Annotated in this window: 118 protein-coding genes and 8 tRNA genes (2 of these 126 cut by a window edge); 85 read left to right on the top strand and 41 right to left on the bottom strand. The window is 66.6% G+C overall.

The window, feature by feature from the left end; all coding sequences use genetic code 11:
* Both fni and ABIE19_RS11670 read left to right on the top strand, forming a co-directional pair.
* On the top strand, nt 1–11 hold the 3' portion of the coding sequence (gene fni / locus ABIE19_RS11665) for a type 2 isopentenyl-diphosphate Delta-isomerase (protein ID WP_354089370.1). Its footprint begins 1021 nt before the window's first position; the window shows 11 of its 1032 coding nt (coding positions 1022–1032); its start codon lies beyond the left edge, outside the window; it ends in the stop codon at nt 9–11.
* Between the two features lie 56 nt (nt 12–67).
* Nucleotides 68–829: a peptidase gene (locus ABIE19_RS11670; RefSeq protein ID WP_354089371.1), complete on the top strand. Its 762-nt coding sequence runs from the start codon at nt 68–70 to the stop codon at nt 827–829.
* A 4-nt stretch (nt 830–833) separates the two neighbouring features.
* On the opposite strand, the gene ABIE19_RS11675 is transcribed toward ABIE19_RS11670, so the two are convergent.
* The 4 genes from ABIE19_RS11675 to hutU form a co-directional block, all read right to left on the bottom strand.
* Nucleotides 834–1301 carry a hypothetical protein gene (locus ABIE19_RS11675; RefSeq protein WP_354089372.1) on the bottom strand — a complete coding sequence of 156 codons (468 nt, stop codon included), beginning with the start codon at nt 1299–1301 and terminating at the stop codon, nt 834–836.
* Between the two features lie 70 nt (nt 1302–1371).
* Nucleotides 1372–2013 carry a CatB-related O-acetyltransferase gene (locus tag ABIE19_RS11680; RefSeq protein WP_354089373.1) on the bottom strand — a complete coding sequence of 214 codons (642 nt, stop codon included), beginning with the start codon at nt 2011–2013 and terminating at the stop codon, nt 1372–1374.
* 21 nt (nt 2014–2034) lie between these two features.
* Complete coding sequence (hutH, locus tag ABIE19_RS11685) at nt 2035–3567, bottom strand: histidine ammonia-lyase (RefSeq protein ID WP_354089374.1); 1533 nt, start codon at nt 3565–3567, stop codon at nt 2035–2037.
* 4 nt (nt 3568–3571) lie between these two features.
* On the bottom strand, nt 3572–5236 hold the full coding sequence (gene hutU, locus ABIE19_RS11690) for a urocanate hydratase (protein ID WP_354089375.1): 1665 nt from the start codon (nt 5234–5236) through the stop codon (nt 3572–3574).
* 89 nt (nt 5237–5325) lie between these two features.
* On the opposite strand from hutU, the gene hutC reads away from it, so the two are divergent.
* Genes hutC through ABIE19_RS11720 form a run of 6 tightly spaced genes read left to right on the top strand, consistent with a single transcriptional unit; the run spans nt 5326 to nt 10420 of the window.
* Nucleotides 5326–6027 carry a histidine utilization transcriptional repressor HutC gene (hutC, locus tag ABIE19_RS11695; RefSeq protein WP_354089376.1) on the top strand — a complete coding sequence of 234 codons (702 nt, stop codon included), beginning with the start codon at nt 5326–5328 and terminating at the stop codon, nt 6025–6027.
* Between the two features lie 5 nt (nt 6028–6032).
* Nucleotides 6033–6923, top strand: coding sequence for an agmatinase family protein (locus tag ABIE19_RS11700; RefSeq protein WP_354089377.1), 891 nt, complete (start codon nt 6033–6035; stop codon nt 6921–6923).
* Nucleotides 6920–7372: a hypothetical protein gene (locus ABIE19_RS11705; RefSeq protein WP_354089378.1), complete on the top strand. Its 453-nt coding sequence runs from the start codon at nt 6920–6922 to the stop codon at nt 7370–7372. The genes ABIE19_RS11700 and ABIE19_RS11705 overlap by 4 nt, the downstream gene beginning before the upstream one ends.
* Nucleotides 7369–8583 (top strand): imidazolonepropionase, encoded by a 1215-nt coding sequence (gene hutI, locus ABIE19_RS11710; protein ID WP_354089379.1) that lies wholly within the window; start codon nt 7369–7371, stop codon nt 8581–8583. The genes ABIE19_RS11705 and hutI overlap by 4 nt, the downstream gene beginning before the upstream one ends.
* A gap of 43 nt (nt 8584–8626) precedes the next feature.
* A complete protein-coding gene (locus ABIE19_RS11715) occupies nt 8627–8788 on the top strand; it encodes a hypothetical protein (RefSeq protein WP_354089380.1) in 162 nt (53 codons plus the stop codon).
* Between the two features lie 45 nt (nt 8789–8833).
* Entirely contained in the window at nt 8834–10420 is a 1587-nt protein-coding gene (locus ABIE19_RS11720) for a phytoene desaturase family protein (protein WP_354089381.1), read from the top strand.
* On the opposite strand, the gene ABIE19_RS11725 is transcribed toward ABIE19_RS11720, so the two are convergent.
* Both ABIE19_RS11725 and ABIE19_RS11730 read right to left on the bottom strand, forming a co-directional pair.
* Nucleotides 10421–10798 (bottom strand): response regulator, encoded by a 378-nt coding sequence (locus tag ABIE19_RS11725; protein WP_354089382.1) that lies wholly within the window; start codon nt 10796–10798, stop codon nt 10421–10423.
* Nucleotides 10795–12306 (bottom strand): HWE histidine kinase domain-containing protein, encoded by a 1512-nt coding sequence (locus tag ABIE19_RS11730; protein ID WP_354089383.1) that lies wholly within the window; start codon nt 12304–12306, stop codon nt 10795–10797. The genes ABIE19_RS11725 and ABIE19_RS11730 overlap by 4 nt, the downstream gene beginning before the upstream one ends.
* A gap of 496 nt (nt 12307–12802) precedes the next feature.
* Between ABIE19_RS11730 and ABIE19_RS11735 the strand changes: the two genes are divergently transcribed.
* Nucleotides 12803–15757, top strand: coding sequence for a TonB-dependent receptor domain-containing protein (locus ABIE19_RS11735; protein WP_354089384.1), 2955 nt, complete (start codon nt 12803–12805; stop codon nt 15755–15757).
* Between the two features lie 177 nt (nt 15758–15934).
* Nucleotides 15935–17248: a metal-dependent hydrolase family protein gene (locus tag ABIE19_RS11740; protein WP_354089385.1), complete on the top strand. Its 1314-nt coding sequence runs from the start codon at nt 15935–15937 to the stop codon at nt 17246–17248.
* Nucleotides 17249–17325: 77 nt separating this feature from the next.
* On the opposite strand, the gene ABIE19_RS11745 is transcribed toward ABIE19_RS11740, so the two are convergent.
* From ABIE19_RS11745 to ABIE19_RS11770, 6 genes are all read right to left on the bottom strand, one after another.
* Entirely contained in the window at nt 17326–17508 is a 183-nt protein-coding gene (locus ABIE19_RS11745) for a hypothetical protein (protein ID WP_354089386.1), read from the bottom strand.
* A 139-nt stretch (nt 17509–17647) separates the two neighbouring features.
* Nucleotides 17648–17779, bottom strand: coding sequence for a hypothetical protein (locus tag ABIE19_RS11750; protein ID WP_354089387.1), 132 nt, complete (start codon nt 17777–17779; stop codon nt 17648–17650).
* 122 nt (nt 17780–17901) lie between these two features.
* Nucleotides 17902–17976, bottom strand: a tRNA-Val gene (locus ABIE19_RS11755).
* A 103-nt stretch (nt 17977–18079) separates the two neighbouring features.
* Nucleotides 18080–19369: a dicarboxylate/amino acid:cation symporter gene (locus ABIE19_RS11760; protein ID WP_354089388.1), complete on the bottom strand. Its 1290-nt coding sequence runs from the start codon at nt 19367–19369 to the stop codon at nt 18080–18082.
* A gap of 100 nt (nt 19370–19469) precedes the next feature.
* Nucleotides 19470–19793, bottom strand: coding sequence for a DUF2834 domain-containing protein (locus ABIE19_RS11765; protein ID WP_354089389.1), 324 nt, complete (start codon nt 19791–19793; stop codon nt 19470–19472).
* Nucleotides 19794–19827: 34 nt separating this feature from the next.
* Complete coding sequence (locus ABIE19_RS11770) at nt 19828–20517, bottom strand: HAD-IA family hydrolase (RefSeq protein WP_354089390.1); 690 nt, start codon at nt 20515–20517, stop codon at nt 19828–19830.
* Between the two features lie 75 nt (nt 20518–20592).
* Here ABIE19_RS11770 and glmU point away from each other — a divergent pair, with 75 nt between their 5' ends.
* The 6 genes from glmU to mmsB all read left to right on the top strand — a co-directional run bounded on the left by glmU (nt 20593) and on the right by mmsB (nt 26752).
* Nucleotides 20593–21948, top strand: a complete 1356-nt coding sequence (glmU, locus tag ABIE19_RS11775; RefSeq protein ID WP_354089391.1) for a bifunctional UDP-N-acetylglucosamine diphosphorylase/glucosamine-1-phosphate N-acetyltransferase GlmU — start codon at nt 20593–20595, stop codon at nt 21946–21948.
* Nucleotides 21945–22628, top strand: a complete 684-nt coding sequence (gene rpiA, locus ABIE19_RS11780) for a ribose-5-phosphate isomerase RpiA (protein ID WP_354089392.1) — start codon at nt 21945–21947, stop codon at nt 22626–22628. The genes glmU and rpiA overlap by 4 nt, the downstream gene beginning before the upstream one ends.
* Nucleotides 22629–22786: 158 nt before the next feature.
* On the top strand, nt 22787–24169 hold the full coding sequence (gene gor, locus ABIE19_RS11785) for a glutathione-disulfide reductase (protein WP_354089393.1): 1383 nt from the start codon (nt 22787–22789) through the stop codon (nt 24167–24169).
* 75 nt (nt 24170–24244) lie between these two features.
* Entirely contained in the window at nt 24245–24991 is a 747-nt protein-coding gene (locus tag ABIE19_RS11790; protein ID WP_354089394.1) for a class I SAM-dependent methyltransferase, read from the top strand.
* Between the two features lie 29 nt (nt 24992–25020).
* A complete protein-coding gene (locus tag ABIE19_RS11795; RefSeq protein WP_354089395.1) occupies nt 25021–25770 on the top strand; it encodes a class I SAM-dependent methyltransferase in 750 nt (249 codons plus the stop codon).
* A gap of 82 nt (nt 25771–25852) precedes the next feature.
* A complete protein-coding gene (gene mmsB, locus ABIE19_RS11800) occupies nt 25853–26752 on the top strand; it encodes a 3-hydroxyisobutyrate dehydrogenase (protein WP_354089396.1) in 900 nt (299 codons plus the stop codon).
* Nucleotides 26753–26785: 33 nt separating this feature from the next.
* On the opposite strand, the gene ABIE19_RS11805 is transcribed toward mmsB, so the two are convergent.
* Nucleotides 26786–27871 (bottom strand): agmatine deiminase family protein, encoded by a 1086-nt coding sequence (locus tag ABIE19_RS11805; RefSeq protein ID WP_354089397.1) that lies wholly within the window; start codon nt 27869–27871, stop codon nt 26786–26788.
* Nucleotides 27872–28030: 159 nt separating this feature from the next.
* On the opposite strand from ABIE19_RS11805, the gene hemA reads away from it, so the two are divergent.
* The 13 genes from hemA (at nt 28031) to ABIE19_RS11870 (ending at nt 39021) form a co-directional block, all read left to right on the top strand.
* A complete protein-coding gene (gene hemA, locus ABIE19_RS11810) occupies nt 28031–29257 on the top strand; it encodes a 5-aminolevulinate synthase (protein WP_354089398.1) in 1227 nt (408 codons plus the stop codon).
* Complete coding sequence (locus tag ABIE19_RS11815; protein ID WP_354089399.1) at nt 29257–29439, top strand: DUF6898 family protein; 183 nt, start codon at nt 29257–29259, stop codon at nt 29437–29439. The genes hemA and ABIE19_RS11815 overlap by 1 nt, the downstream gene beginning before the upstream one ends.
* Before the next feature lie 64 nt (nt 29440–29503).
* Nucleotides 29504–29905: a GFA family protein gene (locus ABIE19_RS11820; protein ID WP_088412131.1), complete on the top strand. Its 402-nt coding sequence runs from the start codon at nt 29504–29506 to the stop codon at nt 29903–29905.
* Nucleotides 29906–30021: 116 nt separating this feature from the next.
* Nucleotides 30022–31314 (top strand): serine hydroxymethyltransferase, encoded by a 1293-nt coding sequence (gene glyA / locus ABIE19_RS11825; protein ID WP_354089400.1) that lies wholly within the window; start codon nt 30022–30024, stop codon nt 31312–31314.
* 13 nt (nt 31315–31327) lie between these two features.
* Nucleotides 31328–31801 carry a transcriptional regulator NrdR gene (gene nrdR / locus ABIE19_RS11830; protein WP_354089401.1) on the top strand — a complete coding sequence of 158 codons (474 nt, stop codon included), beginning with the start codon at nt 31328–31330 and terminating at the stop codon, nt 31799–31801.
* Nucleotides 31801–32430, top strand: coding sequence for a bifunctional diaminohydroxyphosphoribosylaminopyrimidine deaminase/5-amino-6-(5-phosphoribosylamino)uracil reductase RibD (gene ribD, locus ABIE19_RS11835; protein ID WP_354089402.1), 630 nt, complete (start codon nt 31801–31803; stop codon nt 32428–32430). The genes nrdR and ribD overlap by 1 nt, the downstream gene beginning before the upstream one ends.
* A gap of 88 nt (nt 32431–32518) precedes the next feature.
* Nucleotides 32519–33109, top strand: a complete 591-nt coding sequence (locus ABIE19_RS11840) for a riboflavin synthase (RefSeq protein ID WP_354089403.1) — start codon at nt 32519–32521, stop codon at nt 33107–33109.
* Entirely contained in the window at nt 33106–34242 is a 1137-nt protein-coding gene (ribB, locus tag ABIE19_RS11845; RefSeq protein ID WP_354089404.1) for a 3,4-dihydroxy-2-butanone-4-phosphate synthase, read from the top strand. Before ABIE19_RS11840 ends, ribB begins: the two co-directional genes overlap by 4 nt.
* Nucleotides 34239–34700, top strand: a complete 462-nt coding sequence (gene ribH / locus ABIE19_RS11850) for a 6,7-dimethyl-8-ribityllumazine synthase (RefSeq protein WP_354089691.1) — start codon at nt 34239–34241, stop codon at nt 34698–34700. Before ribB ends, ribH begins: the two co-directional genes overlap by 4 nt.
* Nucleotides 34701–34738: 38 nt before the next feature.
* Nucleotides 34739–35233: a transcription antitermination factor NusB gene (nusB, locus tag ABIE19_RS11855; RefSeq protein ID WP_354089692.1), complete on the top strand. Its 495-nt coding sequence runs from the start codon at nt 34739–34741 to the stop codon at nt 35231–35233.
* Nucleotides 35220–36209 carry a thiamine-phosphate kinase gene (thiL, locus tag ABIE19_RS11860; RefSeq protein WP_354089405.1) on the top strand — a complete coding sequence of 330 codons (990 nt, stop codon included), beginning with the start codon at nt 35220–35222 and terminating at the stop codon, nt 36207–36209. The genes nusB and thiL overlap by 14 nt, the downstream gene beginning before the upstream one ends.
* 51 nt (nt 36210–36260) lie before the next feature.
* Nucleotides 36261–36689, top strand: a complete 429-nt coding sequence (locus ABIE19_RS11865; protein ID WP_354089406.1) for a hypothetical protein — start codon at nt 36261–36263, stop codon at nt 36687–36689.
* 181 nt (nt 36690–36870) lie between these two features.
* Entirely contained in the window at nt 36871–39021 is a 2151-nt protein-coding gene (locus tag ABIE19_RS11870; protein ID WP_354089407.1) for a sodium-translocating pyrophosphatase, read from the top strand.
* A 94-nt stretch (nt 39022–39115) separates the two neighbouring features.
* Here the strand turns inward: ABIE19_RS11870 and bamE are convergent, their stop codons facing one another.
* On the bottom strand, nt 39116–39595 hold the full coding sequence (bamE, locus tag ABIE19_RS11875; RefSeq protein WP_354089408.1) for an outer membrane protein assembly factor BamE domain-containing protein: 480 nt from the start codon (nt 39593–39595) through the stop codon (nt 39116–39118).
* Between the two features lie 128 nt (nt 39596–39723).
* On the opposite strand from bamE, the gene ABIE19_RS11880 reads away from it, so the two are divergent.
* The 7 genes from ABIE19_RS11880 (at nt 39724) to ABIE19_RS11910 (ending at nt 43848) form a co-directional block, all read left to right on the top strand.
* Nucleotides 39724–40215 (top strand): ubiquinol-cytochrome C chaperone family protein, encoded by a 492-nt coding sequence (locus ABIE19_RS11880; protein ID WP_354089409.1) that lies wholly within the window; start codon nt 39724–39726, stop codon nt 40213–40215.
* Entirely contained in the window at nt 40212–40748 is a 537-nt protein-coding gene (locus ABIE19_RS11885; RefSeq protein ID WP_354089410.1) for a YceD family protein, read from the top strand. Before ABIE19_RS11880 ends, ABIE19_RS11885 begins: the two co-directional genes overlap by 4 nt.
* Before the next feature lie 95 nt (nt 40749–40843).
* Nucleotides 40844–41920: a phosphate acyltransferase PlsX gene (gene plsX, locus ABIE19_RS11890; protein WP_354089411.1), complete on the top strand. Its 1077-nt coding sequence runs from the start codon at nt 40844–40846 to the stop codon at nt 41918–41920.
* A complete protein-coding gene (locus tag ABIE19_RS11895; protein WP_354089412.1) occupies nt 41917–42894 on the top strand; it encodes a beta-ketoacyl-ACP synthase III in 978 nt (325 codons plus the stop codon). Before plsX ends, ABIE19_RS11895 begins: the two co-directional genes overlap by 4 nt.
* Before the next feature lie 74 nt (nt 42895–42968).
* A complete protein-coding gene (locus ABIE19_RS11900) occupies nt 42969–43277 on the top strand; it encodes an integration host factor subunit alpha (RefSeq protein WP_354089413.1) in 309 nt (102 codons plus the stop codon).
* A 6-nt stretch (nt 43278–43283) separates the two neighbouring features.
* The gene (locus ABIE19_RS11905) at nt 43284–43700 is read left to right on the top strand and encodes a MerR family transcriptional regulator (RefSeq protein WP_354089414.1); all 417 of its coding nucleotides are present in this window, start codon (nt 43284–43286) and stop codon (nt 43698–43700) included.
* A 71-nt stretch (nt 43701–43771) separates the two neighbouring features.
* Nucleotides 43772–43848: transfer RNA gene (locus tag ABIE19_RS11910), tRNA-Pro, on the top strand.
* A gap of 58 nt (nt 43849–43906) precedes the next feature.
* On the opposite strand, the gene ABIE19_RS11915 is transcribed toward ABIE19_RS11910, so the two are convergent.
* Together ABIE19_RS11915 and ABIE19_RS11920 are read right to left on the bottom strand one after the other, a co-directional pair.
* Complete coding sequence (locus ABIE19_RS11915; RefSeq protein ID WP_354089415.1) at nt 43907–44119, bottom strand: DUF2842 domain-containing protein; 213 nt, start codon at nt 44117–44119, stop codon at nt 43907–43909.
* On the bottom strand, nt 44119–44373 hold the full coding sequence (locus tag ABIE19_RS11920; RefSeq protein WP_354089416.1) for a transglycosylase: 255 nt from the start codon (nt 44371–44373) through the stop codon (nt 44119–44121). Before ABIE19_RS11920 ends, ABIE19_RS11915 begins: the two co-directional genes overlap by 1 nt.
* 131 nt (nt 44374–44504) lie before the next feature.
* Between ABIE19_RS11920 and ABIE19_RS11925 the strand changes: the two genes are divergently transcribed.
* Entirely contained in the window at nt 44505–45572 is a 1068-nt protein-coding gene (locus ABIE19_RS11925; protein ID WP_354089417.1) for a COX15/CtaA family protein, read from the top strand.
* On the opposite strand, the gene ABIE19_RS11930 is transcribed toward ABIE19_RS11925, so the two are convergent.
* A complete protein-coding gene (locus ABIE19_RS11930; protein WP_354089418.1) occupies nt 45541–46950 on the bottom strand; it encodes an alkaline phosphatase PhoX in 1410 nt (469 codons plus the stop codon). The two genes, ABIE19_RS11925 and ABIE19_RS11930, sit on opposite strands and share 32 nt — an antisense overlap.
* Before the next feature lie 322 nt (nt 46951–47272).
* Here ABIE19_RS11930 and rplM point away from each other — a divergent pair, with 322 nt between their 5' ends.
* Nucleotides 47273–47749, top strand: a complete 477-nt coding sequence (gene rplM / locus ABIE19_RS11935; RefSeq protein WP_354089419.1) for a 50S ribosomal protein L13 — start codon at nt 47273–47275, stop codon at nt 47747–47749.
* A gap of 2 nt (nt 47750–47751) precedes the next feature.
* On the top strand, nt 47752–48240 hold the full coding sequence (gene rpsI, locus ABIE19_RS11940) for a 30S ribosomal protein S9 (protein WP_354089420.1): 489 nt from the start codon (nt 47752–47754) through the stop codon (nt 48238–48240).
* A gap of 66 nt (nt 48241–48306) precedes the next feature.
* On the opposite strand, the gene ABIE19_RS11945 is transcribed toward rpsI, so the two are convergent.
* Nucleotides 48307–48606 (bottom strand): MafI2 family immunity protein, encoded by a 300-nt coding sequence (locus ABIE19_RS11945; protein WP_494337639.1) that lies wholly within the window; start codon nt 48604–48606, stop codon nt 48307–48309.
* A gap of 27 nt (nt 48607–48633) precedes the next feature.
* Between ABIE19_RS11945 and argC the strand changes: the two genes are divergently transcribed.
* Complete coding sequence (argC, locus tag ABIE19_RS11950) at nt 48634–49569, top strand: N-acetyl-gamma-glutamyl-phosphate reductase (RefSeq protein WP_354089422.1); 936 nt, start codon at nt 48634–48636, stop codon at nt 49567–49569.
* A 32-nt stretch (nt 49570–49601) separates the two neighbouring features.
* Nucleotides 49602–50099, top strand: a complete 498-nt coding sequence (gene msrB, locus ABIE19_RS11955) for a peptide-methionine (R)-S-oxide reductase MsrB (protein WP_354089423.1) — start codon at nt 49602–49604, stop codon at nt 50097–50099.
* On the opposite strand, the gene ABIE19_RS11960 is transcribed toward msrB, so the two are convergent.
* Nucleotides 50087–50464: a hypothetical protein gene (locus ABIE19_RS11960; RefSeq protein ID WP_354089424.1), complete on the bottom strand. Its 378-nt coding sequence runs from the start codon at nt 50462–50464 to the stop codon at nt 50087–50089. The genes msrB and ABIE19_RS11960 overlap by 13 nt on opposite strands.
* On the bottom strand, nt 50461–52428 hold the full coding sequence (gene phaC, locus ABIE19_RS11965) for a class I poly(R)-hydroxyalkanoic acid synthase (protein WP_354089425.1): 1968 nt from the start codon (nt 52426–52428) through the stop codon (nt 50461–50463). Before phaC ends, ABIE19_RS11960 begins: the two co-directional genes overlap by 4 nt.
* A 79-nt stretch (nt 52429–52507) precedes the next feature.
* Here phaC and ABIE19_RS11970 point away from each other — a divergent pair, with 79 nt between their 5' ends.
* The 7 genes from ABIE19_RS11970 (at nt 52508) to ABIE19_RS12000 (ending at nt 56594) form a co-directional block, all read left to right on the top strand.
* On the top strand, nt 52508–52954 hold the full coding sequence (locus ABIE19_RS11970) for a hypothetical protein (RefSeq protein WP_354089426.1): 447 nt from the start codon (nt 52508–52510) through the stop codon (nt 52952–52954).
* 63 nt (nt 52955–53017) lie between these two features.
* Entirely contained in the window at nt 53018–54835 is a 1818-nt protein-coding gene (recJ, locus tag ABIE19_RS11975; RefSeq protein ID WP_354089427.1) for a single-stranded-DNA-specific exonuclease RecJ, read from the top strand.
* A 112-nt stretch (nt 54836–54947) separates the two neighbouring features.
* Nucleotides 54948–55022: transfer RNA gene (locus tag ABIE19_RS11980), tRNA-Glu, on the top strand.
* Between the two features lie 161 nt (nt 55023–55183).
* Nucleotides 55184–55258, top strand: a tRNA-Glu gene (locus ABIE19_RS11985).
* 155 nt (nt 55259–55413) lie between these two features.
* Nucleotides 55414–55950, top strand: a complete 537-nt coding sequence (locus tag ABIE19_RS11990; RefSeq protein ID WP_354089428.1) for a cold-shock protein — start codon at nt 55414–55416, stop codon at nt 55948–55950.
* Nucleotides 55951–55972: 22 nt separating this feature from the next.
* On the top strand, nt 55973–56449 hold the full coding sequence (locus ABIE19_RS11995) for a DUF192 domain-containing protein (protein ID WP_354089429.1): 477 nt from the start codon (nt 55973–55975) through the stop codon (nt 56447–56449).
* A gap of 68 nt (nt 56450–56517) precedes the next feature.
* Nucleotides 56518–56594 (top strand) — tRNA-Pro (locus ABIE19_RS12000).
* A gap of 40 nt (nt 56595–56634) precedes the next feature.
* Here the strand turns inward: ABIE19_RS12000 and ABIE19_RS12005 are convergent.
* Nucleotides 56635–56799, bottom strand: coding sequence for a hypothetical protein (locus ABIE19_RS12005; RefSeq protein ID WP_354089430.1), 165 nt, complete (start codon nt 56797–56799; stop codon nt 56635–56637).
* A 67-nt stretch (nt 56800–56866) separates the two neighbouring features.
* Nucleotides 56867–57577 carry a polysaccharide biosynthesis/export family protein gene (locus ABIE19_RS12010; protein WP_354089431.1) on the bottom strand — a complete coding sequence of 237 codons (711 nt, stop codon included), beginning with the start codon at nt 57575–57577 and terminating at the stop codon, nt 56867–56869.
* Between the two features lie 123 nt (nt 57578–57700).
* Here ABIE19_RS12010 and ABIE19_RS12015 point away from each other — a divergent pair, with 123 nt between their 5' ends.
* Together ABIE19_RS12015 and ABIE19_RS12020 are read left to right on the top strand one after the other, a co-directional pair.
* Entirely contained in the window at nt 57701–59149 is a 1449-nt protein-coding gene (locus ABIE19_RS12015) for a GumC family protein (protein ID WP_354089432.1), read from the top strand.
* A 67-nt stretch (nt 59150–59216) separates the two neighbouring features.
* The gene (locus ABIE19_RS12020; RefSeq protein WP_354089433.1) at nt 59217–59918 is read left to right on the top strand and encodes a P-loop NTPase family protein; all 702 of its coding nucleotides are present in this window, start codon (nt 59217–59219) and stop codon (nt 59916–59918) included.
* 13 nt (nt 59919–59931) lie between these two features.
* Here ABIE19_RS12020 and ABIE19_RS12025 read toward each other — a convergent pair whose 3' ends face one another.
* The 5 genes from ABIE19_RS12025 to ABIE19_RS12045 are packed head-to-tail and all read right to left on the bottom strand — an operon-like array spanning nt 59932 to nt 65572.
* Nucleotides 59932–60882 (bottom strand): glycosyltransferase family 2 protein, encoded by a 951-nt coding sequence (locus tag ABIE19_RS12025; RefSeq protein WP_354089434.1) that lies wholly within the window; start codon nt 60880–60882, stop codon nt 59932–59934.
* Nucleotides 60879–61622 carry a polysaccharide deacetylase family protein gene (locus ABIE19_RS12030; RefSeq protein ID WP_354089435.1) on the bottom strand — a complete coding sequence of 248 codons (744 nt, stop codon included), beginning with the start codon at nt 61620–61622 and terminating at the stop codon, nt 60879–60881. Before ABIE19_RS12030 ends, ABIE19_RS12025 begins: the two co-directional genes overlap by 4 nt.
* Nucleotides 61619–62551, bottom strand: a complete 933-nt coding sequence (locus ABIE19_RS12035; RefSeq protein WP_354089436.1) for a glycosyltransferase family 2 protein — start codon at nt 62549–62551, stop codon at nt 61619–61621. Before ABIE19_RS12035 ends, ABIE19_RS12030 begins: the two co-directional genes overlap by 4 nt.
* A 13-nt stretch (nt 62552–62564) precedes the next feature.
* Nucleotides 62565–64016 carry a lipopolysaccharide biosynthesis protein gene (locus ABIE19_RS12040; protein WP_354089437.1) on the bottom strand — a complete coding sequence of 484 codons (1452 nt, stop codon included), beginning with the start codon at nt 64014–64016 and terminating at the stop codon, nt 62565–62567.
* Nucleotides 64016–65572 (bottom strand): exopolysaccharide biosynthesis polyprenyl glycosylphosphotransferase, encoded by a 1557-nt coding sequence (locus ABIE19_RS12045; protein ID WP_354089438.1) that lies wholly within the window; start codon nt 65570–65572, stop codon nt 64016–64018. Before ABIE19_RS12045 ends, ABIE19_RS12040 begins: the two co-directional genes overlap by 1 nt.
* A 139-nt stretch (nt 65573–65711) precedes the next feature.
* Here ABIE19_RS12045 and ABIE19_RS12050 point away from each other — a divergent pair.
* The 6 genes from ABIE19_RS12050 (at nt 65712) to egtB (ending at nt 72447) form a co-directional block, all read left to right on the top strand.
* Nucleotides 65712–65803, top strand: a tRNA-Ser gene (locus tag ABIE19_RS12050).
* A 407-nt stretch (nt 65804–66210) separates the two neighbouring features.
* On the top strand, nt 66211–67608 hold the full coding sequence (locus ABIE19_RS12055) for an ammonium transporter (protein WP_354089439.1): 1398 nt from the start codon (nt 66211–66213) through the stop codon (nt 67606–67608).
* A 130-nt stretch (nt 67609–67738) separates the two neighbouring features.
* The gene (locus ABIE19_RS12060; RefSeq protein WP_354089440.1) at nt 67739–68419 is read left to right on the top strand and encodes a TorF family putative porin; all 681 of its coding nucleotides are present in this window, start codon (nt 67739–67741) and stop codon (nt 68417–68419) included.
* 121 nt (nt 68420–68540) lie between these two features.
* Nucleotides 68541–68843, top strand: coding sequence for an SCP2 sterol-binding domain-containing protein (locus tag ABIE19_RS12065; protein WP_354089441.1), 303 nt, complete (start codon nt 68541–68543; stop codon nt 68841–68843).
* Nucleotides 68844–68948: 105 nt separating this feature from the next.
* Entirely contained in the window at nt 68949–70154 is a 1206-nt protein-coding gene (locus tag ABIE19_RS12070) for an acyl-CoA dehydrogenase family protein (RefSeq protein WP_354089442.1), read from the top strand.
* A gap of 136 nt (nt 70155–70290) precedes the next feature.
* The gene (egtB, locus tag ABIE19_RS12075) at nt 70291–72447 is read left to right on the top strand and encodes an ergothioneine biosynthesis protein EgtB (RefSeq protein ID WP_354089443.1); all 2157 of its coding nucleotides are present in this window, start codon (nt 70291–70293) and stop codon (nt 72445–72447) included.
* 61 nt (nt 72448–72508) lie between these two features.
* Here egtB and ABIE19_RS12080 read toward each other — a convergent pair whose 3' ends face one another.
* A complete protein-coding gene (locus ABIE19_RS12080) occupies nt 72509–72739 on the bottom strand; it encodes a con-10 family general stress protein (protein WP_354089444.1) in 231 nt (76 codons plus the stop codon).
* A 174-nt stretch (nt 72740–72913) separates the two neighbouring features.
* Here ABIE19_RS12080 and ABIE19_RS12085 point away from each other — a divergent pair, with 174 nt between their 5' ends.
* Entirely contained in the window at nt 72914–73129 is a 216-nt protein-coding gene (locus tag ABIE19_RS12085; RefSeq protein ID WP_354089445.1) for a hypothetical protein, read from the top strand.
* A gap of 10 nt (nt 73130–73139) precedes the next feature.
* On the opposite strand, the gene ABIE19_RS12090 is transcribed toward ABIE19_RS12085, so the two are convergent.
* On the bottom strand, nt 73140–73841 hold the full coding sequence (locus ABIE19_RS12090; protein WP_354089446.1) for an MBL fold metallo-hydrolase: 702 nt from the start codon (nt 73839–73841) through the stop codon (nt 73140–73142).
* A gap of 170 nt (nt 73842–74011) precedes the next feature.
* Here ABIE19_RS12090 and tig point away from each other — a divergent pair, with 170 nt between their 5' ends.
* The 5 genes from tig to ABIE19_RS12115 all read left to right on the top strand — a co-directional run bounded on the left by tig (nt 74012) and on the right by ABIE19_RS12115 (nt 78371).
* The gene (gene tig / locus ABIE19_RS12095) at nt 74012–75355 is read left to right on the top strand and encodes a trigger factor (protein WP_354089447.1); all 1344 of its coding nucleotides are present in this window, start codon (nt 74012–74014) and stop codon (nt 75353–75355) included.
* A 100-nt stretch (nt 75356–75455) separates the two neighbouring features.
* Entirely contained in the window at nt 75456–76361 is a 906-nt protein-coding gene (locus ABIE19_RS12100) for a hypothetical protein (RefSeq protein ID WP_354089448.1), read from the top strand.
* Between the two features lie 355 nt (nt 76362–76716).
* A complete protein-coding gene (locus ABIE19_RS12105; RefSeq protein ID WP_354089449.1) occupies nt 76717–77358 on the top strand; it encodes an ATP-dependent Clp protease proteolytic subunit in 642 nt (213 codons plus the stop codon).
* Nucleotides 77359–77468: 110 nt separating this feature from the next.
* Nucleotides 77469–78005: a cytochrome b gene (locus ABIE19_RS12110; protein WP_354089450.1), complete on the top strand. Its 537-nt coding sequence runs from the start codon at nt 77469–77471 to the stop codon at nt 78003–78005.
* A gap of 45 nt (nt 78006–78050) precedes the next feature.
* Complete coding sequence (locus ABIE19_RS12115; protein WP_354089451.1) at nt 78051–78371, top strand: hypothetical protein; 321 nt, start codon at nt 78051–78053, stop codon at nt 78369–78371.
* Nucleotides 78372–78387: 16 nt separating this feature from the next.
* Here ABIE19_RS12115 and ABIE19_RS12120 read toward each other — a convergent pair whose 3' ends face one another.
* Nucleotides 78388–79035, bottom strand: coding sequence for an HAD-IB family hydrolase (locus tag ABIE19_RS12120; protein ID WP_354089452.1), 648 nt, complete (start codon nt 79033–79035; stop codon nt 78388–78390).
* Between the two features lie 194 nt (nt 79036–79229).
* On the opposite strand from ABIE19_RS12120, the gene clpX reads away from it, so the two are divergent.
* The 4 genes from clpX (at nt 79230) to ABIE19_RS12140 (ending at nt 83759) form a co-directional block, all read left to right on the top strand.
* Nucleotides 79230–80498 (top strand): ATP-dependent Clp protease ATP-binding subunit ClpX, encoded by a 1269-nt coding sequence (clpX, locus tag ABIE19_RS12125; protein ID WP_354089453.1) that lies wholly within the window; start codon nt 79230–79232, stop codon nt 80496–80498.
* Between the two features lie 356 nt (nt 80499–80854).
* Nucleotides 80855–83254: an endopeptidase La gene (lon, locus tag ABIE19_RS12130; RefSeq protein WP_354089454.1), complete on the top strand. Its 2400-nt coding sequence runs from the start codon at nt 80855–80857 to the stop codon at nt 83252–83254.
* A gap of 114 nt (nt 83255–83368) precedes the next feature.
* The gene (locus tag ABIE19_RS12135) at nt 83369–83644 is read left to right on the top strand and encodes an HU family DNA-binding protein (protein WP_354089455.1); all 276 of its coding nucleotides are present in this window, start codon (nt 83369–83371) and stop codon (nt 83642–83644) included.
* A 38-nt stretch (nt 83645–83682) separates the two neighbouring features.
* Nucleotides 83683–83759, top strand: a tRNA-Val gene (locus ABIE19_RS12140).
* A 55-nt stretch (nt 83760–83814) separates the two neighbouring features.
* Here ABIE19_RS12140 and ABIE19_RS12145 read toward each other — a convergent pair.
* From ABIE19_RS12145 to ABIE19_RS12155, 3 genes are read right to left on the bottom strand one after another with little or no spacing between them, the layout of a single operon-like run.
* Nucleotides 83815–84978 (bottom strand): glutathionylspermidine synthase family protein, encoded by a 1164-nt coding sequence (locus ABIE19_RS12145; protein ID WP_354089456.1) that lies wholly within the window; start codon nt 84976–84978, stop codon nt 83815–83817.
* Nucleotides 84979–84981: 3 nt separating this feature from the next.
* A complete protein-coding gene (locus ABIE19_RS12150) occupies nt 84982–85728 on the bottom strand; it encodes a PspA/IM30 family protein (protein ID WP_354089457.1) in 747 nt (248 codons plus the stop codon).
* Between the two features lie 16 nt (nt 85729–85744).
* Complete coding sequence (locus tag ABIE19_RS12155; RefSeq protein ID WP_354089458.1) at nt 85745–86425, bottom strand: YjfI family protein; 681 nt, start codon at nt 86423–86425, stop codon at nt 85745–85747.
* A gap of 93 nt (nt 86426–86518) precedes the next feature.
* Here ABIE19_RS12155 and ABIE19_RS12160 point away from each other — a divergent pair, with 93 nt between their 5' ends.
* From ABIE19_RS12160 to ABIE19_RS12175, 4 genes are read left to right on the top strand one after another with little or no spacing between them, the layout of a single operon-like run.
* A complete protein-coding gene (locus ABIE19_RS12160; protein ID WP_354089459.1) occupies nt 86519–87562 on the top strand; it encodes a potassium channel family protein in 1044 nt (347 codons plus the stop codon).
* Between the two features lie 7 nt (nt 87563–87569).
* The gene (locus ABIE19_RS12165) at nt 87570–88217 is read left to right on the top strand and encodes a DUF2491 family protein (RefSeq protein WP_354089460.1); all 648 of its coding nucleotides are present in this window, start codon (nt 87570–87572) and stop codon (nt 88215–88217) included.
* Nucleotides 88218–88237: 20 nt separating this feature from the next.
* On the top strand, nt 88238–88651 hold the full coding sequence (locus tag ABIE19_RS12170) for a DUF350 domain-containing protein (RefSeq protein ID WP_354089461.1): 414 nt from the start codon (nt 88238–88240) through the stop codon (nt 88649–88651).
* Nucleotides 88652–88656: 5 nt separating this feature from the next.
* Nucleotides 88657–89265 (top strand): DUF1190 domain-containing protein, encoded by a 609-nt coding sequence (locus ABIE19_RS12175; RefSeq protein WP_354089462.1) that lies wholly within the window; start codon nt 88657–88659, stop codon nt 89263–89265.
* 16 nt (nt 89266–89281) lie between these two features.
* On the opposite strand, the gene ABIE19_RS12180 is transcribed toward ABIE19_RS12175, so the two are convergent.
* Nucleotides 89282–89926: a Vgb family protein gene (locus ABIE19_RS12180; protein ID WP_354089463.1), complete on the bottom strand. Its 645-nt coding sequence runs from the start codon at nt 89924–89926 to the stop codon at nt 89282–89284.
* A 32-nt stretch (nt 89927–89958) separates the two neighbouring features.
* A complete protein-coding gene (locus tag ABIE19_RS12185) occupies nt 89959–91179 on the bottom strand; it encodes an HTH domain-containing protein (RefSeq protein WP_354089464.1) in 1221 nt (406 codons plus the stop codon).
* A gap of 100 nt (nt 91180–91279) precedes the next feature.
* Here ABIE19_RS12185 and ABIE19_RS12190 point away from each other — a divergent pair, with 100 nt between their 5' ends.
* Both ABIE19_RS12190 and ABIE19_RS12195 read left to right on the top strand, forming a co-directional pair.
* Nucleotides 91280–91483, top strand: coding sequence for a hypothetical protein (locus ABIE19_RS12190; RefSeq protein ID WP_354089465.1), 204 nt, complete (start codon nt 91280–91282; stop codon nt 91481–91483).
* Nucleotides 91484–91506: 23 nt separating this feature from the next.
* Nucleotides 91507–92208 carry a DUF899 domain-containing protein gene (locus ABIE19_RS12195; RefSeq protein ID WP_354089466.1) on the top strand — a complete coding sequence of 234 codons (702 nt, stop codon included), beginning with the start codon at nt 91507–91509 and terminating at the stop codon, nt 92206–92208.
* 13 nt (nt 92209–92221) lie between these two features.
* Here the strand turns inward: ABIE19_RS12195 and ABIE19_RS12200 are convergent, their stop codons facing one another.
* From ABIE19_RS12200 to ABIE19_RS12215, 4 genes are all read right to left on the bottom strand, one after another.
* Complete coding sequence (locus ABIE19_RS12200) at nt 92222–92659, bottom strand: hypothetical protein (protein WP_354089467.1); 438 nt, start codon at nt 92657–92659, stop codon at nt 92222–92224.
* A 43-nt stretch (nt 92660–92702) separates the two neighbouring features.
* Nucleotides 92703–93044, bottom strand: a complete 342-nt coding sequence (locus ABIE19_RS12205; RefSeq protein WP_354089468.1) for a hypothetical protein — start codon at nt 93042–93044, stop codon at nt 92703–92705.
* A gap of 72 nt (nt 93045–93116) precedes the next feature.
* Nucleotides 93117–93788, bottom strand: a complete 672-nt coding sequence (locus tag ABIE19_RS12210) for a helix-turn-helix domain-containing protein (protein WP_354089469.1) — start codon at nt 93786–93788, stop codon at nt 93117–93119.
* A gap of 215 nt (nt 93789–94003) precedes the next feature.
* On the bottom strand, nt 94004–97297 hold the full coding sequence (locus tag ABIE19_RS12215) for an autotransporter outer membrane beta-barrel domain-containing protein (RefSeq protein WP_354089470.1): 3294 nt from the start codon (nt 97295–97297) through the stop codon (nt 94004–94006).
* A 296-nt stretch (nt 97298–97593) separates the two neighbouring features.
* Between ABIE19_RS12215 and ABIE19_RS12220 the strand changes: the two genes are divergently transcribed.
* Nucleotides 97594–98844, top strand: a complete 1251-nt coding sequence (locus ABIE19_RS12220) for a glycosyltransferase (RefSeq protein WP_354089471.1) — start codon at nt 97594–97596, stop codon at nt 98842–98844.
* A 321-nt stretch (nt 98845–99165) separates the two neighbouring features.
* Here the strand turns inward: ABIE19_RS12220 and ABIE19_RS12225 are convergent.
* A tRNA-Asp gene (locus tag ABIE19_RS12225) sits at nt 99166–99242 on the bottom strand.
* Nucleotides 99243–99354: 112 nt separating this feature from the next.
* Complete coding sequence (locus tag ABIE19_RS12230; protein ID WP_354089472.1) at nt 99355–100965, bottom strand: AbgT family transporter; 1611 nt, start codon at nt 100963–100965, stop codon at nt 99355–99357.
* 210 nt (nt 100966–101175) lie between these two features.
* Here ABIE19_RS12230 and ABIE19_RS12235 point away from each other — a divergent pair, with 210 nt between their 5' ends.
* The 12 genes from ABIE19_RS12235 to nuoI all read left to right on the top strand — a co-directional run.
* Nucleotides 101176–101553, top strand: a complete 378-nt coding sequence (locus ABIE19_RS12235) for an NADH-quinone oxidoreductase subunit A (protein WP_354089473.1) — start codon at nt 101176–101178, stop codon at nt 101551–101553.
* Nucleotides 101523–102134, top strand: a complete 612-nt coding sequence (locus ABIE19_RS12240; RefSeq protein WP_354089474.1) for a NuoB/complex I 20 kDa subunit family protein — start codon at nt 101523–101525, stop codon at nt 102132–102134. The genes ABIE19_RS12235 and ABIE19_RS12240 overlap by 31 nt, the downstream gene beginning before the upstream one ends.
* Nucleotides 102131–102754: an NADH-quinone oxidoreductase subunit C gene (locus ABIE19_RS12245; protein WP_312063429.1), complete on the top strand. Its 624-nt coding sequence runs from the start codon at nt 102131–102133 to the stop codon at nt 102752–102754. The genes ABIE19_RS12240 and ABIE19_RS12245 overlap by 4 nt, the downstream gene beginning before the upstream one ends.
* Before the next feature lie 95 nt (nt 102755–102849).
* A complete protein-coding gene (locus tag ABIE19_RS12250; RefSeq protein WP_354089693.1) occupies nt 102850–104028 on the top strand; it encodes an NADH-quinone oxidoreductase subunit D in 1179 nt (392 codons plus the stop codon).
* Complete coding sequence (gene nuoE, locus ABIE19_RS12255; protein WP_354089475.1) at nt 104025–104699, top strand: NADH-quinone oxidoreductase subunit NuoE; 675 nt, start codon at nt 104025–104027, stop codon at nt 104697–104699. The genes ABIE19_RS12250 and nuoE overlap by 4 nt, the downstream gene beginning before the upstream one ends.
* Complete coding sequence (locus tag ABIE19_RS12260) at nt 104699–104968, top strand: hypothetical protein (RefSeq protein ID WP_354089476.1); 270 nt, start codon at nt 104699–104701, stop codon at nt 104966–104968. The genes nuoE and ABIE19_RS12260 overlap by 1 nt, the downstream gene beginning before the upstream one ends.
* 6 nt (nt 104969–104974) lie before the next feature.
* Nucleotides 104975–106288 carry an NADH-quinone oxidoreductase subunit NuoF gene (nuoF, locus tag ABIE19_RS12265; RefSeq protein WP_354089477.1) on the top strand — a complete coding sequence of 438 codons (1314 nt, stop codon included), beginning with the start codon at nt 104975–104977 and terminating at the stop codon, nt 106286–106288.
* 5 nt (nt 106289–106293) lie between these two features.
* Entirely contained in the window at nt 106294–108339 is a 2046-nt protein-coding gene (gene nuoG / locus ABIE19_RS12270; protein ID WP_354089478.1) for an NADH-quinone oxidoreductase subunit NuoG, read from the top strand.
* Nucleotides 108340–108342: 3 nt separating this feature from the next.
* Nucleotides 108343–109419, top strand: a complete 1077-nt coding sequence (nuoH, locus tag ABIE19_RS12275; RefSeq protein WP_354089479.1) for an NADH-quinone oxidoreductase subunit NuoH — start codon at nt 108343–108345, stop codon at nt 109417–109419.
* Nucleotides 109419–109643 carry a hypothetical protein gene (locus ABIE19_RS12280; protein WP_354089480.1) on the top strand — a complete coding sequence of 75 codons (225 nt, stop codon included), beginning with the start codon at nt 109419–109421 and terminating at the stop codon, nt 109641–109643. The genes nuoH and ABIE19_RS12280 overlap by 1 nt, the downstream gene beginning before the upstream one ends.
* Nucleotides 109643–109846: a hypothetical protein gene (locus tag ABIE19_RS12285; RefSeq protein WP_354089481.1), complete on the top strand. Its 204-nt coding sequence runs from the start codon at nt 109643–109645 to the stop codon at nt 109844–109846. Before ABIE19_RS12280 ends, ABIE19_RS12285 begins: the two co-directional genes overlap by 1 nt.
* Nucleotides 109846–109854, top strand: partial view of an NADH-quinone oxidoreductase subunit NuoI gene (gene nuoI, locus ABIE19_RS12290; protein WP_040345161.1) — the beginning only. The gene runs 483 nt beyond the window's last position; only the first 9 of its 492 coding nucleotides appear in the window; the start codon lies at nt 109846–109848; its stop codon lies off the right edge, out of view. The genes ABIE19_RS12285 and nuoI overlap by 1 nt, the downstream gene beginning before the upstream one ends.

Below are 109854 nucleotides of genomic sequence, written 5' to 3' on the forward strand. Positions count from 1 at the left end.
CATCCCGATAAATCAATCGTTTAGAGCCCCACAGATCGACACGGGGCAAACCCAAGGAGACCCGAACATGCGCGCCCTCATGACGACGAGCGTCCTCGCCGCCTCACTGCTTCTGGCCGGCGCCGCCTCGGCCCAGAGCAGCATTCGCCCTGGCCAGACGGTGCAGGGCAATTTCACGTCCAAGGACGCCCGGATGGACGACGGTTCGCACTACCGTTGCTACACCATGCAGACCAATGCGGACGAAGCCTATACGGTGACGCTCAGCTCGTCCGACTTCGACACCTATCTGTCGGCCGGCCCGGGCGCGGACTGTGACGACACCACGGTGTCGAACGACGACGGCCCGGACATGGGCACGGATTCGCAGGTCCGCTTCATGTCGAACGGCGGCCTGTGGGTCATCAAGGCCAACACCCTGAGCGAGGGCGAGACTGGCCGTTATCAACTGCGCGTCTCCTCTGGCGAGCGGGTGCGTCCGACGACCCAGGTCCTGCCGATCTCCATCGGTGAAAGCCGCCAGGGCCGCCTGGAGTTCAGCGACCGCCGTGCGGACGACGGCTCCTACTACGACTGCTATTCGCTGCAGATCGCGCGGTCGGGCAGCACTGCGATCCGTCTCGATTCCGGCGACTTCGACGCCTACCTGGCCCTGTACCAGGGGCCGCAGTGCGACGGAGACTCCATCTCGTCGGATGACGATAGCGGCGGCGGCACCAGCGCCCAGATCGTCGAGACCCTGCGTCCCGGAACCTATTCGATCCGGGCCAACACCCTGGGGTCGGACGAAACCGGCGACTACACCCTGACCGTCACGTCGCGGCGTTGATGAATCAGGCGGCCCCGGTCGGATCGATCGGGGCCGTTTTCATGTTTGATTCCGCCTCGTCCAGGGACGACGGCAAGGGCTGATCGAAGCCGAAGCCATAGTCGTCGGGCTCCAGTCGGATCGGCGAAGGGGGCGGGGGCGTCCGCACCGGCTCCACGACGATGACGGTTCGCGGCAGGGGCGGCTCCGGCTCCACCCAGGCGCTGTCCAACGCCCCCTCCTGTGTCGGATCGACGGGCAGGGGCGCGAGCTTTTCCGGGTCATGCTCATAGCCGTTCGTCAGATCGCCCACGGTCATGACGGCGCCGGGGATCAGATCGGGCTCGACCGGCGGCACGACATCGACGCTGATCGTGCGGCCGTCGCCGCTTCCCGAGCCATGGGCCACGGAGGTGGAGCGCCATAGCATCCACCCTCCGCCCAGCAGGGCCGCCAGGCCGACCGCCGCGACTGTCGCTGTCGTCGCCTTCATTCTCATGCTCGAATACTAGCCGTGCGAGCCCGGCGCTGCGACCTGGAAAGCGCGCAAACCCGGCCCGGGTTCACGCCTCCCGATCATAGGCGGCGACGGCGTCGAGCAGAGCTTGCGGGTCAGAGGCGCAGAGCAGAGGGCGCAGGGCCTCGAACTTCTCGACCGGCCAGTCATAGATGCGCAGGCCCAGCAGCACGGCCGTGACTTCCGGAGCGAAGCGGGCGCGCAGAGGCTTGGCCGGATTTCCCGCCACGATCATGTAGGGCTCAACGTCCCGCGTGACGACGGCGCCGGAGGCGACGACGGCGCCCTCGCCGATGGTCACGCCCGGCATGATCATGGCCCGCATGCCGATCCAGGCGCCGTCGCAGATCCGAGTGTCGCCCTTGCCGACATAGGCGTCGCCGATGACCTCGAGGAAGGGATAGAGGCTGAACCAGTCGGTGCGGTGGGTGTGATTGCCGCCCATCAGGATGACGGCCTCGGCGCCGATGCAGACATAGTCGCCGATATGCAGTTGATCGACCGGCCACTGGGATTCCCAGGCGGCTAGGCTGTAGGCGTCGCCATAGAGGTAACGCACGACGCTGGTCTGAAAGTCGCCGGTCCAGGCGTCGCTGTAGTAGGAGTGCCGGCCCCGCACATGGATGTTCGGATTGGTCACGCTCTGGTGGAGATGCTCCACCTTCGACCAGTGCTTGATGGTGTCCATGTGCGGGGCCTTAGCCCAGATTCAGGCCGAGGGCAGCAGATCGCCGGCGAAGGCGCGATAACGACCGGCCCGCACCCCGTCCGTGGCCCGGGCGATGTCCGGCGCGAAATAGCGGTCGGCGGAGTAGGGCTCGGCCGCCTCGCGCACGATGGCGTAGGTCTGCTCCAGTTCCGGCGACGAGGTCAGGGGGCGACGGAAGTCGATGCCCTGCGCCGCGGCCAGCAGTTCGATGCCGACCACGGTCGCCGTGTTGGCGGCCATGTCCAGCAGGCGACGCGCGCCATGGGTGGCCATGGACACGTGGTCTTCCTGATTGGCGCTGGTCGGCACGGTGTCGATGACGCAGGGATGGGCGACCATGCGGTTCTCGGCCACCAGAGCCGCCGCCGTCACCTGGGCAATCATGAAGCCCGAGTTGACGCCGCTGTCCTTGACGAGGAAGGCGGGCAGGTCGGTCATCTTGGGGTCGACCAGGATGGAGGTGCGGCGCTCGCTGATATTGCCGATCTCGCACAGGACCATGGCGATCTGATCTGCGGCATAAGCAACAGGTTCCGCGTGGAAGTTGCCGCCCGAGATGACGTCGCCGTCTTCGATGAAGACCAACGGATTGTCCGTCACGGCGTTGGCTTCACGCTCCAGCATGGCGGCGGCGTTACGCAGCACGTCCAGGGTCGCGCCCATGACCTGCGGCTGGCAGCGCAGGGAGTAGGGGTCCTGCACCTTGGCGCAGTCGTGGCGGTGGCTGTCGCGGATGGCGCTGCCGCCCAGCAGTTCGCGCAGACGACGAGCCACGTCGATCTGACCCGGCTGGCCGCGCAGGGCGTGGATGCGGTGGTCGAACGGCGCATCCGAGCCCAGCAGGGCGTCGACCGACAGACCGCCGGCGGCGATGGCGGCGGCGAAGACGTCCTCGGCCGCGAACAGGCCGGTCAGGGCCAGGGCCGTCGAGCACTGGGTGCCGTTCAGCAGGGCCAGGCCCTCCTTCGGGCCCAGGACGACCGGCTTCAGTCCGGCCTTGGCCAGCGCCGAAACCGCATCCAGCGTCTGACCCTGATAGCGGGCCTCGCCGACGCCGATCAGGACGCACGACATGTGGGCCAACGGGGCCAGGTCGCCCGAGGCGCCGACCGAACCCTTGGACGGGATCAGCGGCAGGATCCCGGCGTTGACCATGCCGATCAGAGTCTCCAGCGTGTGACGACGCACCCCGGATGCGCCCTTCGACAGGCTGGCGATCTTCAGCACCATCAGCAGGCGGGTGACGTTCTCGTTCAGCGGTTCGCCGACGCCGCAGGCGTGGCTGAGCACCAGGTTCTTCTGAAGGGTTTCAAGGTCTTCCGCCGCAATGCTGGTGTTGGCCAGCAGGCCGAAGCCGGTGTTGATGCCGTATACCGTGCGACCCTCGGCCAGGATGGCGGCGACGACCGCCGCCCCCTTCTCGACATTGGCCCAGGCGGCGTCGGTCAGGCTGACCGCGACCGGACCGTTCAAGGCGGTGCGAAGCTGGGCGAGGGTGAGCGGCGCGGCGCCGATTTCAATGGTGGTGGTCATAGGCTTACAGGTCCAGCGAGGGCAGGTTCAGGCCGTGTTCGCGCGCGGCGTCCTTGGCGATGTCGTATCCGGCGTCGGCGTGACGCATGACGCCCGTGGCCGGGTCGTTCCACAGAACGCGCTCCAGGCGCTTGGCGGCTTCCGGCGTGCCGTCGGCGACGATGACGACGCCCGAGTGCTGGCTATAACCCATGCCGACCCCGCCGCCGTGGTGCAGGGACACCCAGGATGCCCCCGACGCCGTGTTTAGCAGGGCGTTCAGCAGGGGCCAGTCGGACACGGCGTCCGAGCCGTCCATCATGGCCTCGGTCTCGCGGTTCGGGCTGGCGACGGAGCCGCTGTCCAGATGGTCGCGGCCGATGACGATGGGGGCGCTCAGTTCGCCCGAGGCCACCATCTCGTTGAACATCAGGCCGGCGCGGTGACGGTCGCCCAGGCCGATCCAGCAGATGCGCGCCGGCAGGCCCTGGAAGGCGATGCGCTCGCCCGCCATGTCCAGCCAGCGGTGCAGGCCGGCGTTGTCGGGGAAGAGCTTCTTCATCGCCTCATCCGTCTTGCGGATGTCCTCGGGATCACCCGACAGGGCGGCCCAGCGGAAGGGGCCGATGCCGCGGCAGAACAGCGGGCGGATGTAGGCGGGCACGAAGCCGGGGAAGTCGAAGGCGTTCTCGACGCCTTCGTCAAAGGCGACCTGACGGATGTTGTTGCCGTAGTCGGTGGTGGGGACGCCCATCTTCTGGAAGTCCAGCATGGCCTTGACGTGGACGGCCATCGACTTGCGCGCGGCGGTCTCGACGGCGGCGGGGTCGCTGACGCGCTTCTCTTCCCACTCGGCGACGGTCCAGCCCGAGGGCAGGTAGCCGTTGACCGGGTCGTGGGCGCTGGTCTGATCCGTCACCAGATCGGGGCGAACGCCGCGCTTGACCATTTCAGGCAGAAGATCAGCCGCATTGCCCAAGAGGCCGATCGACAAGGGTTTCTTGTCCTTGAATGACTGCTCCAGCAGGGCCAGAGCCTCGTCCAGGGTCTCGGCCATGACGTCGACGTAGCGGGTGCGCAGGCGGAACTCGATGCGGCTGCGCTGGCACTCGATGGTGATGCAGGAGGCGCCGGCCATGGTCGCCGCCAGAGGCTGGGCGCCGCCCATGCCGCCCAGGCCCGCCGTCAGGATCCACTTGCCCGACCAGTCGCCGCCGTAGTGCTGGCGACCCGCCTCCATGAAGGTCTCATAGGTGCCCTGAACGATGCCCTGGGTGCCGATGTAGATCCACGACCCGGCGGTCATCTGGCCGTACATGGCCAGACCCTTCTTATCGAGTTCGTTGAAATGCTCCCAGGTCGCCCACTTGGGCACCAGGTTGGAGTTGGCGATCAGCACGCGCGGCGCGTCGATATGGGTGCGGAAGACGCCGACCGGCTTGCCCGACTGGACCATCAGGGTCTCGTCGGCCTCCAGTTTCTGAAGCTGGTCGACGATGGTGTCGAAGGCTTGCCAGTTGCGGGCCGCCTTGCCGATGCCGCCATAGACGACCAGGTCTTCGGGGCGCTCGGCCACCTCGGGGTCGAGGTTGTTCATCAGCATCCGCATGGCGGCTTCGGCCGCCCAGGTCTTGGCGGTCTTTTCCGGCCCGCGCGGGCTGCGGATGATGCGGGTATTGGGCGTGGCCATCGAATCCTCCATGCGGCGTCTGCCGTCGTCGTGCGTTGGGCTCAGTGTTATGTCTAGACATTATTGCGCGCAAGAGGCAGTTTCGATTCATGGATCAGGAGCCGCTTCATCGACGGATCGCGGGCGACATCGAGCGCCGCATCGCCTCGGGCGAATGGCGGCCGGGTTTTCGCATCCCGACCGAGGCCGAGCTGACGGCCGAATACGGCTGCGCCCGCATGACGGTGTCGCGCGCCATGTCGGACCTGTCGGCGCGCGGTCTGGTGGTTCGCCGTCGCCGCGCCGGGACGGTGGTGGCCCATCCCCCGGTGCATTCCTCGGCACTGGTCGCCATCCCCGACATCCAGTCTGAGGTCGAGGGCAGGGGGCTGGCCTATTCCCACCGCCTGCTGGGCCGAATCGTGCGCCCGACAGGGGCGGACGAGGGCGATCTGGGCCGGAAGGTCATCGAACTGCAGACCCTGCATCTGGCCGACGATCTGCCCTTCGTCTTTGAGCGCCGCCTGATCTCTCTGGACGCTGCGCCCGAGGCCGAGGGCGCCGATTTCACGACCCAGCCGCCCGGCGGCTGGTTGCTGGCCCACATGCCCTGGACCGAGGCCGAGCATCGCATCTCGGCGGTCGGCGCCGACCGCGAGACGGCGGCGGGCCTGGGCCTGGCCGACGGCGCGCCCTGCCTGCGGCTGGAGCGCCGCACCTGGCGCGACGGCCAGGGCGTGACCTGGGCCTCGCAGATCTTCCCCGGCGCGGCCTATGATCTGGTCGCGCGCTTTTCTCCCACCAAAGGATGACCCCGATGAGCCAACCGTCTGAAGCCCTGGGCTGGCGCTCCGTCGGCGATCTGGTGGGGAATCATCCCGACGCCCCCGTCGCCCTGATCGGCGCGCCGTTGAACGAGCGGTCGCTGACACCCGGCCGTTGCGACCTGGGCCCCAAGACGCTGCGCGCCGTCCTGCCGCGTCTGTCGACCTATGACGTCGAGACGGGTCTGGAGCTGGATGTGCCGGTGCACGACGCCGGTGACGTGGCGCTGAAGGCCGTCTCCCCGTTCGACGCCTTTGGACCGGTGCGCGACGCGGTGGCGGCCCAGGTCCATCGCGACCTGACCATCCTGATCGGAGGCAACAACGCCATTACCCGGCCGGGCGTCCACGCCCTGGGTCTGGACCGCGTCGGCGTCCTGACGCTGGACGCCCATTTCGACCTGCGGGACACGGATCAGGGCCTGACCAACGGTAATCCGATCCAGGCTCTGCTGGATGACGGTATGGACGGCCGTCGCATCAGCCAGGTGGGCCTCGCCCCTTTCGCCAATACCCGACGCGCCCACGAAAAGGCAGAGGCCGCCGGCATCAGCGTCCGCACCGCCCGCGAGTGCCGCCAGCGCGGTCTGGCGACCGTGGTGGTCGAGGAACTGGAGCGCCTGTCGTCCCTGTGCGAGGTCATCTACGTCGACTTCGACATCGACGTCATTGACCGCAGCCAGTGGCCCGCTAGCCCCGGCGCTCGCCCCGGCGGAGTCTCCGTCCACGACTTCTTCGACGCCGCCCGCGCCATCGGCGCCCATGCCAAGGTCCGCGCCGTGGACCTGACCGAATACGACCCCTCGCTGGAAGTCGGCGACCTTGGCTCCCTGACCGCCGGACGCTGGTTCTGCGAAATCCTGGCGGGAGTCGCCGCGCGATGATCCGACGCTGGATGGCCGCGCCTGTTCTTCTGCTGGGCATTGTAGGGGCGGCGCCCGCTTGGTCCTGCACGTATTTTGCGACGACGTACCGTGAGGATCTGTACTTCCAGCAAAGTCTCTGGAGAGATTCAGACGCCGTCTTCCTGGCTAGGGCGACGCCCGTGGAGGAGGCTCAGAGTCAGCTTGTTCCGGTGGTTTCCCTTTATGGTCGGTCGCCGCCTCGACAAAGTGTGGCCAATGTCAATGTGAACTGCGGGGAGACGCCTTCAGAAGGCGTGGTCATCGCTTTTGCGCGCCGCATTCGAGCCAGCGACATCCCTTTGGAGCCTTGGCGGTGGGGCAGTTGGTACGTGATCGGCCACCTTGCCCCGGCTGAGGTCGTCGACCCCAAGGTGGTCGAAGCTTTGAAAGATGCTGCTGTCAGGCTGAAAACGGATCAGGGACAATGACCTACGACCGCCTCATCACCGACTGCCACGTCGCTGCCATGACCGAAGGCGGCGAGCCCTATGGCGCGATCGAGGACGCCGCCATCCTGATCCAGGACGGGCGCATCGCTTGGGTCGGGCCGCGCGCCGACCTGCCTGTGCACAAGGCTGTGGAAACCGACAGCCTGGGCGGCCGCTGGGTCACGCCGGGCCTGATCGACTGCCATACCCATCTGGTCTTCGGCGGCGACCGCTCGGGCGAGTTCGAACGGCGGCTGGAAGGCGCGACCTATGAAGAGATCGCCCGCGCCGGCGGCGGCATCGTCTCGTCCGTGCGCGCCACGCGCGAGGAGAGCGAGGACCAGCTCTACGCCTCGGCCCTGGCGCGGCTGGAGGGGCTGAAGGCCACGGGCGTCACTACGGTGGAGATCAAGTCCGGATACGGCCTGGATCACGACAGCGAGCTGAAGATGCTGCGCGTCGCCCGCCGCATCGGGCGCGAGGCCGGGGTGCGGGTCCGCACCTCCTACCTGGGTCTGCACGCGGTCCCGCCTGAGCATAAGACGGACCGCGCCGCCTATGTGGACAAGGCTGTGGATGAAATCCTGCCCGCCGCCCACGCCGAAGGTCTGGTCGATGCGGTCGACGCCTATTGCGAGCCCATCGCCTTCTCGGTCGAGGAGGTCAGCCGCCTGTTCGACAAGGCCGAGCAACTGGGTCTGCCGGTCAAGCTGCACGCCGACCAACTTTCTGACGGCGGCGGTGCGGCCCTGGCCGCCCGCTATCACGCCCTGTCCGCCGACCACATCGAACACACGACCGAGGCGGGCGTCCAGGCCATGGCCGAGGCGGGCGTGGTCGCGGTCCTGCTGCCCGGCGCCTTCCTGATGCTGCGCGAGACGCAGCTGCCGCCCGTCGCCCTGTTGCGTCGGCACGGCGCGCGGATGGCTGTGGCGACCGACTGCAACCCCGGCACCTCGCCCGTCGCCTCGATGACGGCGGCGCTGAACCTGGCCTGCGTCCAGTTTCGCCTGACGCCGGAAGAAGCCATAGCCGGCGCCACCCGCCACGCCGCCCGCGCCCTGGGGTTGCAGGACGAGGTCGGAACCATCGAAGTCGGCAAGGCCGCGGATCTGGCCGTCTGGGACATCACCCGCCCGGCCGAGCTCTGCTACTGGCTGGGCAAGCCGCTGCTGGACAGGCGCTACCTGTCCGGAAGACCGACCACATAACTTTAGGTTGTTGTCGGCGGGTTCCCTAGCGTAATCTCGTTCTATGGAACCGCCGCGCGATCCGGATCAGGCCGCCGCCCGCGTCCCGTCATCGACGGCGGGGTACGAGGTCGCGGCCTATGTGGTCGGCGGACTGACGATCGCGCTGCTGGCCTATATCTTGCTGCGGGACGCGATCGACCTTTTCCGCATCGGGGGCGGTTGAAACCGGCCCTCTCTCCGATAGCTTGACCGGCGACGGAGGGAATTCATGGCGAAATCCGATACGGACGTCCTGGTTCTGGGCGGCGGACACAATGGGCTGGTCTGCGCCTTCTACCTGGCGCGCGCCGGGCTGAAGGTCACGATGCTGGAGCGGAGAGGCGTGGTCGGCGGGGCGGCCGTGACCGAGGAGTTCCACCCGGGGTTCCGCAATTCGACCGCCAGCTACACCGTCAGCCTGCTCAACCCGACGGTCATCGCCGACATGGAACTGGCGCGGCACGGCCTGAAGGTGGTCGAGCGCCGCGCCGCCAACTTCCTGCCGTTCGACGATGGGCGCTACCTGTTGACGGGCGAGGGGCGGACCCAGGCCGAGGTCGCCAAATTCTCCATCCGCGACGCCGAGCGCCTGCCCGAATACGAGGCGCGGCTGGAGTCCGTGGCCGCCGTCCTGCGCGACCTGATCCTGACCGCGCCGCCCAATGTTACGGAAGACGGCTGGCTGGCGGCCCTGCCGGAAATGCTGAAGGCGGCGTCGCTGGGGCGACGCGTCTCGGGCCTGGACATGACGGCGCGTCGCGATCTGCTGGACCTGTTCGCCAAGTCGGCGGGCGACTGGCTGGACGGCTGGTTCGAGAGCGATCCGATCAAGGCCCTGTTCGGCTTCGACAGTGTCGTGGGCAACTACGCCAGTCCCTATACGCCCGGCTCGGCCTATGTCCTGCTGCATCATGTCTTCGGCGAGGTGAACGGAAAGAAGGGCGCCTGGGGCCACGCCGTCGGCGGCATGGGAGCCATCACCCGGGCCATGGCCGCCGCCTGCGCCGAACAGGGCGTCGACATCCATCTGAACGCCCCCGTCGCTACGGTGCTGATGGAAAAGGGCAGGGCGGTCGGCGCCGTCACCGAGGCAGGCGATGAGGTTCGCGCTCGCGCCGTCGTCAGCAATCTGCACCCGCGCCTGCTGTTCGACCGCCTGGTCGATCCGGCCGTCGTCCCGGCGGACTTCACCGAGCGGATGAGCCGATACGCCTCGGGTTCCGGCACCTTCCGCATGAATATCGCCCTGTCAGAGCTGCCCAGGTTCACCGCCTTGCCCGAGGCGGGCGACCACCTGACGGCGGGCATCATCATCGCCCCGACGCTGGATTACATGGACCGCGCCCACGCCGAGGCGCGGCTGAACGGCTGGTCGTCTAAACCCATCGTGGAGATGCTGATCCCCTCGACCCTGGACGACAGCCTGGCGCCATCGGGGCGGCACGTGGCCAGCCTGTTCTGCCAGCATGTCGCGCCCGATCTGGCGGACGAGCATCGCGACACGGTGGCCGATCTGATGATCGAGACGGTCGAGGCCCATGCGCCGGGGTTCAAGGCTTCGGTGGTCGGTCGACTGGCGCTGGGGCCGCGCGATCTGGAGCGACGCTTCGGCCTGGTCGGGGGCGACATCTTCCACGGACGCCTGACGCTGGATCAGTTGTTCAGCGCCCGGCCGGTGCTGGGGCACGCCGACTACCGGATGCCGGTCCCGGGGCTCTATCTCTGCGGCTCCGGCGCCCATCCCGGCGGCGGCGTCACGGGCGCGCCCGGCTCGAACGCCGCCCGTACCGTGCTCAAGGACATGAGGGCGCGCTGACTAGGCCAGGCCTATGTCCATCGCCCTCGACAGGGCGTCGCGAATGGCGCCCTCGGTGAAGGGCTTTTGCAGGGTAGGGTGGCCGCGCCAGTGTTCCGGCAGGCCCATCTCTCCGTAGCCGGTCGAGAAGACGAAGGGCACGCCTCGAGCCTTCAGGGCTTCGGCCACGGGAAAAACCTCGCGACCCGCGACGTTGACGTCCAGCAGGGCCGCGTCCAGGGCCGGCTCGCTGGTGGCTGCGATCAGGCCGTCGTCGATGTTGGACGCCGGCCCGACCACGGCGCAGCCCAGATCGTCCAGAATGGTCTCCAGCAGCATGGCGACCAGGGATTCATCCTCGATCACCAGAATGCGACGGCCCTGCAGAGGCTGGTTCATGCTGCGTCCTTTTGCAGAGGCATGGTGATCTCGGCGCTGAAGCCGTCGTCGCGATAGTGAAGCTGAACCTGTCCGCCCAGGTCGTGACGGACATTGCGTTCGATCAGACGGCTGCCGAAGCCCCGGCGTTCCGGCGCGACCACGGCCGGTCCCCCGACCTCCTGCCACAGGATGTGGAGGCTGGGGGCCGCGTCGTCCTGGACCGACCAACTGACCATGACCCGGCCGTCGCCGGGCGACAAGGCGCCGTATTTGGCGGCGTTCGTCGCCAGTTCGTGAAAGATCATGCCCAAGGACACGGCCGTGGCCGGATGCAGGGCGACGTGCGGGCCGTTCAGCGACATGCGATGCGGACCGTGGGCGGCGGTTTCATGCTCCATGACGGCCCGCAGGTCCGCGCCTTCCCAATGGCTGCGCGTCAGCAGGTCGTGCGTGTGCGACAGCGCCAGAATCCGGGACTGGAAGGTTTCGGCGAAGGATCGGGGATCCTCGTGCGAGCGTGCGGTCTGCATGGCGATGGATTGAACCGTGGCCAGAGTGTTTTTCACCCGGTGGTTCAGTTCGTCAATCATCAGTTTCTGACGTTCGGCGGCCAGGATGGTGTCCGTCACGTCATAGCCCTGGATGATGACGCCGACGTTGTTCTCCGCCTCGTCCCGGATCGGGTGGCAGGTGAAGTTCAGGTAGCGGGTTTCCAGCGGCGCGTTCTGGGCGCGCTGCAGCTCGACTGCGCGCTCATGGCCCATCAGGGGCTCGCCGGTCGCCAGTATGTCGTCCAGCAGGTCGAAATAGCCCTGGTGCCCCAGGTCCGGCAGGGCCTCGCGCAGGGGCTTGCCGACCACGTCCCTGTGACCGATCAACTGGCCATAGGCGCCGTTGTGCATCTGCACGATGTGATCCGGGCCGTTCAGGATGGCGACGAAGCCGGGCGTCTGCATGAACATGTCCAGCAGTTGCCGCCTTTCGGTCTCCAGCCGGCGATTGTCGGCCTGGACCGTCAGGGCCCGGCGCAGCACCCCGCCGCCGACCAGGCTGTCCAGGGCGGTGGAGCGACCCTCCGGCCGCAGCCGCTTCATCTGGCCGCGCAGGCGCACCAGTTCGGTGATGTCGCTGGTGTGCTGCAGGATGTGGGTGACGCGCCCGCCGTTGTTCTTGATCGGCGTATGGGTGCAACTCCAGTAGCGGTCCTCGTAGACGATCTCGCCGTACTTGTCCTTGCGCGACAGGGCGTAGCGAAGAACCGCCAGATTGTCTGGCGCGCCCGTCGTCAGGACCTTCTCGAACGACGCCAGCAACTGACGGGCGTTTTCCGGCCCGTCCTCGCTCGGTCCGCCGTTGAAGACCTCCAGCACCGGACGCCCGATCAGTTCGTCCCGCGTCATGCCTGTGACGTCCAGATAGGCCTGGTTCATCCCAGCGTAGCGCAGATCGCTGTCCAGCAGCATGTAGGGATTGGGCGAAGCGTCGAAAGCCGCCACCAGATCGATCGTCTTGGCGAGTATGCGCACGCCCGTTCCCCGTCAGTTCCCCTTCACAACGCGGCTACGCTGGAAAGGGCGCCATTTGATGGCTGAAATCAATCGACGCCCGCCGCCTGACGCCGAACATCCCGGGCTGAAACAGAACAGACGGGCGGCGGTTCCGACAAGCCTGTGCATGAGCTGTCCGGCGCGGCTTTTGCGACGATCCTCGACCCTGCTGTCCTATGATTCCGTGCTGCTAGCGCACGGTCTGTGCCGAAAGCGGCGACTTGAAGAATGGAAATTGGTTAATGGCATATCTTTAAGCGTTTGTTTTGAAATCCAAATTTCAAAACGACCTGTAACGAGGATATTTTATCCCTTGCCCCCCCTTCCGTTACGACACAGGCTGACGCGAGCGGTGCTTTTGGAGGGGCGGCGCTAACTGGAAGCAAAACTCAGTTTGCGAGGGGAATTCATGCGCTTATCTCGTCACCAGGGCATCCGCCCTGCCTCTTATCGCGCCTTGCTGATGGGGGGAGGGATGTCCCTGGCCCTGATGAGCTGGACAGGCGCGGCGGCGGCCCAGGAGGCGCAGGAAGAAGCCTCCGAGGCGGCGGTCGAGGTCGGCGAAATCGTCGTCACCGGATCGCGGATCGCCCGGCGAGACTATGCATCGAACAGCCCCCTCGTATCGGTGACGACCGAAGCCATCGAGAACACCGGTCAGGTCACGGTCGAAAAGGCCCTGACCCAGATGCCCCAGTTCTCGGGCGCCATGGGGCAGAGCACGCCGGGCTCCTCATCGACCTCCCTGAACGGCGGCCAGGCCTACGCCAGCTTGCGCGGCCTGGGGTCCAAGCGGACCCTGCTGCTGCTGGACGGCAAGCGCCTTCAGCCGTCCAACCCTGACGGCTCGGTCGATCTGAACATCATTCCCGAAGCCCTGATCGGCAATGTCGAGGTCATCACCGGCGGCGCCTCCACGGCCTATGGCTCGGACGCCACGGCCGGCGTGGTCAACTTCCGCCTGAAGCGGGACATAGAGGGGCTGACCGTCGCGTCGCAGTACGGCGTCAGCGACTATGGCGACGGCGAGAGCTTCCGTCTGTCGATCACGGCCGGCGAGCGCTTCGCCGACGATCGCGGTCGGGCCGTCCTGTCGCTGGACTATTCCATGCGCGACGTCGCCTACCAGTCCAAGCGCGACTATTATTTCATGCGCAACCGGCAGTCGAACACGGCCATCATCGCTCAGGGCGCGGCCTGGTTCGGCGTGAATCGCCCGACCCTGGCGGCGGTGAACGACATCTTCGTCGGTCAGTACGGCACGGCGCCGGTCCTGGGCGTCAACGGCGTCTACAACGGCCAGATCGGCTTCAACACCGGCGACAAGACGGTGTTCAACCTGGGCGGCGCGTCCAAGGTGATGAACCTGAAGGATCCGGAGACCGACAACCACTTCCTGAACGCCGCCGGCACCAACATGCTGTGGGGCTGGAACCGCGGCCGCATCCAGAACGAGAACGAGCGCTATTCCCTGTTCTCGCGCGTCGACTATCAGGTCACGCCCGACATCGACTTCTTCCTGCAGGGCTCGCTGACCAGCTACGAATCGGAGGGCACCTTCAACCCGACGCTGGCGGGCCTGGCCTATGCGCTGACCGTGCCGGTCACCAACCCCTATATCGGCGCCGACTTCGCCCACATCCTGGCATCGCGCCCCAATCCCACGGCGGACTTCGCCTTCTGGAAGGACCTGGATTTCGCGGGCGAGCGCCTGCAGTCCTACGCCTATGACGTCTACCAGTTCATCAGCGGCCTGTCCGGCAAGGTGGGCTACAAGGACTGGACCTGGGAGGCCTATGTCAGCGCCTCGAAGGCCGATTTCGAGAACGTCCAGACGGGCGGCGTAAGCCGCTCGGCCATCACCCGCCTGCTGTACAGCCCGACGGGCGGGTCTGATCTCTGCGCGGGCGGCTTCAACCCCTTCGGCAATCATGATCCGTCGCAGGCCTGCGTCGACTATGTGACGCGCCGCACGACGAACACCAACGAACTGACCCAGCGGATGGCCGAGGCCTCGGTCCAGGGCGGTCTGTTCACCCTGCCGGCGGGCGAGGTGCGCTTCGCCGCCGGCGTGGGCTACCGCTACAACCACTTCGCCTTCGAGCCGGATTCCCTGTTGGACCAGCCCGACGGCACCAGCGACATCCTGGGCTACAGCGAGCTGCGCGCCTCTTCGGGCGACGTGGACACGACCGAGGTCTTCGCCGAGTTCCTGGTGCCCCTGCTGCGCGACCTGCCCCTGATCAAGGAGCTGGAGCTGGATCTGGGCTATCGCTATTCGGACTACAGCTCGGTCGGCGGCGTCCACGCCTACAAGGCCGACATGAACTGGCAGGTCAACGACGTGCTGCGCCTGCGCGGGGGCTACAACCGCGCTGTCCGCGCCCCCAGCGTGGGCGAGCTCTATTCCCCGGTTTCGACGGCCACGGTCGATATCGGCAACCCCACGACGGCCAACACCAACGGCGATCCCTGCGACCGCCGCAGCTCCTTCCGCAACGGTCCGAACGGCGACAAGGTCAAGCAGCTCTGCGTCGAACTGGGCGTGCCGGCCTCCATCATCGACACCTATGAGTTCGGCGCGGCCCAGGTCTTCGCCCTGACCGGCGGCAACCCCCAGTTGCAGGAAGAGACCGCCGACACCTACTCCTTCGGCGCGGTGGTCCATTCGCAGTTCCAGTCGCCCTGGCTGAGCAACGCCAGCGCCTCGATCGACTGGTATCAGATCAAGGTGGCGGACGCGGTCGGCGTCCTGGGCGTCGGCAACGGCATCCGCTACTGCTTCAACGACGGCGGCAACAACCCGACCTATGACAAGAACAACTACTACTGTTCGCTGCAGGACCGTAACCGGTCCGACGGCAACATGGCCCAGCCGCGCCAGCCGCTGCTGAACCTGGGGCAGTTCAACGTCACGGGCGTGGACCTGCAGCTCGACTGGCGTCTGGACCTGACCGAGATCGGGGCGCCCTTCGGCGGCCAGTTGAGCGTCGGCTCGGCCATCAGCTATCTGCAGGGCTTCGAGATCCAGGCCCTGCCGGGCGCGCCGGTCTATGACTACGCCGGCACCTGGGGCACGGCCATCGAGGCCAACGCCGGCCAGGCTCACCCGGAATGGAAGTCCGCCACCACCGTCACCTATTCCCGCGATAACTGGAACGTCGGTCTGCGCTGGCGTCACACGTCGGAGATGATCAACAGCGCCCGCGTCACCGCGCCGAACAGCACCACGCGGGGCGTCGACGCCTATGACGTCTTCGACTTCAACGCGCGCGTCACCCTGCCGTACGAAACCTCTCTGCGGTTCTCTGTGACCAATCTGTTCAACGAGGCGCCGCCCCAGGTCGGGGACATCCGCGGGACCTATGATCCGCAGAACTACGACACCGTCGGCCGCTACTACACCCTGGCGGTCACCAAGACCTTCTAGGCTTCCGCGCGAAGCCTGAAGTTCCGGAGGGCGACGCCGTTCGCCTTCCGGGACGGCCCTTTCGGGGCCGAGGCGTCGCGGTTCGGGACCGCCCGATGGGGCACGGAAGGCGGGAGCCGCGGACGCGTTTTTTCACAGTAGGGGAGCGACGGCCTTACCGTCGCACGGAGGACGATAATGAGCCTGTCATCGAAGAAATCCTGGATCGTCGGCCTTGCGGCCGCCCTCCTGACCTCGGCTCCGGCCCTGGCGCAGCAGGCGGCTCCGGCGCCGACGGTCACCTATGTTCACGCCGGTCGCCTGCTTGCCGACCCGGCCGCCGGCCGCGTGGCGCAGCGCCAGACCGTGGTGGTCGAGAACGGTCGCGTGCGCGAGATCGTCAACGGCTTCGTGGGCGAGGGCAATGTCATCGACATGTCGGACAAGTTCGTCCTGCCCGGCCTGATCGACAGCCATGTCCACATCACCAACCAGCAGGGCGAGGGGAACCGGGTCGCCCGCTTCACCAACACCGCCGCCGACTCGGCGATCCAGGGCGCGGCCTACGCCCTGGTCACCCTGCACGCCGGCTTCACCACCGTGGCCGATCTGGGCGGGACCAGCGACGCGGTCGTGGCCCTGCGCAACGGCATCGCGGCGGGCAAGATCCCGGGGCCGCGCCTGCTGGTCTCGGCCGGCACGGTGACGCCGCACGGCGGCCACGGCGACGCCAACGGCGTCAGCGCCGCCCTGGTTCCGGTGCTGCGCCAGAACGGCGTCTGCTCAGGCGCCGACGACTGCCGTCGCGCCGTTCGCGAACGAGTCCGCGCAGGCGCCGACATCATCAAGATCACGGCCACGGGCGGCGTCCTGTCGGATACGGGCGCGGGCCTGAACCAGCAGTTCTCGAACGAGGAACTGGCCGCCATCGTCGAGACCGCCCACTTCATGGGCCGCACCGTCACCGCCCACGCCCACGGCACGGACGGGATCAACAGCTTCCTGCGCGCCGGCGGCGACTCCATCGAGCATGGCACCTTCCTGGACGATGAATCGATCCGCATCTTCAAGGCCAACAACGGCTGGTTGATCCCGACCCTGCTGGCGGGCGATTTCGTGGCTCGCGAAGCCGCGCGTCCCGGCACCTTCTTCACCCCGAACCAGCGCAAGAAGTCGCTGGAAGCCGGGCCGCAGATGCTGGACATGGCGCGTCGCGCCCACCGCGCGGGCGTGCAGATCGCCTTCGGCACCGACACCGGCGTCTCCCCGCACGGCGAGAACGCCAAGGAGTTCGCCCTGCTGGTCCAGGCGGGCCTGACGCCGCTGGAGGCCATCCAGGCCGCCACGGTCAACGCCGCGACCCACTTCAAGCTGCAGAACGAAATCGGCCGCCTGAACCCCGGCTATGCGGCGGACCTGATCGCCGTCTCCGGCGATCCGCTGACGGACGTGACGCGGCTGGAGCACGTCGACTTCGTCATGAAGGGCGGCGTCGCCTATCCGAAGGACTGAAGCGAAGTCTTCTGGTCTGAAACGAGAAAGGGTCGGCCTGGCGCCGGCCCTTTTTTCATTTGAGCCTGGACGGGTTTTCAGGCGGCCGTTTTTTCAGGGCGTTTCAGCTTGGCGTTCAGTTGGGCGTCGACGTCGACGCCGTGCTCGCGCAGCACGCGCTTGGTGATGGACGGCACGCCGTAGATCGGCATGGGCGCGCCGAAATGGGCCATCCAGATCTCGGCCAAAGCTTGGTCTTCCGCCCTCGTGGCATGCATCATGACGCCTCTCCACCTGGGAGGGACCTCCTAACGGAAAATACGAGGGGGAATTGCAAGACCTTGTAACTTGGTCGCGATCCAGATGATGGAATGGCCGGGCGAGATGACCGGGCGAGGGGGGCTGTTCCGGCGTCGACGCCTAGCCGAAGAAGACCGCGTAGAGGCCGAAACAGAAGGCGCCGATGGTCGCCAACGCCGACAGCACGGCGCCGATCGCGCCGATCCAGAGCATGATGATCAGAAACAACTCTCGGACGGAACTCGGCTTCATGCCGGCAATCTAGTGAAGCTTGCCTGAGAGGTCGATGGCTTCGCACACGTCGAACGACGAAGTCAGCGTCCGGCGTCCGAGTGGGCAAGCTGGAAGTGTCTATCCATGATGGAGGTAGAAGATGGTGGACGCGACAGGGATTGAACCTGTGACCCCCTCGGTGTGAACGAGGTGCTCTCCCGCTGAGCTACGCGTCCGCCTGGGAACGGCTGTCTGTGACTGCGCCGTCGGGAGGCGGGGACATAGCCCGCGATTCCGACGGCGGCAAGCCTCAATCGATCAAATAGCTGCGCCGCTTGCTCAGATGCCTGCGGCGCGGGCGCCTTCCGGGGTTTCGTCTTCCGGGTCGCCCGGCAACCAGGCGACGTGGCCGTTGTAGATGTCCTGGTTCAGGATGCCTTCCTCCTTGGCGACCAGGACAGGGACGACCATCTGGCCGGTGACGTTGGTGGCCGTGCGCATCATGTCGATGATGCGGTCGATGGCGACGATGTAACCGATGCCTTCCAGCGGCAGGCCCGCCGTCGACAGGGTCAGGGTCAGCATGACGATGCTGGTGCCCGGCACCCCCGCCGTCCCCAGCGAGCCCAGCACCGCCGTCAGGCCGATCAGGATGTATTGCGTCAGCGTCAGGTCGATCTGGAAGTACTGGGCGATGAAGATCGAGGCGATGGCCGGATAGATGGCGCCGCACCCGTCCATCTTCACATTGGCGCCCAGTGGCACGGCGAAGGAGGCGTAGGCCTGGGGCACCCCTAGACGCTCGACCGTCTGGCGCAGGGTGACGGGCAGGGTGCCCATCGAGGACGAGGTGGCGAAGGCCGTCTGCATGGCCGCGAATGCCCCGCGGAAGAAGCTGGCGACCTTGAGTCCGTGCAGCTTCAGCAGGCCTGAATAGACGATCAGGATATGGAACAGGCAGGCGGCGTAGATGGCGAAGATGAACTTGCCGAGCGGCAGCAGCGCCTCCCAGCCGTAGCCGCCGACGACCGCGCCGATCAGGCCGAACACCCCGAACGGCGTCAGCTGGATCACCCAGCGGGTGATGCGGAAGACCAGGGCCGCGCCTTCGTCCACCAGTCGTCGTGCGTTCTGCGCCCGGTCGCCCAGCGCCGCCAGGGCCCCGCCCAGCAAGGCCGAGAAGAAGATGATCTGCAGCACCTTGCCCTCGGCCAAGGCGGCGAAGGGGTTGGTCGGGACGATCCCCAGCAGGACCTGCAGCGGCGTCGGGATCTCACGCGCCTTCACCTCGCCCAGGGGCAGGTTGGACAGGCCGACGCCCGGATTGATCAGATGGCCGAAGGCGAAACCGACCAGAACCGCCAACAGGGAGGTGATCGCGAACCAGACCACGGTCCGCACGCCCAGCCGCACGGCGCCCACGCCTTCGCCCAGCTTGGCGATCGAGCTGGCGATGGTGAAGAGCACCAGAGGCGCCACCACCATCCGGATCAGGTTCAGATAAACGTCGCCGATCGGCTGCAGCCAGACCGTCGCCTTCTCCCTCAGGATCAGGCCAGCGAGGATGCCCAGGACGAAACCGGCGGCGGTGCGCTGCCAGAGGGGGATGGCGAAGAAGCGACGAAGCATGACGACCCTTGGGGAGGAACGGTCGTCCTATGTGTTTGGCAAGCGCGAAGACGGCAACCGCACCGGGAGCGATTGACGCTGAGAAGTTCTGCAGTGCTCTTTAGTTTTTCTGACCTTCAGGCCGCTCGCGCAGATAGAGGTAGAGCGGCAGCGCCAGCGACAGCCCGACGCAGAAGCTTGCCGGAAGCACCAGCCACCAGCGCGCGACCTTTTTCCTGGCCGCATCCCGCCACGACCACACCCAGAATATGACGATGGTGATCAGCACATCGGCGGAGAAGCCGCCGGCGGCCCCGTTGGCGAACAACGACTTCAGAAAGAGCGGTATATCGAGACCGTTCAGGGCGAAGAAGGACCCGAAGAACAACCAGGGAACCACGGTTCCGACCACGGCCATGGCCAGGTAGAAGGTCTTGGCGTTCATCTGTCTCTCCCCCTTGATATCCGCCCGACCGAAATCAGGCGCTCATCACCTCGGTCAGGGCCGCTTCGAACCCGTCGTAGTGGTCGATCACCACGTCTCCGCCCAGTTCCTCGCGCGGCACGTCGTTGTAGCCGAAGCCGACGACGATGCAGGGGACGCCCGCATCCTTGGCCGCCTTGGTGTCCGTGGTGCTGTCGCCGACCATGACGCAGCGCGCGGGATCGCCGCCCGCCTTCTGCACCGCCTCATGAATATGGGCGCCGCTGGGCTTTCGGGCCGGGACCGCGTCCGGCCCGGCGACGAAGGCGAAGTGCCTGGTCAGGTCCAGGGCCTCGATCAATGCGACGGACAGGTCCGTGCGCTTGTTGGTGGCGACGCACAGGATCGCCCCGCGCGCGCTCAACCGATCCAGCGCCGCGACGCAGCCGTCGAACACCACGCTCTCGTCGGCGATGTGGGCCAGATAGTCCGCGATGAAGCGTTCGAACAGTCCGGGCGCATGAGCCTCGTCCCAGACAGCGCCCGCCTCCATGAAGCCGTGACGCAGCAGGGCCATGGCCCCATGGCCGACCAGATGCCGGGCCGAGGACATGGGCACGGGCGGCAGTTCATACTGCGCCAGCATCCGGTTCAGCGTGCCGATCAGATCGGGCGCCGAATCCACCAGGGTGCCGTCCAGATCGAAGGCGATGGTCCAGCCTTCCAGGTCGCGTTCAATGCTCACTCATCTGTCTCCCGGCTCGCACAGACCCCGGCAATGGGCTAGATCGCGCAGGACGACAAGCCGCCGGATCGATTCATGACCGCACCACATCCTCGCGCCGCCATCATCCTTGCCGCTGGCCAAGGCACGCGGATGAAGTCGCCGCTGCCCAAGGTCCTGCATCCGGTGGGCCAGCGCGCCATGCTGGATCACGCCATCGACGCCGCCGAGGCCCTGGGCTGCGAGCGTATCGTCGTGGTGGTCGGCTCCCATTCCCCCGAGGTCCGCGCCCATGTCGAAAAGCGTCTGGGCGAAGACGCCATCGCTGTTCAGGACCCGCCGCTCGGCACCGGACACGCCGTGCGCGCCGCCGAGGCCGTGCTGGGCGACTTCATCGGCCATGTGGTCGTGACCTATGGCGACGTGCCCCTGCTGAAGGCCGCCGACATCGAGCCGGTCTTCGCGGATGCCCACGAAGGCGTCACCGTCATCGGCTTCGAGGCCCGCGATCCCGGCGCCTATGGCCGGCTGATCCTTCAGGGCGAGGAGCTTCTGGCCATCACCGAGGCCAAGGAGGCCTCGGTCGAGGTTCTGGCGATCACCGCCTGCAACTCCGGCGTCATGGCCGCCCCCGTCGGCTTGCTGTTCGACCTGCTGGCCGAGGTTCGCAACGACAACGCCAAGGGCGAATACTACCTGACCGACGTGGTCGAGCTGGCCCGCAAGCGCGGCGCCCCGACCCGCGCCGTCTTCGCCGCCGAGGACTCGGTCATGGGCGTCAACGCCCAGGCCGAACTGGCCCAGGCCGAAGCCCTGTTCCAGAAGACCCAGCGCGAGCATTTCCTGGCGGCGGGCGTGACCATGTCGGCCCCCGACACCGTCCACTTCGCCTGGGACACGGCTGTCGGCGCGGGCACGACCATCGAACCCTTCGTCGTCTTCGGTCCCGGCGCGGTCGTGGCCGAGGGCGCACGCATCCGCAGCTTCAGCCATATCGAGGGGGCCAAGGTCGCGACCGGCGCCGAGGTCGGCCCCTACGCCCGGCTGCGCCCCGGCGCGGATCTGGGCGAGGGCGTCAAGGTCGGCAACTTCGTCGAGGTCAAGAACGTCCGCATGGATGCGGGGGCCAAGGCCAACCACCTGGCCTATCTCGGCGACGGCGAAGTCGGCGCGAAGGCCAACATCGGCGCCGGCACGATCTTCTGTAACTACGACGGCTTCTTCAAATACCGCACCACGGTGGGAGAGGGGGCTTTTGTCGGCTCCAACTCCTCGCTGGTCGCTCCCGTGACCATAGGCGCGGGCGCCATGGTCGGCTCCGGCTCGGTGGTGACCAAGGACGTCGCGCCCGGCGATCTGGCCCTGGGCCGCGCCGAGCAGACGACGAAGCCGGGCTGGGCCGCCCGCTTCATGGACACGATGCGCGCGAAGAAGGCGGCGAAATCCAAATGAGCGACCTGCAGAAGAAGAACGCCGGCGAAGCCGCCGCCGCCTACGTCGAGGCAGGCATGGTCGTCGGTCTGGGCACCGGCTCCACCGCCGCCTGGTTCGTGAAGGCCCTGGCGGCGCGCAATCTGCCGGACCTGCGCTGCGTCCCGACGTCGGAGCGCACGGCCGATCTGGCGCGCGAACTGGGCCTGACCCTGTCGACGCTGGAGGATACGCCGCGCATCGACTTGACCGTCGACGGCGCCGACGAGATCGGTCCGGGCCTGGCTCTCATCAAGGGCGGCGGCGCGGCCCTGCTGCGCGAGAAGCTGGTGTGGGAGGCCTCCGCCCGCTGCATCTGCATCGCCGACGCGGCCAAGGTGGTTTCCGCCTTGGGGACCTTCCCCCTGCCGATCGAGGTCGTGGCCTTCGGTCACAAGACCACGGCCAACCGCATCGCCGACGTCCTGGCCGACCACGACATCGCCTCGCCCGCCCGTGTCCGCCAGGCCGAGCGCGGCCTGGTCCGCACCGACGGCGGCAACCTGATCTACGACGCCGCCTGCAAGCTGATCTCTGATCCGGCCCGTCTCGCCGCCGATCTCAAGAGCCTGACCGGCGTGGTCGAGCACGGCCTCTTCCTCGACCTCACCGACCTGGCCGTCATCGGAACGGACGAAGGCTTCGAGACGCTCAATCCCTGAGACGACGAGGGCGCCCGCGCCGATCCGCGCGCCTGGCGTCTGCCTTGCCCCCTTGCGTTCCGGCGCCTAAGTCGGGGCAGCGCTACGGCTCAGCCGTAGGGATTTCAGACCATTCAGACGATTCAGACCCATTTTTCGTCTGATCTGCGGAGACCCCGATGACCCAATACGACTACGACCTCTTCGTCATCGGCGCCGGCTCGGGCGGCGTGCGCGCCGCGCGTCTGACCGCCCTGGGCGGCAAGAAGGTCGCCATAGCGGAAGAGTATCGGGTCGGCGGCACCTGCGTGGTCCGCGGCTGCGTGCCCAAGAAGTTCATGGTCATGGCCTCGGAAGTCAGCCACGCGCTGGAGATCGCCGAGGGCTACGGCTGGTCCTTCGACAATGCGAAATTCGACTGGCCGACCTTCCTGCAGGCCAAGGACGTCGAGATCGCCCGCCTGTCGGGCATCTACGCCGCCAACCTGGGCAAGGCGGGCGTCGATCTGGTCCACGGCCGCGCCGTGCTGAAGGACGCCCATACGGTCGAGATCCTGGGCAAGAACCAGACGATCACCGCTGAGAAAATCCTGATCGCCACCGGCGGCCGGCCGTGGAAGCCCGAGAACCTGCCGGGCGTCGAACACGCCATCACGTCCGAGGAAGCCTTCCACCTGCCGGAACTGCCCAAGCGCATCCTGATCGCGGGCGGCGGCTATATCGCGGTCGAGTTCGCGGGCATCTTCGCCGGGCTGGGCGTCGAGACGACCCTGATCTATCGCGGCCCGAACATCCTGCGCGGCTTCGACGACGACGTGCGCGCCCATCTGGCGGGCGAGATCGAGAAGCGCGGCATCAAGGTCATCCTGGGCTGCCAGCACGCCTCGATCGAGAAGACCGAGACCGGTCTGGTCAACCACCTCGAAAACGGCATGACGATCGAGACCGACGCGGTCATGTTCGCCACTGGCCGCATTCCCTACGTCAAGGACCTGGGCCTGGAGACGGCCGGGGTCGAACTGACCGAGGCCGGGGCGATCAAGGTCGATCAGTATTCCAGGACCACGACCGACAACATCTGGGCCATCGGCGACGTCACCGACCGCATGAACCTGACCCCCGTCGCCATTCGCGAAGGCGTGGCCTTCCACGAGACGGTGTTCAGGGACAATCCGCAGAGCTTCGACTACGACGCCGTCGCCACCGCTGTCTTCAGCCAACCGCCGGTCGGCGTGGTCGGCCTGACCGAGGCCGAGGCCCGTCGGTCCTGCCCGGGCGAGGTGGATGTCTACGTCACCCGCTTCCGTCCGATGAAATACGCCTTCACCGGCTCGGACGAGCGCGTGCTGATGAAGCTGGTGGTCGATGCGACCAGCCAGAAGGTGGTCGGCGTCCACATCGTCGGCCCCGACAGCCCCGAAATGATCCAACTGGCCGCCGTCGCCGTGAAGGCGGGCCTGACCAAGGCCCAGTGGGACGCGACCTGCGCCGTCCACCCGACCATGGCCGAGGAACTGGTCACGCTGAAGGAGAAGCAGTCGCCGTCGATGTCGGCCGGCTGACGCTCCATCTGCGCGGTGCGGCTTGCGGCCGGCCTCGACTGAGCGCCTTATGCGGGCGTCCAGAGGGAGATTGTTATGAAGTCGCGCCTGCTCGCCGCCGCCGTTTCCGTCCTGCTGCTGGCCGCCGCGCCGGCCCTGGCCCAGAGCGCCCCGTCCGCCGACGCCTATCGGGCCGCTGTCGCCGATCCCCTGCGCCCCGCCGACGAGGTCGCGCGCGATCCCCTGCGCCATCCGGCCGAGATGCTGGCCTTCGCCGGGGTGCGTCCCGGTTGGCGCATCGCCGACATTCGCCCCGGCGCGGGCTATTTCAGCCGCCTGTTCGCCCGCGCTGTCGGCGGCGAGGGCCATGTCTACGCCTTCGTGCCGAACCGCACGGCCGAGCGCGAGAACCCGCGCGCCGACGCCCTGGTCGCCGCTTATCCCAACCTCAGCCGCGTCAACGGCGACCTGGACGCCATGAGCTTCGACGCGCCCCTGGATATGGTCTTCATGAGCCAGGAGTACCATGACTTCCACATCCCCCGTTTCGGCGTGAACGTGGCCAAGATGAACGCGGACATCTTCAAGGCGCTGAAACCGGGCGGCGTCTATGTGGTGATCGACCATCAGGCCGCGCCGGGCGCGGGCATCACCGCCGTCGAAACCCTGCATCGCATCGAGGGCGCCCAGCTTCGCAAGGAGGTCGAGGCCGCGGGCTTCGTCTTCGAGGCCGAGAGCCTGGCGGTCGCCAATCCGGCCGACGACCACAGCCTGAACGTCTTCGACGAGGCCATTCGCGGCAAGACGGACCAGTTCGTCTATCGCTTCCGCAAGCCCCGCTGAACCCGTCGACGTCACAGAAGGAATAGCCCATGCGTCCCTTCCTTTCGCTTCTCGTCGTCGCCGCGCTGACGGCGGCCGCGCCGGTCGTCTCGGCACAGACGGCGCCCGCCGCCTATGAAGCCGCCCTGGCCGGTCCCGTCCGCACGACCGAGGATCGCGCCCGCGACGCGGCCCGCCACGCCGCCGACGCCCTGGCCTTCGCCGAGGTGAAGCCGGGTCAGAAGATCGGCGACATGATCATCGGCGGCGGCTACTTCACCCGCCTGTTCTCGGCCGCCGTCGGGCCTCAGGGCCACGTCACGGCCTGGCAGCCGGTCGAGTTCATCGGCTTCCAGGCCAGCTATGGCGAGGCCCTGACCGCCGCCGACGCCCTGGCCAATGTGGACGGCGTCCGCTCGCCCATCGGCGCGCCGGAATGGCCCGAAGGTCTGGACCTGGTCTTCACGGCCCAGAACTATCATGACCTGCACCTGAAGCCCTTCGCGGCGGACACGGCGGCGCGGGTCAACGCCGCGGTCTTCAAGGCGCTGAAGCCCGGCGGCCTCTATGTCGTCATCGACCATGATGCGGCGGCGGGCGCGGGACCGGACGCACCGGACACCCTGCACCGCATCGACGTGGATCAGGTCAAGCGCGAGGTCGAGGCGGCGGGCTTCGTACTCGACGGCTCCAGCGATCTTCTGGCCCGCGCCGACGACCCGCGCACGGCCAATGTCTTCGACCCGTCCATTCGCGGCAATACCAGCCAGTTCATGTTGCGGTTCAGAAAACCCGCCTGAGCCGAAACTGTCGAACAGGTGACTGGCGAAGCGGGCGGGGAGGGGCTAACCCTGCCTCAAAATCCAATAGGGAAACGCACAGATGACTCGCATCGCCTTCATCGGTCTCGGCAACATGGGCGGGGGCATGGCCGCCAATCAGGCCAAGGCCGGGCATGACGTCGCCGCCTTCGACCTGTCGCCCGCCGCCCTGGAGCGCGCCGCCGAGGCCGGGTGCCGCACGGTCGCCTCGGTCGCCGAGGCCGTGAAGGACGCCGAGGTGGTCATCACCATGCTGCCCGCCGGACCGCACGTCCTCAGTGTCTATTCCGAACAGGTCATCGGCGCGGCCCCGACCAGCGCCCTGCTGCTGGACTGCTCGACCATCGACGTGGAGACGGCGCGCAAGGTCGCCGGTCTGGCCAAGGAGGCGGGCTACGCCTTCGCCGACGCTCCCGTCTCGGGCGGCACCGCCGCCGCCGACGCCGGGACCCTGGCCTTCATGGTCGGCTGCGACGAGGCCGACTTCGCCCGCGTCGAACCTGCGCTGGAGCCGATGAGCCGCATCACCATCCGCGCCGGCGACCACGGCGCGGGTCAGGCGGCCAAGATCTGCAACAACATGCTGCTGGGCATTTCGATGATCGGCACGTGCGAGGCTATCGCCTTGGCCGAGAAGCTGGGTCTGGAGCCGGAGCGCTTCTTCGAGATCGCCTCCAAGTCCTCGGGCCAGTGCTGGAGCGTCAGCAACTACTACCCCTGGGCTGGTCCGGTCCCGGCCGCCCCGTCCAACCGCGAATACGAAGGCGGTTTCGCCACCGCCATGATGCTGAAGGACCTCAAGCTGGCCCAGGACGCCGCCGCCAAGGCCGGCGCCACCACTCCGCTGGGCGCCCAGGCGGAGGCCCTCTATTCCCTGTTCAACGGCCTCGGCTACGGCGGCAAGGACTTCTCCGCCATGGTCCAGATGCTGCGCGGACGCCTGGACACGCTGGCCCAGTAAGTCGCAATCGACGGCCCGGCCTGACCGACAAGGTCAGGCCGGTTGCTGCTGCGTCGCGCAGTGGATGCCGCCGCCCGAGGCGCCGAGGGCGTCGATGTTCAACGGCACGACCTTGCGTCCCGGATAGAGGGCCGCCAGAATCTCGTGCGCCTTCGCGTCGGCCCGGCGATCCCCGAACTGGGGCGCGATCACCGCTCCGTTGCAGACATAGTAGTTGACGTAGCTCGACACGAAGTCGTCGCCGGTCGCGCGAATGTCGATGGGTTCCGGCAGGCGCGTGATCTCCAGCGGACGCCCGCGCGCATCCGTCGCCTGTCGCAGCACGCCCAGGGTCTCGTGAGCGGCGGCTGACCAGGGATCGTCCGGGTCCAGTTCGTCGTCGATCTGGATCAGCACCTGTCCCGGCCCGGTGAAGCGGGCCAGGGAGTCGATGTGATAGTCGGTGATGTCCGCGCCCTTCACGCCCGGCGCCCAGATCATCTTGCTCGCGCCGACGGCGGCGCCCAGCCGCTCCGCGATCTCGTCGGCGCTCAGGCCCGGGTTGCGGTTGTCGTTCACCCAGCAACTGGCGTGGGCCATCATGGTCCCGGCGCCGTCATGCTCCAGCCCCCCTTGCTCGCCCACGACCCCGCTGTCGATCAGCGGCAGGTTCAGGCGTCGGGCGACGCGTTCGGCGACCAGGGCGTCTTTGCGGCTGTCCTGCTTGCCGCCCCAGCCGTTGAAGCGGATATGGGCGACCGCCAGGCCGCCGTCGGCATCCTTGACGAAGGTCGGGCCGCTGTCCCGGCACCACAGGTCGTCGATCGGAATATCCCAGAACTCGACGCCGCCGCTGAAACGGGCGCGGTCCAGGCCGTGCGCGCCGGGCGCCGCCATCATGGCCACGGGTTCGTACTCGCTGATCGCATTGGCGATCGACAGGATGTTCGCCTGCACGCTCGCCAGGTCGCGCGGGCCGTAGACATCGACGCTGACCGGCCACTGCATCAGGGTCCGCCGATGCGGCGCGCTTTCCATCGGCATTTCGTAACGACGGGCAGGGGCGGCGGGCGCGGCGCAGGCGGCTGTCCCGGCGCCCACGGCCGCGAGTCCTGTCTGGATGATCTGGCGTCTGTTCATGCAGCGCGATGGTAGGCGCTCGCAATAAGCGGTCAAGCGAAGGTGAGAACCGTTATCAATTAACGACTTGGGACGATTTGTCCTGCTCACGACATGGACAAGACCGAGCCTCGCGCGCAATTAGGCCGCGAAAGCTGCATAAGCGAAAGAACCGCCGTCTTGTTCGACTATAAGTCCGCCTTTCAGAACTCCGTGGACCAGGTCCGCGGCGAGGGCCGTTACCGGGTCTTCGCCGACCTGAAGCGCGTGCGCGGCCAGTTTCCCAATGCGGTCCGCCGCCGCGAGGACGGCTCCGAACAGGACGTCGTGGTCTGGTGCTCCAACGACTATCTGGGCATGGGCCAGCATCCGACGGTGGTCGAGGCCATGCAGGCCGAAATCGACCAGACCGGCGCCGGCGCCGGCGGCACCCGCAACATCTCCGGCACCACCCGCTCGGCGGTCGATCTGGAATCCGAACTGGCGTCCTGGCACCAGAAGGAAGCGGCCCTGCTGTTCACCTCGGGCTATGTGGCCAATGAGGCGACGCTGTCGACCCTGCAGAAGATACTGCCGGGCCTGATCATCTTCTCGGACGCCCTGAACCACGCCTCGATGATCGAGGGCATCCGTCACGGCGGCGGACCGCGCCACATCTTCCGCCACAACGACCTCGAGCATCTTGAGCAACTGCTGGCCGCCGCGCCGGCCGAGGCGCCCAAGCTGATCGCCTTCGAGAGCGTCTATTCGATGGACGGCGACATCGCCGACATCGCAGGGACCATCGCCCTGGCCAAGAAATACGGCGCCATGACCTATCTGGACGAAGTCCACGCGGTCGGCCTCTATGGTGAAACCGGCGCGGGCGTGGCCGAGCGCGACGGCGTCCTGGACGGCATCGACATCGTCGAATGCACCCTGGGCAAGGCCATCGGCGTCATGGGCGGCTACATCGCCGCCGATGCGGTGATCGTGGACGCGGTGCGCAGCTGGGCCTCGGGCTTCATCTTCACCACCAGCCTGCCGCCCGCCCTGACCGCCGGCGCCCTGGCCTCGGTGCGCCACCTGAAGGCCCACCCGGAACTGCGCGTCGCCCATCAGGAACGCGCCGAGACCCTGAAGCGCCGCCTGCTGGAGGCCGGCATCCCGGTCCTGCCCAGCGTCAGCCACATCGTCCCGGTCCACGTCGGCAACCCGGTCCACTGCAAGCTGATCTCGGACATGCTGCTGGAAGAGCACGGCATCTACGTCCAGCCGATCAACTATCCGACCGTGCCCAAGGGCACCGAGCGCCTGCGCTTCACCCCGTCGCCGAACCATGACGACGGCATGATCGACAAGCTGGTCGATGCGATGGACAAGCTGTTCTCGCACTGCAACGTGGCGCGTCGTCCGGTCGCCGCCTGATGCAGGACGCCGAACTGGGTGAGGTGATCATCGAGTTCGTCCGCAACGGCCCCTATGTGAAGTGCTCGGCGATCCACGTGGCCACCGGCCGCGAGGTCAGCGCCATGGGGCCGGTCAACGAGCCGAAGTCCGTCGAACGCGTCGCCCTGGCCAAGCTGAAGCGCGCCTTGACCCAGATGTGAGCGCTGCTGCCGTTTTCTGACAGCAGAAAGCGGTTATCCTCTCGATATGGAGGAGGAGCCCCACATGACCCTGACCGCCGCCTGCCACTGCGGAGCCGTGAAGATCGAGGCGCCGGACCTGCCCAAGCAGGCCGCATCCTGCAACTGCACATGGTGCCATCGGACCGGCGCGGTCTGGGGCTACTACAGTCCGGACGAACTGACGATCACCGCGACGGGGCCGGTGGGCGACTACGCCCCCAACGGCATGAACCACCATCACTTCTGTGCGACCTGCGGCGGCAACACCCACGGCTTCTCGCCGGACTGGGGCTCGGTCTACAACGCCGACGGGACGCCGAAGGAGGGGCATCAGCCCGGCTCCATGCCCTCGACCCGCATCGCGGCGGTCAATCTGCGCATGGCGCCCGACCTGGACCTGTCCTCGATCAAGATCGAGCAGATGGACGGCCGCAACAACTGGTAGGCGATTTCCGCCGCCGTCCGCGATGACGTGGGCGGCGGCCTCGCATCCCCCTAGATGTTGTGGTGTTCGACGACGCGGCCTAGATAGGGGCGCCGTTTTCGCCTCCAGCCTTCGGGATGCCGCCTGTGACCGCCTTCACCCACGACGCCTACTTCTCCAAGAGCCTCGCCGACGCCGATCCGGCGATCTTCAACGGCATCCAGGGCGAGCTTGGCCGCCAGAAGGAGCAGATCGAGCTGATCGCTTCGGAAAACATCGTCTCCCAGGCGGTGCTGGACGCGCAAGGCTCGGTCCTGACCAACAAGTACGCCGAGGGCTATCCGGGCCGCCGCTATTACGGCGGTTGCGAGTTCGTGGACGTCACCGAGGACCTGGCCCGCGAGCGGGCCAAGGAACTGTTCGGCGCCGCCTTCGCCAACGTCCAGCCCCACTCGGGCGCCCAGGCCAACCAGGCCGTCTTCTTCACCCTGCTGCAACCCGGCGACACCTTCCTGGGCATGGATCTGGCCTGCGGCGGCCACCTGACCCACGGTTCGCCCGCCAACCAGTCGGGCAAGTGGTTCCGCCCCGTGACCTACAAGGTGTCTGAAGACACCCACCTGATCGACTATGACCACGTCGCCGAAATGGCCCAGAAGGAGAAGCCCAAGCTGATCCTGGCCGGCGCCTCGGCCTACAGCCGTCATATCGACTTCAAGCGCTTCCGCGAGATCGCGGATTCGGTCGGCGCCTATCTGATGGTCGATATGGCCCACTACGCCGGCCTGATCGCAGGCGGCGTCTATCCGGACCCGATCCCGCACGCCCACGTCGTCACCACCACGACGCACAAGACCCTGCGCGGTCCGCGCGGCGGCATGATCCTGTCCAACGACGCGGACCTGGGCAAGAAGATCAATTCAGCCGTCTTCCCCGGCCTGCAGGGCGGCCCGCTGGAGCACGTCATCGCCGCCAAGGCCGTGGCCTTCGGCGAGGCGCTGAAGCCCGAGTTCAAGGGCTATGCTCAGCAGGTCGTCAAGAACGCTCAGGCCCTGGCGGCCGTTCTGGTCGAGCGCGGCCTGGCCATCGTCTCGGGCGGCACCGACAGCCACCTGATGCTGGTGGACCTGCGTCCCAAGGGCGTGACCGGCAAGGCCACCGAGCATGAGCTCGAGAAGGCCCTGATGACCTGCAACAAGAACGGCGTGCCCTTCGACACCGCGCCCTTCACCGTCACCTCGGGCGTCCGTCTGGGCACCCCGGCCGGCACCACGCGCGGCTTCGGCGAGGAAGAGTTCAAGCAGATCGGCCACTGGATCGCCGACGTCGTCTCCTCGATGAACGGCGGCGACGAAGCCGATCCTGCCGTCGTCGCGGGCGTCGCCGCCCAGGTGCGCGAACTGACCGCCCGCTTCCCCATCTACCGCTAAGAGGCCCGACCGGATGAAGTGCCCCTTCTGCGGAAACGCCGACACCCAGGTCAAGGACAGCCGCCCGTCTGACGACGGCGCGGCCATCCGTCGCCGTCGGTCCTGCCCGCAGTGCAACGGGCGCTTCACCACCTTCGAGCGGGTGCAACTGCGCGAACTGGTCATCCTGAAACGGAACGGCCGCCGCACCCCCTTCGATCGTGACAAGCTGGAACGCTCGCTGGGCATCGCCCTGCGCAAGCGTCCTGTGCAGTCGGATCAGGTCGAACTGCTGGTCAGCCGCATCGTGCGCCAGTTGGAAAGCCTGGGCGAGACCGAGATCCCGTCCCATATCGTCGGCGACTTCATCATGAAGGCGCTGAAGTCCGTCGATGAGGTCGCCTACGTCCGCTACGCCTCGGTCTACAAGGACTTCCGCCATACGGGCGACTTCGCCAAATTCCTCGGCGACGAGGGTTTCGACGAGACCAAGTCCGGCCAGGACTGATGCGCCCGCGCGTCACCCTGAAGCTGGCGACGTCGCTGGACGGCCGCATCGCCACGGCCACGGGCGAAAGCCGGTGGATCACCGGGCCGGAAGCGCGCCGGCAGGGCCACCGACTGCGCGCGACCCATGACGCCATCCTGGTCGGCGTCGAAACCGTGCTGGCCGATGATCCAGAGCTGACGGTCCGCCTTCCGGACTACGCCGGCGCCCATCCGCTGCGCGTGGTTCTGGACAGCCGCCTGCGCACGCCCGCGACCGCCAAGATCGCGAGCGGCGACACCCTGATCCTGACGACCGCTACGCCGCACGCCGTTGGAAGCGCCGAGGTCGTGACGGTCGCCGCCGCTGACGACGGCCGTCCCGCCGTATCGGCTGTTCTGAACGCGCTCGCCGCCCGCGACATCGGTTCCGTCCTGATCGAGGGCGGGGGCCGTGTCGCCGCCGCCTTCATCCAGGCGGGCGTCGTGGATGCCGTCGAATGGTTTCGCGCGCCGATCCTGCTGGGCGGGGAGGGGCGGCCCTGCGTCGCCTCCCTGGCGCTTGCAAACCTGGCCGACGCCCCCAAGTTCCGTCGTCTGAACGTCGAGCCTGTCGGGGACGATCTGTGGGAGCGTTACGCGCGAGCGTGACGCCCGTCAGGCCGCCTCTGACCGTCGCTTTCAGACGATTCAGACTGTTCAGACCCTGTTTTTGGGCCCGAAAGGGCCGGAGCCTAGAATGTTCACCGGCATCGTCACCGACATCGGCCGCATCCGCAGCGTCCGTGAAACCAACCGCGACCATCGCTATGAGGTCGAGACCGTGTGGGACACGACGACCATCGACCTGGGCGCCTCCATCAGCCACGCGGGCTGCTGCCTGACCGTTACGGAAAAGGGCGAAGGCTGGTTCGCGGTCGAGGTCTCGGGCGAGACCCTGTCCAAGACCAAGCTGGGCGACTGGGTCGAGGGCGCGCGCGTCAATCTGGAGCGCGCGGCCAGGCTGGGCGATGAACTGGGCGGCCACATCGTCTCGGGCCATGTCGACGGCCTGGGGCAGGTCGTCTCCATCACGCCGGAGGGCGGATCGCATCGGGTCGTGATCGAGGCGCCGGCCCCCCTGCACAGATTCATCGCGCCCAAGGGCTCAATCACCGTCGATGGGGTTTCCCTGACGGTGAATGGGGTGCATGAGCGTCGCTTCGACGTGAACATCATCCCGCATACGTGGGATGCCACGACCCTCGGCGCCCTTCAGGTCGGCGACAGGGTCAACCTGGAGATCGACATGCTGGCGCGCTACCTCGCGCGTTGGCAGGAGACCGCATGATGAAACTGGCCGTCTACAACACCGACAGCCCGATCAGCCCGATCGAGGATATCCTGGAGGACGCCCGCAACGGCCGCCCCTACATCCTGGTCGACGCCGAGGACCGCGAGAACGAAGGCGACATCGTCATTCCGGCCCAATTCGCCACGCCGGATCAGATCAACTTCATGATCCGCTATGCGCGCGGCCTGGTCTGCTTGGCCGTGACCAGCGAGCGAGCCAAGCAGCTTCGTCTCCCGCCGATGACGGCCGAAAACCGTGAGAGCATGGGCACGGCCTTCACGGTTTCGATCGAGGCCAAGGAAGGCGTGACCACCGGCATCTCCGCCGCCGACCGCGCCCGGACGGTTCAGATCGCCGCCGATCCCACGCGCGGCGCCGACGACATCGTTTCGCCGGGCCACATCTTCCCGCTGGTCGCGCGCGACGGCGGCGTTCTGGTCCGCACGGGCCACACCGAGGCGGCCGTGGACATCAGCCGTATGGCCGGCCTGATCCCGGCCGGGGTGATCTGCGAGATCATCAAGGACGATGGGACGATGGCGCGTATGCCCGACCTGGTCGCCTTCGCCCAGTTGCACGGGCTGAAGATCGGCACCATCGCCGACCTGATCGCCTATCGCCGCCGCACCGAACGCTTCGTCGAGCGGGTGCTGGAGACGCCGTTCGAGAGCATCCACGGCGGCGAATTCAAGCTGATCCTCTATCGCAACACCATCGAGGGCGCTGAACACATCGCCCTGGTGCGCGGCGATATCGACCCGACGAAGCCGACGGTGGTGCGGATGCACCAGATCGACTTCGCCGCCGACCTGCTGGGCCATGTCGAGGCCCGCCAGGACTATATTCCGAAGGCGATGCAGGCGCTGGCGGCCCAGGAGGGGCCGGGCGTCGTCGTCTTCCTGCGCGACCCCGGTCTGCACGGCCTTGCCGAGCGGCTGGGCGGCGTGGCCAAGCCCGCCGCCGTGGATCGCTCGCTGAAAGCCTATGGCGTCGGGGCGCAGATTCTGCTCGACCTCGGCGTCAAGGACATGATCGTGATGAGCTCGACGCGGCCTAATCCGACGGCGCTGGAAGGCTACGGCCTGCGCATCGTGGGCTGGCGCGATATGGACGGAGAAGACCAATCCTGAACGAACCCACCCGCGTCCTCATCGTCGAGGCGCGCTTCTACGACGAACTGGCCGACGCCCTTCTGGACGGGGCGAAGGACGCCCTGCGCGCGCAAGGCGTGCAGTTCGACGTCGTCACCGTGCCCGGCGCCCTGGAAGTGCCGACCGTCATCGCCATGGCCGAGGAGGCCGGGCGCTATCCGACCGCACCGCGCTATGACGGCTATGTGGCCCTCGGCTGCGTGATCCGCGGCGAGACCTATCATTTCGAGATCGTCTCCGATCAGTCGGCGGCGGGGATCACCCAACTGGGCCTCAAGGGCCTGGCCATCGGCAACGGCGTCCTGACGACCGAGGACGAGGAGCAGGCCTGGGCTCGCGCCCGCATCAGCGAGGGCGACAAGGGCGGCTTCGCGGCCCGCGCCTGCCTGGACCTGATCGCCATTCGCAAGCGTCTGCGCGGAGGGCTGGGCTCGTGACCGAACCGACCAACACCCCGGCTACCGTCGCCGAAGTCATGGCCCAACTGGCCGAGGCCGACAAAGCCCGCGCCGAGCCGCAACTGACCAGCCGCCAGCGCCGCGCCCGCACGGTCGCCCGCCTGGCCGCCGTCCAGGCCCTGTACCAGATGGAGCTGGCGGGCGAGGGCGTGGAGGTCGTGGTTCGCGAGTTCCGCAACCACCGCTTCGACGCCGACATCGACGGCGCCCCCCTGGCCGAGGCCGACGAGGATTGGTTCTCCGCCGTGGTTCACGGCGTGGTCGAGGATCAGCGCGCGGTGGACGAAGCCGTCAAGGCGCGCCTGGCCTCCAACTGGCGGCTGGAGCGTCTGGACGCGACCCTGCGCGCCCTGCTGCGTTGCGGCGCCTGGGAGCTGAAGCACAAGCCCGACGTCCCGCGTGAGATCGTGATCGACGAATATGTCGAGCTGGCCAAGGCCTTCTTCGACGAGGCTGAGGCGAAGTTCGTGAACGCGGCGCTGGACGGCGTGGCGCGTGATGCCCGCGATTGACGTCGCGGGTGAGTTCGAGACCATCCGGCGGCTTCTGAGGCCGCTGGCGCACCCGGAATGGGCGAGGGGGCTGGCCGACGACGTGGCCGTGCTGCCCTCGCGTCCCGGCCATGATCTGGTCCTGACCAAGGACGCGATCGTGGAGGGCGTGCACTTCCTGCCCGAGGATCCCCTGGACACGGTGGCGCAGAAGCTTCTGCGCGTGAACCTGTCCGACCTGGCCGCCAAGGGGGCCGAGCCCTTCGGCTATCTGCTGGCCTGCCACTGGTCCGAACGCTGCGGCTGGCCCGAGCGCGAGGCCTTCGTCGCCGGCCTACGGCGCGATCAGGCCATCTTCGACATCGCCCTGCTGGGCGGCGACACGGTGAAGACGCCGGGACCGGCCAGCTTTTCCGCCACCTTGATGGGGTGGGCGCCGTCGGCCTCGACCGTCAGCCGGGCGGGGGCGCGGCCGGGCGATCTGGTCTTCGTCACCGGGACCATCGGCGACGGCTGGCTGGGTCTGCAGGCTTTGCAGGACAAGCTGACGCTGGAGCCGGAGCGAATGGACGCCCTGACGGCGGCCTATCGCACCCCCATGCCGCGCCTGGAGTTCGCGCCCGTCGTGCGGGGTCTGGCCACCGCCAGCGCCGACGTGTCCGACGGCCTTCTGGCCGACGCCGGCCATATCGCCGAGGCCGGTCGCGTCAGGCTTGAGATCGATCTGGAAGTCTTGCCCCTGTCGGCGGCGGCCCAGGCCTGGATGGACAGCCGCGTCGATCCCCAGGGCGCGCTGGAATTGCTGGCGACCGGCGGCGACGACTATGAGATCGTCCTGACCGCGCCTGCCGGGGCCGAGAACGCCCTGCGGCGCGAGGCGGATCGCCGCCATCTGCGTCTGACCCGGATCGGACGGGTGGCGGAAGGGAAGGGGCTGGCGGTCCGGTATCTGGGCCAGGAAATCAAACCGACCCGATCCGGCTGGACCCACGACTAGACGCTGGGCCGGGGCAACGGAATCCTAACCGCATGGGGGCAGGGTGAGGCCATGCATCGCCGCGCCCTGATCCAGACCGGAGCCGTCCTGACCGCCGCCGTCGCCGCAGGCGCGGCCCATGCGTCGGAAAAGGCCGCGCCCGCCGCCGCCGCCTTCGTCAACATGACGGGGGTGGGCCTGCCGGTCATCACCGAGAATCGCATCAGGAACTATGTCTTCATTGTCCTGAAGCTGCATCTTGGGCCGGGTCATACGGTCGAGGCGGTGCGGGCCAAGGAGGCCTATCTGCGCGACGCCCTGGTGCGGGCGGCGCACCGGACGCCCTTCGTCCTGCCGGACACCTGGGTCGCTCTGGATACGGCGGCGTTGAGCGCCAGCCTGATCCGTTCTGCCTCGACCCTGATCGGCCGAGGCGCTGTCGCTCGCGTCGAGGTGGTCAGCCAGACGCCGCGCCGCCGCACCGGCATGCAGGGCGCATAAAAGCCAAGCTTGGAAACCGCTGTTGCGTCATGGCGACGCATTTGACACTGTTAAGCCGCAATTCCCGGGGGACGTGAAGTTGCGTCCGTAGGCGCACGGGGGGACCGGAAGGCGGTGAGAGGCGCAAAGCCCGCCCGCGCCAAGGATCCGTGTGCTTGTTGCACAAGGGTTTGGAAACGCCATGACGAACTATCTTTGGCTGGTCATAGCGGCCGGCGTGCTGGGGGTGCTTTACGGCGCCGTACAGACCGCCGTCCTGCTCAAGGCCGGTACGGGTAACGACAAGATGCGAGAAATCGCAGCGGCTATTCAGGAAGGGGCGTCCGCCTATCTGAAGCGCCAGTACACAACGATTGGTATCGTAGGGGTCGTGATCTTGGTCGCGGCCTTTTTGCTTATCGGGCCCTGGGCCGCGCTCGGCTTCCTGATCGGGGCGGTGCTTTCGGGGGCCGCGGGCTTCGCCGGAATGCTGATCTCGGTGCGGGCCAACGTCCGCACGGCCCAGGCGGCCTCCGAAAGCCTCTCCAAGGGGCTGGACCTCGCCTTCCGTTCGGGCGCCATCACCGGCATGTTCGTGGCGGGCGGCGCGCTTCTGGGCGTTTCGGGCTATTATGCGGTGCTGACGCAGGGCCTGGGTCTTGAAGGCTCCAGCCGCGAGGTCATCGACGGCCTGGTGGCCCTGGGCTTCGGCGCCTCGCTGATCTCCATCTTCGCGCGATTGGGCGGCGGCATCTTCACCAAGGGCGCCGACGTGGGCGGCGACATGGTGGGCAAGGTCGAGGCCGGCATCCCGGAAGACGACCCCCGCAACGCCGCCACCATCGCGGACAATGTGGGCGACAACGTCGGCGACTGCGCCGGCATGGCTGCCGACCTGTTCGAGACCTATGCCGTCACCACGGTGGCGACCATGGTCTTGGCGGCCATCTTCTTCCGCAATCAGCCCTATGTGGATGTGCTGATGCTGTTGCCTCTGGCCATCTGCGGCATCTGCATCGTCACCTCCATCATCGGCGCCTTCTTCGTCCGTCTGGGCAAGAGCGGCAACATCATGGGGGCCCTGTATCAGGGGTTGATCGTGACGGGCGTCCTGTCTGTCGGCGCGGTCTGGTGGGTGATCAATTCCATGATCCCCGGTGCGGTCGAGACCTCGGGCGGCCTGCTGATCCAGCCCATGAACCTGTTCTGGTCCGGCGTCGTCGGCCTGCTGGTGACGGCGGCCATCGTGGTGATCACCGAATACTATACCGGGACGGGCTTCCGGCCGGTGAAGTCGGTGGCCAACGCCTCGGTCTCGGGCCACGGCACAAACGTCATCCAGGGTCTGGCCATGTCGCTGGAATCCACGGCGCTTCCGGCCCTGACCATCATCGTCGGCATCGTCGCGGCCTTCCAACTGGCAGGCCTGTTCGGCATCGCCATCGCCACCACCACCATGCTGGGCGTGGCGGGGATGATCGTGGCCCTGGACGCCTTCGGTCCCGTCACCGACAACGCGGGCGGCATCGCCGAGATGGCGGGACTGCCGCCGGAGGTCCGCGTCTCGACCGATGCGCTGGACGCGGTGGGCAACACCACCAAGGCCGTGACCAAGGGCTACGCCATCGGTTCGGCCGGCCTGGGGGCCCTGGTCCTGTTCGCGGCCTATGTGGAGGACCTGAAGCACTTCTCGGCTGAAGCGACGCCGGGCAGCTTCTTCCACGGCATGGGCGCGGTCGCCTTCGACCTGTCCAACCCCTATGTCGTGGTCGGCCTGCTGTTCGGGGGGCTGCTGCCCTTCCTGTTCGGCGGTCTGTCGATGACGGCCGTGGGGCGCGCGGCTGAGGCCGTCGTGGCCGAGGTGCGGCGTCAGTTCCGCGAGAACCCCGGCATCATGACCTTCCAGACCAAGCCCGAGTACGGCAAGGCGGTGGACATCCTGACCAGCGCGGCCATCCGCGAGATGATCGTGCCGTCTCTCCTGCCGGTCCTGTCGCCGATCGTCCTGTTCGTGGTGGTGCTGTTCATCCAGCCGGACAAGGCCAACGCCTTCGCCGCCCTGGGCGCCATGCTGATGGGGGTGATCGTGACGGGCCTGTTCGTCGCCATCTCCATGACCTCGGGCGGCGGCGCCTGGGACAACGCCAAGAAGGTGATCGAGGAAGGCTTCACCGACAAGAACGGCGTGACTCACGGCAAGGGCTCCGAGGCGCACAAGGCCGCCGTCACCGGCGACACCGTGGGCGATCCCTACAAGGACACCTCAGGCCCGGCGGTGAACCCGATGATCAAGATCACCAACATCGTGGCCCTGCTGCTGCTGGCGGTGCTGGCGAGCGGCAAGATCGTCTAGGGATCTGTTCGTTGAATGAGAAACGCCCCGGAGAGAGATCTCCGGGGCGTTGTCTTTCGGCGCGGCGCGGTCGTTCGCGACCTTGGGGCTGCGCTTAGTCCGGGCGACGCTGGCCGGGAACATTGTCCTCGGTGCGGGGCAACTGGCCCTGACCGACGGTGCCGAGCAGTTGCTCCATGATCGACAGCTGGCGGCCGCGGGTCGGGGTCTCGCGGCGTTCCATGCGGATGTCGCGGCCATCGGCGAGGGACAGGGTGCGCACGGCGGCGACCTTGTCGTCAGTCTTGTTGAAGGTGATTTCCGTCACCGTTCGCTGCGACACTTCCGGCTTGTTGTAGGTGTATCGCTCGGTCGTCTGGGTCAAATAATACCAGACGCTCTCGGGCTCGAAGGTCGAAGTGGTCGAGGGCGAACCCAGGCGCGCCAGGACGGTTTCCTTGGTGTCCGTGCCGACGGCTACTTCTTGCGGCTTGGCGTCGACCGCCTGGAAGCCCTGGGTCGCGACGACGGGCGCGCAGGCGCCGAGCGCGGCGGTCAGGGCGAGGGCGGCGAAAACAGTCGTATATCGGGGCATCAGCGAGGGCCTCAGCAGAACAAGGTCTTTGACCTAACCGGCGCTGCGTCCTAGTGCAACGGCGCGGCGGAAAAGGGGCCGAGGAAATCATGCTGAAACATCTCTTTCGACAGCGTCCGGACGAGCGAATGGGCGACGCCCTGTACGCCCTGGCTGTCGCGCAGGCCCGCCAGCCCGCCTTCTACACCACCATGGGCGTGGCCGACCGCATCGATTCCCGGTTCGAGCTCTACACCCTGCACGTGCTGATTCTTTTCCTGCGGTTGAAGCAGGCGGACGGAGAGCGCGGCCAAGTCATGGCCCAGAAGCTGTTCGATTCCTATGTCTCCTCACTGGACAACACCCTGCGGGAGCTGGGCGTCGGCGACATCTCGGTGGGCAAGAAGATGCGCAAGCTGGGCGAGTCCCTGTATGGCCGCATGAACGCCTATGAGGCCTTCCTGAGAGCCGGCGACGCGGACGGCCTTGCCGCCGGACTGGCCAAGAACGTCTTCGAGAGCGCCGACGTCGAGACCGGACGCCCCTTGGCGCGTTACGCGGTCGAATCCCTGAAACGCCTGACAGAGCAACCGTTTGACGCCCTGTCGAAGGCGCCGAACTGGTCGGAGATCACGGTATGACGGACCTGCCGCCCCTGCCTTACAGCGAACCGCTGCGCCTGCATCAGATCGGCGCCGGGCTGAAGCGTCGTCTGACGCCGGACGCCGATGCGCGCGCCCGGGTCGCCCGCGCCCTGGATCTTCAGGCCCTGGATCGGTTCGAGGTCGACTTCGACATCCTGCCGACCGCCAGCGGCTGGCGGATAAAGGGACGGGTGGTCGCCGACGCCGTCCAGACCTGCGGCCTGACGCTGGAGCCCCTGCCGGTCGCCGTCGACAGCGCCTTTTCCATCCAGATGGTCGAAGCGACCGAGGAAGAGCAGGAGGACGAGGACGCCGAGATCGATTTGGAACTAGACGATGATTCGCCGGATCGCATCGAGGACGGTCGTCTGGACCTGGGCCAGTATGCGGTCGAGCAACTGGCGCTGAATCTCGATCCCTTCCCGCGCAAGCCGGGGGCGGTGTTCGAACAGCCGGAGGAACCCGCTGAAATCTCGCCTTTCGCGGCGTTGAAGGCTCTGCGGCCCCGCGACGGATCGGCCGAAGGTTGACCTAAGGTCCGCCTGGTAGCATCCCAAGGATGTAATCCTTAAGTCCTGCGTCCATATGAAGCGCCGCGAAAGACGGCGACGGAGACCCTTTCCACTTGGCATCCCCAACACTGATCTCGCTTGACGCCATGGGGGGGGACCACGGTCCCTCGGTCGTGGTCGGCGGCGTGAAAGACTATCTGGCGCGTTACGACGGCGAGGGCGTGCGCTTCCTGCTGCATGGCGACGAGGCCGCCATTCGCGCGGAAATGGCCCGCTGCGGCCTGACGGACGCCGTCTGCGACGTGCGCCACACCGACAAGGTGGTGGCCATGGACGAGAAGCCCGCCCAGGCCATGCGCCGGGGCAAGGGCTCCAGCCTGTGGAACGCGGTCGAGGCCGTGAAGACGGGGGAGGCCCAGGCGGCGGTCTCGGCCGGCAACACCGGCGCCCTGATGGCCATTTCCAAGCTGATCCTGCGGATGGCGGCGGACGGGCTGGAACGCCCGGCCATCGTCGCCAGTTGGCCGACGACGCGCGGCTATACGGCCGTGCTGGACGTGGGCGCCAACATCGGCAGCGACGCCAAGCAACTGATCGAATTCGCCATCATGGGCGAGGCTTTCCAGGCGGCGGTGCACGGCGTGGCCAAGCCGACGGTCGGTTTGCTGAACGTCGGTTCCGAGGACATGAAGGGCCACGACGAGGTGCGTGAGGCCCACGCCGTCCTGCGCGCCGGCGGCATTCCCCTGAATTATCACGGCTTCGTCGAGGGCGACGACATCGCCAAGGGGACGGTGGACGTGGTCGTGACCGACGGCTTCACCGGCAACATCGCCCTGAAGACAGCCGAAGGCACGGCCCGCTTCATCTCGGGCCTGCTGAAGGAGGCCCTGACCTCCGGTCCGATGGCCAAGCTGGGCGCCCTGATCGCCATGCCGGCGCTGAAGCGCATGTCGGCGCGGATCGACACCAACGCCGTCAACGGCGGTCCGCTGCTAGGCCTGAACGGCATCGTGGTGAAAAGCCACGGCGGCGCCTCGGCCCAGGGCTACGCCAACGCCATTCGCGTCGCGGTCAACCTGGCGCGCAGCGACTACATGACCAAGGTGGGGGCCAATCTGGGGCGGCTGGCGGCCGTTCTGGACGAGCCTGTGGCTGAGGTTGAAACCCCCGGGGAGACCCAACAGTGAGCGTTATCCGCAGCGCCGTGACCGGCGTCGGCTCCTTCCTGCCGGAAAAGGTCGTCGCCAACGCCGACCTGGCGACCTTCGTCGACACCTCTGACGAGTGGATCGTCGAGCGCACCGGCATCCGTCAGCGTCATCAGGCCCGTGAGGACGAGCCGACCAGCGACCTGGCCGTCGAGGCGGCGCGTCGCGCCCTGGCCCATGCAGGCCGCACGGCCGAGGAGGTGGACCTGATCATCGTGGCCACCACCACGCCGGATCAGACCTTCCCCGCCACCGCCGCCATCGTCCAGCGCAAGCTGGGCGCGCCGGTCGGCATCGCCTTCGACATCCAGGCCGTCTGTTCAGGCTTCGTCTATGCTATGAGCGTGGCCGACGGCTTCGTGGCGCGGGGCATGGCCAAGTGCGCCCTGGTCATCGGCGCCGAAGAGATGACCAAGCTGATGGACTGGACCGACCGCACGACTTGCGTGCTGTTCGGCGACGGCGCCGGCGCCTTCGTCGTCGAGCCGCGCGAGGGGCAGGGGACCAAGGCCGATCAGGGCGTGCTGGGCTTCGCCCTGCGCTGCGACGGGACCAAGGCCGACATGCTCTATGTCGACGGCGGTCCGGCGACGACCGGAACGGTCGGCCACCTGCGGATGCTGGGCAACCAGGTCTTCCGCCACGCCGTGGTCAACATATCCGAAGCCATCGTAGGCGCGACCGAGGCGGCCGGGATCTCCATCCCGGAGATAGACTGGTTCGTGCCGCACCAGGCCAACCAGCGCATCATCAAGGGCGTGGGCGAGCGCCTGGGTCTGGACGAGAACCGTGTGGTTTCGACCGTCGCCCTGCATGCCAACACCTCCGCCGCCTCCATTCCCCTGGCCATGGATGCGGCCATCCAGGACGGACGCATCAAGCGCGGCGATCTGGTGGTGATCGAGGCCATGGGCGGCGGTCTGACCTGGGGCGCCTGCGCCTTCCGTTTCTAGGGTCTGTAATTCAGCCCTTTGATTCGGCGCGTTTTTGCCCTTTTATGCGTGCGAACTGACAGCGGAGAGACGCAGTGACGGGACAACAAACCCTCACCCGGGCCGACTTGTGCGAAGCGGTCCACGAAGAAGTGGGCCTGTCGCGCCAGGAATGCTCCGGACTCGTCGAACGCACGCTTGAGCTGGTGGTCGAGTCCCTGGAGCGCGGGGAAACGGTGAAGCTGTCCGGATTCGGCGTCTTCCAGGTCCGCGAAAAGCGCGCCCGCATGGGTCGCAACCCCAAGACCGGCGAACCGGCGGCGATCAATCCGCGCCGGGTCATCAGTTTCCGCGCCTCGCAGATCATGAAGAGCCGGGTGCACGACGCGGTCGTCGAGGACTAAACCGAGGTGGCCAAAAGCCCGAACGCCTTTCGCACCATTTCCGAGGCCGCTGACGAAGTCGGCGCGCCGCAGCACGTGCTGCGCTTCTGGGAGACGAAGTTCGACTTCATCACCCCGGTGAAGCGCGCGGGCGGCCGTCGCTTCTATCGGCCGGAGGATGTCACGGTGCTGAAGGGCGTCCGTCGCCTGCTGCATGACGAGGGGTTGACCATTCGCGGGGTCCAGCGCCTGCACAAGGAACAGGGGTTGGCTCGCCTGGCGGCCTATGGCGATCCGACCACGGCGCTGGAAATCGATGCGGATGTCGAGCGCGAGCCTGTCGTCGCTGTCGCTGCGGCGCCGTTTGACGCCGCACGCCTGGGCGCAGTTCTGGCTGATCTGGAGTCGGCGAAGGCCCGGTTGGACGCGGTTCTGGGCCGCTAGGGCGAACTTGTTGTTCAAAGAGCGTTTTAGCGTTTGCGGACTGCGGAATCGCCGTCTATAGGGAGCGCCTTCGGAGCGTGGCGCAGCCTGGTAGCGCACTTGACTGGGGGTCAAGGGGTCGCAGGTTCGAATCCTGTCGCTCCGACCATTTCCGCAAGGAAATCGGTTGGTTAAAGGGGCCGCCCTCGGGCGGCCCCTTTTGCAATTCAGCCCTTCTTCGCGCCCGGCTCCCGTTCGGCCCAGCGCAGCAAGGGGATCAGGGGCAGCCCCCAGCCCATTCCGGCCACGGTGAAGAAGATCAGGTCCAGCCACCAGATGTCCGGCAGGCGGTCGTTGATGGTCACGGCCCCCCAGACCCAGAAGGCCAGGAAGAGGACGACGCCGATCGTGGCGACGAATCGGCGGGCGCGGGCCGGCATCAGCGTTTGCTCCGGAACAGGAAGTAGGCGACCAGGCAGACGGCGGCGGCGATCATGGACCAGACGATCCAGATCCAGTCGCTGAGGGTCGCCACGCCGAAGACGCGGATGGCCAGGAAGGCGCCGCAGGCCGCGCCCATGGCGGCGACCAGGATGGTTCCGCCCAGCCCGCGCCGGCCCGTCAGCAGGTCGGCGATCCAGGCCAGGGCCAGGGCGCCGACGACGGCGACGGAGATATCCGCATATGGCGCCACGGGCGCTCCTTCAGGTTGATGCGACGCCTTGGCGTCGAAAGCGACTCGATCTTGCCGCGCTTGGGGGGCATACCGCCTCGGTCGCACGGTGGGTTAGGCGACAGTGTATCGGGGCGAACGGCAGGCGTCGAATGAACCGTTTTGTAAATCAGGACCGCAGCCGCGCCGTGGCGCTGTGGCTGTTCCTCACGGCGGCCATGGTTTTCGCCATGGTGGTGGTCGGCGGGGTGACGAGGCTGACGGGCTCGGGCCTGTCGATCACCGAGTGGAAGCCCATCATGGGCGCGATTCCGCCGCTGAACGACGCCCAGTGGGCCGAGGCCTTCGAGAAGTACAAGGCCATCCCGCAATACGCCCAGGTCAACGCCGGCATGAGCCTGGGCGAGTTCCAGGGCATCTTCTGGTGGGAATGGCTGCATCGCCTGATCGGGCGGCTGATCGGCGTGGTCTTCGCCTTGCCCTTCCTGGTCTTCCTGCTGATTCGCCAGATCCCCCGGCGGCTGATCCTGCGCTGCGTCGTCCTGCTGGCGCTCGGCGGCCTGCAGGGGCTGATCGGCTGGTGGATGGTGACGTCGGGGCTCAGCGAACGAGTGGACGTAGCGCCGGAACGGCTGGCGACCCACCTGGGCCTGGCCTTCATCATCTTCGCCGGCCTGATCTGGACGGGGCTGGAGGCCTGGTCGGGGTCCGACTATTCGCGGGCGCCCAAGGGGTGGAGCTGGGGCGCTGGCCTGCTGCTGGGCGCGATCTTCCTGCAATGCCTGCTGGGCGGGCTGGTGGCCGGGGCCAAGGCGGGATTCATCTATACCGACTGGCCGATGATGAACGGCGCGGTCTTCCCGCCGGTGGAGTGGAGCAAGGGCGCGATCGCCTTCCTGCATGACCAGGGCCTGGTGCAGTTCAACCACCGCCTCGGCGCCTATCTGCTGCTGGCGGCGGGCACGGCCTATGCGATCCACGCCTGGCGCTGGCGGCTGGCCGAAGGTCTGGGCGTCTCGGCCTTCGTCCTGGCGGGGGCCTTGTGGCTTCAGGCGGCGCTGGGGGTGATCACCCTGATGCACGCCGTGCCGATCGCCCTGGGCGCACTGCACCAGGCGGTGGCCGCCCTGGTGCTGGCCGCGGCGACGGTCAACCTTTGGCTGGTCCGTCGCTCGCGGCCTCGCATCTTCATGAGCGGACCGCGTTCCACGGTCCTCTGATCGCAAAGGTCACGCCGGGGTACATGATGTTCACGAATAGGACGCTTCCGTCCGGCGAGAACACGGCCCCGGCGAACTCCGAGTTCCCCGGGAAGACGTTGCGGGCAATGGTGTAGAGGCGGCCGTCGGGCGTCACGCCCTTGATGTGGTTGCGCACCTCGTCGGAATAGTTGTCCTCGCAGACGATCAGGTGGCCCCAGGGCGCGATGCACAGGTTGTCGCCCATGTTCATGGTGCGCAGGTCGGTGCTTTCCACGAACAACTGGATGCGGCCCGGCGTGCGGGCCTCGTTCGCGCCGCCTTCGTCGGGCGAGGGGACGTAGCGCAGGATCTGGCCCCGACGCAGCGGCCCGCCGGAGGTGGCGGTCAGGTAGAGCTCGTCGGCGCCCCAGAAGATTCCTTCGCCGCGCGCCACCTTGACCGCGCCCGCCGCATGGCCGCGCTTGCGCAGGTCGCCGGCGGGATCCTCGACGTCCTGCATGTCGATCCATTCGACCTCGCGCCAGTCGTTGACGGACCAGGCGCGGGCCTCATGGTTGGAACTGTCGGCGCCGGGTTGGCCCTTGAAGGCCATGGCCTGCAGTCGTCCGCCGCGCGCCAGTTGGCCCGGAACCGTGGGGATGAAGCGATAGAAGAGGCCGTCGCCCTGATCCTCGGTCAGGTAGGCGACGCCAGTGCGCGGGTCGATGCAGACGGCCTCGTGATCGAAGCGGCCCATGGCCTTCAGCGGCACGGGATCGACCAGGCCGGTCGCGTTCGCCGGCACTTCGAACACCCAGCCGTGGGCCTTGCTCACGTCGGCGTCGGCGGGGGTTTCGATCGTCTCCTCGCAGGTCAACCAACTGCCCCAGGGGGTGTGGCCGCCGCAGCAGTTGGTCGAGGTGCCGGCCAGGGACAGGTGCTGGCGTACCGTCCGGCGGGTTTCGAGGTCGTAGACCAGGGTGGTCGTGCCGCCGGGCAGGGGACGGCCGTCCTTGTAGGTGTCGTAAGCCTTCGACGCGTCCAGCAGGTTCAGGCGTTCATGATGGAAGCCGCCAGGCCCCAAGTTGCGATGCAGGGCCTTGGACCCCTTCAGTTCATGATTGCGGACCAGGGCGACCGTGGTCGGCGTCAGGGCGAAACAGCCCATGCCGTCCGGTTGCCCCGGAACCAGCAGGCCGTCATCCATGGTCTCGCCGCTCTGGGATATGACCTGGTAGGAAAAGCCCTCGGGCAGATCGAGCAGGCCATTGGGGTCGCGGTGCAGGGGACCGTAGCCCTCCACCTGATTGACGTAGCTTTCCTCGTCCGTCCCCTGGGCGTGGACGTTACGGGCGAAGCCGCCGAAGGCGAAGGCGGCGGCTCCGGTCGAGATCAGCTGGCGGCGTTGCAGGCGCATGTGGGGACTCCGAATATCTGGCCGCGCTTAGACCGCGCCCGGACGACAGGGACGATACGGTCATGTGACGGTTGCGTGGCTGCGACAACGGGCCTTCTCTGGACGGGAAAGGAAGGCGATGACGCTGTTTGCGGGCAATGGTGAGAGGGAAGGAGTGGGTATTTTAATACCGTTCTTATTTTATTGTTGTATATCAATGCAGTGAGTAAATTTTGACCTGCAATGTGCGATTGACGCGCTGTGGATGACCCTCTATCAGCACGCCTTCCGCTTCTCCCGGCGACGGGAGGGGCCGCACCGTTCGTCTTTCAGGACCCTCATTATGCTGAAGAGCACTACGGCTTCGATGAAGCCGGCAGAGGTCGAAAAGAAGTGGATCCACATCGACGCCGAAGGCGTCGTGGTGGGCCGCCTCGCGACCTTCATCGCCAACCGTCTGCGCGGCAAGCACCTGCCGACCTACACCCCGCACGTCGACATGGGCGACTACGTCGTCGTCACCAACGTCGACAAGGTGGTGTTCACCGGCAAGAAGAACACCGACAAGATCTACTACCGCCACACTGGTCACCCGGGCGGCGTCAAGCAGACGACCCCGGCCAAGGTGCTGGAAGGCCGCTTCCCGGAGCGCGTCCTTGAGAAGGCCGTCGAGCGCATGCTGCCCAAGGAGTCGCCGCTGGCTCGCAAGCAGATGACGCACCTGCGCCTGTTCGCCGGCGCTGCGCACGACCACGAAGCCCAACAGCCGCAGACCATCGACTTCAAGTCGATGTCGGCCAAGAACACCCGGAGCGTCTGAGCATGACCGACGTGACTGCTGAAGCCACCGGCTTCGACGCCCTGAAGGGCCTGACCGCCTCGGCTGAATCGGAAGCCCCGGTTCACGTCCAGAAGCTGGACGCCCAAGGCCGCGCCTACGCCACCGGCAAGCGCAAGAACGCGATCGCCCGCGTCTGGGTCAAGCCCGGCACCGGCAAGATCACCATCAACGGCAAGGACCAGGAACAGTACTTCGCTCGTCCCGTGCTGCGCATGATGATCGCCCAGCCGCTGACCGTCTCGGACCGCGCCACGCAATACGACGTCGTCTGCACCGTCGAAGGTTCGGGCCTGTCGGGCCAGGCCGGCGCCATCCGCCACGGCCTGTCGCACGCCCTGACGCACTACGAGCCGGAACTGCGCAAGGTCCTGAAGCCGCACGGCTTCCTGACCCGCGACAGCCGCGTCGTCGAGCGTAAGAAGTACGGCCGCGCCAAGGCTCGCCGCAGCTTCCAGTTCTCGAAGCGCTAATCGCTTTCTGGCGATTTGGATTTGGGGCGCTTCGGGGAAACCCGGAGCGCCCTTTTTCTTGCTGTTTTATTGGGTGGGTTCGCACCGCTCATAGGCCAGCAGCGGGAGTGTCTGGCCACGAATGCTGGCTGGGGCGTCCAAGCGAATGAACTGCTCCTCGAAGGACCAGTCGGCGGCCATGTCCGCAATTACTTCAGTCGAAGCACAGGACAGTTCTTCGCGAGTCTCCTCGTCAATCTCGCCGTCGATGATGTAGCGAACAGAAATGGTCCGGCCTTCGATATTGCCGCTCACGGACCGCACGTTCGCCGTTATGAAGCCCAACAAGGCGCGTTGGGTCGAAAGCAAGAATTCCGATCTCGTCATGCGGCGAACATAACAGGACGCAGTTATATGACCCACACCATCTTCATCGACGGCGAGGCCGGGACCACGGGGCTGGAGATCCGCGAACGCCTGGAGGCGCGCGGGGATCTGGAACTGATGCTGCTGGGCGACCGTCGGCGCGACGTGGAGGCGCGGCGCGAGGCGCTGAACAGCGCCGATGCGGTCATTCTGTGCCTGCCGGACGATGCTGCCAAGGAGGCCGTGTCGATGATCGAGAACCCGAGCGTGCGGGTCATCGACGCCTCGACCGCCTATCGGGTCGATCCCGACTGGACCTATGGCTTCGCCGAGATGGATGCGGGTCAGCGCGCGGCCATCGCCGTCTCGACGCGGGTGTCGAACCCCGGCTGCTATCCGACGGGCTTCATCGGACTGATGCGGCCGCTGGTGAAGGCGGGGCTGGTTCCGGCGAACTGGCCGGTCACGATCAATGCGGTCTCGGGCTATTCCGGCGGCGGCAAGGCCATGATCGCTGAGTTCGAGGCCGAGGGCGCATCCACCGCCTATCGCGCCTACGGCCTGACGCTGAAGCACAAGCACGTGCCGGAAATGACGAAGCACACGGGTCTGTCGCGCTCGGTGCTGTTCTCGCCCGCCGTGGGGAACTACCGCCAGGGCATGCTGGTCGAGGTTCCGCTGCACCTGTCGGCCCTGCCGGAGACGCCGTCGGTCGATCGGCTGCACGGCGCCCTGGTCGAGGCCTATGAAGGACAGCATTTCGTCGAGGTGGCCGAGATCGACGAGACCGAGGCCATGGCGGGCATCGAGCCCGAGGCCCTGAACGGCACGAACCGGATGCGGCTGCATGTCTTCGGCGACCGCGGTGGAGAGCAGGCTCGCCTGGTCGCCATGCTCGACAATCTGGGCAAGGGCGCCTCGGGCGCGGCGGTGCAGAACCTGAACATCATGCTGGGCCTGGACGAAACGACCGGCCTGATCTGAAACCAAACCGGCCCTACCGTCGTATAGGGTGCATGGACGCCGTATTCGATCGAAGGTCCGTGCTGCTGGGCGGCGTCGCCGTCGCCCTGCCGGGCTGTGCGCCCGAGGCGGCGGACGCGTCGGAAGGGCAGTGGGCGACCTCGCCCTTCCGGCGGATCAGCGATGCGGAATGGAGGCGGCGGCTGGGCGAGGCCTCATGGCGCGTGCTGCGGCATGAGGGAACAGAGCAACCCTTCACCAGCCCCCTGAACGACGAGCATCGGCGCGGCGTATTCGTCTGCAAGGGCTGCGCCCTGCCGCTGTTCCGGTCGGGGTGGAAGTATGACAGCGGCACCGGCTGGCCCAGCTTCACGAGGGTCATGCAGGCCAATATCGGGACCAAGACCGACCGCCTGATCGGCATAGCCCGCACCGAATACCATTGCGCCCGGTGCCTGGGGCATCAGGGGCATCTGTTCATGGACGGGCCGCCGCCGACCGGGCGGCGCTATTGCAACAACGGCGTGGCGCTGAGCTTTCAGCCCGCCTGACGGGCCTTGAACGCGGATTCGACCGTCACGCCGAACCAGACGGCGCCGATGACGACCAGCAGGCCGTAGTCATGACCGGGGAAGAAGACCGGAACAGCGGCGGCGAAGATCAGGATCAGCGGAAACAGGCTGGCCCAGACGGCGGTCGAAGCGGCTTCCGGATGGATCATCGGCGGGCGCTGAGTTCCCATCCGCTTGGACAGCATGCCGTTGAAGACGACGAAGGCGGCGGTGCAACTCAGGGCCAGCAGGACATATTTCAACGTCAGGCCCGGCTGACCGAACAGGGAGGCTGCGGCGACCAGCAGGGCCAGGGGAACGGCCGTGGCGATCGCCAGCAGCAGATTGGGTTCGATACGCTTCAAGACTTCACTTTCACATAGGCGCCGGGCGCGGGTTCGATCGGCGGCAAGGGCCCGGACTTGGGATCGCGCGCCGGAACCTGGTCGCCCGAGAGGGGACGCAGCCAGGCCGCCCAGTGGTTCCACCAGCTTCCCGGATGCTGCTGGGCGTCCGCTTGCCATTCCTGAAGGGTTTCGGGAAGGGCGGCGTTGGTCCAGTGCTGATACTTGCCGGCCGACGGCGGGTTGATGACCCCGGCGATGTGGCCCGAACCGGCCAGGGTGTAGGTCACGGGACCGCCGAACAGCCGGGCCGAGCGATAGACGGAGTTCATCGGCGCGATGTGGTCTTCGCGGCTGGCCTGGAAATAGAGGGGGATCGTCACCTTCGACAGGTCGATGCGTTCGCCCCCGACCTCGAACTCGCCCTGGGCGAGGGCGTTTCGGCCGTACATTTGGCGCAGATAGTCGAGGTGCAGCCGCTTGGGCATGCGGGTCTGGTCGGCGTTCCAGAACAGCAGGTCGAAGGCGGGCGGGTCCTTGCCCATCAGATAGTTGGACACGAAGAAGGACCAGATCAGGTCGTTGGCGCGCAGGGCGTTGAAGGTGTCGGCCATGGCCGCGCCGGGCAGGACTCCGCCTGCGGCGTCCATCTGCTGCTCGATCTCGTTCAGCCAGTGTTCGTCGGTGAACAGCAACAGGTCGCCGGCCTCGGCGAAGTCGTGCTGGGCCGCGAAGAAGGTGGCCGAGGCGATGCGCTCGTCGCCATGGGCGGCCATGCGCGCCAGGGTCGCGCCCAGCAGGGTGCCGCCGATGCAGTAGCCGACCGTGTTGGCGTGTGGCGCGCCGGTCTGCTCCAGCACCTTCTCGACGGCGCGGTAGACGCCCCTTTCCATATATTCTTCGAAGGCGTAGCCGGCCTTGTCGCGGTCGGGATTGACCCAGGAGGCGACGAAGACGGTGAAGCCCTGAGCCGTCAGCCAGCGGATCAGGGAGTTCGCCGGCTGCAGATCCATGATGTAGAATTTGTTGATCCAGGGCGGGAAGATCAGCAGCGGGATCGCGTGCTGAGTCTCGGTCGCGGGATCGTACTGCAGCAGTTCGAACAGTTCGTCGCGCCAGACGACCTGGCCCGGCGCCGTCGCGACGTTCTCACCCACCTTGAAGCGGTCGTAGTCGGCCTGGCTGATCTTCAGCTTGCCGTTTCCGCGCTCCAGGTCGGCGGCGAAGTTCTGCATACCCTTGACCAGGGATTCGCCGTTGGTCTCGGCCAGAGCCTTCAGGGCGGCGGGATTGGAGGCCAGGAAGTTGGATGGAGAGAAGGCGTCGGTCAGCAGTTTGGTGAAGAACTCGGCGCGGCGGCGGGTGCGCGGGTCGACGTCCTCGGCGCCGGCGACCAGGCGGTTCATCCAGTCGGACGTGACCAGATAGGACTGGCGCATGACGTCGAAGACGGGGTTCTCGGTCCAGGCCGGGTCCTTGAAGCGTTTGTCCGTCGCGGGAGCGGTCGGCGCCTCTTCGCCCATGGCGCGGCGGGTGGTGGTCGACCACAGGTCCATATAGCGGCCGAACAGGTCGGCCTGGGCCTGGAACAGGCGCTCGGGCCGGGCGGCCAGGCTGGTCATGACCGAAGTCATGGCAGGGGCGATGTTGAACGGGTCGGGCGACAGGGCCGCGGGGCGGTCGGCCTGGGACAGGGCGGCCTCTGCGATGGCCGACTGCGCCGTCATGGCGGCCTTGGCCAGGTTCAGGGACAGGGTCTCCAGCATCTGGCGCTGTTCCGCCCCGAAGGCGAAGGGATCGGCCGTCGCCTGAGCTTCAGGTTGGGGCGCTTCCGGCGCGGCGGGCGATTCGGGCGTCGGCTCCGGCGGAGGAGGCGCGGCGACCTTCTTGGCGCGGGGTTTTGCGGATGTAGGGCGACCGGACTTGCGCGGCGCGGCGGCCGCCGGCAGCGGGGCGGGGGGAGCCTTGGTCGGGCGCTTGGCCATGGTCGGACCTCTGTAAACGGCCCGCGACAGGTCGCGAGCCTTCCTCCAAGCGGGATGATGGCATATGACCGGGGCTGAGATGAACGTGTTCTTGTCGAAAAAGACGATCCTGTTCGCAGCCATGGCCCTGTCGGCCGGGGCGGGGGGCTGCGTGTCCTTCGATCCCGACACCGATCCGACCTCGGCCCTGGCGCCGCGCGTGCAGCAACTGGTCGACGCCCACAGGGAATATCCCCGCTGGGCTGACTTCCCCGCCGCATCGACGGATACGCCCCAGCCGGCCCAGATCGCCGGCCGCGTGAACGTCCTGGGCGCCGAAAACGCCGAACTGGCGGGGCAGGTGGCGCGTATCGACTGGACCATGACGGGGGATGCGGAAGCCTTCGCCGAATCGATCAACCGTCGCTTCGACCCGGCGCGGATGGCTCCCATCGGGGCGCAGACGCCGCAGGAGATCGAGGCCCTCGCCGAATCCCTTCGTCGCCGCGCCGCCGCGCCGCCGCCGATCGACCGTCCGCGCCCCTGAGGCGCGCCGTCGTCGCCAGCGTGGACCTATCCCGCGACGACGGCGGGAAACCAAGGAGCCGTCATGGCTGACGCCGCGCCCGATCTGGCGTTACCGACCGCCGCCTTTCTGGGCGTTTCGCGATCCCTTTCAGGGCGCGCCTGGCGGCAACGCCCGGCCGAGGTCTCCGTCGTGCGCGCCCACATGCAGACCCTCGGTCTGGAAGAGCCTATGGCGCGAGCCCTGGCGGCGCGGGGCGTGGAGGCCGAGGCGGGGGCCGACTTCCTGACGCCCACGCTGCGGGCCCTGTTTCCCGACCCGTCCAGCTTCATGGACATGGACCTGGCGGCCGGCGCGGTCGTCGACGCCCTGCAATCCGGCGCGAGCATCCATGTCTTCGCCGACTATGACGTGGACGGGGCGTCGAGCGCGGCCCTGCTGGTCCGCTGGTTCCGGACCTTCGAGACGGATCTGCCCATCTATGTCCCCGACCGGCTGACCGAAGGCTACGGCCCCAGCGCCAGGGCTTTCGACACCCTGAAGGCGCGGGGCGCCGACCTGGTGATCACGGTGGACTGTGGTGCGGCGGCCAATGAGGCGGTGGCCCATGCGGCGGCCATCGGCCTGAAGGTCGTGGTCATCGACCACCACATGATGCGCGAAGAACCGCCCGCCTGCCTGGCCGTGGTCAATCCGAACCGGCCGGGCTGCAACTCGGGCCAGGGGAATCTGGCGGCGGCGGGGGTGGTCTTCGTCCTGCTGGCGGCGCTGAACCGCGAGGCGCGCAAACGCGGCCTGTTCGAAGGGCGGACCGAGCCTGACATCCGCCAATGGCTGGACCTGGCGGCCATGGGCGCGATCTGCGACGTGACGGGCCTGACCGGCTTCAACCGGGCGCTGACCAGCCTGGGACTGGGCGTCATGTCCCATTGGCGCAATCCGGGTCTGCGCGCACTGATGGCGGCGGCGGGCGCCGAGACGGGACCAGCGAAATCCAACCATGCGGGCTTCATCCTGGGGCCCCGGATCAATGCCGGCGGCCGGATCGGCAAGTCGGACCTGGGCGCGCGCCTGCTGTCCACTGACGATCCGGACGAGGCCAGGATGCTGGCCCAGGAACTGGACGCCCTGAACCTGGCCCGGCGCGAGGTCGAGGCCGAGGTGACGGAACAGGCCGTGCGCCGCGTCGAGGCGACCGGCGCCCACGCGGACGACAGCGCCATGGTCGTGGTGGCGGGCGAGGACTGGCATCCCGGGGTCGTCGGCATCGTGGCCGGGCGGCTACGGGAGCGCTGGCGCAAGCCAGTGGTTGTGATCGGCGTCGATGCGGTCAACGGCGTGGGCAAGGGGTCGGGCCGGTCCCAACCCGGCATGAACCTGGGGCGGGCCGTGCAGGCCGCCTGGCAGGAGGGCGTGCTGATCGCGGGCGGCGGCCACGCCATGGCGGCGGGACTGACGGTCGCGGCCGACCGGATCGACGAGCTGCGCGCCTTCCTGAACGATCGCCTGTCGGGTGAACGGGCGGAAGCCGTGGCCCAGGACTGGGTCGAGGTGGACGTGCTGATCGACCCGCGCGCGGCGACGCGGGATCTGTTCGAGTCCTTCGAGCGGCTGGCGCCCTTCGGCCCCGCCAATCCCGAGCCCCTGTTCGCGCTGGAAGGCGTTCAGGCGCGTGAGCCGGTCGCCATGAACGGCGGTCATGTGCGGTGTCGTCTGGTCGGACCGGACGGCGCCTCGGTGCGGGCGGTCGCCTGGCGCTGCGCCGACCTGCCGACGGGCAAGGCCCTGCTGGCGGGGCAGGGCGGACTGAATCTGGTCGGACGGCTGAAGGCTGACGACTGGAACGGCCGTCGCGGCGTGCAGTTTGAAATCGAGGACGTGGCCGATCCGCGCATGGTCTGACGCTGAACCAGAACGTCGCTGAGCGCAGGTCTTTGAAAAAGTCGCACAAACTGCGCAGCAGGCGCTTGCAAGCGACGGAATCGACGGCTATTACCCCGGTCCTCCGCGCAGCGGTCCCTTCGTCTATCGGTTAGGACGTCAGGTTTTCAACCTGAAAAGAGGGGTTCGACTCCCCTAGGGACTGCCACGCGGAGCCTTCATTTCCCCCGCATCCTTCAGCTCTCGCCATCCTCTAGCAGGACGGTTTTTCGCGTCGTCCGCATGGCGATGAAGTCTTTGTTCGGAAAATCGAAAAACAGGCTTGCATCGTCCGAAGGGGCCGGGTATCAGGCCGCTCCTCCGCGCAGCGGTCCCTTCGTCTATCGGTTAGGACGTCAGGTTTTCAACCTGAAAAGAGGGGTTCGACTCCCCTAGGGACTGCCACGCGGACGGCCTTCCTCCGACAATCTGGATGAGCAAACCGCCCCTTGGCGGGGATTCTGCGCTGTTCGGCGCAAAATTGTCGTTTTTGTTTTTCCGACGTTCACAGAACCGTGTTAAGCTTAGCCACTGCACGTATTGCAGGCGGGGGTTGTGTGTTGTCGGATGTGGCCGAAATTGAAGCCCCCCAGGTCGTTCATCTCGCCGGGACGGTGAAGTGGTTCGATCCGGGCAAGGGCTATGGGTTTATCGTACCGGAAAATCCTGCATTGACCGGGGGCAAGGACGTGCTGCTGCACGTCACCAGTCTCAGGGACAACGGATTTGAAACTGCGGGCGAGGGCGCCCCTATCAGCTGCGAGTGCGCTCAGCGCCCCAAGGGCTGGCAGGTCGTGCGCATCCTTGATCTGGGAGAGGGCGAAGCTGCCCCGGCCCGTGCGGTCAAGGCTTCATCGCGGGCTGCGTCGACGATGCTCTCGGACGGTCCGCTGGAAGCCGCCGTGGTCAAATGGTTCAATCGAACCAAGGGCTATGGTTTCGTGGTGCGCGACGGCGCCGGCGGCGATATCTTCGTCCATGTTGAAACGCTGCGTCGGTGCGGGATGGACGACCTGATCCCGGGCGACGCGGTTCAGGTGCGGTTCGCCGACGGGCCCAAGGGCCTTGTGGTGGCCGAGATCAGAGCGGGCGCATAGGGCCGTCCGGAAAGGGCGAACCATGGGCTTCTCGCGTCGCATTCTTTTGGTCGGGCTGTTGTCGGCTGCGAGCCTGACGGCGGCCTGTGCGCAGAAGGCGCCGGTCGATGAAGCCGGGCGAGCCCTTGAACCCCTTAGCATCGTCACGGCCTCCGGCGAACACAGGTTCATGGTCGAGATCGCCGATGACGATGCGGAGCGCGAGCGCGGCCTGATGTATCGCCCGCCGCTGGAAGCGGATCGCGGCATGCTGTTCCAGTTTCCGGCTGCGCGAGAGCAGAGCTTCTGGATGAAGAACACGCCCAGTTCGCTGGACATCATCTACATCGACCCTACGGGGCGGATCGTCTCCATCGCCAGCCATACGACCCCTTATTCAGAAGCGCCGGTCCCGTCGAACGGCGCCGCCAACGGCGTGCTGGAGATTCGCGCCGGCCGCGCCCAGGAAATCGGGGCCAAGCCGGGCGACATGGTGCGTCATTCCTTCTTTCGCCCGTAAGCGGGGATAAGCGCGCCTGATGCGTTGCGGCGCGGCCCTGACCGTGTCATGAGGGCGCTCCATCGGTTCGGGGTGTGGCGCAGCCTGGTAGCGCATCTGTTTTGGGAGCAGAGGGTCGGAGGTTCGAATCCTCTCGCCCCGACCATGGAACTCTCCCAACTTCATCTAGTCGGTAGAAGCGAGCGTCAGCGGCCCTCGTCGTCAAGCGCGCGTCGCTTTTCCTCCGGCGTCTCGTCCGGTTCGCCGTCCTGATCGGCATCGGTGAACCGACGCGGGCCGAGATTGCTCCAGCCCAGAAACAGAACGACGAGCAGGCCCAGGCCCGCAAGGCCTGCGAGAAGGATCTTCATATCCGCGTCTCCAGCTTCCTTCAGTCTACATATAGCAGAAGGCGAAAGCGGATGGGGCGCTGCGACGTCAGGTCGAGGCGTAGCCGCCGTTCAGGGCGTAGCTGAAGCCGATGGGCAGGGCTGCACGGAACTGGGTGAAGAAGGCCGCCAGTTCGCCCAGGGTGCTGCGGGGCACGAAGATGATGTCGCCGCGCCGCATGCGAATCGGCTCGGCATGGCGAGGGCGCAAATCGATCACGCGCAGCATGCGCACGCCGCCGGGGCCGCGACGGATAAGCGCCGCCTGGTTCGGCTTGGCTGAGGGAAGGAAGCCGCCGGCCAGAACCACGGCCTGATGGGCGTCGATATCGCCGGGCATGTCGAAGGCGCCGGGATTGCGCACCTCGCCGTCGATCCAGACCTTCAGCGGCCCGGCCAGGCGCAATGTGACCTCGGCCTCGGGGCGAAGCAGATAGGGGGCGTATCCGGCGGTGGCGTCGCGTTCCAGCTCGGTCACGGTGCGTTCGGCCGCCATCAGATGGCCGACCATGGGCAGGGAGATGCGGCCGTCGGGGCCGATCTTCATCTGACGGGTCAATTCAGGCGCGCTGGGCGTAGCCACCTCGATCTCGTCACCGGGATAGAGAAGGTATTCCGGCTCGACGTCGGTCCATGACGCGAAATCCAGCCCCGCCCAGTCCGCACGGGACAGGGGAGCGGAATTCGACGGACGCCCGGAAGCGCAACCGGCGAGGCCGGCGGCCAGACCCAGAAGGACGAGACGGCGATCGAAGGACATGAAGCAGGGCGCCGCTGACGGTTTCCGAACAAAGGTCAAGGTGACGGCTTATGGGTAACACGTGGTTAACGCCGGTCGATCAAGGTGCATGTCGAAAGCCTACAGACTGGATTCGCCCGCCCCATGCGTTCGACAACCCTGACAGCCACCCGGCCACGTTACGGCGTCCTGGACGTCGTGGCTCTGCTGTTCCGCGAGCTGTGGTTGATGATCTTGGTCTTCCTGGTGCTGTTCGCCCTGGGCGCGGCGGCCGTGATGACCCTGAAGAAGTCCTATACGGCGTCGGCCAGCGTCTTCGTCGGGGTCGGACAGGAGTACGTCTACCAGCCGCGCGTCGGTGCGACCGACCGCGCCGCGCCGCCCAACGCGGCCGAGGTGGCCCAGTCGGAAGGGGCGATTCTGAATAGCCTGGAGGTCAAGCGTCGCGTGGTTCGCGCCATGGGCGTCGAGAGCTTCCAGACGCCGGGCGAGCCGCAGAAGGACAGCCCGGCCAAGCAGGAAGAGAACGCCATCCGCGAAGTGGCCGACGGTCTGGAGGTCACGGTGACGCCGCTGAGCCCCGTGATCGGGTTGAGCTACAAGAGCAAGGATGCGGCCTTCTCGGCGCGGGTTCTGAACGCCGTGATCGATCAGTACCTGGCCTATCGCCGGGAGGTCTTCCAGGACCGCGCCACTCCGGCGATCCAGACCCAGCGCCGCGCCTTCGAGGATGAACTGGCGGCGGCGGACCGGGCCTATGAGGACTTCCTGAGCTCCAACGCCATCGGCGACTTCGCGACGGCCAAGGCCACCCTGGGCAGCACTTATTCGGCCCTGTTCGCGGAGCGGCTGGCGGTCCAGGCGCAACTGAATCAGGCGACGCAACGCCTGAACACCCTGGCGGCTCAACAAGGCCGGACGCCGGCCGAGATCGCCTTGCAGCAGGATCTGAACATTTCGGCCCAGGACCAGATCCTGCAGCTGCGCACCCAGCGCGAGACCCTGCTGTCGCGCTATCAGGCCGACGCACAGCCTGTGCGGGACATCGAGGCTCAGATCGCCCAGCTCCAGGCCTATGTGGCGACGGGCACGGCGGTCGGCGCCAAGGAAGTCCGCACCGGCCCGAACCCGGTCTGGGTCGAGTTGGAGACGACGCGCATCAACGCCCAGGCGGAGCGCGACTCCCTGGCCGCGCGCCTGGCGGTGCTGAACCGCCAGGTGGTCGATCTGCAATCGCGCCAGACCCGCCTGACGGAGCTGGAGTCGCGCAACGCCACCCTGGCCGCCAATCGGGAAGTGCTGACGGCTTCGATCCGCGAGTTCCAGCTGCGCGAGACCCAAAGCCGTGCCGACAATGAGCTGGTGAAGGCCGGCGCCGACAACGTCACCGTGATCGAGCGCGCCCTGCCGCCGTCGAAGGGCAAGAGCCTGAAGCTGCCTCTGATGGCGGCGGCCCTGCTGTTCGCCGGCTTCACCGCCCTGTGCGTGGGTCTGCTGCGGGTCTTCCTGCGACGCGGTTTCACCCTGCCGTCGACCGCTAGCCGGACCCTGCAGATGCCGGTGCTGGCGGTGGCTCCGATGAAGAGCGCCTAAGCCCTGTCACCGGATGGTTGCGGCCGTGCTAGGCTGAAGTCGCAAACAAGGGCGTGTTACCGATTCGATGGTCGATCTGACGACGGAAATGGCAGGACTGTGGGCGGCGCTGGGACCAGCGCCCGCGCATCGCGGTCGCGTCATTCAGTTCGCCTCGGCCACCACGGGCGACGGCGTATCGACTGTCGCGCGCGAATACGCCCGTCTGGCCGCCGTCCGGGCGCGCAAGCCAGTCTGGCTGATCGACGGCGATCTGACCCAACAGGGACAGATGGAGGCGATTTCGGCGGAACCTGAGCGTTTCGGGCGTCTGGCGGCGCCGGTCCAGGCGTCGCCGAACGGCGCGGTCTTCTACGCCGTGACGCCGCCGATGAAGGGCCGCGACGGCCTGCCCGTGGCGCCGGCGCGGCTGATGACGGCCCGGGCCTGCCTGGGCGGACGACTGTTCGTCACGCGTTTCCATACCGAACTGCTGCGAGCCGGACAGCGGGTGGAGCCGGTGGGAGAGGCCGGATACTGGACCGCCCTGCGCGCTCATGTGGATACGGTGGTGATCGACACGCCGGCGGCCGATCGCAGCGACATGGCCATCACCCTGGCGCCCTTCGTCGACGATACGGTCCTGGTGGTCGCGGCCGAGACGACGGCGGTTGCGGAGCCTGTGGCCCTGCGAGACGACATCGACGCCGTGGGCGGCCGCATCGCGGGCGTTGTGATGAACCGCTCCACCTGGTCGCCGCCATCGATGCTGAAGCGTCTGACCGGCTAAGACAGCGCAGGCCTCAGGAAGCGGCGGTTCGGTCCAGGCGGGCCAGTTCGCGCGCGCCGTAGAAGTGGGGCTCGAACCCCTTCATCCAGAACAGTTTTCCGACGCCGCGCGCGCAGCGGTCCATCATCTCCGCGCGACGGGGATGGCCGATCAATGTCAACGCCGACGCCGCGACGCCCCAGACCACGGCTTGGGCTGCGCCCACGGCCATCCAGCGGGCGACGGCGGGCCAGTCGCGGGCGGATGCGGCGGTCTGGCTGGGCCCCTGTCCGTAGGCGAAGGCGCGGGTCAGGGCATAGGTCAGGGTGGCGCGGTGCGGCGGCGCGAACTCGTCTACCCAGGCCTCGGCCGCCCAGCCGAAACGACCGCCGCGCGCCGCCAGGGCGGCGAACAGGGCGTCGTCCTCTCCGCCGGCCTGATCGGCGGAGACGTTGAACGGGGCGTGGCCGGGCAGGGCGGTCGTCCGCCGCAGCAGGGAGTTGCCGCAACCGTAGGGGGCGTCGATCAACTGCGTCTGTTCGGGACCTTCGCGGCCGAAGAACCGCTCCAGATAGGATGTCGCCCATCCGGTCCCGTCCGGGACGCGACCGCGAATGGGGCCGAAGACGGCGTCGGCTCCCGTCGTCGCCTGGGCGTCCAGAAGGGCGGCCAGCCAGGTATCCGAGGCGGCTTCGTCGTCGTCTAGGAAGGCGATCAGGGACGCGTCCGTGGCGGCCAGACCTGTGTTGCGGGCCGTCGCCACGCCGGGCTGGGGCGCATGCACCCAGGTCAGGCGGAAGGGCGAAGCGGCCTTCAGGGCCTCGACCAGGAGGCGGGAACTGGCCTGAGGGTCGTTGTCCACCACGACAATCTGCTTGAGCCGCGTCTGGACCGCTGTCTGAGCGAAGAGGGAGCGCAGGGCGCGCTCCAGGCTGTCGGGCCGCCGCAGGGTCGGCACGATGACCGCGACGTCGGGCGCGCTCATCCGTTCAGGACCTGGCCCACGGTGCGGATGTCGCAGCCGGATTCCTTGGCGTGCCGGATCAGCCAACTCAGGGCGTCGGGCGTGCAGCCCCAGGGCGAATGGGTTTCACGTACGTCGTGGGTGTAGAGGATGAGCCAGGCGGTGTCGGCGACCGCACGGTCGATCCAGCCGCGCGCCACCGTCAGACCGTCGTCGCCCTCTATGCCCACGCCGGGCAGTTGGTTCAGGTCGTCGCCGTTGCGCACCAGGCCCTTGTGCACGCCGCGCAGGGAGGCGTAGCGCGAGGCCAGCAGGGCCTTGGCGTGGGGCGAGACCTCGCCATAGGGGAAGGCGAAATGGACCTGAGGCGCGCCCATGCCGGACAGGGCGGCGTCATTGGCGTCCAGATCCCGCTGCAGATCTGCGTCGGCGGTGCGGTGGCAGTCGACATGCCCGAAGGTGTGCCCGGCGATCTCGTGCCCCCGTTCGATCAGGGCGGCGATTTCGGCCGCGTTGGCGAAGCGACCCATATGGCCCTCCTGTCCGAACAGGCCGGCGCAGACATAGAAGGTCCCGTGCGCCCCTTCCGCTTCCAGCGCGGCGGCGCCGGCGTGGGCGGCGGTGGCGGGAATGTCGTCGAAGGTGAAGCTGATCGTCGGCCGCGACAGGTTCAGCTTGGCGGGTCGTCTATGGGTCAGCCGGGCGAACCGGCGGCGCAGCTTGCCCTTCAGACTGACATCGGGGGTGTAGGGCTGGATCATATCGCCTCCGCATAGAGGGCGGTGCGGTAGAGACGCAGGCTGAAGGCGCGCATGGATGTCGGCAGGAAGGAAAGGCGAGCGGTCTGCTTCAACAGCGGCCGGATCAGCCTGAGGCCCGGCACGGCCTTGAGCTTACGCGCGACCCGATAGCTTGGATAGGCGCAGACGAAATCCGGGTGCCGGGCCACGACGCGGGCGAAGTTGGGTGCGGACTGTTCATACTTGGCGGCCAGACTCTCGACCGTGTCCAGCCCCATGTGGGTGGCTGGGTTGTCCAGGTGGACGACCTGATGGCGGCGCGAGACGCGCATGGCCCATTCCACGTCCTCCCATCCCCAGCCGCTGAAACCGGGATCGAAGGCCTCGGTCTCGAAGACGTCGCGACGGACCAGCAGGTTGGAGGTGAAGACATGCTTTTCCGGCTGTAGCGCGCGCTGCCCGGCGGACAGGCAGTCCGACCGGACGGCCATGCTGCGATGAACCGCGAAGCGGGCGTCGTCCGGCGCCTGGAGCAGGGAAAAGCCGCCGAAGGCCACGGCCGGCGCCTGATCCCGGGCCAGATCGGCCCAGACGGTCAGGAAGCGGTCGTGGTCGGGACGCATGTCGCTGTCGAGAAACAGCAGGCTGGCGCCGCGGGCGGCCTCGGCCAGGCGATTGCGGCCCTCGGAACGGCCCCTGTTGGCCGACAGGGTGATCAGCCGCACCGGCAGGCTCATGCCGTCGATCGTCATGACCAGGCTGTCGGTCAGGGCGGCGTCGGCCGTTCCGTCGTCCAGCAGGATGATCTCGACGCGACCGCCCAGGGTGACCGCCTCTCGTTCCAGCAAGGCCAGAAGCTCGGTCGGGTCGTCGCGCAGGAAGGGGATCAGCACGGACAGGTCGGGCGAGGCGCCGGCCCAGGCGGCGTTGTCGTGGAGGCTGGCGTCCATGTGGGCGCTCCTTCTAGGCCAGGCCGCGACGGGCGCGGATGAATACCCGCAGCCGCTTGACCAGGTCGCGCACGCCGCCAGCGTTCAGGGCGTAGGCGCAGACCGCATAGACGAGGGCGCCGACGGAGGCGTCCAGCATGAGTTCTAGGAAGCCGCCCAGGGGCGGCAGCATCCAGACGACCAGGGCCATGACGATGCAGGCCAGGCCGCAACGCGCCAGGGCGTTCCAGGGAATCGGCAGGGGCATGATGCGCCGGCCGACGGCGATGGAGGCGACGGCGCCTATGGCGAAGCTGGCGGCTGTGGACCAGGCGGCGCCCATGACGCCGTAGCGCGGGATCAGGACGAGGTTCAGCAGGACGTTGGCCACGGCCGGCACGCACATGGCGGCCAGCAGCCAGCCGGTGCGGCGACCCAGGGTGAAGGCCTGATGGAAATAATAGACCGTCATGCCCGACAGGAAGGCGGACAGGGCGATCCAGGGCGTCACCTGTGCGGCGGCGTCGCGCAGGTCCTCGCCGATCAGGAACTCGGCCAGAGGACGGGCGACCAGGGCCACGCCGACGGCGGCGGGCAGGCCGATCAGCACCAGGGTCGAGGCCTGTTCACGGGCCGCCTTCAGCAGGGTTTCACGCCCGCCGCGTTCCAACGCCATCACCAGGGCCGGCGTGCCGGCGGCCCCCAGCCAGATGAAGAGGACGTCCAGGGTCCGGTTCGCGATGCTGTAGCTGGCGTGATAGGCGCCGACCGCCGCCTCGTTCATGAAGAGGGCCAGAAGGAACCGGTCGGTCGAGGCTAGGACCACGGCCAGGCCCAGGGAGGCGGCGATGGGATAGCCGTATACGGCGTAGGTCTTCAGGCGTTCGCGATCGACCACGCCGCGACGGGCTTCGCTCAATTCTCCGGGCAGGAAGAAGGGCATGGCGGCCAGAGGGGCGATCAGCAGACCCGCCAGGGGAGCGGCGGCGCCCATGCCGGCCACGGCGCAGGCCACGCCGACCCCGAAACCGGCGATCCCGTTCCAGATGTCGAGCAGGGCGGCCTTGCGCACTTCTCCGGCCGCGCGATAACGCTCCTGGGCCAGCTTGGAGAGGCAGCGCACCGGAATGCCGGCGAGGGCGACGCCCAGCGGCAGGCGGAAGGCGTCCGGCATGGGCCAGAGCCAGAGGATCAGCACCATGGCCGGCACGAAGATCGCCGTCATGATGAAGACCGTGCGATACAGGCTGGCGAAATGGCTGGCCATGTCCGCGCCTTCGCGCTGGGCGGCCCAGAACCGCGCCATGGCGGCTTCCAGCCAACTGAAGGTCGCCACGTGGGCCAGGGTCATGACCGAGAAGGCCAGGGCGTAGCGCCCGTAGGCGTCGGCATCCAGCAGACGAGTGAAGACGACGATCGTCAGAAAGCCGACGACGCCCTGGACCACATTGGCCGGCAGGTAACCGAAAACGCCTCTCCAGAACATCAGCGCACCGACAGCCGATCGCCGAGCAGCACGGGAATGGTGACGAGGATGACCCAGAGATCCAGCCAGAAGGACTGGCGCTCGATGTAGTCGATGTCCAACTGGACGCGGCGGCGGACCTCGCCGGCCGTGTGCATAGGCCCGCGCGATCCCTTGATCGCCGCCCAGCCGGTCATGCCGGGCTTGATGCGGTGGCGGTGCGCATAGTCGGCCACCAGGCGGGCGGATTCGGTCTCGCCGGTCTTCATGCCGATGGCGTGAGGGCGCGGACCGACCAGGGACATCTCGCCGCGCAGCACGTTCAGCAGTTGAGGCAGTTCGTCCAGGCTGGTGGCGCGCAGGATGCGGCCGATGCGCGTGACGCGGTCGTCGTCGGCGGTCACCTGACGGCTGGCGGTGGCGTCGGCGGCCTCATTGCGCATGGTGCGGAACTTCCACACCACGATCTCTTCCTGGTTGAAGCCATGGCGACGCTGGCGGAACAGGGCGGGGCCCGGGCTGTCGAGGCGCACCATCAGGCCGATCAAGAGCAGAACGGGCCATAGGAGGGCGATGGCGATCAGACCCAGAACCACGTCCTGCATCCGCTTGTTGAAGGCGCGGCGATCCGGAGAGGCGCCGCTGTCCATCAGGGCCAGGGGCGCCTGGGCCAGTTTCTCCAGCACGGCGTTACGCTGTTCGGCGGCCTTGGGATCGACCAGCAGGGTCAGGCCTGTGGGCAGGACGGCGAGGCGGCGGGTCAGTTCGCGCACCCGATCCTCGGCCTTGGGATCGATGGCTAGGACGATGCGGTCGATATAGGGCGTCAGGCGGTGGTTCAGCAGGCCGTCCACTTCGCCCAGGACCGGCACGCCCTCGATGGCGCTGGGCGAGCGGGCCATGCGGTCGTCGAAGACGCCCAGGACGTTCAGGTCCCGGCGTTGCAGGGCTTCCTGAATCAGGCCCTCGGCGTGACGCGTGGCGCCGACCACGACGATGTTGGGCGTCAAGGCTCCTGAGGCGCGCCAGCGCGCGACCAGCAGACTCCAGACCGAGTGAGCGGCCAGAAGCAGGAAGAGGGTGATCGCGAACCAGCGTCCATAGATGGGCCAGGGCGTCGTCGCGCCATGGAGAATCACGCCCAGAGAAGCAGCGGCCAATCCGCCCAACCCGATCACGCAGGCGACACGGGCCAGATGGAGAACCGCATTCTGGTTTCTCTCGAACCGATAGAGGTCGAGCGACCGCATCAGGACCAGAACGGCGAGGGCGCCGAGCGCGAAGGGCAGGGCGTCCACGACCCGTGTCGCGGCCGGGCTGCCGGGTCCGGTCAGGCAGGCCGCCCCGATGGCGGCCGCCCAGGTCAGGACGACGTCCACGCCGCGGAAATAGAAGACTCTCAATCGCGCAGCGCCGCGCTGTCGGCTGTTCAGCCAGACGTCGGGCCGGAAAGGACCGCGCCGCGCCTTGCCGACCGTGTCCGACGCCGCATCGGCGCCGGTGGCCGCACGCGCGGCGCGCGCCTCGACGTCGGACCTTTGGGCGGGCGTGGGAAAGTAGGATTCGGCGGAGGGCATGCGGGCTGAATGAGAGGGGTTCAAACTAGGCGACTGTCGGTATTTCATCGCATGTCGCGTCTCTATGGCGCGTTAACGCGACAGTTTTCGGTTTCCCCGTTGCGCTTGTCCGTGCGACTCGCTATCCACGCCGCCTGCCGGAGACGTGGCCGAGTGGCTGAAGGCAACGGTTTGCTAAATCGTCGTACCCTGTAAGGGGTACCGAGGGTTCGAATCCCTCCGTCTCCGCCAGAACCTTCTCATCATTTCCTGAAAATGGGCCTCGGCGCCTGCGTCGTCGAAGTGATGGCGTGCTGCGGATCGAGCCGGGCGGTCCTGCGGTTGCGTCTTGTCGACGACGGACATTGGAAATCCTTGGAAGGCTGGCGTCGGGGAAGCGCCGCCAAGCTACTCCTGAAGCCGCCGCGGCGTCGTAAAAGCCTGTAAAACGGCGAATGCGGAATGAGCGCTCAGCCGAGGTCGGTTGAGGTTTGATCTAATTTCTAAATTTGGCTAATTCTTGGAATTATTGTTCTGTCCGGCAAAGCTGCTGCATGGCGACTTGGTGAAATAATCTCAGAACGCTGTGTTTTTCTCTTGTCGATTTCGCAATTGCGATAAACAGTTCGCAACTGCGAAACAGCAAGGGGGATACTCGCATGTCGCAGTTCAAACACAGGTGGCCGGGGCTGATCGCCCTGCTTTGTCTAACAGGCGGATTGCTCGCCGTGGGCGCCGCATCGGCGGCGTCCGACTCGGGAGCCGCTGCTCACATCGCCAATATCGCTGCAACAGCGTCGGAGCCTGCTCCGGCGCTGTTTTTACATCAGGTTCCGCTTGAACTGGATGCGGCGGGCACCGCCTGGCTGGGGACGTCCACCGCCCTGGTCTTGCTGATGACCTTGCCAGGTCTGGCGCTCTTCTATGGCGGCATGGTGCGCCGCAAGAACGTGATAGCCACCATCACCCAGTCGGTCGCCGCCTTTGCGGTGGTGTCCCTGACCTGGTTCATCGCCGGCTACGCCATCGCCTTCGGAACCAACGGCGACGCCGGGGTCAATCAGTACATAGGCAGTCTGGACGCCTTGTTTCTGAACGGGGTGACGGTGGACACGGCGCACAGCCTGCTGCCGGGCATACCGGAATTCCTGTGGGTCTCGTTCCAGTTGACCTTCGCCATCATCACCCCGGCGTTGATCACAGGGGCGTTCGCGGAGCGGTTGAAATACTCCGGCATGCTGCTGTTCACGGCCCTGTGGTCGGTGGCGGTCTACGCCCCCATCGCCCATTGGGTCTGGGGCGGCGGCTTCCTGGGCGCGCAAGGGGTGCTGGACTTCGCCGGCGGCGCGGTGGTTCATGTCAACTCCGGCGTGGCCGGCCTGGTCTGCGCCCTGTTCCTGGGACCGAGGAAGGGTTACGGCGTCGAGCCCATCACGGCGCACAATCCAGTCCTGACCATGATCGGCGCCTCGTTGCTGCTGGTCGGCTGGATCGGCTTCAACGCCGGGTCGGCGGGCGCGGCGAACGGCCTGATGGGCGTGGCTCTGATCAACACCCTCTTGGCTGCGGCGGCGGCCTCCCTGGCCTGGAAGTTCGTCGAGGTCGTCTACAGAAAGAAGTGGTCTCTCATCGGCGTCCTGTCCGGCATGGTGGCGGGCCTTGTGGCCATCACCCCGGCGGCGGGCTTCGTCGATCCCAAGGGCGCGGTGGTGATCGGTCTGGTGGCCGGCCCCGCCTGCTACGTCTCCTCGGTCTGGCTGAAGAAGCTGTTGAAGTATGACGACAGCCTGGACGCTTTCGGACTGCACGGCGCGGGCGGACTGGTCGGCGCCCTGCTGACCGGCGTCTTCGCTACGACGGCCGTCAACGGCCTGTCGGAGGGTGCCAATATCGGCGCCCAGACCATGGGCCTGGTCTGGACCATCCTGTGGAGCGCGGTCGGCACCCTGATCATCCTGCTGATCTGCAAGTACACCACCGGCCTGCGCGTCAGCGGCGCCCAGGAAACCGAAGGCCTGGACGCCCACTTGCACGGCGAAGTGCTGGACGGCGTCTGAAGACCGGACGGGCCGCGGCGGCCAAGGGCCGTCGCGGCTCGATCCTTCATGCAACGGCCCGGCTGCGCTCCACCCGCGGTCGGATGAGTAGGCGTCGTCGAAATCAATCAGACTCTTGAGGGGATACGTCATGAGACTTGTTTTTGCGTGCGTTTCGCTGACCGTCCTGGCGCTGGCCGCGAATACGGCCCAGGCCCGAACTTCGCCCGAGGCGGCGTTCAACCTGGGCGCCGTCAGCGACTACGTCTTCCGCGGCGCCAGCCAGACGAACGAGGATCCGGCGCTGCAAGGCGGGATCGACGCCGACTTCGGCAACGGCTTCTATGCGGGAACCTGGGCCTCGACCGTCGACTTCGGCGACGACACGGACGCCGAGATCGACCTGTACGGAGGCTATCGAACCGAGGCGGGCGGCGTGGCCCTGGATTTCGGCGTGGTCGGCTACCTCTATGTCAACCAACCCGGCGGCTCGGACTACAGCTTCATGGAGTTCAAGGCGGCGGCGTCGCGGGCCGTCGGCCCGGCGACCTTCGGCGCGGCCGTCTATTATTCGCCGGACTTCTTCGGCGCCGATGAGAAGGCGACCTATCTGGAGGCCAACGCCGCCTTGGTTCCGGCGGACAGATGGACGATTTCCGGCGCTGTGGGCCGTCAGTGGCTGGATGTGAACGACGACTACACGACCTGGAATCTGGGCCTGAACTACGCCCTGACCGAGCATTTATCGGCGGATATCCGGTATCACGGCGCGGATGTGGACGGCCCCTTGACCGATGATCGCTTCGTGGTCGGACTAAAGGCCGTCTTCTGACGAGGGGCGGGTTGGGCGGCGCCGGGACGCGACCTGTCGCCGCTTTCCCTTGCGTGATCTTGGCGCCGCCTTCGGGGCGGGCTACGCCTGCGCCTCAACCTCGTCCACGGGAGAGACGTACATGGACCTGAACGCCGTCACTGAACACATTCGCAGCGCCGTGGGCGACAACTCGGGCCTCGGCAAGACCGTCAAGCTGGACCTGGGCGACGTCGGCAAGATCTTCATCGACGGCGCTTCCTCGCCGAACTCGGTGACGAATGACGACAAGCCCGCCGACGCCACCGTGTCGATGAAGTGGGACGACTTCGTCGCCCTGTCGGAAGGCAAGCTGGACCCGATGATGGCCTTCATGCAGGGCAAGCTGAAGATCGCGGGCGACATGATGATCGCCCAGAAGCTGGCGCCGCTGCTGAAGCGCTGATGCGCCGATAAGCGACCGACGAACGACGGCGCGGCTTCCTCGGAGGCCGCGCCGTTTTCACATCAGGCGCTCGCAGAAGCGCGTTGAAAGATTGAGGACCCGATCATGGATTTCGCCCCTTCCGAACGCGCCCTGATGTGGCAGGAGCGCCTGGCGCGCTTCATGGACGATCATGTGATCCCGGCCGAGGCGGAATACCGCGCCCAGGTCCACGCCGACCCCAGGACGCAGCCGCCGGTCATGGAGGCCTTGAAGGCCCGGGCGCGCGAGGCGGGGCTGTGGAACATGTTCCTGCCGGGCGAGCACGGCGCGGGACTGACCAATCTGGAATATGCGCCCCTGGCCGAGATGATGGGGCGGCGGCTGTGGTCGGCCGAGGTGTTCAACTGCAACGCCCCCGACACCGGCAATATGGAAGTCCTGCACATGTACGGCGACGCTGCGCAGCAGGATCGGTGGCTGAAGCCCCTGATGGCGGGCGAAATTCGTTCGGCCTTCCTGATGACCGAGCCGGAGGTGGCCTCGTCGGACGCGACCAATATCCAGACCAGCATCGTCCGTGACGGCGATCACTATGTGATCAACGGCCGCAAGTGGTGGTCGACGAACATGGCCCACCCCAACGTCGCCGTGACCATCGTCATGGGCAAGACGGACCCGGACGCGGCCGTGCACCAGCAGCAGAGCCAGATCATCGTGCCGACCGACACGCCCGGCTTCCGCGTCGAGCGGATGCTGTCGGTCTTCGGCTATGACGAGGCGCCGATCGGCCACGCCGAGGTGGTGCTGGAGAACGTCCGCGTCCCCGCCGCGAACCTGATCGCGGGCGAAGGGCGGGGCTTCGAGATCGCCCAGGGTCGCCTGGGGCCAGGCCGCATCCACCACTGCATGCGCGTGATCGGGGCGGCGGAGCGTGCGCTGGACCTGATGTGCGAGCGGCTGCTGACCCGCGTAGCCTTCCGCAAGGCCATCGCCGAACATTCGGTGTGGGAGCAGCGGGTGGCCGAGGCGCGCACCAATATCGAGATGTGCCGCCTGCTGGTGCTGAAGGCCGCCTGGATGATGGACGAGGTCGGCGCCAAGAACGCCAAGTCCGAGATCGCCCAGATCAAGGTGGCCGCGCCGCGCATGGCGCTGAAGGTCATCGACGACGCCATCCAGGCCTTCGGCGGGGCCGGCGTTTCCGGCGACACCCCGCTGGCCGAACTCTACGCGACGGTGCGGACCCTGCGGATCGCCGACGGTCCGGACGAGGTGCACAATCGGACCATCGCGCGGCTGGAATACGCCCGCCACGGCGGACGCCGATAGGGCGGGAAACGCAAGGGGCAGGGGCTGTCGCCGGCCCCTTGCCGCCTCTTGTCTGACCATGAACGGCGGAACCGGGTCTTTCGTGACGGCATTGAACAGGGGTCGTTATTGAAGACGCTCAGGGCGATCCGCGATCATGGGACAGGTTCACCGCGCCGGCCGACCGGTCGAGACCGACATCGACGCCTATCGTCGGGTGCGCGGGCGATTTCTTGAACTGATCGAGGGCTTGTCGGCGGAGGATCTGGCGCTGCAGTCCATGCCCGACGCCAGCCCCGGGAAGTGGCATCTGGGTCATGTCAGCTGGTTCTTCGAGACCATGATCCTGAAGGAACGGCCGGGCTATATGCCGGTCGATTCTCGGCTGAACCTGGTCTTCAACTCCTACTACGAAGCCTTGGGGCCACGGGTGGCGCGGGCCGAGCGCGGCCTGTTGAGCCGGCCGTCGCTGGAAGAGGTCCTGGCCTATCGTCGTGAGATCGACCGCCGAATGGAGACCGTTCTGGCGCGCGGCCTGGCCGATGACCGGGAGCGCTATCTGTTCGAACTGGGACTGAACCACGAGCAGCAGCATCAGGAGTTGTTCCTGATGGACCTGCTGAACCTGATGGCCTCTTCCCCGCTGGAGCCGGCGGCCTATGGGCGGGAGCCGCGCGAGGCGCCGCTGGAACGGGCAAGGGGCGGCTGGGCGGCCTTCGACGGCGGTCTGGTGGAGATCGGGGCAGGGGATCAGGGCTTCGCTTTCGACAACGAACGGCCCGTGCGCAAGGTCTGGTTGGAGCCCTATTCCCTGGCGGCGGACCTGGTCACCTGCGGCGACTGGCTGGGCTTCATGGCGGACGGCGGCTATCGGCGGCCGGAGCTCTGGCTGGCGGACGGCTGGGTGACGGTGAGAGCGCAGGCTTGGGAGGCGCCGCTCTATTGGCGCCGCGAGAAGGTCGATGCGGAAGACTGGCGCCTGATGACCCTGGCGGGGCCTCAGGCTATCGATCCGACCGCGCCGGTTCGCCATGTCAGCCTTTATGAGGCCGACGCCTTCGCCCGGTGGTCGGGCCGGCGCCTGCCGACCGAAGCGGAGTGGGAGCACGCGGTCCGCAGTCGCCCGGACGCCTTCTCCAACCTCTATGGCGAGGCGTGGCAGTGGACCGCCGACGCCTATGCGCCCTATCCGGGGTTCAGGCCGACCGAGGGGACGGCGGCCGAGTACAACGGCAAGTTCATGGCCAATCAGGCGGTGCTGCGGGGCGGCGCCTTCGCCACGCCGGCGGGTCATGCCCGGCCGAGTTACCGGAACTTCTACTATCCGCCTCAGCGCTGGATGTTCTCGGGCCTGCGTCTAGCCGCCGACGGCGCGGCGGCTCAGAACGAGGGGGATCATGAGGCGTTTCGCCGCGACATGATCGAGGGGCTGACGCGGCGACAGAAGTCCGTATCGCCCAAGTGGTTCTATGACGCCGAGGGCTCCCGCCTGTTCGAGGCGATCACCCGCCTGCCGGAATATTATCCGACCCGACAGGAGGCGGCGCTGTTGCGGCGCGTGGCGCCGGTATGGGCTGGCCGGTTCGGCGCGGGCGCCGTCCTGGTCGAGCTGGGTTCCGGCGCCAGTGAAAAGACGCGCATCCTTTTGGACGCTGCGCCGGACCTGGCCGCCTACGTCCCCATCGACATCAGCCCTTCGGCCCTCGCCGAGGCGGCGGCTCGTATCCGAACCGACTATCCTGAACTGAAGGTCCTGCCGCTCACGGGCGATTTCGAGCATCTGTCGCCGCCTCCGCCTGAGGCGGGACCAGGACGGCGTATCGGTTTCTTCCCGGGATCGACCATCGGCAATCTGTCGCCCGAGGCGGCGGAGGCTCTGTTGCGGTCAGCGCGCGAGCACCTGGGGCAGGGGGCGCTGTTCATCCTGGGCGTGGACCTGGTGAAGGATCCTTCGGCGCTGGTCGCAGCCTATGACGACGCCCGGGGCGTGACGGCGGCGTTCAATCGGAACCTCCTGCTCAGGGCGAACCGCGAACTGGGCATGGATTTCGAGCCCGACGCCTTCCGTCATTTGGCGATCTGGAATGCGACGGAGAGCCGGATCGAGATGCACCTGCAGGTCATGAAGGCCATGACGGTGCGGCTGGACACCCTGGCCTTCCGCTTCGCCGAGGGGGAGACCCTGCACACCGAAAACTCGCGCAAATTCGACGAGGCTTCCGTGCGGACCCTGGCCGAGGCGGCGGGTTGGCGGCTGCAGGCTTTCGAGGTCGGCCCTGATCCGGCGGTCGGCCTGGCCCTGCTGGAAGCCTGAAGCGCATATGAAAAAGGCGACGCGGGGAGAACGCGTCGCCTGGAAAGTCGTGTATCGGACCTCAGCCCTTGGGCGGGGCGCCCGCCTCGGGCTTGTTGCGCGATCCGTGAGACGCTTCGCCGCCCTTGCGGCCTGCCTGGGCGGCCAGTGAGCGATCCTGTGAGAAGCTGCGTTTTTCGCTGGGGACGCTGGCGCCGCCCTTGCGAGCGATCTCGCGTTGGCGTTCCGGATCCATCGAGGCGAACCCTCGTTTGGAAACACCGGAGCCGCGCGTGGTCTGACCTTCGGCCATTCGGTTGTTCCTTTCCAAGACTGTGGCGCTTCCTTGAAGAAGAAAGCCGAGGCCGCCGCTCCGGTTCCGCCCATCCCTCATTTCCTTGTTCCGCCAACGGTCGAAGACGCATTGTCAGGAACCGCCGGCGGTGAGACGGGTTGAAAAGCGCGAAGCCGTGAGAAGGAGACCGACATGACCGACGCACCGACCTTCGCCGCCGCCGACGCCTCTGAAGATCAAGGACCGCGTCCCATCCGCGAAGCCCTGCGCGAGGACGCGGCGGAAGCGCGCGCCTGGGCCGACCACCGGGTCAAGCGCGCCCGCGACGCGGTTCGGGACGAGCCGATCCGCGCCTGTCTCTACGCCCTGGGTCTGGGCGTGGTCATCGGCATGATGGCGGGACGCTGACGCTGACGCCTTACGAAGGGCCGCTGGCCGGGCGGGCGATCGGCGCGCGGGACATGGCCTGATCCGAGACGAAGGGATTGCTCCGCCGTTCGGCGCCGAAGGTGGAGTGGGAGCCGTGGCCGGGAACGAAGGTCACGTCGTCGCCCAGGGGCCAGAGCTTGGTCGTGATCGCCGTCAGCAGGGCCTGATGATTGCTGCGCGGAAAGTCCGTGCGACCGATCGAGCCCTGGAACAGGACGTCCCCGACCTGGGCGAAACGGGCCTCGCGGTTGAAGAAGACGACGTGGCCTGGCGTATGCCCCGGGCAGTGCAGCACCTCCCAGGTGGTTTCACCCAGGGTGAGCGTGTCGCCGTCGTTCAGGAACCGCGTCGGCGTGAAGGTGCGGGCTTCCGGCAGGCCGTACTTCTGACCCTGGGTCGGAATCAGATCGATCCAGAATTGGTCTTCCGCCTGGGGGCCGATGATGTCGACGCCGGTCTTTTCCTGCATGTCGGCGGCGCCGCCCGCGTGGTCCAGATGGCCGTGGGTGATCCAGATGGCCTCGAGCGTCAGGCCGCGTCGGGCGATCTCGCCCAGAATCGCATCGGCCGATCCGCCGGGATCGATGACCGCAGCCTTGTTCGTCTTGGTGCACCAGACGGTGGTGCAGTTCTGCTGCAGCGGCGTGACGGGCGTGATGAAGACGCCGATGAGGGAGGAAGGCTGGCTCATGATCTTCAGATAGCGAGATGATGCGGGCAAAGGAACCGCGCGCGTTGACCTTTGCCCCCCTTCTCGACATAAGGGCGGGCTTCGAGGCGCCGCTCCTGAAAGGGGCGGCCCTATTGCTTTATCCACCGCGCGCCTTCTGGGCGTCGCCCCAGAGCGTCAGATACCCGACCATGCAAGTCGTCGAAAAGTCGAACGAAGGCCTCAGCCGCGTGATCGCGGTGACCATCCCCGTCGCCGAGCTGAACGAAAAGCTCGAAGCCCGCATCAAGGAAGTTGCCCCGCAGATGAAGCTGAAGGGCTTCCGTCCGGGCAAGGTGCCGGCTGCGCACGTCAAGAAGACCTTCGGCCGCGACTTCATGGGCGAAATCATCAACGCCTCGCTGAATGAAACCAGCCAGGGCGCTCTGGACGAGCTGAAGATCCGCCCGGCCGCGCCGGCCGAGATGAAGCTGGTCTCGGACATGGACAAGGTCATCGCCGGTCAGGAAGACCTGGCCTATGAAATGGCCCTGGAAATCATGCCGGAATTCACCCCGGTTGACCCCAAGACCCTGAAGCTGGACCGCCCGACCTACACCGCCTCGGACGAGGATCTGGACGAAGCCCTCAAGGAACTGGCCTCGCAGGCCAAGACCTATGAGGACAAAAAGGGCAAGACCGTGAAGGCCGCCGAAGGCGACCAACTGACCATCGACTTCGTCGGCAAGCTGGACGGTGAAGTGTTCGAAGGCGGCTCGGCCGAGGACGCCGACCTGGTGATCGGTTCGAACCGCTTCATCCCGGGCTTCGAAGAGCAACTGAAGGGCGCCAAGGTCGGCGAGGAAAAGACCATCGAGGTCACCTTCCCCGAAGAATACCAGGCCAAGAACCTGGCCGGCAAAGCCGCGACCTTCGACATCAAGGTCAAGGCCATCAAGGCCGAGGCCGAAGCCAAGATCGACGACGAGTTCGCCACCCGCATCGGCCTGGAGTCGCTGGACAAGCTGAAGGAACTGCTGAAGGCCAACCTGGACCAGCAGTACGCCGGCGCCGCCCGCTTCAAGCTGAAGCGCGCCCTGCTGGACCAACTGGACGAAGCCCACGACTTCCCGCTGCCGCCGAAGATGGTGGAAGCTGAGTTCGAAGGCATCTGGGCCCAGGTGTCGGCTGACAAGGACGCCGGCCGCCTGCCGGAAGACGACGCCAAGAAGTCGGAAGACGAACTGAAGGCCGAGTACAAGAAGATCGCCGAGCGCCGTGTGCGCCTGGGTCTGGTCCTGGCCGAGATCGGCCGCGCCAACAATGTCGGCGTCTCGGACCAGGAACTGTCGAACGCCATCATGGCCGAAGCCCGCAACTATCCGGGCCAGGAGCGCATGGTGCTGGACTTCTATCGCCAGAACCCGAACGCCGCCGCCCAACTGCGCGCGCCGATCTATGAAGAGAAGGTCGTCGACCTGATCGTCGGCGTCGCCGAGGTCAAGGACACGCCGATCTCGAAGGAAGAACTGCTGAAGGAAGAAGACGAGGGCTGAACCCTGCGTCTTACGGAACGGTAACTGTCGTTCCGTCAGCGCTTGATGCAAAGAAAAAGGGTCCGCTTTGGCGGGCCCTTTTTTGTTCCGGAGATGTGGCGTGGGTTTTTGGACAATTGCCGCTGTCGCAGCGAGTCTGACGGCTTCTGAACCGCCTCAGGCGGCCGTTCAGGCGCAAGTCGAGCCTGAGGTCACTCAAATCGACGAGGTTGAGGTTCGTGCGCGAATGCGCGCCGCTCAGGTTCGAGAGCGTGTGGACGCTTTCATCGAGAGCAATATGGCGCCGCCGCGCGGCCGACCCCTGGCGCGATGGAACAAGCCGGTTTGCGTGGCGACGGCCTACCTCAACTCGCAATATGCTCAAGCTGTTATCGACCGTGTGGCCGAACGCATCATCGAAGCGGGCGGCGATGTGGCGGGGCCGGGTTGTAAAGTGGATCTCATGATCGTGGGCACTGACGACGGCGCTCGCACGGCCAGGGAATTGGTCAGGGACGATCCGCGCGGCTATCGCCCGTCTCGAAGCGCCACGGACCGCGGCGGCGCGGCATTGCGGCGTTTCCAGGAAGGCGAGGCCCCGGTTCGGTGGTGGCATGTCAGCCTGCCGGTCAACATAGAGACCGGAGAAATCGCCGTGCATCTGGATGGCCAGGAGTATCCGACCAACACCGTACGGGATGCGTCGCGGTTGCGCACCAATGTCCGTGATGATCTTGCTCGGGTAGTCGTCATCGTGGATTTCAGCCGAACCAGCCAGGTTCGCGCCGGCGCCTTGGTCGATTATATCGCCTTCGTGGCCTTGGCTCAGGTGAATCCCGACGGAGAGTTGGGAGGGCAGGATACGATCCTCAATCTGTTTCAGCGTCCCGGCGACTACACGGGAATGACGCAATGGGATCGGGACTATTTAGCCGCTCTTTATAAGGCGCCGCCCAATCGCCCGAATATCCAGGCTCAAGCGCGAGGAATCGCCGAAGAGGTCGTTCAGCAGCGTCGAGATCGTTGATCGTTGGGAGCGACTCGGAACCTCGGGGCGATGCTCGCGTCACACGTTCGAATATTTTTGATATTTAATATAGTATCGGAACAGCCAGCGGCTGTCCCTGTCGACTGCTGCAGGAGGGTGTGACTTGGGTTTCAAGGTAACCGTGTTGGCCGCCATGCTATTGACGGTTTCTGCGCAAGCGGAAGCGCAAACGACGGCGGACGACTTTTCTCTGACAGAGGTTGAATCCATCCTCGTCCAAGGGCGGCGGATGGAGGATCCGCAGCTCTGCCTTGCGTCGAAGCCGGTCGAACGCGATATGCTAGGACGAAGGGCGCCTCGTGAGTCGCGTCCGTAGCATTCTGAGAAAGCCCGTATGCGCGATCCGATCGACTACATCTCCAACAACCTGGTGCCGATGGTGGTGGAGCAATCCAGCCGCGGCGAACGGTCGTTCGACATCTTCTCGCGTCTGCTGCGCGAGCGGATCATCTTCCTGACCGGCCCGTTCGAGGACGGCATGGCCTCGCTGATCTGCGCCCAGCTGCTGTTCCTGGAATCGGAAAACCCGAAGAAGGAAATCAGCATGTACATCAACAGCCCCGGCGGTCAGGTGACCTCGGCGCTCGCGATCTACGACACCATGCAATACATCAAGTCGCCGGTCTCGACCGTGGTCATGGGCATGGCCGCCTCGGCCGGCTCGCTGATCCTGACGGCGGGTGAAGCCGGCCAGCGCATCGCCCTGCCGAACGCGCGGGTCATGGTGCATCAGCCCTCGGGCGGCTTCCGCGGCACGGCCTCGGACATCGAGCGCCACGCCGAGGACATCATCGCCACCAAGCGCCGCCTGAACGAAATCTACGTCCAGCACACCGGCCGGACCTATGAAGAAGTCGAGCGCACCCTGGACCGCGACCACTTCATGACCGCCGAGGAAGCCAAGGCCTGGGGCATCGTGGACCACGTCTACGACAAGCGCACCCAGGCGGCCGACGACGGGGTCAAGGCGCCCTAAGCCCGGGGCGACCTCTGGCTGCGACAATTTGCGAGGCGGGGTCCGGCGACGGACTCCGCCTCGAATCGTGTTTGAGACTCGTTATCAGCGAGGAGGGCCTCTCAATGGCGATGCGGTGGAGAGACGACGGATTCCGCTACGGCGCGCTCACGCGCCTGCTGCACTGGGGAACCGTCCTTCTGCTGGCCTGGCAGTTTACGGGGATGGGCGTGAAGCTGATCGTCGGCAAGGCGCCGATCACCGCCTTCTGGGTCGGCACGCACAAGAGCGTCGGGACCGTGCTGCTGCTCGTGATCCTGATCAGGGCGCTCTGGGGCCTCTACAACATGAAGACGCGTCCGGCGCACGGCGGCGGTTTCTGGGGGCTGGCCGCCAAGGCGGGGCATCTGGTTCTCTATGTCCTGATGCTGATCGTGCCTGCCTTGGCCTTGCTGCGGCAATATGGGTCCGGCAAGCCGATGGAGTTTTTCGGTCTGCCCTTCATCCAGGGCGGCGGTGCTGAAACCTCCTGGATGACGGCGCCGGCGAACGCGGCCCACGGCCTGCTGGCCTGGGTTCTGCTGGCCGCGATCGGCGGCCATGTCCTGATGGTCCTGGTTCACCGCTACGTCTGGAAGGACGATACGACGCGACGAATGATGGGCTGACACGAGACGGCTCGAGCCGCGCCGCTTTCGTGCTATCAGGCGGCCATGCCCTATACGAAAGACACGAGCGGAACCGTCGAGGTCGACGGCGACATCTATGAATGGGAAATCCGGCGCCAGCCTCGGCCGATCGAGGGCCGCCAGTGGGAGGGCATGGCCCTGACCCTGCGCCTGACGGACCACAAGCGCGAGGCGGTCGTGCAGTTTCCCATGCCCATGCGGCCCAATGGGCGGCCCGACATGGAGAAGGTCCGGCTGGACCTCGACCACGTGCGCAACGCCGTCGCCGCCGCCATCGAGGCGGGCTGGAACCCCACCTCGCGTGGCAAGACCATGAATTTCGACGTGGACGCGGAGGGGCGCTGACCCCTCAGCCGGCGCGTCAGGGGCGGCCGTGGAAGACGCGGAACCCCTTTTCCTGGGCGAAGGCGATCATTTCCGTATCGCCCGAAGTGTCGCCATAGGCGGCGGTCAGGACCATGTTCGGCCCATAGGCGGCGCGTAGGCGGCGCACCTTCTCCTCGCCTCGGCAGTTCTCGCCGTCGAAGACGCCCGTGACGCGATCCTGGGTGTCGAAGACCATGCGGGTGCCCAACAGGCCCTCGGCGCCCAGGCGACGCGCGAAGGGGGCGACGGTGATTTCCGGCGAGGCGGTGACGATCACCCGGTGCGCGCCCTTGTCGCCCCAGGCCTTCCAGCAGGCGAGGGCGTCGGGGCGCATGAACCGGTCCCAGACCTTATCGGCGAAGCGATCGGCCTCGGCCTCCAACTCCTGCCGGCTCAGCCCGCCCAGGAACTGCTTCACCGAGGCGGCCTTGATCCGGCCCCGATCGCGGTCGCCCAGATAGGCGAGCAGGGCAGGGGATATGCGGGCCAGGCCCGTCGCCCACCCCATCGGTCCCGCTCGGTCGCGCATGAAGGCGGTGAAGCTGTCGCGAATCGTCAGCGTGCCGTCGAAATCGAAGGCCACGATCGGGCGCTCCCCGACGGGGGACTGGCGGAACGATGATGCGGCGCCCATGTCAGACATTAGCCGTGATCCCCATGCAAATCTGTCGAGACTGTCCCTGATCGTGCGTTGTCGCGTCGCAACAGGGTTGTGGCGGAACGTGTGATGGGTGATTGTCAATTTTTGAAGACCTTCGACGATAGATTCCCGGATCAATCGCGAAGGAAGCGCTTTTCGTCCCATGTTGGGGCGGATCGCGGGAGTGAGAAGGGTCTATGACCAAAGCCGCCGGCACAGACGCCAAAAGCACGCTCTATTGCTCGTTCTGCGGCAAGAGCCAGCACGAGGTCCGCAAGCTGATTGCGGGACCGACCGTCTTCATCTGCGATGAATGCGTCGAACTGTGCATGGATATCATCCGCGAAGAGCACAAGATCGCCTTCAAGACGACCAAGGACGGGGTTCCGACTCCGAAGGAGATTCGCGACGTCCTGGACGACTATGTGATCGGTCAGAGCCACGCCAAGAAGGTGCTGAGCGTCGCCGTCCACAACCACTACAAGCGCCTGAACCACGCGACGAAGAACAACGACGTCGAACTGGCCAAGTCGAACATCATGCTGATCGGGCCGACCGGCTCGGGCAAGACGCTGCTGGCCCAGACGCTGGCGCGCATCATCGACGTGCCCTTCACCATGGCTGACGCCACGACCCTGACCGAAGCCGGTTATGTGGGCGAGGATGTCGAGAACATCATCCTGAAGCTGCTTCAGGCCTCGGACTACAACGTCGAGCGGGCTCAGCGCGGCATCGTCTACATCGACGAAATCGACAAAATTTCACGCAAGTCGGACAACCCCTCGATCACCCGCGACGTGTCGGGCGAGGGCGTGCAGCAGGCCCTGCTGAAGATCATGGAAGGCACCGTCGCCTCCGTGCCCCCGCAGGGCGGCCGCAAGCATCCGCAGCAGGAGTTCCTGCAGGTCGACACCGCCAACATCCTCTTCATCGTCGGCGGCGCCTTCGCCGGCCTGGAGAAGGTGATCTCGGCGCGCGGCGAGGGGGCCTCGATCGGCTTCGGCGCCAAGGTCAAGGAGATCGACGAGCGTCGCACCGGCGAAATCCTGAAGCAGGTCGAACCTGACGACCTGATGCGCTTCGGCCTGATCCCCGAGTTCATCGGCCGTCTGCCGGTCCTGGCGACGCTGGAGGACCTGGACGAGGTCGCTCTGATCAAGATCCTGACCGAGCCGAAGAACGCCCTGGTCAAGCAGTACAAGCGCCTGTTCGAGATGGAGAACGTGACGCTGACCTTCACCGACGACGCCCTGTCGGCGGTGGCCAAGAAGGCGATCACCCGCAAGACCGGCGCGCGCGGCCTGCGCTCCATCCTGGAGGGCGTGCTGCTGGAGACCATGTTCGAACTGCCCACCTTCGAGGGCGTCGAGGAAGTGGTGGTTAACGCCGAGGTCATCGACGGCAAGGCTCAACCCCTGCTGATCTACTCGGAAACCAAGAAGAAGACGGCCGACGGCGCCGCCTGAGACTGATCCTCATCGAGGACGGAAGGGCGGTCCGGCGACGGGCCGCCCTTTTTCGCTTCGTCTGCTGATGAAACGGCGCCACAGGGTCCATGGGACGGAAAATCCCGTTGCGGCGGCCCTTTGACATGAAATCACCTGTGTCGCAGGGACGTGTGGACGCCGCGTCCAGCGTCACGATAGTTTCACGCTTCTGTGGGCCTTGCGGCCGCTACGCTTGAACACGGCGTTCGCAGCGCCACATACTCATACGAAAGCCGCCGAAAACAGGCGGGCTGAGTCGAGACGCCGAAGCATTCACGCCGAGGCAGACAGGCTGAGCGGCCGGAGATCCACGAAGGCCCCCGAAAGTACGCATCATGACCGAGAGCAAAATCCTCCCCGTCCTGCCGCTGAGAGACATCGTCGTCTTTCCGCACATGGTCGTGCCGCTGTTCGTCGGCCGCGAGAAGTCCGTGCGGGCGCTCGATGAGATCATGAAGGGCGACAAGCAGATCCTGCTCGCCACCCAGAAGAACTCCGTCGACGACGACCCCGCGCCCGACGCCATCTATCAGACCGGCGTCCTGGCCACCGTGCTGCAGCTTCTGAAGCTGCCCGACGGCACGGTGAAGGTCCTGGTCGAGGGCAAGGGCCGCGCGCGCCTGATCCGCTTCACCGACCGTGAAGACTATTACGAAGCCGAAGCCGTCGCGATCGACGACGAGGACGGCGACGCCTCGCAAAGCGAAGCCCTGCTGCGCGCGGTGATCGAGCAGTTCGAAAGCTATGTGAAGCTGAACAAGAAGGTCCCGCCCGAGGCCCTCAGCTCCATCCCGCAGATCGCCGACCCGTCCAAGCTGGCCGACAGCGTGGCGGCCCACCTGTCGGTCAAGATCGCCGACAAGCAGGGCCTGCTGGAAACCGTCGTCGTGCCGACGCGCCTGGAGAAGGTCTACGGCCTGATGGAGGGCGAAATCAGCGTCCTTCAGGTCGAGAAGAAGATCCGCTCGCGCGTGAAGCGCCAGATGGAGAAGACCCAGCGCGAATATTATCTGAACGAGCAGATGAAGGCGATCCAGCGCGAGCTGGGCGAGACCGACGACGCCCGTGATGAACTGCTGGACCTGGAAAAGCGCATCAAGAAGACGCGCCTGTCCAAGGAGGCTCGCATCAAGGCCGAGGCGGAGCTGAAGAAGCTGCGCAACATGTCGCCGATGTCGGCGGAATCGACCGTGGTGCGCAACTACCTCGACTGGCTGCTGTCGATCCCGTGGGGCAAGGCCAAGACCAAGCCCATCGACCTGCAGAAGGCCGAGGACATCCTCGAGGAGGATCACTACGGCCTGGAGAAGGTCAAGGAACGGATCATCGAGTATCTGGCCGTCCAGGCGCGCACCGGCAGCCTGAAGGGCCCGATCCTGTGCCTGGTCGGGCCTCCCGGCGTCGGCAAGACCTCGCTGGCCCAGTCCATCGCCAAGGCGACGGGGCGTGAATACGTCCGCATGTCGCTGGGCGGCGTGCGCGACGAGGCCGAGATCCGCGGCCACCGTCGGACCTACATCGGCTCGATGCCCGGCAAGATCATCCAGTCGATGAAGAAGGCTAAGACCACCAACGCCTTCGTCCTGCTGGATGAGATCGATAAGCTGGGCGCCGACTGGCGCGGCGACCCGTCCTCGGCCCTGCTGGAGGTGCTGGACCCGGCCCAGAACTCGACCTTCGGCGACCATTATCTGGAGGTCGACTACGACCTGTCGCAGGTGATGTTCGTCACCACGGCGAACAGCCTGAACATGCCTCAGCCCCTGATGGACCGGATGGAGATCATCCGCGTCAGCGGCTACACCGAGGACGAAAAGGTCGAAATCGCCAAGCGCCACGTCCTGCCCAAGCAGCTCAAGGACCACGGCCTGAAGGACGGCGAACTGATCGTTCCAGAAGAGACGATCCGCGACCTGATCCGCTACTACACGCGTGAAGCTGGCGTGCGTTCGCTGGAACGGGCCCTGGGCGGCCTGGCCCGCAAGGCCGTGCGCGAGATGGCCAAGACCAAGGCCGCCTCTATCACGGTCGACAGCGCCAAGCTGGCCGAATACGCGGGCGTGCGGAAGTTCCGCTACGGCGAGACGGACTCGGAAGATCAGGTCGGCATCGTCACCGGCCTGGCCTGGACCGAGTTCGGCGGCGACATCCTGACCATCGAGGCGATCAAGATGCCGGGCCGGGGCCGCATGACCGTGACCGGCAACCTGAAGGATGTGATGAAGGAGTCGATCTCCGCCGCCGCCTCCTATGTCCGCAGCCGCTCGCTGGCCTTCGGCGTCAAGCCGCCGGTGTTCGAGAAGACCGACATCCACGTCCACGTGCCGGATGGCGCCACGCCCAAGGATGGTCCCTCGGCCGGCGCGGCCATGACCGTGGCCATGGTCTCGGTCCTGACCGGGATTCCGATCCGCAAGGACATCGCCATGACCGGCGAGATCACCCTGCGCGGCCGGGTCACGGCCATCGGCGGCCTGAAGGAGAAGCTGCTGGCCGCCCTGCGCTCCGGCGTGAAGACGGTGCTGATCCCTCAGGAGAACGAGAAGGACCTGGAGGACGTGCCCGAGAACGTGAAGTCGGCGCTGGAGATCATCCCGATCTCGACCGCGGACGAGGCGCTGAAGTGGGCCCTGACCGGCACCCTGACCCCGGTGGAATGGGACGAGGCGGCGGAGCCTCTGCTGCCCGCGCCGCAAGCCCCTCCGGCCCAAGGCGGAGCGGCCGTCAGCCACTGACGGCGGCGCCATTGCAAGACTGCGCGCGGCCCGGGAGCGATCCCGGGCCGCGTCGTTTTTGACGCCCCAGGCCCACACCCTTAAGTGAGAAGGGCTGCACGCTGAGGGTGAAGAATGACCAAGATCGAACTGATCGGCCGCATGGCCGAGGCGGCCGGCATCAGCCGCGACGAGGCCCGCCTGGCCCTGGAAGGTTTCACGGTCGCCGTCACCGAGGCCCTGGCCGAGGGGCGGGACGTCCGCCTGATCGGCTTCGGCGGCTTCTCGGCCGTGGATCGCAAGGCGGGAACGGCCCGCAATCCCCGCACGGGCGAGGTCGTCGAACGCCCCGCCTCACGCACCGTGCGCTTTCGTCCTGGGGAAGGATTGAAAAGCGCCTTGAACGGATGACCGGTCGAGGGCATGAAGCCTTCGACGCATGACGTCACGGGCGGCTAGCTCAGCTGGTCAGAGCATCTCGTTTACACCGAGAGGGTCGGCGGTTCGAACCCGTCGCCGCCTACCATTCACCAAGGCTATTCGCTGTTCTCAGGAGCCGAGCCTGCTTCCAGGCGCTCGCCCTAGTCCCTGATGAAGTGGGGCAGGAAGCGGGAGGTGTTGAGGGTGACGGGGCCGGCGTCCTCGCGAAGGCTCATCCCGGCGGCCTGGTCGCCGACGACCCAGGAGCCGACGATGACGTAGTTGCCGTCAAAAGCCGGAGGGGCGTGCAGGGCCTGGCGAATCCAGCGACCCTCGCCATAGCCGCCGTCGACGACCTCGACCTTTCGGCCCTGGTCGATCAGTTCGATGTTCGCGCCCTCGCGTGAGAACAGGGGCTTGCGGACATAGGAGCGGCCGAGCGCGGAATGGGCCGGATCTTCCTCGAAATAGGCTTCCAGCAGGTTGGGGTGGCCGGGGTGGCGTTCCCAAAGCAGGGGAAGGATGCCCTTGTTGGACAGCAGGCTCTTCCACGCGGGCTCCAGCACCGTCACATCGGCGGTCGGCAGGGGCGCGGCGTAGTCGTCGCGCAGCATCTGTTCCCAGGGGTAGAGCTTGAACAGGGCGTTGATCAGCCAATTCTCGTGATCGACGAACCGGCCGTCGGCGTTCAGGCCGATCTGGTCGATGGCGACGAACTGGGGCTCCAGCCCTGCCTGCTGCGCCAGATCCTCGAGGAAGCGAACCGTCTGGCGGTCCTCGACGAAGTCGGCGTCAGAGCTGAAGTGGACGAAGCCGCCGTCGGGGAAGATGGCGCGAAACCGATCGACCAGCTTCTCATGCAGGCTGTTGAACTGGTCCGCCTCGGCCGACAGGACGCCGGCCTTGATCTGATCCTCCAGCCACAGCCACTGGAAGACGGCGGTTTCATAGATGCTGGTCGGGGTGTCGGCGTTGTATTCATAGAGCCTGGCCGGACCTGTCCCGTCGTAGGCGAAGTCGAACCGGCCGTAGAGGGACGGATCGCCTCGCTTCCAACTGTCGGCGACATAGTCCCGCATCGGCTCCGGAATATCGAGCTGCTCCATCAGCCGCTCGGACTGGACGGCCTCGGCCGCCAGATCGAGGCACATGGCGTGCAGTTCTTCCGTCGGCGCCTCGATCCCGTCTTCGACCTCGGCCAGGGACAGGGCGTAGGCGGCGGTTTCGTCCCAATAGACCTCGCCGCCCACGTGACGCCAGGTGAAGCCCAGACTGTCGGCCTGGGTTTCCCAATCGGGGCGAGGATCGAAGCGCAGACGTTCCATGAATCAGGCCGGGTCCTTGTCGGCGATCGGTGCGGATTGGCCCAGGCGCGGGGTCACGATCGTCACCTCCTTCTGCGTCAGACGCGCCAGGACGTCGTCGGCCGAGGTGTGGCCGGGCAGGATGCCGGCGTCGCGCAGCTTGGCGTCCAGGTCGGCGCCCGTGCGGCGATCTTCCAGGGCCTGGTTCTCGCGCAGCTTCTCTTCCTGCACGGCCTGGCGCTGCTTGATGCGCTGCAGGCTGTCGGCGGCCGACCCGATGCGCGATTGGGCGCCGGCCGAGTTCAGCGCGACCGAGGCCTGGGCGCGCTGAACCGACTCATTGACCTTGACGATGTCGATCTCGCGACGAAGCGTTTCGATCTTCTGGTCGGTCGAGGCGATGGCGGTTCGCAGGCGGGTTTCGGCCGTCTTCATGTCCTCGATCAGCGGGCCGCGGCTCGATATCTCGACTTCCAGCTCGGCGATACGGACGGCGACTTCGCGGGCCAGATCCTCCTTGCCCTGGCTGAGGGCCGAGCGCGCCGAGTTTTCGTACTTGGCGATCTGATCGTGGAAGCTGGCCATTTCGTTCTCGGCCAGGCGGCGACGCGCCACCAGGCCGGCCAGGTCGTCGCGCGCCTTGCCCTGGGCGTTGTCGGCGTCGCGGATTTCCTGATCCAGGATCTTCAGGGCGTTGGCGTCGACGACGCTCTGCGCGGCGTCATGGGCCGTGCCGCGGAACAGGGCGGAGAGTTTTCTAAGCATGGACATGGTCGGGTCTCCGGTGTCAGGCGGCTTCGGCGCCGAAGGTTTCGCGCAGTTCGGTCGCCTCGATGGCGTTTTCCGCCAGGGTGCGCAGTTCGATCAGGATGGTTTGCAGCGTGGTCTTGCACGACAGTTCGCCCATCAGTTCGTAGACGTCCTCGCCGCCGACATTGGTAATGGCGAAGTTCGACAGCGGAACCACCCGCTGGGCCTTCAGCAGGAATTCGTTGAAGGCGTGGCGATCCGCCTGCTCGGCCACGGGCCACAGCAGGACGGAGCAGACGATCTGGGCGCCGCCGACGCTGAGATAGATCGGCAGGTCGCCGTATTCATGCATGGTGGCCAGAAGAACGGCGTCCGCGCCTTCCAGCACGCGCAGCGTCATCTCGCCCTCGCGCGTCAGGGAGGAATCGTCTAGCGCCGCCTTGATGGCGGGGACGGTCCAGGGGGTTTCGATCACGGCGTCCATGTGGTGGCGGTCTCCAGGAGGAAGAGGGGCGGAAAAGGGGCGTCGCGGTCGCCCGGCGAGGGGCGGGCCGCGCGTGGAATCGGTGACGATGGCGCGAACGGCGGCCTTGACGTCGTCACGAGCGCTTTCAGGAACCCAAAGCTCCAGCTTGATCAGCCCGGCCTTGCGGCGCGCCTGCCGCCACGCGCGGATGCGTTCCTTGCCGGCTGTGCTGGTGGGGGGCGTTGTGCTCATGTTACATGTAACGCGTAACATGAACCCTTGACATCGCATAGGGGTTTGCGATCACATTGTGATCTGAAGACGATTGGGCATAGAGGGGGCAAGGTGCTGTTGCCAAGGCTGAAGCTGGCGCTGATCTTTGATCGGGCCTTCCATGCGATGGCGGACATGCATTGGCGGATGCTGGGCGGGTTGATCCTGTTCCATGCTTTGTCGTCCTGGCTTCTGCTGGCGATAGCTGGGGAAAAGGGGCTGCACGCCTTCGCATCCTTCTTCTACTGGTATGCAACGACCGCCTACACCGTGGGCTATGGCGATCTAAGTCCGCAAAGCGCGGCGGGGCGGCTGGTTACGGCCGTCTGGATATTTCCCGGCGCGATTGCAGCCTTCACGACTGTGGTGGCCAAGGTGCTGGCTGCGATCGGCGATGTTTGGCGCACCCGTCGTTCGGGCAAGGGGGATTATTCCAGGATGAGCGACGCCATTCTGTTGATCGGCTATCATCCGGCGCGCACGCCCAAGATGATCGACGAATTATGCGCTGAACTCAGCAAGATGCAGACCTTGGTCCTGCTGACGCGCCAGACGGTGACGGACCCGGATCCTCGTATTCGCTATGTCCAGAGCGAGAGCCTGACCTCGCCTGCCGCTCTGGCGCGAGCGGGGGCAGCCAGGGCCAGCCGGGTGCTCGTCTACGCCAGCAGCGACGCTGACACCTTGGCCGCCACGCTCGCCGTGGCCGCAGCGGTCCCCGAAACCGCTCATGTCGTTTGCTTTTTCGAGGATGCGGACAGCGCCAGGTTGACGGCCCAGCATTGTCCCAAGGTCGAGGTTGTCCTGGCTTCGGCCCCGGAAATGCTGGCCCGGGCCGCACGCGATCCCGGATCCAGCCAGGTCATTACGGCCCTGACCAGTCATCTTGACGACGGCGCCACCCTGTTCAGCCTGACCTGGGAGGGCGAGGATCGGCCGATGGGCGACCTGACGCAGGGCTTGTGGAAACAACGTGCGACCCTGTTGGCGCATCAACCGGCAGGTGCGAAATCGCCGCGTTTCAACCCTCCGGGAGAGGCCGACGTGAAGACTGGCGACCGCATCTTCTATGTTTCTCACGTTCGGCTGGATCAGCCGAGCCTGGCGGGAAGCTGAATCCGGCATGTTCAAGAAGCTGTTTGGACGATCGAAGGAGCCGACGTCGGAGTCGCGCCTGGCGGTCGTACGGAACATCACCGTGGGACGCACGGTGGCGCTGGACCCCTTGGCGTGGCGGCGTCTGGGGGAAGAGACGTCCTTCACGCTCGACCGCGACGTGCTGGACATCAGCGCCCAGGGCGTAATCCGCCTGGACGACGGCCAGTACGTCCATCGCTTCTACACCGACGACCACGTCATGCTTCAGGCCATGAGCGATGATGAAGCGGGCGGCGACAGCTACGACTTCAGTCTGTTCGTGCCCTGGACCTCGGCCTATCCGCCCGGCGAACGGGACCGTCGCATCTGGCGCGACCGCCTGTCCGCGCCGGTTTTCCGCGGGGCGAACGAGAACCTGCCTGACTATCCGCGTCTGTGGTTCAGCGAGAGCGACGCCGTCCAGGCGCCGGTCACCCTGTGGGAGACGATCTGGGACGACCGGACGGCGACCAGGCCCTACGCCAGGATTTTCCAGACCTGCATGCTGTATGCGCGCGATCTGGCCGGCGGGCGCGAACTGATGCTCGCCCTGGAGCAGCAGCCCGAGGGCGGCGAGACGACCCACGAAATCATGATCGGCATTCCGTTGGAAATGGCCGAGTTTCGCGCCTGACGGCGCAAAGGAGAGAACGGATGTTCGACTGGTTCGGTTTTCAGCAGGGAGCGATCTCCTTTCTGATCGCCTTTGCGGCGGCGGGGGCCTTCACCCTTGCGTTCAAGCTGATCTATCAGTGGGTCACGCCCTATCATGAGCGCACCCTGATCCGGGATGGCAACCCGGCGGCCGCCATCGCCCTGGGCGGGGCGCTGATCGGCTATATCCTGCCCCTGGCCTCGGCTCTGTCGCACACGGTCAGCCTGGCCGAGTTCGCCGCGTGGGCGCTGTTGGCCGGGGTCATCCAGATCGCAGTCTTCGTGGTCGTCAGCCGTCTGGCCTTCCGCAACCTGGTTGTCCGCATCGAGGCGGGCGAGATCGCGGCGGCGGTCTACCTGGCTTCCATCTCCATCGGCGTCGGCCTGCTGAACGCCGCCTGCATGACGGCGTGACCGGGATGACCGAACTCAATGAGACCAAGACGATGCGCCGACTGAAGCGCTCGCGCGTCCTGCAGGTCAGCAGCCTGATGGCCACCGCCGGCTTCACCCTGGCCGCCTGCGGCTCGCCGCAGCGCGTCGCGCCGCCGGAGCCTGAACCGGCTCAGGTCTATACTTCGCTGGAAGAGTGTCGCGCCGCCAATGACATTTCGGATGTCGAGTGCGACGCTGCCCTGACCGCGGCCCAGAAGGCCGCGGCCGAGACCGGGCCACGTTACGCCACCCAATCCGAATGCGAAGGTCAGTGGGGGCCGTCGCAGTGCCAGCCGAACCACAGCGGGGGCGGCTCCTTCTTCACGCCGCTCCTGGCCGGGTTCGTCGTCGGCCAGATGTTGAACGGCGGCGGATATCGCGGGGGCGGGGCGCTCTATCGCGATCGCGAGGATCGGTATTCCAACGGCTACGGCGGCGGATACGCCTATCGCGACTATCGATCGGGCAAGACCCTGACCAACGGCCGCGAGTACGGCGACGTCGCCCGCCAGGCGCCGAGCCGGGTGCAGAGCCGCACCACGATCGTGTCACGCGGCGGGTTCGGCGGCGGGGGCCGGGGGTACGGCGGCTGATCGCCGCCTTCTTCGTCTACCGCGCCTTCGCCTTCGGGCGACGAACGGCGCGTAATGCACCGTGGTCCCCGCCGCCGCAGTAAAAGAGGTCCGCGCCGTTCGACTCCAGGCCGGACACGCCTGCGCCGGCGGGCATGTCCAGGCGTTCAAGGACGCTTCCCGTCTCGGGGTCGATCCGGCGGATGTCGCTGCCGTCCTCGTCCCATGTCGCATGCCACAACTGATCGTCGACCCAGGTGACGCCGGTGACGAAGCGGTCGGAAGCGATCGTCCGCAGAACCTCGCCGGTGTCGGGGTCGATGCGATGGATCCTACGCGCGCGATACTCCCCGACCCAGAGCGATCCTTCGGCCCAGGCGAGACCGGAGTCGCCGCCCGCGCCGGGGGCGGGAATGGTCGCGATGATCTTTCCGCTGCCGGGATCGATCCTGTGGATCGCCGCTTCGGCGACCTGATACAGGTGAACGCCGTCAAAGGCCGTGCCGGCGTCGGCCGGAGTCTCGATCACCTGGGTGATCTCCCCGCTGTCGGGATCCAGCGCATTCAGGCGATCGCCTGTGGCGAACCAGACGCTTCGTCCGTCATAGCTGACCCCGTGTACGGCTTCGACGCCGGGGAAGGGGCCGTACTCGCGGACGATTTCGGCGGGTGAACGTCGCATGCGCCTGTGCTCCTGATTGATGAGAACAAACCCTAGCGGGCCGGCAGCAGGGTGGAGAGTAACAAGCCTGTCGGGAAACCGGGGGCCTGACGCAAGATCCAGCGGCGAGCCCGGCCATGCCCTATGGCGTCGATCTTTCCGGCGACGGCGAGCGTTTCGATCGCCCGCAGCACGGTGCGCGGACTGACGTCGAGCGCCAGCGCCAGCGCCGAACTGGACCAGGCCTCGCCGTCGGCCAACAGGGCCACAACATCGGCGTGTTCTTGCTCATGCAGCGGCGCCAGGATCGCGACGCCCTCTGTCCCGAGGGGCTGTAGAATGAAGCCTCGCTCGGTGGCGACGACAGCGGCCAGAGGCCCGATCTCCGACCGCAATCGACCGATCTCGACGCGAAGACGCGCACGGTGCGATTCATCCACGAAGCGGGCGCCGAAGGCTTTCCTGAGCAGGGTTTCACGCGCGGAGTCGCCGGGCCAGGCCTCCGCCAGCGCACGAAGAAGCGCGAACAGCGTCGGTCGTCCGGCCAACGAAATCACCTGGTCGCCGAGGCGGAGCCGATGGCGCATGGCATCGACGATCAAGGCGTTCGAAGCGATCAGGGCCTCTATAGCCTCAAGCTTGAGCGGTCTGCTTTCCCCCTGCATCGACAGTATGGCGCCGGGCGCATGAAGGGCGCGGCGAGCGACCTCGACTTCCGCGACCAGGGCGGGGATTCCGGCTTCGCGCGCCGCGGCCGCCGCACGATCCAGGGCCGTGTGCGCCGGTTTCGCCTTGATGCGCCGCATGGCGATCCCGGCGGCGACGAGAAGGCCTCCGGCGCGAGAGGCGAGGGGCAGGGCCTGAATATCGAGCCGGCTCAGCCTCGTTTCCGCTTCGTCCAGCCGCCCGATCACCAGCAGGCAGCGCGCCTGGAGATACCCGGCATGGGCGGCGTTCACGCGATCACCGTGGTGCTCCAGGGCGGGCTGCGCCCGGTCGAGCGCGTCCATGGCCTCGTTGAGGTCGCGCAGGACCAGCGCGATTTCCGCCGCCGCGATGAGACATCGTGCGCGCGCCACGGGCTCCCGCGCGCCGAATACGCGTCCGGCGCGACGCAGCAGGCTTCTGGCGGTCACAAACTCGCCGAGCTGGGCCATGGCGACGCCGCGCAGGGCCAGGGCGGGCGGGTCTTCGCGCAGCGAGACGCGGTTCAATGCGCCGAGGGGATCGCCGAGCGTGAGCGCGCGACCGGCGGCGGTGATCAGGGCGTCCATGCAAACCTCGCCAGATTTGTCACTCTCACCTCTCTCGCATCGTTTCTAGAAGAGAGGCCGATCAAAGGACAGGCGCTCGGCGATGACGATTGAAGGCGGGATGAAAAGCAGGACGCGCTGGCTGGCGCTGACGGCGTCGCCTCTTTTCGCCGTCATGGCCGTGCTCTCGGCCTTTGATCCCCACCCCATGGCCCTCTGTTCGTCGTCTCCGGGCATGCTCCCGGGAGACGGGATGACCCTGATGTACGGGCTGATGAGCCTTTTTCACCTGCCGGTCTGGCTCGATCCCGCCGGGCGCGGCTGACCGATCCGCATAGGAGACTGACGATGCCGCACGAAATCCTGTCTCGCGAAGACTGGCTGACCGCCCGCAAGGCGCTGTTCGAAAAGGAACTGGCCATGACCCATGCGCTCGACGCATTGCGGGCCGAACGTCGGGAACTGCCCTGGGTCAGGGTGGACAAGGACTATGTCTTCCAGGGACCGGAGGGGTCGCGCGCGCTGTCCGATCTGTTCGACGGGCGCAGCCAACTCGCGGTCTATCACTTCATGCTGGCGCCGGGGTCGGATCATCTCTGTCCGGGATGTTCGTTCACCATGGACCATGTCGATGCGGCCCGGCGGCATTTCGAACACGCCGATCTCTCCTTTGTCGCGGTCTCCCGCGCGCCGATCGAACAGATCGAGGCGGCGCGGGCGAGGATGGGGTGGGCGTTTCGCTGGCTGTCCTCGGGCGACGGTGATTTCAACCATGACTTCGGTGTGTCCTTCACGGCCGAGGATCGCGAGGCCGGACGCGCCTCCTACAACTATGGCCACATCCTCATAAGCCGCAGCTCGGACATGTTCGGCGTCAGCGTGTTTGTGAAGGACGAGCACGGCGACGTCTTCCACACCTACTCCACCTATCATCGAGGCACAGAGCTGCTGATGGGCGCCTTCAACTGGCTGGACCTGACCCCCAAGGGACGCAACGAAACCGGCGGCACGATGAGCTGGGTCAGGCTGCAGGACGAATACGCTGACTAGCCCCCTGGATGGCTCATCCAGCCTGGCGTGACTTCCGCCGACGGCCTTCGTGCTGGATCACGCCCCAACTGATGGCGGCCAGCAGGCCGAAGAAAAGCAGGTAGGAGGTCGAGAGATAGGCCCGGCTGACGATGTCCAGGTTCAGCGCGTAGCCGATATGGGTGGCGACCGTGATCAGTTGAAAAGCCGCCGCCCAGAGCAGCCATGCCGGGGAATAGCGCCAGGCGAGCGCCGCGAGGAACAGGAACAGGGTGGCGTCCACGGCCATGATGCTCCATTGAGGCGCATGCAGATCCGCGGTGTTCTGAACCAGGGGCGTGACCAGGGTGGCGATGATCACGGCGATCATGGCCAGCCGCTCCGGCCGTCCGCCGCGCCAGAGGGCGAGCACGGCGACGACGACGAGCAGGGCCGTCAGGCCGATCTGAACCGGGGTCTCTAGCTGTTGCATGACTCCTGCATTGGCCGGATCGAACCGCAGGATCAAGCGATAGTCACGCAACCTCGCGAAGGCGGCCTGCCGGTCGCGTGGCGTCGTCCGGCTTGCCGGTCATCGGCCCGGTCAGCACGACATTATGGCCGACGAGCCATGGCGCCGCCCCGGCCAGGGCCTGGTGGGCGGCGACGAGCCGACCCCGAGCTTCTCCCAGGGCGCGAACGGCCTCGGTCGTGGCGGACAGTGCGTCCGCGCCGAGGACGGCAGACAGGCGATGATCTAGCCGAGCGTTGGTCAGAGTGTTGATCAGGGCGGAAGCGTCGCGCAGCGAGATGTCCGCGGAATCCTCGGCCTGGAACAGGGCGTCGGCGATGGTCTGGGCCAGTTGGCGTCTTTGCATGGGGGATCCTTGCCGATGCACGAGCGTCGGAGCTGATCGGGAAAACGGGGGGGGGGGGCGGCGGAGTAGGGGTCAGCGACCCGAAAAAAGACGGTCGACGGCCTGAACGGCGAGTTGCAACTGCACGCCGCCGCCTAGAAGGGCGGCCAGCAGGACCGAGGCGACCACGGCGATGACGAGAATCGACATCATCCGTTTGAGAGGGGAAGCGGACTCTCCCCGTCGGGCCTCTTCGGCGGTCGATCGTTCCCGCAAGGGAGAACGAGCGCGATGCAGAAAATCTCGCGCATCAAGTCGAGCGGAGAAAGCGTCCCGGCCGCCTGTCGCGTCATCGACAGCAGGTTGAGCGCCTGATCTCTCTGCTCGTTCGTCGCCGCCAGCTCGTCGAATATCGCCTCCACCTCTTCCCAGGTCAGGGAAGGGAGACGTGCGAGCGTCTGCGGCATTCACACCTCCTTTCGCCAGGTCATCAGTGGCGAAAGCGGTCGGATCGGCCACGGGGAACGGCGCCTCTACGACGTCGCTCCGTATGTCGGAGGAAGTAAGAAGCCGCGCGGCTTGACGGCGGTTCTGGACGCCCAGCTTGCGGCAGGCGTTCTCTATGTGCTTGTCGATGGTTTTCGGAGACTTGCCCGTGAAACCGGCGATCTCCTTGGACTGATAACCCTGGCCGACCAGGGACAGGCATTCGCGTTCAGTGGGCGTAAGCCGCGCGCCGATACCGGATGAGGCGTGCGCAGGCATGGGCTCAACTCGTCTCGCAGGCGTCCACGGCGCAGGCGGGGCCGCGCAGGGTCTTCACATGCTGATTCTTGCGGCCCGCAGAATAAATCATATGCGCGGTTTACAGTTCGTCGCTGGGATTGGCGAGCCTTGCGCCTGGTGCGAGCGACGACAAAGGCGGCAAAGGAAAAGGCCGCCGGTTTCCCGACGGCCTTCCTACGGCTTGTCCGTTCCGATCAGAACTTGAAGCTGGCCCGCAGCAGCAGGGTGTATCGGACGTAGTCTTCCAGCAGTTCCGCGTCGCCGGTGATGGCCAGCATGCCCAACTGGTTGCCGACATTCAGGCGGAAGCCGAGGATGGGGCCGCCGCCTTCGATCGAGGCCGGGTCCAGGGTGAAGGCGTCGCCGCCCGAGGCGAAGCGGGCGATGGTCTTGCCGGCGTCGACCGAGAAGTTCTGGCGCCAGCCCAGACGGATTTCCGGGCGAATCCAGCCGTTCTGGCCGAAGCCGTAGCCGATGTTGACCGCCGCCACGCCCGAGAAGATGTGGCCGTCGCGCTCTTCGATGTCGAGGTTGAAGCCGTCGCCGCCGCCTTCTTCTGTGCGGGAGCCTTCGCTCAGGGAGAAGTACTCGCCATAAATTTCGGGGCGGATGTTCACGCGGCCGAACATGCGTTCATACGAGGCGCCGCCGGCGGCCGACAGGGTGTAGCCGTGCCAGTCGGACACAGCCTTTAGGTTCAGGCCTTCGGCGACCAGCTTACGGGTCGATTCAAACGAGGCGTAGCCGCCTGCGGCGCGGGCCCAGGTCGTCCAGTACTGGCCCTGGGCGCGCCAGTAGAGGCCCAGCTCCAGCAGGTTGGCCGACAGGACTTCCTCGGCCGCAGCCTCCGGATCCTCGATGTCGGAGGAGGTGAAGGCGGCCGACAGGCCGATGGCGCCCATGCTGGTGCCGCGTTCGATGCCGCCCGCTACGCCGAAGCCTTCGGAACGGAAGCCGTAGGAGTCGGTCTTGTCCTTGTCGGCGTAGAAGTTGATCTCCTGCACCCAGGCGCTGGTTTCGCCCGGCGCGGCCGAGGCGTTGCGGCCCGTCAGGGCGCGGGTCACGGCGTCCACGCCGGCCGCCAGCGACATCAGCGAACCGCCAGAGTGATCCGGCAGCATCTGCTCGTAGATGTCGAAGAAGCCGTCGCGCGTCGTCTGGTTCAGGATGGCGTTGCGGATCGCCTCATTGCTCTTCAGCGCGCCGTAGATCGAGTCATAGGCGGCGGATTCGACGCCGATCATGCCGGCCTCTTCGGCCGTGCGGCGCTTGGCGTCGACATAGACCTGGCCGGCGCCGACATCGACGCCGGTCTTCACGACGAAGGCGTAGGGCGAGTTCTTCTGGACCGCGTTGGGATCATGGGCGCCGACGGTCAGATTGCCGTTGCCGGCGTCGATGATGGTGAAGCGCGTCGGCGCATCAATCAGCGAGTTGAATCGCACGCCCAGATCGGCGGTATCGGCGATATTGGCGCCGCCGTTGACCTTGAAGCCGCTGTTGGTCGTGGTGGCGGGATCCAGGGTGACGATCAGGGAGCCTTCAGCGCCGACGTTCAGGCCGGTGACGGTCATCTGGCCCAGTTGTCGGGCGTCCAGGGTTCCCTTGGACACATTGATGTTCAGCAGGCCGTCGCTGTTCGTCAGCTTGCCTGTGACGACGGCGCCGCCGGAGATCGACAGGCTGTCGGCGCCTGCGCCGAAGTCGATATCGCCCGTCACCGTGCCGTTTCGGATGTCCAGCACATCGGCGCCGGAGCCCAGACGGATGTCGCCGACGACGGCCGGTTCCTTCGAGTCTGGAACGCCGTCCTTATCCGTGTCGGGCAAGGTGGTGTCGGTCGAAGTGACGCCGTTCTGAACGAAGGTCACGCCTGTCGTATTGGCGCTGACGTCGATGGCGACGGCCTTGCCAGTCTGCGCCACATCCGCTGTCGGCGTGATGCCGGTCAGGATAGTGCCGGTGTTGGTGATGCTGGTCAGCGTGCCCGATTGATCGCGTACGCCGTAGACGTTCGTCTTGGACCCGGCCGCGGCGGCCGTGATCTGTCCAGAGTTTTCAAAGCGCTGCATGGAGGCGCCGGCGGCGATGTTTACGCCTGAGGCCTCATGCGTTCCGTCACTCACCGCCGTCGCCTGAATGGAGCCCGAGTTGACGAACCCTGGAGTCGTGGCGCCAGCGCCGATCAGGACCGCCGTCGAGTTCGACTTATTCGCGCTTGAACCGATGCTGCCAGCGTTATGTACGCCGCCGTTGACCGTGACGGATTGACCGGTTCCGCCGATCTGCATGGCGACGGCGTTGTTGTTCGCGTAGATGCCGGCGGCCTCGATCGAGCCGCGATTGATCAGGCCATAGGCGTTGCTGCCGGTTCCGACGACACCGACCGTAACGGCCTTGTCGGCCGATCCGACCAGCACAGCGGGGGCGCTGCCGTAGGCGCGAATCGTAGCCGTGCCTTCGCTTGCGTCAGGAAGACCGTCGCCGTCGCGGTCAGGGTCGTCCCGGTTCTTGATGCCGTCGCCGTCGTCGTCCTCGTCGCCGTTCTTGACGCCGTCGCCGTCGTCATCGCCGTCGATACCCTTGGGACCATAGGTCGGGCCTGTGTCGAACAGAACGCCGCCGGTCACGTCGCCGCCGATGCGCACGGCGGGGCCGCCTTGCAGCAGATCGTCCGCGTCCAGCTCATCCAGATAAAGGGCGTCGTCGCGAGCCCCCGTCGTGGGGCGGGTCGGCGGCGGGGTCGTGTAGCGGAATCCAGTACTCGTGATCGCGCCTTGAATCTTGACTGCGCCGTTCACATTGCCGTCGAGCGCGACGCCGACCGCATCCTTGCCTTGGGCGGCCACAGTGCCGAGAACGGCGACATTGCCGGTGACAGGTCCGGTTACGTGGATGCCGTAGGCGTTGTCGCCCAGGGCGCTGATCGTACCCAGATTGGTCAGATTGCCGACCAGAGGGGCTTCAACCGACAGCCCGGCGGAATTATTGCCTTCGACCTTGATGGCGCCTGTGCTTTCGACAAGGACGTTGCCCGTCAGAGGAGAGGCGCCCCTGATGCGCACGCCGTAGCGATCCGTGCCCTCGGCGAAGGGGCCGTCCAGGTCGCCGTCCTTGTCGGTGTCCGTGTATTCAGTGATCGAATCGGTGACGGAGATCGTGCCGCCGACCGTGACGTTGGCCGTATTGCCGCCGTTCACCAGAATGCCGGTCGAACCGCTGGCTGACTTGTCCATGGTGATGGACGAGCCTGCATCCAGGTCGATGCTGTGGCTGGAATCGACGGTGACGGCCGTGCCGCTGGCGACCGTTATGGAGCCGCCCGTGGCCATGCGGATGTTGTTGGGCGCCGTGCCCGTGGCGGTGGAGGTCGAGATCGGCGTCGTCCGGGCCGTGTTGATCACGGTCTCGGTCGCCGTCTGGGCCTGAACGCCGGCTGCGGCCATCAAGGGGGCGATCGCTACGGCGGTCGCGAGCAGAATACGCATTAGTTCAGAAACCCCTCATGGACACACGCGCGCCATAACGCCGGGCTCCGTCTAACAGGCTCGGCGTCGTTATGCCCCAAGTTTCTCGAATTTGAGGCGATTGCAAGGCCTGCCCTAGCTAGCGCAAGCTGAACGGGAACTGAAGAACCGCATTCGTTGGAGACGGGAAGAAAACGTCGCTTGAGCGGAGCAGTTTACAGCGCTACGGGCGATTCATGGTGAGTTCCAAGCGCGCCCGTCGCATCCAAAGCCGCTCCAGTCGCGTTGCCGCGTTGAGAACCGGAGAAAAGGCTTCCATGAGTCTGACCGACATCGACGTCCATGAAAGCGAACTGCGCCTGTTCCCCGGGCTGGACGAGGAGGTCGCCGAGACCCTGAGGCTGATGAAGGCCTCGACCGCCGACCCGCGTCCGCGTCTGGTGGACACCACCATGCTGTTCGCGCCGCGCTCGGGCGGAGTGAAGCGTTATCTCTTGTCAAAGAAGGCCTGGCTGGAGGCGAACCGACCCTCGGTGGCCCACAGCCTGGTGGTGCCGGGCGCTCGGCACAGGGCGGGCGTGGACGGCGTTGTTCAGCTTCATGCGGCCAAGTTGCCGTTCGGCGACGGCTATCGCTGGCCCAGTTCGGTGCGACGGTGGGGCGCCTGGGTCGCTTCGCTGAACCCGGCGGTGATCGAGGCCGGCGACCCCTATACGCCGGGGCAGGGAGCCTTGGAGGCCGGACAGAGGGTCGGGTGTCCCGTGGTCGGCTTCTGCCATTCGGACCCGGCCGGCCTGGCGGCCCTGCACTTCGGCGAATGGGCCAAGAAGCCCGTCGAAAAGCGCTGGGCCAGGCTCTTTTCTCAGTTCGACCGCGTGGTCTCCCCCAGCCGCTTCATTGCGCGCCGCCTGGAAGAGGCGGGCGTGGGCGGCATCGTGATTCGTCCCCTGGGGGTCGAGGTCGACACCTTTCGCCCCGATCGCCGGGATCGGGACTGGCTGCTGAAGAAGCTGGGGCTGGGCGCGGACGCCCGTCTGCTGTGCTTCGCCGGACGCCCGGCCAAGGAGAAGAACGTCGATGTCCTGATCGATGCTGTGCAGCGCCTGGGCGCGCCGTATCACCTGGTGCTGGTCGGCGCCGGGGCGGGCATGCCGCCGGAAGATCGTGTGATCTCCCTGCCTTATGAAAAGGACCCCAAGGCCGTGGCGCGCATCATCGCCAGCTGCGACGCCTTCGTGCACGCCAACGACAAGGAGCCCTTCGGCCTGATCGTGCTGGAGGCCATGGCCTGCGGACGACCGGTCGTGGGCGTCAACGCCGGCGGGGTGGCCGAGACGGTCGATCCCAGCGTGGGCCAGTTGGCGGCGTCCGCCGATCCGGCGGACTACGCCGAGGCGATCGAAGCCCTGTTCGAACGCGACGTCGAGGCCCTGGGCCAGGCGGCGCGGGTCAAGATGGTTGAGCAGTTCGCCTGGAACCGAGTCTTCGAGGACCTGTCCATGCTCTACGGCGAACTGAGCGGCCGTCCCGAGTTCGTCATGCCGCAACAGATCGCGCCGCTGAACTGAGGGCGGCGTCGGGCTCGCCAGCGTAATCATGCGGGCCAATCCCAACGAATTTCAGGGATTGGAGCTTTCTTCGGTCGTTTCGCCAGCCTGATCCCGGACCCGTGCCATGCTGGCGGCTCCCTCTGCGACAAGGGGCGTGGAGAGGGGAGCCGGAGGCGAATGTGCACTATGTGCACCCTGTTTTTTTTGAGTGCACATTTCGAGGAACGTCAGACAAACGACGAAACCCGCAGACGCTTCGCGTCAGCGGCTCAAGCTTGTCGATTGTTTGAAGAGGCGATGATCGGGGGCGGTGTGCGCCATTCCCTTCGCTGAAGAGAATGGCGCGAGTGACGGGGCTCGAACCCGCGACCTCCGGCGTGACAGGCCGGCACTCTAACCAACTGAGCTACACCCGCGTTTCCCGAACCGAAGCGCTGTGCGCCGCGGCGAGGGGCGTCGTTTAGGCGGGGCCGCCGCGCGCGTCAAGCGGCCCCGCTGTGGATAAGTGAAAATATCGCGCGACCTCCGTTACTTGGCTGCAGCCGTCGCCTGAGGCGGAGCGACCGGGCCGGCGATTCCGCCGTCGGCCGGCAGATGCGCCGCGGTTGCGGGCGGGGGCGGGTCGTAGTGGACGCCTACGCCCGGCCCCAGCGGCAGGTCCAGCGCCACCCAGGACGCCACCATGATCAGGCCCGCGACCAGGAAGGCGCCGGCATAGGGCAGCATGGTCGCCATCAGCGAGCCCAGACCGAACTTCGGGTCCCAGCGCTGGGCGAAGGTCAGGATGAGGGGGAAGTAGCTCATCAGCGGCGTGGCGATGTTGGTGACGCTGTCGCCCATGCGATAGGCGGCGGTCGTCATCTCGGGGCTGATGCCCAGCAGCATGAACATGGGCACGACGATGGGCGCCAGCGCCGACCACTTGGCCGAGGCCGAGCCGATGAACAGGTCGAAGACGCAGGACACCAGCACCACCACGATCAGCAGCAGGGGTGTCGGCAGGGCCAGTTCCCGCAGGGAGGCGGCGGCGTTGACCGCCAGGATCGGCCCCAGGCCAGACCAGTTGAACATGGCCACGAAGTGGGCGGCGAAGAAGGCCAGGACGATATAGGGGGCCAGTTGGCTGATCCCGTCGCGCATCATGCGGACCAGATCATGGTGCGACTTGATCGAGCCCGAGCCTACGCCAAAGGCCGCGCCTGCTCCGAAGAAGGTCAGGGCGAAGAAGGCGACCAGCGAGCGGTACAGGGGATTGAAGCGCTGCTCCGGCTCCGCCTCGACATCGACGAAGGGCGAGCCGGGCAGGAAGGTGATGGCGGCCCACAGGGCGATCATGGCCAGGACCGTCAGGCCCGCGAAGGCCAAGCCGCGCTTTTCGGCGCTGGTCAGCGGCGTCTTCTCTTCGGCGGTGGCGGGCGCGGCGGATGAGGGCGTCCACGGGCCGAGGCGCGGCTCGATCACCCGGTCGGTCAGGAACCAGACGATGGGCGTGAAGACGATCACGACGCCGATGATGAAGAACCAGTTCCCGGCGATGCTGACCGCATAGGACGGATCGATCAGATGGGCCGCCGGCTCGGTGATGCCCAGGATCAGGGCGTCGCTGGCGCCGGGGAAGAGGTTGCCCGCATATCCGCCCGACACGGCGGCGAATCCCGCGGCCAGGCCCGCTAGGGGATGACGTCCGGCGGCGGCGAAGATGACGGCCGCCAGGGGAATGACCACGACATAGGAGGCGTCCGAGGCGTGGTGCGACACCATGCCCGTCACGACCACGATGGGCGTCAGGATGAAGCGCGGCGCGTTCAGCAGGGCGCCCCGGATCGCGGTTGAGAACAGGCCCGTCCGCTCGGCTACCGAGGCCCCGTAAATAATTGTGATCACGATCCCCAGGGGCGGAAAATCGGCCAGGGTGCGCGGCATGCCGATGAACAGCCGTTCCAGGTTGGCGGGGGACAGAAGACTCTCGGCCTTTAGCACGTCGCCCGTCACCGGATTGACCGCCGACCAGCCTAGACCGGCCCCGACCAGACTGAGCGCGACCAGGGCCAAGATCAGCCAGAGAAAGAGAAATACGGGATCGGGCAGGCGATTGCCGACGCGTTCGACGGCGTTCAGCATGCGGGCGGCCAGGCTCATGCGGCGGCGCTTTCGTCAGTGAAGTCAGGAAGGGCGCATTAACGCGTATCGGCGTCGTCGCTGGCAACGCCGCGGCCTGCGGCAAAACGCCCGCATCACTGCGAACCATTCTCAACAAAAAACCTTTGCCGACATGGGTTTGAACCTGCGGAAGGTTGGGTCTAAGAAGCCCCGAATCCGCCCCCTCCCTCGGCGGGCGAGGCAGCTCGAATGAACGCATTTCTTCTGGAATACCTCCCGATCGTCGTTTTCCTGGCGATCGCCGCCGTACTGGGCCTCGGCTTCATGCTGGCCGCCTGGGCTCTGGCGCCGAAAAACCCCGACACCGAGAAGCTGTCGGCCTATGAGTGCGGCTTCAACGCCTTCGACGACGCACGCATGAAGTTCGACGTCCGGTTCTATCTGGTGTCGATCCTCTTCATCATCTTCGACCTGGAAGTGGCCTTCCTCTTCCCGTGGGCGGTGTCGATGTTCGACCTGTCGACGGGCGGCATGGTCTTCGCCTTCTGGTCGATGATGATCTTCCTTGGCGTGCTGACGATCGGCTTCATCTACGAATGGAAGAAGGGAGCCCTGGAATGGCAGTGATCGCGCCTTCGTCGCCCTTGGCGTCGCCCCTGGTCCCCGCCGGCTCGGCCGCGCGCTCGACCGTCGAGGGTTACGACCCCAAGATCCACGACAAGTTCTTCGAGGCGGTGAACACCGAGCTCGGCGAGCAGGGCTTCCTGACGACCTCGCTGGACGACGTCATCAACTGGGCCCGCACGGGTTCGCTGATGTGGATGTCCTTCGGCCTGGCCTGCTGCGCCGTGGAGATGATCCACCTGTCGATGCCGCGCTTCGACCTGGAACGCTTCGGCACCGCGCCGCGCGGTTCGCCGCGCCAGTCGGATTTGATGATCGTCGCCGGCACCCTGACCAACAAGATGGCTCCGGCCCTGCGCAAGGTCTACGACCAGATGCCGGACCCGCGCTACGTCATCTCCATGGGCTCGTGCGCCAACGGCGGCGGCTACTACCACTACAGCTACAGCGTCGTGCGCGGCTGCGACCGCGTGGTGCCGGTGGACGTCTATGTCCCGGGCTGCCCGCCGACGGCCGAGGCCCTGCTGTACGGCATCCTGCAGCTGCAGAAGAAGATCCGCCGCACGGGGACGATCGAGCGATGAGCGAACTGGTGCGCGTCGCGGAGCGCGAATCCGCCCTGACCCCGCTGGGGACCGAAATGGTGGCGGCTCTCGGTGTCGAGGCCGTCGTCGCTTTTGGCGAGCTGACCCTGATCGCCCCGCGCGAGAACATCGTCGCCGTCATGACCGCCCTGCGCGATCAATTCGGCTTCCAACTGCTGATGGACGCCTGCGGCGCCGACTATCCGGACCGCGCCGAGCGTTTCGAGGTGGTCTATCACCTGCTGTCGCTGACCCGCGCCGCACGCGTGCGCGTCAAGGTCTCGACCGACGAGGTGAAGCCCGTTCCCAGCGTCGTGTCGGTCTATCCTTCGGCCGGCTGGTTCGAGCGTGAAGCCTTCGACATGTACGGCATGATCTTCTCGGATCACCCCGACATGCGCCGCATCCTGACCGACTACGGTTTCCAGGGGCACCCGCTGCGAAAGGACTTCCCGATGACGGGCTATGTCGAGGTCCGCTACGACGAAGAACAGAAGCGCGTGGTCTATGAGCCGGTGAAGCTGGCCCAGGAATATCGCAACTTCGACTTCCTCTCTCCGTGGGAAGGCGCTGAATATCCGACCGTCCTGCCGGGCGACGAGAAGGCGGGAGCCAAGTAATGGCTGACGGACACAACACCCCCGCGACGGCTGCTCCCAAGGCGATCGATCCGTTCGAGGACTATGAAGACGGCCTGACCCCGCACGCGCGGGCGATGGACGACCGCAAGTTCACCATCAACTTCGGCCCGCAGCACCCGGCCGCGCACGGCGTGCTGCGCCTGGTGCTGGAGCTGGACGGCGAACTGGTGACCCGCGTCGACCCGCATATCGGCCTGCTGCACCGCGGCACCGAGAAGCTGATGGAGTCGCGCACCTATCTGCAGAACATCCCCTACCTGGACCGGCTGGACTACGTCTCGCCGATGAACCAGGAGCACGCCTTCTGCCTGGCCATCGAGCGCCTGCTGGAAGTCGACGTGCCCTATCGCGGCCAACTGATCCGGGTCCTGTACTCGGAAATGGGCCGCATCCTGAACCACCTGCTGAACACGACCATGCAAGCCATGGACGTGGGCGCCCTGACCCCGCCGCTGTGGGGCCACGAAGAGCGCGAGAAGCTGATGGTCTTCTACGAGCGCGCCTGCGGCGCCCGTCTGCACGCCAACTACTTCCGTCCCGGCGGCGTCCACCAGGACCTGACGCCGGAGCTGGTCGACGACATCGGCCGCTGGTGCGCCGAGTTCCCGGCCAAGCTGGCGGACATCGAGAGCCTGGTCACCGAGAACCGCATCTTCAAGCAGCGCAACGTCGACATCGGCGTGGTGTCCAAGGAAGAGGCTCTGGCCTGGGGCTTCTCGGGCGTCATGCTGCGCGGCTCGGACATCGCCTGGGACCTGCGCAAGGCCACGCCCTACGACTGCTATGCGGACCTCGAGTTCGACATCGCGGTCGGCAAGAACGGCGACTGCTGGGACCGCTACCTCTGCCGCATCGAAGAGATGAAGCAGTCGGTTCGCATCATGGAGCAGTGCATCCACAAGCTGCGGAACTGTCCCGGCGAGCCGGTCCTGGCCGAAGACCACAAGATCACCCCGCCGCGCCGCGGTGAGATGAAGCGTTCGATGGAAGCGCTGATCCACCACTTCAAGCTCTACACCGAGGGCTTCAGGACGCCGGAAGGCGAGGTCTATGCGGCCGTCGAGGCGCCCAAGGGCGAGTTCGGCGTCTATCTGGTGTCGGACGGCACCAACAAACCCTACCGCGTCAAGCTGTCGGCCCCCGGTTTCCGTCACCTGCAGGCGATGGACTGGATGAACACGGGCCACATGCTGGCGGACGTGTCGGCCATCCTCGGCTCGCTCGACATGGTGTTCGGAGAAGTGGACCGATGAGCGTTCGTCGCCTCGCCAAGGAACAGCCTGAATCCTTCGCCTTTTCAAAGGACACGAAGGCCAAGGCCGAGTGGTGGATCAAGAAGTATCCCGAGAACCGTCGCCAGTCGGCGGTGATCCCGATCCTGTGGCTGATCCAGAAACAGGAAGGCTGGGTGTCCGAGCCCTCCATCCGCGCCGTCGGCGAACTGCTGGGCATGGCCTATATCCGGGTGCTGGAGGTCGCGACCTTCTACACCATGTTCCAGCTGGAGCCGGTCGGCAAAGCCGCCCTGATCCAGGTCTGCGGCACCACGCCCTGCATGCTGCGCGGCGCCAATGAGCTGATGCGCGTCTGCAAGGAGAAGATCGGTCCCAAGGACGAACTGTCCGCCGACGGCCGCTTCACCTGGCAGGAAGTCGAGTGCCTGGGCGCCTGCGCCAATGCGCCGATGGCCCAGATCAACGACTACTATTACGAAGACCTGACGCCCGAGACGATGGCCCAGATCATCGACGACTTCGCCGCCGGCAAGTCGCCGAAGCCGGGCTCGCGCGTCGGTCGTCACACCTCCGAGCCCGAGGGCGGCTCCAGGGTCCTGACGGACCCGGCGCTGTACGACGGTTCGCGCGCCAAGAAGATCAAGTCGCTGCCGAACTCCAAGCCGGCGGCCGAGAAGGCTCCGGCCTGATGACTCGACCGAACCTCGACAGCGATGAGGGCAGGGCGGCCTACCGGGCCGAACTGCGTCGCGTCGGCTGGCCCCTGCGTTGGGGCGGGCTGGCGTTGATCCTCGTCGCCGCGGGCATGGTTCTGGTGGTCAAGGACGGCAAGTTCGGACTGTCGGAAGACCTGCTGCTCGTCGCCTACGGCCTGCTGGCCGCCGGCTGGGCTCTGGTCGTCGCCTCTATTTTCATGCGCACCCGCCACCACAAGCGCCGTCTGGCGGAAGGACTTTAAGGGCTCATGGTCGGAATCCTCGAAGACAAGGACCGCATCTTCACCAACCTCTATGGTTTCCATGACTGGGGCCTCGAGGGTGCGAAGCAGCGCGGGGCGTGGAACGCCACCAAGGACATACTGGACCTTGGCCGCGACTGGATCATCAACAACGTCAAGAACTCGGGCCTGCGCGGACGCGGCGGCGCCGGTTTCTCGACCGGCCTGAAGTGGTCCTTCATGCCCAAGGAAGTGAAGGATCGCCCTCACTACCTGGTCATCAACGCCGATGAATCCGAGCCCGCGACCTGCAAGGACCGCGAGATCATGCGTCATGATCCGCAACTGCTGATCGAAGGCGCGTTGATCGCCTCCTTCGCCATGCAGGCCCATGCTTGCTACATCTACCTGCGCGGCGAGTACGTGCTGGAGCGCGAGCGCATGGAGGCCGCCGTCAAGCAGGCCTATGAGGCCAAGCTGATCGGTGATGGCAACGTCCACGGCTGGGACTTCCACGTCTATATCCACCACGGCGCCGGGGCCTATATCTGCGGCGAAGAGACGGCTCTGCTGGAAAGCCTGGAAGGCAAGAAGGGCCAGCCGCGTCTGAAGCCGCCGTTCCCGGCCGGCGCGGGCCTCTACGGCTGCCCGACGACCGTGAACAACGTCGAATCCATCGCCGTGGTCGGCACCATCCTGCGTCGCGGCGCGGACTGGTTCGCCAGCTTCGGTCGTCCGAACAACACCGGCACCAAGCTGATGTCGCTGGCCGGTCACGTGAACACGCCCTGCGTGATCGAAGAAACCATGTCGATCCCGCTGCGCCAGTTGATCGAGGATCACGGCGGCGGCGTCCGCGGCGGCTGGGGCAACCTGAAGGCCATCATTCCCGGCGGCGCATCCTGCCCGGTCATCACGCGCGAACAGGCCGAAACCGTCCTGATGGACTTCGACTCCATGCGCGAGATGCGGTCGTCGCTGGGCACCGCCGGCGTGACCGTCATGGACGAGTCCACCGACATCGTTAAGGCGATCGCCCGCATCAGCTACTTCTTCAAGCACGAGAGCTGCGGCCAGTGTACGCCATGCCGCGAGGGCACCGGCTGGATGTGGCGGGTGCTGGAACGCATGGCCGTCGGCGACGCCGATCCTTCGGAAATCGATCTGCTGCTCGACGTGGCCGGTCAGGTCGAAGGCCACACCATTTGCGCCCTCGGCGACGCCGCGGCCTGGCCCGTTCAGGGCCTGATCCGCCACTTCCGTCACGAGATCGAAGAACGCATCCACACCTACCGCAGCCGCCGCGCGAACTTCGCCGGCCACGCGATCGCGGCGGAGTAACCGTAATGCCTATCGCCAAGGTCAACGGCGTCGAAACCGAGTTCGAACCCGGCATGACGGTTCTGCAGGTCGCAGAGCTGGCCGGGCAGGAGATCCCGCGTTTCTGCTACCACGAGCGCCTGTCCATCGCCGGCAACTGCCGGATGTGCTTGGTTGAAGTGAAGCCCGGACCGCCGAAGCCCCAGGCTTCGTGCGCCCTGCCGGCCGCTGAAGGCCAGGAGATCTTCACCGACACGCCGATGGTCAAGAAGGCCCGCGAAGGGGTGATGGAGTTCCTGCTCATCAACCACCCGCTGGATTGCCCGATCTGCGACCAGGGCGGCGAGTGCGACCTGCAGGATCAGGCCGTGGGCTACGGCCGCGACGGTTCGCGCTACGGCGAGAACAAGCGCGCGGTCGAAGAAAAGAACATGGGCCCGACGGTCAAGACGTTCATGACGCGCTGCATCCAATGCACGCGTTGCGTTCGCTTCATCACCGAAGTGGCCGGCGTACCGGACATCGGCATGATCTCGCGCGGCGAAAGCGCCGAGATCACGACCTATCTGGAAAAGAACATCGACAGCGAGCTGTCGGGCAACGTCAACGATCTGTGCCCCGTGGGCGCGCTGACGCACCGCCCGTGGCAGTACCACTATCGTCCGTGGGAGCTGAAGAAGACCGAGACCATCGACGTCATGGACGCCCTGGGCTCGAACATTCGCGCCGACGCGCGCGGCGCCGAGGTCATGCGCGTCCTGCCGCGCGTGAACGAGGGCATCAATGAAGAGTGGCTGTCCGACCGTTCGCGCTACGCCGTCGACGGCCTGCAGGCCCGCCGTCTGGACCGCCCGTGGGTGCGTGAGAACGGCAAGCTGCGCGTCGCCTCGTGGGACGAGGCGCTGAGCGCCGTGGCGACCAAGCTCAAGGCGGCTTCGGCCGACCGCATCGGCGTCATCGCCGGCGACCTGCAGGACGCCGAGTCGATGAAGGCGACGCTGGACCTGTTCCGCGCCCTGGGCTCGGCCAACACCGATTGCCGCCAGGACGGCGCGGCCCTGGGCGGCGACGCTCGCGAAGGCTGGCTGTTCAACTCTGGCCTGCAAGGCATTGAGAACGCTGACGCCATCCTGATCGTGGGCGCCAACCCGCGCGTCGAGGCGCCGCTGCTCAACGCCCGCATCCGCAAGACCTGGCTGAGGGGCGCCGCCGAGATCGGCGTCATCGGCCAGCAGGTCGAGCTGACCTATGACTACAACTACCTGGGCGCCGGTTCGAAGACTGTCGGCAAGCTGCCCAAGGCCGCCGTCGACTTCCTGACCAAGGCTGAACGCCCGGCGATCATCGTCGGCGCGAGCGCCCTGACCGGCGAAACCGGCGCGGCCGTGCTGAACGCCCTGGGCGCGCTGGCCAAGAAGGTCGGCGTGGTCAAGGACGGCTGGAACGGCTTCAACGTCCTGCACACCGCAGCCGCGCGCGTCGGCGGTCTGGACATGGGCTTCGTCCCGGCCGAGGGCGGCCTGGACGTGGCCGGCATGCTGAAGCCGGGCGCTCTGGACGTGCTCTTCCTGCTGGGCGCGGACGAGGTGAACGCCGACGCTTCGGGCGCCTTCCGCGTCTATCTGGGTTCGCACGGCGACCGTGGCGCGCACGGCGCCGACGTCATCCTGCCGGGCGCCGCCTATACCGAAAAGTCGGGCATCTATGTGAACACCGAGGGCCGGGTGCAGATGGCCGAGCGTGTCGTCTTCCCGAAGGGCGAGGCCAAGGAAGACTGGGCCGTCATCCGCGCCCTGTCGGAACGCGTGGGCCAGAAGCTGCCGTTCGACACCCTGGAGCAACTGCGCACGAAGCTGATGGGCGACCATCCGACCTTCGGCCGCATCGACTACCTGGCGCCGGCCGCGACCTTCGACGTCGCCAAGCTGGGCGCCAAGGGAGACCTGGGCGACGTCGCCTTCGTCTCCGTCATCGCCGATCCCTACCTGACCAACCCGATCGCGCGCGCCAGTGAAACCATGGCCCAACTGTCCGCTGAGCGGACGGCGCCGGTCGTTCTGGCGGCGGAGTAAGACATGGACGCTGCGACCTCCTTCTGGGCCACCCCCCTCGGCTGGACCCTCGCCACTCTCGGCGGCATCCTGATCGTCACGGTCGGGATCCTGATCTCGCTGGCCTTCCTGCTGCTGGCGGACCGCAAGATCTGGGCCGGCGTTCAACTGCGCAAAGGTCCCAACGTGGTCGGCCCCTTCGGCCTGCTGCAGTCCTTCGCCGACTTCTTCAAGTTCGTGCTCAAGGAAATCGTCGTCCCGTCGGGTTCCGACAAGGTCGTCTTCCTGGCCGCGCCCCTGATCACCTTCGTCCTGGCCTTCATCGCCTGGGCGGTGATCCCGTTCGCGCCGGGCTGGGTGATCTCGGACCTGAACGTCGGGGTGCTCTACATCCTCGCGATCAGCTCGCTGGGCGTCTACGGCATCATCATGGGCGGCTGGGCTTCGAACTCGAAGTACCCCTTCCTGGGTTCGCTGCGTTCGGCGGCGCAGATGGTGTCCTATGAGGTCTCGATGGGCCTGGTCATCATCAACGTCATCCTGCTGGCCGGGACGATGAACCTGACGCAGATCGTGACCGCGCAGACCGGCTGGATCTGGAACTGGAACATGTTCGGCGGCGGCCTCGACACCCTGCCGACCATCGTGGTCATGCTGCCCATGACCATCGTCTTCTTCATCTCGGCCCTGGCCGAGACCAACCGCCCGCCCTTCGACCTGCCTGAAGCGGAGTCGGAACTGGTGGCCGGTTATCAGGTCGAATATTCGTCGACGCCCTACCTGCTGTTCATGATCGGCGAATACGCCAACATCGTCTTCATGTGCGCCATGATCAGCCTGCTGTTCTGCGGCGGCTGGAACCCGGGCTTCCCGACCGACTTCCTCGACAGCTGGCCGACCTTCCTGGCCAACCTGTTCTACTTCCTGGTTCTGGCGACCAAGATCGTCTTCTGGTTCTTCATGATCGCCCTGGTGAAGGCCTTCGTGCCTCGCTACCGCTATGACCAGCTGATGCGCCTGGGCTGGAAGATCTTCCTGCCGGCCTCGCTGATCGCCGTGGTGGTCGTGGCGGCCTGGCGCGTCTTCGCGGTGGGGGCGTGATGGGCCTTCGCGCGACATTCCTGGTTGCGCTGGCGCTCGCCGCCGGCCTGTCGGCCTGCAGCTTCAAGCCGCTCGACCCGGCCGCGCCCGAAAGCGCGACCGCTCGGCTGGAGCGCGTCGAGCAGGAGCGTCGCGAGGAGGCGGACAAGCGCGCCTATTGCCAGCGGCTGTCGCGCGACGATCCGCGCTTCGACCGTGACGACTGCAAGGGGAGGGTGGGGTGATGAAATCCAGCCTCCTCATCCTGCCGGCGCTTCTGGTCCTGGGGGCCTGCGCCGCCTACGAGCCGGAACCGGTCTCGGTCTATCAATGGGAACGCAAGGTCGAGCAGCTTCAGCGTCAGGACGCTGAACGCGAACGCCTTTGCCAGACCCTCGACAAGGAAAGCGCGCGCTATGAACGCGAATGCGCCGGAGTGAAATCCTAATGCTGACC

The organism is Brevundimonas faecalis, from assembly GCF_040549405.1.
Lineage (GTDB): Bacteria > Pseudomonadota > Alphaproteobacteria > Caulobacterales > Caulobacteraceae > Brevundimonas > Brevundimonas faecalis.

Bases quoted from the DNA above. Each gene is read 5' to 3' on its own strand.
- ABIE19_RS11670 (WP_354089371.1), top strand. From the start codon at position 68: ATGCGCGCCCTCATGACGACGAGCGTCCTCGCCGCCTCACTGCTTCTG.
- ABIE19_RS11675 (WP_354089372.1), bottom strand. From the start codon at position 1,301: ATGAAGGCGACGACAGCGACAGTCGCGGCGGTCGGCCTGGCGGCCCTG.
- ABIE19_RS11680 (WP_354089373.1), bottom strand. From the start codon at position 2,013: ATGGACACCATCAAGCACTGGTCGAAGGTGGAGCATCTCCACCAGAGC.
- hutH (WP_354089374.1), bottom strand. From the start codon at position 3,567: ATGACCACCACCATTGAAATCGGCGCCGCGCCGCTCACCCTCGCCCAG.
- hutU (WP_354089375.1), bottom strand. From the start codon at position 5,236: ATGGCCACGCCCAATACCCGCATCATCCGCAGCCCGCGCGGGCCGGAA.
- hutC (WP_354089376.1), top strand. From the start codon at position 5,326: ATGGATCAGGAGCCGCTTCATCGACGGATCGCGGGCGACATCGAGCGC.
- ABIE19_RS11700 (WP_354089377.1), top strand. From the start codon at position 6,033: ATGAGCCAACCGTCTGAAGCCCTGGGCTGGCGCTCCGTCGGCGATCTG.
- ABIE19_RS11705 (WP_354089378.1), top strand. From the start codon at position 6,920: ATGATCCGACGCTGGATGGCCGCGCCTGTTCTTCTGCTGGGCATTGTA.
- hutI (WP_354089379.1), top strand. From the start codon at position 7,369: ATGACCTACGACCGCCTCATCACCGACTGCCACGTCGCTGCCATGACC.
- ABIE19_RS11715 (WP_354089380.1), top strand. From the start codon at position 8,627: ATGGAACCGCCGCGCGATCCGGATCAGGCCGCCGCCCGCGTCCCGTCA.
- ABIE19_RS11720 (WP_354089381.1), top strand. From the start codon at position 8,834: ATGGCGAAATCCGATACGGACGTCCTGGTTCTGGGCGGCGGACACAAT.
- ABIE19_RS11725 (WP_354089382.1), bottom strand. From the start codon at position 10,798: ATGAACCAGCCTCTGCAGGGCCGTCGCATTCTGGTGATCGAGGATGAA.
- ABIE19_RS11735 (WP_354089384.1), top strand. From the start codon at position 12,803: ATGTCCCTGGCCCTGATGAGCTGGACAGGCGCGGCGGCGGCCCAGGAG.
- ABIE19_RS11740 (WP_354089385.1), top strand. From the start codon at position 15,935: ATGAGCCTGTCATCGAAGAAATCCTGGATCGTCGGCCTTGCGGCCGCC.
- ABIE19_RS11745 (WP_354089386.1), bottom strand. From the start codon at position 17,508: ATGATGCATGCCACGAGGGCGGAAGACCAAGCTTTGGCCGAGATCTGG.
- ABIE19_RS11750 (WP_354089387.1), bottom strand. From the start codon at position 17,779: ATGAAGCCGAGTTCCGTCCGAGAGTTGTTTCTGATCATCATGCTCTGG.
- ABIE19_RS11760 (WP_354089388.1), bottom strand. From the start codon at position 19,369: ATGCTTCGTCGCTTCTTCGCCATCCCCCTCTGGCAGCGCACCGCCGCC.
- ABIE19_RS11765 (WP_354089389.1), bottom strand. From the start codon at position 19,793: ATGAACGCCAAGACCTTCTACCTGGCCATGGCCGTGGTCGGAACCGTG.
- glmU (WP_354089391.1), top strand. From the start codon at position 20,593: ATGACCGCACCACATCCTCGCGCCGCCATCATCCTTGCCGCTGGCCAA.
- rpiA (WP_354089392.1), top strand. From the start codon at position 21,945: ATGAGCGACCTGCAGAAGAAGAACGCCGGCGAAGCCGCCGCCGCCTAC.
- gor (WP_354089393.1), top strand. From the start codon at position 22,787: ATGACCCAATACGACTACGACCTCTTCGTCATCGGCGCCGGCTCGGGC.
- ABIE19_RS11790 (WP_354089394.1), top strand. From the start codon at position 24,245: ATGAAGTCGCGCCTGCTCGCCGCCGCCGTTTCCGTCCTGCTGCTGGCC.
- ABIE19_RS11795 (WP_354089395.1), top strand. From the start codon at position 25,021: ATGCGTCCCTTCCTTTCGCTTCTCGTCGTCGCCGCGCTGACGGCGGCC.
- mmsB (WP_354089396.1), top strand. From the start codon at position 25,853: ATGACTCGCATCGCCTTCATCGGTCTCGGCAACATGGGCGGGGGCATG.
- ABIE19_RS11805 (WP_354089397.1), bottom strand. From the start codon at position 27,871: ATGAACAGACGCCAGATCATCCAGACAGGACTCGCGGCCGTGGGCGCC.
- ABIE19_RS11815 (WP_354089399.1), top strand. From the start codon at position 29,257: ATGCAGGACGCCGAACTGGGTGAGGTGATCATCGAGTTCGTCCGCAAC.
- ABIE19_RS11820 (WP_088412131.1), top strand. From the start codon at position 29,504: ATGACCCTGACCGCCGCCTGCCACTGCGGAGCCGTGAAGATCGAGGCG.
- glyA (WP_354089400.1), top strand. From the start codon at position 30,022: ATGCCGCCTGTGACCGCCTTCACCCACGACGCCTACTTCTCCAAGAGC.
- nrdR (WP_354089401.1), top strand. From the start codon at position 31,328: ATGAAGTGCCCCTTCTGCGGAAACGCCGACACCCAGGTCAAGGACAGC.
- ribD (WP_354089402.1), top strand. From the start codon at position 31,801: ATGCGCCCGCGCGTCACCCTGAAGCTGGCGACGTCGCTGGACGGCCGC.
- ABIE19_RS11840 (WP_354089403.1), top strand. From the start codon at position 32,519: ATGTTCACCGGCATCGTCACCGACATCGGCCGCATCCGCAGCGTCCGT.
- ribB (WP_354089404.1), top strand. From the start codon at position 33,106: ATGATGAAACTGGCCGTCTACAACACCGACAGCCCGATCAGCCCGATC.
- nusB (WP_354089692.1), top strand. From the start codon at position 34,739: ATGGCCCAACTGGCCGAGGCCGACAAAGCCCGCGCCGAGCCGCAACTG.
- thiL (WP_354089405.1), top strand. From the start codon at position 35,220: ATGCCCGCGATTGACGTCGCGGGTGAGTTCGAGACCATCCGGCGGCTT.
- ABIE19_RS11865 (WP_354089406.1), top strand. From the start codon at position 36,261: ATGCATCGCCGCGCCCTGATCCAGACCGGAGCCGTCCTGACCGCCGCC.
- ABIE19_RS11870 (WP_354089407.1), top strand. From the start codon at position 36,871: ATGACGAACTATCTTTGGCTGGTCATAGCGGCCGGCGTGCTGGGGGTG.
- bamE (WP_354089408.1), bottom strand. From the start codon at position 39,595: ATGCCCCGATATACGACTGTTTTCGCCGCCCTCGCCCTGACCGCCGCG.
- ABIE19_RS11880 (WP_354089409.1), top strand. From the start codon at position 39,724: ATGGGCGACGCCCTGTACGCCCTGGCTGTCGCGCAGGCCCGCCAGCCC.
- ABIE19_RS11885 (WP_354089410.1), top strand. From the start codon at position 40,212: ATGACGGACCTGCCGCCCCTGCCTTACAGCGAACCGCTGCGCCTGCAT.
- ABIE19_RS11915 (WP_354089415.1), bottom strand. From the start codon at position 44,119: ATGCCGGCCCGCGCCCGCCGATTCGTCGCCACGATCGGCGTCGTCCTC.
- ABIE19_RS11925 (WP_354089417.1), top strand. From the start codon at position 44,505: ATGAACCGTTTTGTAAATCAGGACCGCAGCCGCGCCGTGGCGCTGTGG.
- ABIE19_RS11930 (WP_354089418.1), bottom strand. From the start codon at position 46,950: ATGCGCCTGCAACGCCGCCAGCTGATCTCGACCGGAGCCGCCGCCTTC.
- rplM (WP_354089419.1), top strand. From the start codon at position 47,273: ATGCTGAAGAGCACTACGGCTTCGATGAAGCCGGCAGAGGTCGAAAAG.
- rpsI (WP_354089420.1), top strand. From the start codon at position 47,752: ATGACCGACGTGACTGCTGAAGCCACCGGCTTCGACGCCCTGAAGGGC.
- ABIE19_RS11945 (WP_494337639.1), bottom strand. From the start codon at position 48,606: ATGACGAGATCGGAATTCTTGCTTTCGACCCAACGCGCCTTGTTGGGC.
- argC (WP_354089422.1), top strand. From the start codon at position 48,634: ATGACCCACACCATCTTCATCGACGGCGAGGCCGGGACCACGGGGCTG.
- msrB (WP_354089423.1), top strand. From the start codon at position 49,602: ATGGACGCCGTATTCGATCGAAGGTCCGTGCTGCTGGGCGGCGTCGCC.
- phaC (WP_354089425.1), bottom strand. From the start codon at position 52,428: ATGGCCAAGCGCCCGACCAAGGCTCCCCCCGCCCCGCTGCCGGCGGCC.
- ABIE19_RS11970 (WP_354089426.1), top strand. From the start codon at position 52,508: ATGAACGTGTTCTTGTCGAAAAAGACGATCCTGTTCGCAGCCATGGCC.
- recJ (WP_354089427.1), top strand. From the start codon at position 53,018: ATGGCTGACGCCGCGCCCGATCTGGCGTTACCGACCGCCGCCTTTCTG.
- ABIE19_RS11995 (WP_354089429.1), top strand. From the start codon at position 55,973: ATGGGCTTCTCGCGTCGCATTCTTTTGGTCGGGCTGTTGTCGGCTGCG.
- ABIE19_RS12005 (WP_354089430.1), bottom strand. From the start codon at position 56,799: ATGAAGATCCTTCTCGCAGGCCTTGCGGGCCTGGGCCTGCTCGTCGTT.
- ABIE19_RS12010 (WP_354089431.1), bottom strand. From the start codon at position 57,577: ATGTCCTTCGATCGCCGTCTCGTCCTTCTGGGTCTGGCCGCCGGCCTC.
- ABIE19_RS12015 (WP_354089432.1), top strand. From the start codon at position 57,701: ATGCGTTCGACAACCCTGACAGCCACCCGGCCACGTTACGGCGTCCTG.
- ABIE19_RS12020 (WP_354089433.1), top strand. From the start codon at position 59,217: ATGGTCGATCTGACGACGGAAATGGCAGGACTGTGGGCGGCGCTGGGA.
- ABIE19_RS12025 (WP_354089434.1), bottom strand. From the start codon at position 60,882: ATGAGCGCGCCCGACGTCGCGGTCATCGTGCCGACCCTGCGGCGGCCC.
- ABIE19_RS12030 (WP_354089435.1), bottom strand. From the start codon at position 61,622: ATGATCCAGCCCTACACCCCCGATGTCAGTCTGAAGGGCAAGCTGCGC.
- ABIE19_RS12035 (WP_354089436.1), bottom strand. From the start codon at position 62,551: ATGGACGCCAGCCTCCACGACAACGCCGCCTGGGCCGGCGCCTCGCCC.
- ABIE19_RS12040 (WP_354089437.1), bottom strand. From the start codon at position 64,016: ATGTTCTGGAGAGGCGTTTTCGGTTACCTGCCGGCCAATGTGGTCCAG.
- ABIE19_RS12045 (WP_354089438.1), bottom strand. From the start codon at position 65,572: ATGCCCTCCGCCGAATCCTACTTTCCCACGCCCGCCCAAAGGTCCGAC.
- ABIE19_RS12055 (WP_354089439.1), top strand. From the start codon at position 66,211: ATGTCGCAGTTCAAACACAGGTGGCCGGGGCTGATCGCCCTGCTTTGT.
- ABIE19_RS12060 (WP_354089440.1), top strand. From the start codon at position 67,739: ATGAGACTTGTTTTTGCGTGCGTTTCGCTGACCGTCCTGGCGCTGGCC.
- ABIE19_RS12065 (WP_354089441.1), top strand. From the start codon at position 68,541: ATGGACCTGAACGCCGTCACTGAACACATTCGCAGCGCCGTGGGCGAC.
- ABIE19_RS12070 (WP_354089442.1), top strand. From the start codon at position 68,949: ATGGATTTCGCCCCTTCCGAACGCGCCCTGATGTGGCAGGAGCGCCTG.
- egtB (WP_354089443.1), top strand. From the start codon at position 70,291: ATGGGACAGGTTCACCGCGCCGGCCGACCGGTCGAGACCGACATCGAC.
- ABIE19_RS12080 (WP_354089444.1), bottom strand. From the start codon at position 72,739: ATGGCCGAAGGTCAGACCACGCGCGGCTCCGGTGTTTCCAAACGAGGG.
- ABIE19_RS12085 (WP_354089445.1), top strand. From the start codon at position 72,914: ATGACCGACGCACCGACCTTCGCCGCCGCCGACGCCTCTGAAGATCAA.
- ABIE19_RS12090 (WP_354089446.1), bottom strand. From the start codon at position 73,841: ATGAGCCAGCCTTCCTCCCTCATCGGCGTCTTCATCACGCCCGTCACG.
- tig (WP_354089447.1), top strand. From the start codon at position 74,012: ATGCAAGTCGTCGAAAAGTCGAACGAAGGCCTCAGCCGCGTGATCGCG.
- ABIE19_RS12105 (WP_354089449.1), top strand. From the start codon at position 76,717: ATGCGCGATCCGATCGACTACATCTCCAACAACCTGGTGCCGATGGTG.
- ABIE19_RS12110 (WP_354089450.1), top strand. From the start codon at position 77,469: ATGCGGTGGAGAGACGACGGATTCCGCTACGGCGCGCTCACGCGCCTG.
- ABIE19_RS12115 (WP_354089451.1), top strand. From the start codon at position 78,051: ATGCCCTATACGAAAGACACGAGCGGAACCGTCGAGGTCGACGGCGAC.
- ABIE19_RS12120 (WP_354089452.1), bottom strand. From the start codon at position 79,035: ATGTCTGACATGGGCGCCGCATCATCGTTCCGCCAGTCCCCCGTCGGG.
- clpX (WP_354089453.1), top strand. From the start codon at position 79,230: ATGACCAAAGCCGCCGGCACAGACGCCAAAAGCACGCTCTATTGCTCG.
- lon (WP_354089454.1), top strand. From the start codon at position 80,855: ATGACCGAGAGCAAAATCCTCCCCGTCCTGCCGCTGAGAGACATCGTC.
- ABIE19_RS12135 (WP_354089455.1), top strand. From the start codon at position 83,369: ATGACCAAGATCGAACTGATCGGCCGCATGGCCGAGGCGGCCGGCATC.
- ABIE19_RS12145 (WP_354089456.1), bottom strand. From the start codon at position 84,978: ATGGAACGTCTGCGCTTCGATCCTCGCCCCGATTGGGAAACCCAGGCC.
- ABIE19_RS12150 (WP_354089457.1), bottom strand. From the start codon at position 85,728: ATGTCCATGCTTAGAAAACTCTCCGCCCTGTTCCGCGGCACGGCCCAT.
- ABIE19_RS12155 (WP_354089458.1), bottom strand. From the start codon at position 86,425: ATGAGCACAACGCCCCCCACCAGCACAGCCGGCAAGGAACGCATCCGC.
- ABIE19_RS12165 (WP_354089460.1), top strand. From the start codon at position 87,570: ATGTTCAAGAAGCTGTTTGGACGATCGAAGGAGCCGACGTCGGAGTCG.
- ABIE19_RS12170 (WP_354089461.1), top strand. From the start codon at position 88,238: ATGTTCGACTGGTTCGGTTTTCAGCAGGGAGCGATCTCCTTTCTGATC.
- ABIE19_RS12175 (WP_354089462.1), top strand. From the start codon at position 88,657: ATGACCGAACTCAATGAGACCAAGACGATGCGCCGACTGAAGCGCTCG.
- ABIE19_RS12180 (WP_354089463.1), bottom strand. From the start codon at position 89,926: ATGCGACGTTCACCCGCCGAAATCGTCCGCGAGTACGGCCCCTTCCCC.
- ABIE19_RS12185 (WP_354089464.1), bottom strand. From the start codon at position 91,179: ATGGACGCCCTGATCACCGCCGCCGGTCGCGCGCTCACGCTCGGCGAT.
- ABIE19_RS12190 (WP_354089465.1), top strand. From the start codon at position 91,280: ATGAAAAGCAGGACGCGCTGGCTGGCGCTGACGGCGTCGCCTCTTTTC.
- ABIE19_RS12195 (WP_354089466.1), top strand. From the start codon at position 91,507: ATGCCGCACGAAATCCTGTCTCGCGAAGACTGGCTGACCGCCCGCAAG.
- ABIE19_RS12200 (WP_354089467.1), bottom strand. From the start codon at position 92,659: ATGCAACAGCTAGAGACCCCGGTTCAGATCGGCCTGACGGCCCTGCTC.
- ABIE19_RS12205 (WP_354089468.1), bottom strand. From the start codon at position 93,044: ATGCAAAGACGCCAACTGGCCCAGACCATCGCCGACGCCCTGTTCCAG.
- ABIE19_RS12210 (WP_354089469.1), bottom strand. From the start codon at position 93,788: ATGCCTGCGCACGCCTCATCCGGTATCGGCGCGCGGCTTACGCCCACT.
- ABIE19_RS12215 (WP_354089470.1), bottom strand. From the start codon at position 97,297: ATGCGTATTCTGCTCGCGACCGCCGTAGCGATCGCCCCCTTGATGGCC.
- ABIE19_RS12220 (WP_354089471.1), top strand. From the start codon at position 97,594: ATGAGTCTGACCGACATCGACGTCCATGAAAGCGAACTGCGCCTGTTC.
- ABIE19_RS12230 (WP_354089472.1), bottom strand. From the start codon at position 100,965: ATGAGCCTGGCCGCCCGCATGCTGAACGCCGTCGAACGCGTCGGCAAT.
- ABIE19_RS12235 (WP_354089473.1), top strand. From the start codon at position 101,176: ATGAACGCATTTCTTCTGGAATACCTCCCGATCGTCGTTTTCCTGGCG.
- ABIE19_RS12240 (WP_354089474.1), top strand. From the start codon at position 101,523: ATGGAAGAAGGGAGCCCTGGAATGGCAGTGATCGCGCCTTCGTCGCCC.
- ABIE19_RS12245 (WP_312063429.1), top strand. From the start codon at position 102,131: ATGAGCGAACTGGTGCGCGTCGCGGAGCGCGAATCCGCCCTGACCCCG.
- ABIE19_RS12250 (WP_354089693.1), top strand. From the start codon at position 102,850: ATGGACGACCGCAAGTTCACCATCAACTTCGGCCCGCAGCACCCGGCC.
- nuoE (WP_354089475.1), top strand. From the start codon at position 104,025: ATGAGCGTTCGTCGCCTCGCCAAGGAACAGCCTGAATCCTTCGCCTTT.
- ABIE19_RS12260 (WP_354089476.1), top strand. From the start codon at position 104,699: ATGACTCGACCGAACCTCGACAGCGATGAGGGCAGGGCGGCCTACCGG.
- nuoF (WP_354089477.1), top strand. From the start codon at position 104,975: ATGGTCGGAATCCTCGAAGACAAGGACCGCATCTTCACCAACCTCTAT.
- nuoG (WP_354089478.1), top strand. From the start codon at position 106,294: ATGCCTATCGCCAAGGTCAACGGCGTCGAAACCGAGTTCGAACCCGGC.
- nuoH (WP_354089479.1), top strand. From the start codon at position 108,343: ATGGACGCTGCGACCTCCTTCTGGGCCACCCCCCTCGGCTGGACCCTC.
- ABIE19_RS12280 (WP_354089480.1), top strand. From the start codon at position 109,419: ATGGGCCTTCGCGCGACATTCCTGGTTGCGCTGGCGCTCGCCGCCGGC.
- ABIE19_RS12285 (WP_354089481.1), top strand. From the start codon at position 109,643: ATGAAATCCAGCCTCCTCATCCTGCCGGCGCTTCTGGTCCTGGGGGCC.